The organism is Streptomyces lavendulae subsp. lavendulae (assembly GCF_002803845.1).
GTDB lineage: Bacteria > Actinomycetota > Actinomycetes > Streptomycetales > Streptomycetaceae > Streptomyces > Streptomyces lavendulae.
On record NZ_CP024985.1, the window covers coordinates 2,578,536 to 2,693,878 of the forward strand.

A 115,343-nucleotide genomic window follows, 5' to 3' on the forward strand; every position below is an offset into this window, starting at 1 on the left:
TCGCCGACCACCTCGCCGACCTGCCGGGCTCCGGGATCATCTACACGCTGACGGTGGCCGCCGCCGAGGAGGTCACCGCCTACCTCCGCCACCGCGGCCACACCGTCTCCTCGTACACCGGCAAGACCGAGAACGCCGACCGCGAGCAGGCGGAGAACGACCTCCAGGCCAACCGCGTCAAGGCCCTCGTGGCCACCTCCGCGCTCGGGATGGGCTTCGACAAGCCCGACCTCGGCTTCGTCGTGCACCTGGGATCGCCCTCCTCCCCCATCGCCTACTACCAGCAGGTCGGCCGTGCGGGCCGCGGTGTGGAGCACGCCGAGGTGCTCCTGCTGCCCGGCCGCGAGGACGAGGCGATCTGGCAGTACTTCGCCTCGGTGGCCTTCCCGCCGGAGGAGCAGGTCCGCCGCACCCTCGACGTCCTGGCCCAGGCGGGGCGCCCCCTCTCCCTGCCCGCCCTGGAACCGCTCGTCGACCTGCGCCGCACACGCCTGGAGACGATGCTGAAGGTCCTCGACGTGGACGGCGCCGTCCACCGCGTCAAGGGCGGCTGGACCTCCACCGGCGAGCCGTGGGTGTACGACGCCGAACGCTACGCCTGGGTCGCCCGGCAGCGGTCCGCCGAACAGCAGGCGATGCGGGACTACGCCGCCTCCACCGGCTGCCGGATGGAGTTCCTGCGCCGCCAGCTGGACGACGAGGAGGCCGCGCCCTGCGGCCGCTGCGACAACTGCGCGGGCGCCCGCTTCACGGCGGACGTCTCCGGCACCTCCCTGGACACCGCCCGCGGCGAACTGAGCCGTCCTGGCGTGGAACTGGAGCCCCGCAAGATGTGGCCGACCGGGCTCGCCGCGGTCGGCGTCGACCTCAAGGGCCGGATCCCGGCCGGGGAACAGGCCTCCACCGGCCGGGCCCTGGGCAGACTGTCCGACATCGGCTGGGGCAACCGCCTGCGTCCGATGCTCGCCCCGCAGACGGCCGACCAGCCGGTTCCGGACGATGTCGCCCAAGCCGTGGTCGCCGTACTCGCCGACTGGGCACGTGGACCGGGGGGTTGGGCCACCGGCGCGGCGGACGCCCCCGCCCGGCCCGTGGGTGTGGTGGCGCTGCCTTCGCGGAGCCGCCCCCTGCTGGTCGGCTCCCTCGCCGCCCGGATCGCCGAGGTCGGGCGGATCCCGCTGCTCGGAACCCTGGAGTACACCGATCAGGCACCGGAGTTCGGGCTGCCGTCCTCCAACAGTGCCCAGCGGGTCCGGGGACTCCACCAGGCCTTGACCGTCCCACAGGCCCTGGCGGCCAGCCTGTCCGAGACATCGGGTCCGGTGTTCCTCGTCGACGACCGGGCGGAGAGCGGGTGGACCCTCGCGGTGGCCGCCCGGCTGCTCCGCCGGGCGGGTGCGAAGGGGGTGTTTCCGCTGGTGCTCGCGCTCCAGCCGTAGCCGAATGAGTCATCTCCGGCGTGGCGGGGCAAGGATATGAACGGCATACCGGCGAATTCCGGTCTGCTGCTTCAAATGCTCATTGCCCCACCCTCGCGCACCACGCGAGAATCGGAGTGCTCCCGCTCGGCTCGACGGCACTCTCCAGGGCCGCGCCGCGGCGCGCCCACAGCCCAGCCGTGCCCGCTCGCGGGCGTGTACCCGAAGGGAGGACCGTGACCTTCGGATTCGCCCCGTCCTCGACCACGTCCCTGGCAATGGCGACCGGCGCCGCCAGCCGTCACGGCCGGCTGCTCGAACCCGCCGAGTGGACGGCGGCCGGGATCCCCCTGCTGAGCAATCCGCGCGAGCTGGTCAGCGGGCTGCACTCCCGCCACGCCCCCGGCCCCTCCACCGCCGTGATCGCGGTCCTCGGACCCGAGGAGCGGCTGGTGGCGAGCGCCTCCTTCGTGCAGCGGTCCAATTCGGCGGACGGCTGGGAATACCGCAACGCCCTGTTGTCCCGGCTGCGCCGGGTCATCCCGCACGACCTGCGGCGGCGGACCCCGGCCAGGACGGCGGTGCTGATGTACTGCCGGGACGGCGACGAGCGGTGGACCGAGGAGGACGGTGCCTGGATGTGGGGCCTGCGGGACGCCTGCACCCTGCACGGACTGCGCTGCGGTGCCTACATCACACTGACCCGAGGGGGCTGGCAGGTGCTGGGCGAAGGCCGTGGCGGGCGGAGCCCCGGTTCGGACACCAGACCCGGTCACCTCGGCTCACTGACGGCCGAGACGGCACCGCTGACCCTCAGCACCGCCGGAGGGGCGGCCGAGCCGCTGCGCCGTACCGCCGCCCGCTGAGCGGACGACCGGCCCCGGCGATACGGCCGGCCCCGGCAGCAGGGCCGGCCCCGGCAGCACAGCGGAATACCCGTGCGCCGGAACCCTCGTGACGACCCGCCACACCGGACCGGCCCACACTCCGCGCGCAGGGCGCACCGCAGAGCGGACCACCCGCGGTGCGCGCACGGTCCCGTCGGGCGGCCGCGTCGGGGTGCGGGCAGGCTTGACTGCCGTACCCCCGGAAGGGCGTACGGCTGGTCAGGCCCCGGACATCAGCGGGGCCGGCACCCGGCCCGCCCCGCCCCTCCGCCCGCGTGGGATGCGGGGCGTCAGACGCCCGCACCCAGCACGGAGTTGATCTGCTGCGCGTCGCCGCACACGATCAGCAGGGCTCCGGCGCACGTCAGCGCGACCGGCAGCGCGGCCGCGATGGCACCGGCCGGTCCGCCGTTGGCCGCAAAGACCACGACGGGACGGCCCGCGGCGCGCTGCACGTGCGACGCGTCCGCGTAGAAGATGTCGTCCTTGGCGTCGTGCTGGGCCCAGTAGGAGGCCTCGCCGAAGGACAGCTCGTGCGCGGCCCACGGGTGCGGGTCGCCGGTGGTGATCACCAGGATGTCGCCGGGCGCGCGCCCGGTGTCGAGCAGCAGGTCCACGGCCTCCTCGGCCGCGTCCAGCGCACCCTCGGCGGAGGCCGGGATCAGCTGGACCTGGGGCACGGCCGCCGAGACGGACGGCGCGGTGGGGGCTGCGGGAACGGGTCCGGGGGTGGCCTGTGCCGCGCGCTGAGCGGGCGGGGCGGGCCGGACGGGACCGGGGCGCCCGGGCCGGGGTACGGCTGCGGGACGCGGACCAGGTACGGGGCGGGGGGTCTGCGCGGTGCGGCTCGCGGCCGGCGTGACGCGGGGACCCTGGGCACTCTCGTGAATCTGAGGCTCCTCGATGGCGGGGGTGAGAGGCATGAGTTGATATCTATCAAACACCGGTACGAAACGTACCGGTGGGTGGCACGTGGGTGCGATCAGAAATCGAAGCCGAGTTGGCCTCCGTTTTCCAGCTCCATCGATTCCTCGCTCCGGCGCACCTTCTTCAAGTGGCGCCACTGGGGCAGCGCGTCGAGGTACGACCACGAGAGCCGGTGGTACACGGTGGGCCCCCGCACCTCAAGCGCGGCCCGGTGCACGGGCGAGGGATAGCCGGCGTTGGCGGCGAAGGCGAAGTCCTCTGTCCCGTCGCCCCGTTCGCCCAGTTCGGCCATCATCCGGTCGCGCCGGACCTTGGCGATCACCGAGGCCGCGGCAACGGCGACGCAGGACTGATCGCCCTTGATCACCGTACGAACCCGCCAGGGCGGGCCGAGATAGTCGTGCTTGCCGTCGAGGATCACCGCGTCGGGCCGCACCGGCAGACCCTCCAGCGCGCGCACCGCCGCCAGCCGCAGGGCGGCGGTCATCCCCAGTTCGTCGATCTCCTCCGGGGAGGCGTGCCCCAGGGCGTGCGCGGTGACCCAGTCCTCCAGGACGTCGAGCAGCGCGTCGCGTCGCTTGGGGGTGAGCAGTTTGGAGTCGGTGAGTCCCGCGGGCGGCCGGCGCAGACCGGTGATCGCCGCGCAGACGGTGACGGGACCGGCCCAGGCCCCTCGTCCGACCTCGTCGACCCCGGCGATGACCTTGGCGCCGGTGGTTGCACGGAGGGAGCGCTCGACGGTGTGGGTGGGTGCTTCGTACGGCATGGCGCCAGCAAGGTTACGCCGCCCCGGGCCGCCTGCACACCCCGGCCTGCGGCAAGCCGCGCCGCACCGGCTCCCCGGGGCCGTTCGCGCGCCCCCGGGCGAGCCCGCGTACGCGCCCCTCGCGAGCTCCGCCGGACCTCACCTGCGCAGCATCGGCACGACCAGCCCGTCGATCATCTCGGCGATTTCCGGGTCCGGCCATTCACTCCCGCACACCTTGGCCCGATACATGAACATCGCCGGAATCACGTCGGTGAGCAGCGGGCTCGTGGCATCCGGCCGGACGTCCCCACGCTTGATTCCGCGGTCCACCAGCTCACGGATCAGTCGGTGCGCCGGCTCGTGCAGCCCGTCCCAGACGACCTCGCGGAACCGGTCCGCATGAATGTGGTCGCATTCGTGAAGCATTGCGCGAAGCGCCTCACCGGCCGGTGAGGCCATGACGTCCCGCATCCGCACACACAAGTCGTACAGGTCCTCGCGCACCGATCCGTGGTCCGCGATCCCGCCCAGCTCGGGCAGGCCCTCGCGCAGCGCGTCGGCGACCAGGTCCGCCTTGGAGGACCAGCGCCGGTACAGCGCCGCCTTGCCGGTGCGCGCCCCGGCGGCGACGCCCTCCATGGTGAGGGAGGCCCAGCCGACCGTGCCGAGCTGCTCCAGCGCCGCGTCGAGGATCGCCCGTTCGAGCTCCGGCCCTCGTCTGCGCCCCGGCACCACGCCCAGCGGCCGACCCGAACCTGTCATGCTCCATACCTCCGACCGACCCGCGTGCCTCGCACGGATTTCCACCCCTAGTGAACGCTTGCGTTCTCTACTCGGGGCCTCCTACCGTGGACCCGCAGTGAACGGATGCGTTCACTATTTCACTTCGGGGGGATCCACAGTGACAAGCACCCGACTCGACGCGCCCCGGATACCCGGGGCCGCCCGGCGGCCCGGGCGTCCGGGCGTGGCACTCGCCGTCATCGCGGCGTGCCAGCTCATGGTCGTCCTCGACGCGACGATCGTGAACATCGCGCTCCCGCACATCCAGACCGCCCTCTCCTTCTCCACCACCGACCTCTCCTGGGTGATCAGCGCCTACACCCTGGCCTTCGGCGGCCTGCTGCTCCTCGGCGGCCGCGCCGGGGACATCCTGGGCCGCCGCCGCGTCTTCATGACCGGGATCCTGCTCTTCACCCTGGCGTCCCTGCTCGGCGGGTTCGCCCAGGAGCCCTGGCAGCTGCTGGCCGCCCGCGCGCTCCAGGGCGTGGGCGGAGCCATCGCCTCGCCGACCGCGCTCGCCCTGATCACCACCACCTTCGCCGAGGGCCCCGCCCGCAACCGGGCCTTCGGCGTCTTCGCCGCCGTCTCGGCGGGCGGCGGTGCGATTGGCCTGCTGGCCGGCGGCATGCTCACCGAATGGCTCGACTGGCGGTGGGTCCTCTTCGTGAACGTGCCGATCGGCGTGCTCATCGCCGTCCTCGCGCCGCTCTTCATCAACGAGTCCGAGCGCCACCCCGGCCGCTTCGACGCCGCCGGCGCCCTCACCTCCACCGGAGGCATGACGGCGCTCGTCTACGGGTTCATCCGCGCTTCCGAGGAGGGCTGGCGAGATGCCCTGACCATCGGTTCCTTCATCGCCGCGGTCGTCCTGCTCGGCGTCTTCGTGGTGATCGAGTCGCGGGCCGCGGACCCGATCATCCCGCTCCGGATGTTCGCCGACCGCAACCGGGCCGGCACCTACATGATCATGCTCGGGCTGGCCGCCGCCATGTTCGGCATGTTCTTCTTCATCGTCCAGTTCGTGCAGAACGTGCTGGACTTCACGCCGATCCAGTCCGGCGTCGGCTTCCTGCCGGTGACCGCCGCCATCATCGCGGCCGCGGGCCTCTCCCAGCGCTTCCTGCCACGCTTCGGGCCCAAGCCGTTCATGGTCACCGGGTCCGCGCTCACCGGGACCGGACTGGCCTGGCTCAGCTTCATCCGGACCGACAGCACGTACGTGTCCGGGGTGCTCGGCCCGATGCTGCTCTTCGGTTTCGGCATGGGCCTCAACTTCGTGACCCTCACCCTCACCGCCGTCTCCGGAGTGGCGCCGAAGGAAGCGGGCGCGGCCTCCGGGCTGCTCAACGCCAGTCAGCAGGTGGGTGGTTCCCTCGGCCTGTCCATCCTGGTCACCGTCTTCGGCACGGCCGGCCGCGAGGAGGCGGAGAAGCAGGTCCCGGCCTTCATGGCGCAGGCCGATCCGGCGCAGCTGGCCGCGTTCAAGGAGACCGGGCGGCTGCCGGACCCCTGGGGGGACCTCGTCCTCGCCCAGGGCATCTCCACCGCCTTCGTCGCCGCCGTGGCCATGGCGGGTCTGGCGCTGGTCACCGCGGTGCTGGTGATCCGGGTCCGCAAGAGCGACCTGGAAGCCCTCAACGGGGCCGCCGCCGGGGCCGGTCCGGCCGCCTGAGCGCGAGGGCCCGTACGTACGCAGGCCCGGGCAGCGGGGTTCACCCCGCACCCGGGCCTGCGTACGCCATCCGCGACGCCCCTTGACGGCGCCCCTCCGGCCCGGACGGCAGGCCCGGAACGCTCGTTCGGACCGCCCGCTCAGACCGCCGATCCGGGCAGCCACTCCGGAAGGGCCTCGGTGCGGACCAGCCATGCCTGCGGCAGCGCCGCCTCGCCGCGCCCGCCGAGCACCCCGCCGACGATCGCGCACGTGGTGTCCACGTCCCCGCCCACCTGTGCGGTGGTCCAGAACGCCCGCTCGAAGTCGTCGAGCGACCGTGCCGCCGACCACAGCGCGAACGGCACCGTGTCGTGGGCGCTGGTGCGCCGGCCGCAGCCGAGCACCGCGGCCACGGTGGTCGCGTCGCCGTAGTCCAGCATGTCCCGGGCCCGGCGCACGCCCGCGCCGACGGCGCTGCGCGGCACCAGCGCGATGACCCCGTCCAGCAGCTCCTCGGCGGTCGGCGGGCCGCCCGGCGAGGCTGCGAGGGCGGCCGCGGCGGCGACGGCCATCGCCCCGCACACCGCCTCGCGGTGCTGGTGGGTGGTGTAGGCGGAGATCTCCGCCTGGTGGGTGGCCTGCTCGGGGTCGTCCGCGTACCAGGCGCCCAGGGGCGCGATCCGCATGGCGGCGCCGTTGCCCCAGGAGCCCTGACCGTTGAACAGCTCGGCCGCGAGCGTGCGCCAGTCCTCGCCCTCCCGGACGAGGCGCAGCATCCGGTTGACGGCGGGACCGTAGCCGCGGTCGAAGTCGTGGTGGTCCGCGAAGGAGGCCGCCAGCGCGTCCTGGTCGATGCGTCCGTGCGTGGCGAGGACGGCCACCACCGAGCAGGCCATCTCGGTGTCGTCGGTCCACTGCCACGGCTCGGTGCCGGGCGGCAGCTCGCGCCGCTTCAGCAGCGGGTAGTTCACGGGGACGAAGTACTGGGAGCCCAGGGCGTCCCCCAGGGCGAGCCCTCGGAGGCTGGACGTGGCGCGTGCGTAGCGCGTCTCGGGAGTGGAGTCAGCGGTCATCCCGCGCCACTTTAGCCGTCCAGGTCATAAGGCTCGGGTGTGGTCCACCGCTCAAACGGGCGGTCCATCCGGTACCGGCCGTCCGGTCCCAGCATCAGTACCCGGAATTCGCCGTTCCCGGGGTTGGAAAGGGCCTCGAACTCGGCGACCGACCAGTGGAACCAGCGCATGCAGAACAGCCGCATCGTCAGCCCGTGCGTCACCAGCAGGACGTTCTCCGGATGGTCGGGGGCCTCGAAGCTGCGGTAGAGGCTTTCCAGGAAGGAGCCGACGCGGTCGTAGACGTCCGCGCCCGACTCGCCCTGGGCGAAGCGGTAGAAGAAGTGCCCGTAGGCGTCCCGGTACGCCTTCTGGAGCCGTACGTCGTCCCGGTCCTGCCAGTTGCCCCAGTCCTGCTCGCGCAGCCGGGGCTCCTCGCGCATGCGCACCCGGGCCGGGTCCAGCCTCAGTTCGCGGAAGGTCTGCAGGGTCCGGCGGTACGGGGAGACGTACGCGCTGATGTGCTCGGTCCCGAAGAGCTCGCGCAGCCGCGCCCCGGCCGCGCCGGCCTGCTCGCGGCCGGACGGGGTGAGCCGCAGGGCGTGGTCGGGTTCCCGCTCGTACACCGTGTCGTCGACGTTACCCTCCGATTCCCCGTGCCGGACAAGGACGATGCGCCGTGGTCGTACCATTCCACGACCCTATTCGGCCGCCGGCCGGGGCACGTCACGGGCACGCCGGTCGGGGCCCCGCTCGTCGTACGGTCATACCGTCCAGGCGGGTTCGAGGTCCACGACGTCCCCGGTGAGCGCCTCGACGTCGGCTTCGGTCTGGGCGCGCAGCGAGAGCCGCTCCACCCGTTCCTGCCGGTACTTGCCGTGTTCGGCCGCGGCGAGCCACATCGACAGGACGAGGAACTCCCGCCCGGGCGCCTCCCCGAAGAGGCCGCGGATCATTCCGGGCGAGCCCGCCATGGCGGGGTTCCACACCTTCTCCTGCATGCGGGCGAAGTGTTCGTCACGGCCTTCCCGCACCCGGGTGTGGGCGACACGGACCACGTCGGCGTCGCTGAAGCGCGGCTCGAAGCCGGTCTTCACGTCGAAGCGGTGGTCGAAGAGCGTGACCCGCGCGTCGGTGAAGGTGCCGTTCTGGGAGGCCGCGAGCCTGTCGTGCGAGCGGGCCATGAACGAGTCGTAGAACGAACGGCTCTCCCAGAACGCGAAGACGTGCGCGACCCCCTGCCGGCCCCGGCTCCAGCCGCCGCCCTGCCCCCGGAAGCCCGGTTCGCCGGGCAGCCCCGCCCATTTGCGCTGCCCGCGCTCGAACCCGCGTCGGTCCGTCACCGTGCAGCGAATCCACTTGACCAGCACCGCGCCATCGTACGGGCCGGGCGGGGCCGGGGTCAGTCCCCGGAGCGGTGGATCCGCACCAGTTCCGCCGCATCCCGCTCGGACAGCCGAATGCCGAACTCCCGCTCCAGCAGTGGGAGCAGGTCCTCCGCCGCCACGGACGCGCGCTCCGTCCGCCCGTCGGGGTACAGGCGGGTCAGCTCCCGTCCCACGAGCGCGACGCGCGCGTCCTCGCCGGGGTACTGGACGATGGCCTGCCCCAGGAAGGAGGAGAGGGGGTGCGAGGAGCTGTAGTGGTTGAGCAGGACGTAGTCGACGGGGTGGTAGCGCTGCGGGGAGAAGGCGTACAGGTCCCGCCACTCGTCCCCGCGCAGGGTCCGCAGCACGAGGACGCCCTCCTCCTCGGCGTGGACGGCGTACGTCCACGCCCCCTGGCGCACCTCTGCGCCGGGGCGCGCGAGCGGGACGGGTTCACGCGGGCCCACGTAGCCGAACCCGGCGTCGCAGAGCCACGGTTCGCCCTCGACGGTGACGACGAGAACCGCGTGCGTCACGGGCAGCAGGGAGTCGCCCCGGGTGCGGTTGCGGGCGCCGCGCCCGGAGACCTCGAAGCCGATCCGCTCCAGGGCAGCGGCCAGCAGCGAGTTCTGCTCGTAGCAGTAGCCGCCGCGGCGGGCGTGCACGAGCTTGTCCTCGATGGCCTTGACCTCCAGCGCGACGGGGCGGCCGAGCAGGACGTCCAGGTTCTCGAAGGGGATGGCGGCGGTGTGGGCACGGTGCACCGCGTACAACGTCTCCAGGTCCGGCCGGAGTTCCCGCCGCCGGGCCCCGCTCCCGTCGCCGTCCGTTGCGCCGATCCCGATGCGCGCCAGGTACGCGTCCAGGTCCAGCTCGTCACCGTTCCACATGGCTCTCCCACTCCCCCACCGTGAAGTCCAGGTCCAGGTCCAGGTCCAGGTCCAGAGCCCGGGATCACCGGGCCCCGCACAATGATCGCGGGTCTGCCACACCGCCGCGACGGCCTGGGCCGCCGCGCTCATGACCTTGTCCGATCGGGTCACCGGCCGTGAGCTGCTCGGCGAGCCGCTCCGCCTGCGCGGCGGGGTCGTCGCCGGAGACGGCGAGTGCCATCCGGAACTGCAGCCAGGGGCGGTCCTCCCTGATGGCCGACCTGCTCGGGTGGAAAAGGAAGAGGTTGATCCGCTCGGGTTCCCACAGCCAGGCGGACACGCCGCCGAGTTCGCATTCCCATGACGGGAGCCAGTCGGTGCGAGCGACGAGGTGGCGCTTCAGCAGGCGGGCGACGGTGCGCGCCGGCCACTCCCAGCTGTGGTCCGTGGCGGCCCGTTCCGCTTCGACGCCCGGTACTGCCGGGCGTCGAAGCGGAACTCGGGCAGGTCCACCTCGTCGTCGTCGGGATTGCGCCATCCGCTCCAGATCACGTCGTCGCCGTCACGACGGACGGTCACGTAGAGGGCGCCGCAGCACTCTTCGGTGCACTGCGCCTCGGCCAGCCGCACCTCGCGCGGCTCGGCGCCGGCCGTGAGCGGTCCGTCCGGCGGCAGGAGGAACCCGGGATCCAGACCCGGCCCTTCCGGGAACGCCTCCGCCAGGATGTCCAGGCCGTCGACCACCGGCCGTACCTCCACCCGGGCGCCCGGCTCGGGAGTACCGGGCACGACGACCCGGAGGGTGAGGGAGTTCTTCTCGTCGTTCACCGGACGATTCTCGGCTCCGCCGCACGGACACATAACGCGAATTCCGCCGCACGGTGTCCGCCGTCCCACCGTCTACGGGAGGCGCGGGCCCCGTCCCCCGCGCGTCCGAAACGCCGGAGAGGGTGCCGGCCCATGGCCGGCACCCTCTCTCAAGCGCGGATCAACGCCCTCGGCGGCAGCTGCTCACCGTCGCGCCGGGCGCGGTTCCGTTCCGGTTCAGCTGCAACCGCTGGTCGAGCCGCAGCCCTCGCAGATGTAGCAGGAGCCGGCGCGCTGCATCTTCGTACCGCAGGAGAAGCAGAGCGGGGCGTCGGCGGAGACGCCGAGCTGCATCTCGACCAGTTCGGCGTTGGAGTGCGCCGTCTTCGGGGCCGGGACGGGAACGATCTCGACCGGCTTCGGGGCGGAAGCGGCCGGGACCGACGCGAGCGGCGCCGACTGGGCGAGGGCCTCGGTGTCGAGCTCCTCGTCCTCCAGCGGCTCGTAGGAGCCGGTGTCGAGGTGGCGCTGACGCTCCTCGGCGGAGTGGATGCCGAGGGCCGACCGGGTCTCGAAGGGCAGGAAGTCCAGCGCCACGCGACGGAAGATGTAGTCGACGATCGACTGCGCCATCCGCACGTCCGGGTCGTCCGTCATACCGGCCGGCTCGAACCGCATGTTGGTGAACTTCGCGACGTACGTCTCCAGCGGGACGCCGTACTGCAGACCGACGGAGACGGCGATGGAGAAGGCGTCCATCATGCCCGCGAGGGTCGAACCCTGCTTGGACATCTTCAGGAAGACCTCGCCCAGACCGTCGTCCGGGTAGGAGTTCGCCGTCATGTAGCCCTCGGCGCCACCGACCGTGAAGGAGGTGGTGATCCCCGGGCGGCCCTTGGGGAGGCGCTTGCGGACCGGGCGGTACTCGATGACCTTCTCGACCGCCGTGCGGATGGTCTCCTCGGCCTTCTCGGTGATCTCGGCCTTCTCCTCCTCCTTCTTCTTGGCGGAGAGGGGCTGGCCGACCTTGCAGTTGTCGCGGTAGATCGCGAGCGCCTTGACGCCCATCTTCCACGCCTCGAAGTAGATCTCCTCGATCTCCTCGACGGTCGCCGTCTCCGGCATGTTGACCGTCTTGGAGATCGCCCCGGAGATCCAGGGCTGGATCGCGGCCATCATGCGGACGTGGCCCATCGCGGAGATGGAACGCTCGCCCATGGCGCAGTCGAAGACCTCGTAGTGCTCGGTCTTCAGACCCGGGGCGTCGACGACCACGCCGTGCTCGGCGATGTGCGCGACGATCGCCTCGATCTGCTCCTCCTGGTAGCCCAGGCGGCGCAGGGCCTGCGGGACGGTGCCGTTGACGATCTGCATCGAGCCGCCGCCGACGAGCTTCTTGAACTTGACCAGGGCCAGGTCCGGCTCGACACCGGTGGTGTCGCAGGACATCGCGAGACCGATGGTGCCGGTCGGCGCGAGGACGGAGGCCTGGGAGTTGCGGAAGCCGTTCTTCTCGCCGAGGCGCAGGACGTCCTGCCAGGCCTCGGTGGCCGCGGCCCAGATCACGTTGTCGAGGTCTTCGGTGCGCGGCGCGACGGCGTTGGCGTCGGCGTGCTGCTTCATGACGCGCTTGTGCGAGTCGGCGTTGCGGGCGTAACCGTCGTACGGGCCGACGATGGCGGCCAGCTCGGCGGAGCGCTTGTACGCGGTACCGGTCATCAGCGAGGTGATCGAGGCGGCGAGGGTGCGGCCGCCGTCCGAGTCGTACGCGTGGCCGGTCGCCATCAGGAGGGCGCCGAGGTTGGCGTAGCCGATGCCCAGCTGGCGGAAGGCGCGGGTGTTCTCGCCGATCTTCTGCGTCGGGAAGTCCGCGAAGCAGATGGAGATGTCCATCGCGGTGATGACCAGCTCGACGACCTTGGCGAAGCGCTCGGCGTCGAAGGACTGGTTGCCCTTGCCGTCGTCGTCGAGGAACTTCATCAGGTTGAGCGAGGCGAGGTTGCAGGACGTGTTGTCCAGGTGCATGTACTCGCTGCACGGGTTGGACGCGGTGATGCGGCCGGACTCGGGGCAGGTGTGCCAGTTGTTGATCACACCGTCGTACTGGATGCCCGGGTCGGCACAGGCCCACGCGGCCTCGGCGAGCTTGCGGAAGAGCGCCTTGGCGTCGACCTTCTCGATGACCTCGCCGGTCATGCGGGCCCGGAGGCCGAACTCGGTGCCGTTCTCGACGGCCGCCATGAACTCGTCGTTCACGCGGACGGAGTTGTTGGCGTTCTGGTACTGGACGGACGTGATGTCGTCGCCGCCCAGGTCCATGTCGAAGCCCGCGTCGCGCAGGGCGCGGATCTTCTCCTCTTCCTTCACCTTGGTCTCGATGAAGGCCTCGACGTCCGGGTGGTCCACGTCCAGGACGACCATCTTGGCCGCGCGGCGGGTGGCGCCACCCGACTTGATCGTTCCGGCGGACGCGTCGGCGCCGCGCATGAAGGAGACCGGACCGGAGGCGTTGCCGCCGGAGGAGAGGAGTTCCTTGGAGGAGCGGATGCGGGAGAGGTTCAGGCCGGCGCCGGAGCCGCCCTTGAAGATCATGCCCTCTTCCTTGTACCAGTCGAGGATCGACTCCATGGAGTCGTCGACGGCCAGGATGAAGCAGGCGGAGACCTGCTGCGGCTGGGGCGTACCGACGTTGAACCACACCGGCGAGTTGAAGCTGAAGATCTGGTGCAGGAGGGCGTAGGTCAGCTCGTGCTCGAAGATCTCCACGTCGGCGGGGGACGCGAAGTAGTCGTTCTCCTCGCCGGCCTTCGTATACGTCTTCACGATCCGGTCGATGAGCTGCTTCAGACCGGTCTCACGCTGCGGGGTGCCGACCGCGCCGCGGAAGTACTTGCTGGTGACGATGTTGACCGCGTTCACCGACCAGAAGTCGGGGAACTCGACGCCACGCTGCTCGAAGTTGACCGAGCCGTCGCGCCAGTTGGTCATGACGACGTCACGGAGCTCCCAGCTGACCTCGTCGTACGGGTGCACGCCCGGGGTGGTGTGGATGCGCTCGATCCGCAGGCCGCCCTTGGCAGCCTTGGTCCCCTTGGTGCGGGAACCTCGCGCCGAGCCGCTCGCCGTCTCTGTCATGCCGCCTCCCATATGCGGGCAAAAACGCCCTAAAGTGCCAGCGATATTCCGCGGCACGGTGCTGTGTGTCTTGTTCTGCGAATTTCGCCGTGCCGAGGCCGGCCGGGCCGCGCCGGGTGCGGCCCCGCCGGTCAGTCGGCGGCGGAGGCGGGCACGGGGACGACCGGGGCGGTCCCTCCGGGCTCGCACTCATGGGGATGAGGCCGCGGCTCGCGCAGTTCCGCGATGGCGGTCTCGAAGTCTTCAAGGGTGTCGAACGCTTTGTAGACGGACGCGAAGCGCAGGTACGCGACCAGGTCGAGCTCCTGCAACGGGCCGAGTATGGCCAGACCCACGTCATGGGTGGTCAGCTCGGCGCTGCCGGTGGCGCGCACCGCCTCTTCGACCCGCTGGCCGAGCTTGGCGAGGGCGTCCTCGGTGACCGGCCGCCCCTGGCACGCCTTGCGGACGCCAGAGATGACCTTGGTGCGGCTGAAGGGTTCGGTCACTCCACTGCGCTTGATCACCATCAGGGAGGCCGTCTCCACCGTCGTGAAGCGACGGGAGCAGTCGGGACACTGACGGCGCCTGCGGATCGACGTCCCGTCGTCCGTGGTGCGACTGTCGACGACGCGACTGTCGGGGTGCCTGCAGAAGGGGCAGTGCACGGTTCCCTCACCCTTCGTTTTGGCACGGCTGAATCACCTCACAGAACCCCTGAACGGCAGGGACCAGGCACTGCCGGGGGCTCGCGAAGCAGCCTCAAGCATATGCGATGCCGGGGCCCTCGACGGACCGAGGACCACAACTTCTGGGTGGCGACGCTCATCCAACCACTAGATCTTGGGTTGCGGCGGATTTACACCGCTCCGCGTGTCGCGGCGTCCGATGCCCGGAGAAGGGGCCCGCCGCTGCCACACTGGACGCGGGCCCGAGAGGTGGCCGTACGACCGGGAAGGGTACCGTAAGCAGCGGACGCGGAGCCGAACCCGCGTTCGGCGGAACGGCCGGCGGGAGACCCCCGCGACCGGCCTCACGGCGGCAGCACCGAACGCCTATACACCCACCGATCTAACCCAGGTGGGGGATCCACGATTTTTCACTCGAACGTGTGTTTGGCGCAACCTTTCGAAAGCTACTACCGTTGTCCAGCTAGGGAGAACATTTCGAGAGGGGCCGACGTGACCACCACCGCAGACAGTGCCACCATCACTGCCCAGAACCGCTCCCAGAGCCGACTTGAGCCGGTGCATGCCATGAACGACGCAAGCCTGAACCCGGAGGCGGAGCCCGTACGCCCCGCACGCTCGCTGCCAGGGCGACCTCCAGGCATCCGCGCCGACAGCTCCGGGCTCACCGACCGGCAGCGGAGGGTCATCGAGGTCATCCGGGACTCGGTGCAGCGGCGCGGCTACCCGCCGTCGATGCGCGAGATCGGCCAGGCCGTCGGCCTCTCCAGCACCTCGTCCGTGGCACACCAGCTCATGGCCCTGGAGCGAAAGGGCTTCCTGCGCCGCGACCCGCACCGTCCCCGGGCCTACGAGGTGCGCGGCTCGGACCAGCCGAGCTCGCAGCCCACCGACACCACCGGCAAGCCCGCCGCCTCCTACGTTCCCCTGGTCGGCCGGATCGCGGCCGGCGGCCCGATCCTCGCCGAGGAGTCGGTCGAGGACGTCTTCCCGCTCCCGCGGCAGCTCGTCGGAGACGGCGAACTGTTCGTCCTCAAGGTCGTCGGCGATTCGATGATCGAAGCCGCCATCTGTGACGGCGACTGGGTCACCGTCCGCCGGCAGCCCGTCGCGGAGAACGGCGACATCGTCGCCGCGATGCTCGACGGCGAGGCCACCGTCAAGCGCTTCCGGCGGGAGGACGGCCATGTCTGGCTGCTCCCGCACAACGCCGCCTACCAGCCGATCCCCGGCGACGAGGCCACCATCCTCGGCAAGGTCGTCGCGGTACTGCGCCGGGTCTGAGACCCCGCCGCCCCCTCCAGCCAGCTCCGGGACCTACTGCGCCGGTCCCGGAGCTGTTCCATGCCCGCGTGCGGGTACGCCCGGTGTGGGTACGGAGACCGGGACGGACCGCTCGCCCGTCCGGCCGCCGCCCCGCTTCGGCCCTTTCCCCTGGTGGCCGCTTCCCGGCGCCGGCTGCTCCGGCTACTTACCGTCGGCCTTGGCGGTCGCGTCGATCGCGGCCAGCGAGCGGCGGACCTGGTTGCGGTCCGTGGTGTACCAGAAGTCCGGCAGGGTGGCCCTCAGGAAGCTCCCGTAGCGGGCCGTGGCCAGCCGGGGGTCCAGCACCGCGACGACGCCCCGGTCCCCGGAGGCCCGGACGAGCCGGCCCGCTCCCTGGGCCATGAGCAGGGCGGCGTGGGTGGCCGCGACCGCCATGAAGCCGTTGCCCCCGTGCTCCTCGACCGACTTCTGGCGGGCGCTCATCAGCGGGTCGTCGGGACGCGGGAACGGGATCCGGTCCATGATCACGAGCTGGCAGCTGGGTCCGGGGACGTCCACGCCCTGCCAGAGCGACAGCGTTCCGAACAGACAGGTCTTCGGGTCGGCGGCGAAGGCCTTGATGAGCTCGCCCAGCGTCTCCTCGCCCTGGAGCAGGATCGGGTTCTCCAGCCTGCCGCGCAGCTCCTCGGCGGCCGCCTTGGCCCCGCGCATGGAGGAGAAGAGACCCAGGGTGCGACCGCCGGCCGCCTCGATGAGCTCCGCCAGCTCGTCCATCATGTCCCCGCGGGTGCCTTCGCGGCCCGGGGTGGCGAGGTGCTTGGCGACGTAGAGGATGCCCTGCTTGGGGTAGTCGAACGGCGATCCGACGTCCAGGCCCCGCCAGACGGGTACCCCGTCCCCCTCGACGCCCTCCGGAGAGAGGCCCAGCGAGGCCGCCACCCCGTTGAAGTCGCCGCCCAGCTTGAGGGTGGCGGAGGTGAGGACCACCGAGCGGTCCTCGAACAGCTTCTCGCGCAGCAGCCCGGAGACCGAGAGCGGTGCGACCCGCAGGGTGGCGCCGAAGCGGTCGTGGCGCTCGTACCAGACGACGTCGTACTCGGAGCCGTTCATGATCCGCTCCGCCACGGAGTGGACGTTCTCGACCGCGGCCAGTGCCTGCTTGCGGACGGCGTCCTCGTCGTGGACGGACTTGTCGCGGGTGGCGCCGATCGCCGAGATCACGTTGCGGGCGGAGTCCCGCAGGGACATCAGCGCGTAGCCGAGGTCCTCGGGAACCTCCTCCAGCCGGCCGGGCAGCGCGAGCTCCATGACCCGCTCGAAGCTCTCGGAGGCGGTCTGGAGGGAGTCCGCCGTCTTCTCGTCGACCAGCTTGGCGGCACGCTTCACTGCCCGGTTGACCTGACCAGGGGTGAGTTCGCCGGTGGCCACCCCCGTCACGCGGGAGACCAGCTCGTGGGCCTCGTCCACGATCAGCACCTCGTGCTGCGGCAGGACGGGGGCACCCTCGATGGCGTCGATCGCGAGCAGCGCGTGGTTGGTGACGACCACGTCGGCCAGCTTGGCCCGCTCGCGGGCCGCTTCCGCGAAGCATTCGGCGCCATACGCGCATTTCGTGGCGCCGAGGCACTCCCGGGAGGAGACGGAGATCTGGCTCCAGGCCTTGTCCGAGACGCCCGGCGTGAGGTCGTCGCGGTCGCCGGTCTCGGTCTCGTCCGCCCAGTCGCGCAGGCGCAGCAGGTCCTGGCCGAGCTTGCTGGTGGGGGTGGCCGCCTCGAACTGGTCGAAGAGGCCCTCCTCCTCGTCCTGCGGCGCCCCCTCGTGCAGGCGGTGCAGGCACAGGTAGTTCGACCGGCCTTTGAGCATGGCGAACTGCGGCCGCCGGCGCAGCTGCGGGTGGAGGGCCTCCACCGTACGCGGCAGGTCACGCTCGACGAGCTGGCGCTGCAGGGCCAGCGTCGCGGTGGCGACGACCACGCGCTCGCCGTGGGCGAGGGCCGGCACCAGGTAGCCGAGGGACTTGCCGGTGCCGGTGCCGGCCTGGATCAGCCGGTGGGAGTTGTCGTCGATCGCTTCGGCGACGGCTTCGGCCATGGCCACCTGGCCGGGCCGCTCCGTGCCGCCGACGGCGGAGACGGCGGCGTGCAGCAGGTCGGGGAGGGAGGGCTTCGTCATAGCAGTGCCAACCCTACGGGGCACCACCGACAGCGGACGCATCGATCACCGATCACGGGTGGTACAGGGGGTTGGCGACGGTGCCGTGGGTGACGGCGTGCGGGCGGTCGGGGCGGTCGCGGTAGCCGTCCTCGTGCAGGCGGTTCCGATTGAGGCAGAGCCGGTCGATCCGCTCGGTGAGCAGGTCGAACAGCTCGTAGCGGTCCTTGAGCTCCGGGAAGCGGGCTTGATGGCGCAGGATCTCCGCCCGTACGAGGGACCAGAAGTCGCTCTCGGGGAGGCCCAGGCGGTCCTCGCAGAGGGCGGAGAGGTAGCGGAAGACACCGACGAACAGTCCCGAGTGGATGAACTGCGTGAGGTAGCCGGGAGGCTCGGTGAGCAGGGCCGCCCTGACCTCGTCGGGCATGGAAGCGTGCTCCGGCAGCGGCTCGCTGCTGATGTTGATGTCGTCGACGAAGTCCTTCACCGCGAGGCGGACCGGTACGTCCTGCTCGTCGAAGATCACGACGGTGTTCTCGCCGTGCGGGGAGAACACGGTGCCGTAGCGGTAGAGGAAGTGCAGGAGCGGGGGCAGCAGGGCGGAGAAGAGGCGTTGCAGCCAGGCGGTGGGCGTGAGCCCGGACCGGGCGACGAGCTCGGCGGTGAAGGCGCGGCCGCGGGGGTCGACGTGGAGGAGGGAGGCGAGGGTACGGGCGTGTTCGCCGGGGGCGAGGTGGCCGGTCAGGGGCTCGCGCCAGATCGCTCCGAGGAGTTCCTTGTACTGGTACGGAACCTCGGGGAGCCGGTCGTAGACGGGGTGGCGGACGGTGACGGAGGCGACCTCGCCGAGCAGGACGACCCCGCACTCGCGGCTCAGGAACGGGTCGGCGTCGCGGAGTGAGTGGATCCAGGCGGTGACGGCGGGGGCGGCGAGGGTGAGGTCGCTGGGCAGGCCGCGCCAGACCATGGTGTTGAAGACGGACAGCGGCAGTTTGACGCTGTGGCGGTCGGGGCGGGTCAGGTTGAGGAACGTACGGATGGACTGCTGCGGGAGCCGTGTGTCGAGGTCGGCGGGGAGCGGAACCAGTGCGCCCGAGGCGAGGGCGGGGGCGAAGAGGGGGAGCACGATCTCGTCCCACTGCCAGGGGTGGACCGGGAGGTAGAGGTAGCCGCGGGGGTCGAGGCCCCGGTCGCGGAGGGCCGTGTCGAAGGCGGTTCGGGTGACGGGGTCGAGTTCGGCCGAGTACAGGCGTGCGGGGTCTTCGAGGCCGGCGGTGCCGCGGTACTCGGCGAGGGAGGTGTGGGCCGCCAGCCACGGCAGGCGCTGTCGGTTGCGGGCCTCGGGCGCCCAGGCCGCGGCGTCGGCGGCGGACCATCCGACGCGGCCCTTGTTCAGGACGAGCCAGGGGTGGCCGGTCTGGTGGCCTTCGAGCTCGGCGTAGTCCAGGTCGGCGAGGACGTCGGCGGTGAGCGCGTGGTGGTCGAGGCGCGCGTCGGCGGCGAGGGTGGCGCTGAGCTCGTGGACGAGGTGGCCGAGGGTGGGGCCGTCGAGGCGCAGGAGGGTGCGGGCCCGGACGAGGAAGTCGTACGGGTCCCCGTAGGCGAGCGGGGGCTGCGTGGAGGGGGGCGCCGGGGTGAGGGTGAGGGTGTCCGGTGTGACGTGCCAGCTTCCGTAGACGCGGCGGCGGGCGCGGAAGCCGAGGGCACTTCCGTCGTCCAGGGCCAGCGTCCAGGCGTCCCCGGCTGCGGCCGGGGCGGGGACGGGACTGACGATCTCCTCGTACGCGAACTCGCCGATCATCTTGGCGAGCAGGCGGCGGGCGGCGAAGTCCCAGGTCGGGCGGTTCAGTTCGGGTGGCGTGCAGGGGTGTTGCGGGGACGGGGGCACGGCGGGACCGGCGGAGTCTGGGGCTGCGGGGAAATTCGGCACGGGACTCCTCGGGATCGGGAACTTTGCTGCGCGGCGCAGAGTTTTCGAAGGGAGAGGTGTTTGAACCACCCGGCGCAGCGGGGCGATCGGAAGGGGGACGGTCGGAGGAAGGACGGTCGGAGGGAGGACGGTCGGAGGGAGGACGGTCGGAGGGAGGACGGTCGGAGGGAGGACGGTCGGAGGGAGGGCTGTCGGAGGGAGGGCTGTCGGAAGGGGGACGGTCGCGGGGAGGACCGTCAGAGGAGATTGCGCAGCGACCGCTCCCGGATCATCAGGGCGGCGCGCTTCTCAGGGAGCTCGATCTCCGCGGAGTAGCGGAAGCCGGCGGTCAGGAAGGCTGATACGGAGGGGGTGTTGCGGATGTCCGGTTCGGCGATGACGCGTGCACAGCGGGGCCGGTGGTCGAAGACGAGACCGGCGACGGCGCGCAGCAGTGTGGCGCCCAGACCACGGCCGCGGTGGGCACGGTCTCCGATGAGCAGGTGGATACCGGTGTCGTGGGGGCGCGCCCGGTAGTGGTGGGAGAGGGGGTCGAGGTCGGCTCGATAGATCTCCCAGTAGCTCATCGGCGTGCCGTCGAGGAGGCCGAGGCAGGGGATGCTGCGGCCGGCCGCGTCGAGCTGCGCCCGCAGGTGGGCGGCTGTGACGGTGGCGGGTCCGGCGAGCTCCCAGTAGGCGGCCACCTCGGGGTCGTTCATCCAGCCCGTCAGGAGCTCCAGGTCGCGGTCCGGCCGGACGGGTTCGAGACGGAAGGCCCCGGCCGGGGTGGCTGCGGTGTCCCAGGCGGCGGGTGAGTCGAGGAGGTCGGCCTCGGCGAGCAGGGGCAGCAGTCGGGCGGAGAGCCGGAGTCCGGTGGGCCGGAATTCGGTGGGCCGGTAAAGGCTGGGGCCGGTGGTGGATGAGGTGCCGGAGTGGGCGGTTGTGTCGGTGGAGGGCATCGGGGCTCTTCTCCGTGTCGGTGGGAGCGCGTCAGTCGTGGAGGGGGTTGGTGATGGTGACGTAGACGGACTGCGTTTCGACGGGGCCCACGAGCTCGTCGAGGCCGCCCAGGCGGGTGAGCAGGTTCGCCTTGCAGCGGAGGGTGGGTGAGTCCAGCAGCTGCGCTGGGAGCGGACCGAGGCCTGCGGCCTTGCCGAGGAAGCGGCGGAAGGCGGCGAGGAGGACGCGCTCGTCGGCGAGCCGCTGGGATCCGAAGGCGCCGATGAGGCCGAACACGTTGTTGATGCCGAGGTAGTAGGCGAAGCGTTCGTCGGTGACGGCGTCACGGACGAAGGTGTCGCTGGCCCTGCCGATGCCGGGGAGTCGCTGTTCCAGTTCGGTGCGCCGGGATTCCCGGAAGTAGTAGCCCTGGTTGTCGCGGAAGCGGCCGCCGACGGGCCAGCCGGCCCGGTCGAGGAGCACGAGGGTGTTCTGCTGATGTGCTTCGAGGGCGATGCCGGCGAGCGCGTCGAACGCGAGGACCGGCAGGACGACGTGGTCGAGGTAGCGCAGGAACCACTCGGCGGCCACGGCGGAGGTGGGGCGTCCGGTGGAGAGGGAGAGCCGGGAGACGGTGTCGGCGAGCCGGGAGCGCATCGTGGTCCTGCCGGGCCACGGGCGGAGGGCGGTGAGTGCGGCGACGCAGACGGCGTCGTCGTCGGAGTGGAAGGGGTTGTGGCGGAGCAGGGCGTCGAGTCCGGGGACGGGGGTGCCGTCCGGGGAGTCGACGGCGACCCAGGCGGGGTCGCGGACGATGTCGAAGCCGGGGTGGGCCGCCTGCCACTGCTCGGCGAGGCCGGTGCGCAGCAGCCGGTGCACCTCGACGCCGCGGTGGAGTTCCTTGCGGAGGTTCTCGCGGCGGGAGTTGGTGATGCGCAGGCCCAGGGAGAGCTTGAGCATCGCGGGGGCGCCGGGGCGGTGGACCGTGCGGACGGAGGAGGTGGGGTACCAAGGGGCGCCGTGGGGGCCCAGGTCGGTGAGGAGTCCCGCGTCGCGCAGGGCGGTGACGGCGGGGCGCTGGAGGAGGTCGCGGGCCTGCCACGGGTGCAGGGGGAGCGCGGTGGTGCCGGCGGGCGTCGGGAGTCCTGGGGCGAGTCGGGCGAGGAGCTGGGAGGCGGAGACGGGGCGGCCCCGTTCGGTCCAGGCGGAGTCGGTGGCGAGGACGGTGGGTGCGACCGCGATCCAGTGCAGGGGGAAGGAGCCGTGGAGTTCGGGTGAGTAGTGGCGTACTTCGGCTTCGGAGAGTCCTTCGCGGCTCTTCGGGTCTGGCTGGAGGGGGTGACCGAGGAGGAGGGACTGTTCTGCGCTGAGGAAGCGGTCCGCCGTGACGGGGGCGGGGGCCTCGGGGCGTTGGCGCCGGTCGGCGATGAACTCGGCGGTGCGGCGCACCGAGTCGGAGACCCGGCCGACGAGGTCGGCGCCTCCGCGGCCCGTGCCCTCGCGGGCGATGAGGGCGGCAAGGGTGACGGCGTCGAGGGCGGGGGCGTGGGTGGGGGCGCCTTCGAGGCGGGCGGGTGCGAAGCGGTGCCAGCCTGATGGGGACCAGTGGCGGACCGGGACGAGCAGGGCGGCGCCGGATGAGGGGAGGGGGATGCGGAGCAGGGTTCCGGCGGGCCCGTCGGGGCGGCCGATGCCGCTCTCGCGGACCCAGCACCGCAGCAGGTTCTCGACCGTGGCTGCCTCGGCCGCCACGGCCGGGTCGGGGTGGTCGAGCAGGTCGGGCAGCACGGCCGGTTCGGGGCCGACAGGTCCTGTACCGCCGGGCCGGGGACGCGGGGTGCCGTCCTTCTGCCGGGGCACGGTGCCCACCGGGGAGATCCCGGCGGGCTGCCGGACCGGGCTCGACTGTCCGGAAGGGGTTGCCGCCGCCGGGGCGGGTTCCTCCGGCAGGTCGGGGGCGAAGCCCGGCCCGGCGGCGATGACCGGGCGGTGTGCCGGGTCGTCCGGCCCGTGCTGCGCCGGATGGCGACCAGGAGCGACGGCTTCCGGCCCCACCCCGGGCGCCGGACCGGCGGGGGTGGGCGTCTGAGGGCGGTGAGGAGGTTCGGGGTCCCGGGCGTGTGCCGGGGTCGAGTCCGGACCCGTCGAGGCGATCGGGGATCCGGAGGCGGGCTGGGCTGCCGGGACGCGGCCGGGGAGTTCGGGTCCCGGGGCTGAATGGGCCGCTGGACCGGTCGGGGCATGGGCGGTTGCCCGGTCCGTCGGGTGGTCCCCCGAAACATGGCTGGGAGGCGCAGGCTCCGGGGCGGCGGCATCGGGCATGCGACGGGGAGCTTCGTACTCCCGGGGGTCACCGGCGGGCGGGGCGGGCTCCGGGAGTGAGCTGCGGCCCGGGCCCGCGGTGGCGGGCAGGGCAGGCGAGGCTTCGGAACCCGTCGGCGCACCGGCGAGAGAGGCGCCCGCAGGGGACGGGGCCGATCCGGGTGCCCGATCCGCGGGAGCGGCCTGGGCCGTCCCCTGCCCCGCCGCGGTGCGGTCCGGGAGCACCGAGTCCAGGGGGGACCCGGGTACGGGGGCGGTCAGGGGCCGGGCGGCGATCCGGTCCGTCGAGGCGGGGGCTGGGCCGGCTACGCAGTCGGTCGGGGTGGAGGTCGGAGTGGTCCTCCGGTCCACCGGGACGGGGGTCGGGGTGGCCATCGGGTCGGCCGGGGCGGAGACCCGGGCGACCATCCCGACCGTCGGGACGGAGACCCGTGCGGCCGTCCCGCCCGTCAGGACGGAGACCGGAGTGGCCATCCCGTCGGTCAGGGCGGGGGTCGGGGTGGCCATCGGGTCGGTCGGGGTGGAGACCCGGGCGGCCATCCGGTCCGTCGGGACGGAGACCGGAGTGGCCATCCCGTCCGTCGGAACGGAGACCGAGGTGGTCATCGGGTCGGTCGGGGTGGAGGCCGGGGTGGGCGTCCGGTCCTCCCGGGCGGAGGCCGGGGCGGCTGGGCGGTCCGGCGGGGTGGGCATCCGGTCCGGGTGGGCGGCTGGGCGGTCCGTCGGGGGGTGGGGGGTGGGGTCGGGCATCGGGGGTCCTTGGGGTGCGGGTCAGAGGGGCCGGCGGGCCGCGGCGGGGAGGGCGTCGGCCAGGCGGTCCAGGACGGCGGTGGCCTGCTCGTCGGTCAGGGTCAGCGGGGGCAGCAGGCGTACGACGCTGGAATCCCGGCCGCCGAGTTCGACGATCAGTCCGCGGTCCAGGCACTCCTGGCGGACGGCAGCGGCGAGGCCGGGGGCCGTGGCTCCCGTGTCGGGGTCGACGAGTTCGAGGCCGATCATCAGGCCGCGACCGCGGACGTCCCCGACGCAGGGCTCGTCGGCCGCCAGCCCGCGCAGGGCCGTGAGCATCCGCCCGCCGAGGACGGCGGCACGCTCGGCGAGGCCGTTGCGGCGGACGTAGGCGAGGGTGGCGGTGCCCGCCGCCATGGCGAGCTGGTTCCCGCGGAACGTTCCGGCGTGGGCTCCGGGCGTCCAGACGTCCAGTTCCGCGCGGTAGACGATCACGGCGAGCGGCAGGCTGCCCCCGATCGCCTTGGACAGCACCATCACGTCGGGCACCACGCCCGCGTGATCGACGCCCCAGAAGGCGCCGGTGCGGCCGACGCCGGTCTGCACCTCGTCGGCGATCAGCGGGATGCCCCGGGCGGCGGTGATCTCCCGCATCCTGCGCAGCCAGCCGTCCGGAGCCGGATGGACACCGCCTTCGCCCTGGACGGGCTCGACGATCATGCCGCTGGGCAGGGGCACCCCGCTCTTGGGGTCGTCCAGCAGGCTCTCGGTCCAACGGGCGGCGATCCGGGCGCCCTCGGGGCCGCCGACCCCGAACGGGCAGCGGTGGTCCTGCGGGTACGGGAGCCGGGTCACCCGTACGTCGGTGGCGCCGCCCGAGGCGTCCATGGCGCCGGAGGTCATGCCGTGGTAGGCCCCGGTGAAGGCCAGCAGCCCGGTGCGGCCGGTGGCGGCGCGGACCAGTTTCAGCGCGGCCTCGACGGCGTCCGTCCCCGCCGGGCCGCAGAACTGGACGCGGGCATCGGCGGCCAGCCCCGTCGGCAGGTTCGCGAACAGCTCGGTGGTGAAGGCGTCCTTGACCGGGGTCGCCATGTCGAGCACGTGCAGCGGAGCCCCGGAGTCGAGGACCCCGCGGATGGCTTCGAGGACGACGGGGTGGTTGTGCCCGAGGGCGAGGGTGCCCGCGCCTGAGAGGCAGTCGAGGTAGCGCCGCCCGTCGGCGCCCTCGATCGTCAGCCCCCGGGCACGTACGGGGACGATGGGCAGCGAGCGGGCGTAGGTACGGGCGGCGGACTCCCGCAGCGCCTGCCTGCGCAGGATGCCCTCGGCGGCGGCCCCGCGGCCCCCCTGTGCCGGGACCATTGGCGGTTCCGGCGGCGGTACCTGCGGCGAGGTCTGTGAAGAGGTGCGTGCGGAGGTCGGCGGCGGGGTCTGCGCCGCGGCTGCGGTCGGCTCGGTCAAGGCCACGACTGTCGGTCCTCCCGCACGGGTTGCTCTTCCGGATTGCGCCTCGAACATGAACGCTGCTGTCCCATCCCCCGTACGTACCAACGACGGTGACGGCGGCGGATCACGGGTCGACGGAAGATCCTTGGCCGTCGGCCCGACGGGAAAGAAGGGAACAAATGGGCAGATCGGGACGGACGGCGCGCCCGTGCGTGACGTCCGGCCGGAGCCCGGAGACAGGAACCGCCGACCCGGGAGCCACCGTCCTTGCTCACGGCGGCATAGTGGGGTGCTGCGATCCACCCGGACGACACCGTCTCAACACCTCGAAACACCAGGGGGACTTACGACATGCGACCGAACCGACCGGTCACCGCGATCCTGTGCGTGGCAGCGCTGGCGCTGACCGCCGCGGCGTGCGGGTCCGGCGACGGCGGGGCTGGCGGCGACGCCAAGCCGACCGTGGCCGCGCCCCCGCCCGCCGCCGCCACGGACGGGATCAAGATTCCGCAGGAACTCAAGGACAGGCTCAAGCAGCACGGGTTCGACATGGAGAAGTGGAAGGGGGGCGCGTGGAAGAACTGGAAGAAGGAGGACTGGCTCCGCGAGGCGGGCGACTACGTCAACCCGATCATCGACGGCCTGTGGGACCCCGACCGCATGCGTGACGCGGAGCAGCCGCAGACCCCGGCGGTCGACCCGGACGCGGGCAAGGACCAGGGCGTCACCGACCCGACGCCGGCCGCCGTGACGGCGAAGCCGGCCTCCGCGCCGTACCACGCGAGCGTTCCCGCCTCCGGCAAGGTCTTCTTCGACGGCCCCGAGGGTTCGATGGTCTGCTCGGCGACCGTGGTGAAGGACCCGGCCCACCCCGGCAAGTCCAACATGGTCTGGACGGCGGGCCATTGCGTCCACGCGGGCAAGGCCGGCGGCTGGTACCGCAACATCGCCTTCGTCCCGTCCTACAACAACGCGGGCCAGCCGGCGGCGGCGCTCAAGGGCGCGCCGCGCGAGCAGGTGGCCCCGTACGGCGTGTGGTGGAGCGACTGGGCGCAGACGTCCGACCAGTGGATCGCGACCGGCGGTCCGACGGGAGGGGCGGGTGCCCCGTACGACTTCGCGGTGCTGCACGTGACCCCGGAGAAGGGCGGCGGCAAGTCGCTGGAGGAGACGGTCGGCTCGGCGCTCCCGGTGGAGTTCAACGCTCCGGCCGTGTCGAAGGTCGCGAGCATCACGGCGACGGGCTATCCGGCGGCGGCTCCCTTCGACGGGCAGAAGGCGTTCCAGTGCGCGGACAAGCCGGGCCGGCTGGCGCTGACGCAGGCGGACCCGGTGATGTACCGGATCGGCTGCACGATGACCGGTGGTTCCTCCGGTGGCGGCTGGGTCGCGGCGGGCGCCGACGGCAAGCCGGCGCTGGTGTCGAACACCTCGATCGGCCCCGCCAAGGCGGGCTGGCTGGCCGGACCCAAGCTGGGCCCGGAGGCCAAGGGGATCTACACGGCGGTCAGCGGCAAGTTCAAGTGAGCCGCGGTACATGACACGACCGAGGGCCCCTCGCCTGCGCGAGGGGCCCTCGGTCATGTGGTGCGGTGTGGTGCCGTGTCCGCTGTTCGGCTACTGCTTGGCGGGCACGTACGGTGCCAGGTCCGCCGCCAGTTCCTGGTGGACCCGGGCCTTGAGCAGGGTGCCCTCCGGGGTGTGCTCCTCGGAGATGACCTCGCCCTCGGCGTGCGCCCGGGCGATCAGCGCGCCGCGGGTGTACGGGACCAGCGCCTCCACCTCGACCTCGGGCCGGGGCAGCTCGGCGTCGATGAGCGCGAGGAGTTCCTCGATGCCCATGCCGGTGCGCGCCGAGACGGCGATGGAGTGCCGTTCGATGCGCAGCAGCCGCTGCAGGACCAGCGGGTCCGCGGCGTCCGCCTTGTTGATCACCACGATCTCGGGCACGTTGACGGCGCCGACCTCGCGGATCACCTCGCGCACGGCCGCCAGCTGCTCCTCCGGCGCCGGGTGCGAGCCGTCCACGATGTGCAGGATGAGGTCGGAGTCGCCGACCTCCTCCATCGTGGAGCGGAACGCCTCGACCAGGTGGTGGGGCAGGTGCCGGACGAAGCCCACCGTGTCGGCCAGGGTGTAGACCCGGCCGGAGGGGGTCTCCGCGCGGCGCACGGTCGGGTCGAGGGTGGCGAACAGTGCGTTCTCCACCAGGACGCCCGCGCCCGTGAGGCGGTTGAGCAGGGAGGACTTTCCGGCGTTGGTGTAGCCGGCGATGGCGACCGAGGGCACCTTGTTGCGGCGCCGTTCCTGCCGCTTGATGTCGCGGCCGGTCTTCATCTCCGCGATCTCCCGGCGCATCTTCGCCATCTTCTCGCGGATGCGGCGCCGGTCGGTCTCGATCTTGGTTTCACCGGGGCCTCGGGTGGCCATGCCGCCACCGCCGCCGCCGCCCATCTGCCGGGACAGCGACTGACCCCAGCCGCGCAGGCGCGGCAGCATGTACTGCATCTGCGCGAGCGCGACCTGCGCCTTGCCCTCTCGGGACTTGGCGTGCTGGGCGAAGATGTCGAGGATGAGCGCGGTCCGGTCGACGACCTTGACCTTGACGACGTCTTCGAGCGCGATGAGCTGGCCGGGGCTGAGCTCACCGTCGCAGACGACGGTGTCGGCGCCGCTCTCCAGCACGATGTCGCGCAGTTCGCGGGCCTTGCCGGAGCCGATGAAGGTGGCCGGGTCGGGCTTGTCGCGACGCTGCATCACACCGTCGAGGACGAGGGCGCCCGCGGTCTCGGCGAGGGCGGCGAGCTCCGCGAGGGAGTTCTCGGCGTCCTGCACGGTCCCGGAGGTCCACACACCGACGAGGACCACGCGCTCCAGGCGGAGCTGTCGGTACTCGACCTCGGTGACGTCTTCGAGTTCGGTGGAGAGACCGGCGACGCGGCGCAGGGCCGCGCGCTCGGAGCGGTCGAGCTGGTCGCCGTCCCGCTCTCCGTCGATCTCGTGGCTCCAGGCGACGTCCTCTTCCATCAGGGCATCGGCCCGAAGGCTCTCGGTGAAGCTCTGCGAGTCCCGCACGTTCTGCGCGTCCCGCGGGTCCTGGGAAGGGGAAGAAGAGGAGGTCATTGGATCCTTACGTCGATTCGATTGCGTCCGCGCCGACCGCGGTCACGGCCCTGGTCACGGTCGGAGACCGGGGGCGTGCCCACGGTCAGGACCAGGTCAGGGCCAAAGGTACCGCTGTGCGTGACCAAACGCTGTCACGTCCAACGTGTGACCACGTCCGGTGATTCCCCGGTCGGATTCCCCGGTCGGCCTCGTCGATGGTGACATGCCCGTTCCTGGCCCGTCATACCGTTTTTCCGGCGGCCGGATCCGCGACGGCCGCCTTCGGAGCCGTCCCGGGGGCTGCCTGGGGGGCTGCCTTGGGGGCCGTCTTCGGGGCCGTCTTCGGGGCCGTCTTCGGGGTCGGCTTCGGCGCCGTGGAGCCGCTCCACTCCGGGTGGCCCGGCATCGGCGGAGTGGTCTGCCCGTAGAGCCACGGCTCCAGGAAGGCCCCCAGGTCGCGTCCCGCCTCCCGGGAGGCCAGGCGTACGAAGTCCTCCGTGCCCGCGGTTCCGTCCTTGTGCTCCGCCACCCAGCTCCGCTCGACCCGGTCGAAGGCCTCGCCGCCGATCTCCTGCCGCAGGGCGTAGAGGATCAGCGCGGCCCCGTCGTAGACCACCGGCCGGAACAGCCCGATCTTCTCCCCCGGGGCCGCCGCCTTCGGGGCCGCCGGGGGGCCGCCCGCGGCCCGCCACTGGTCGGAGCGCTGGTAGGCCTCGCGCATGCGCCGTTCCAGGGAGTACTTGCCGAGGCCGTCCGCGTATAGGGCCTCGTACCAGGTCGCGTGTCCTTCGTTGAGCCACAGGTCGGACCAGGTCCGCGGGGTCACGCTGTCGCCGAACCACTGGTGCGCGAGCTCGTGGACCATGACGGACTCCACGTACCACTCGGGGTAGCCCTCCCCCGCGAAGAGCCCGTTCTCGAAGAGGGAGAGGGTCTGCGTCTCCAGCTCGAATCCGGTCTTGGCCCGGGCGATGAGCACTCCGTAGTTCTCGAAGGGGTAGCGGCCGACCCGCTCCTCCATCCACTCGATGTGCCCCGCGGTCTTGGCCAGCCAGGGCTCCAGCCGCTCCCGGTCCGCGGCGGGCACGACGTCGCGCAGCGGCAGTCCGTGCGGCCCGGTGCGGTGGACCACGGCGGACCGGCCGACCGAGACCTGGGCCAGCTCGGTGGCCATCGGGTGCAGGGTCTTGTACGTCCACACCGCCGCGCCGCCCGCGCGGGCGGCGGGGAGGCTGCTGGGGACCCCGTTGGCGACGACCGTCGTCCCGGCGGGGGCGGTGACCCGGAAGGTGAAGTACGCCTTATCCGCGGGATGGTCGTTGCAGGGGAAGACGCGGTGGGCGGCGTCGGCCTGGTTGGCCATGGCCAGGCCGTCCTCCGTGGGCACCCACCCGCCGTCGGCGCGGCCGCGCGGGTCGCTGGTGTGCCGGACGACGAGGTGCAGCGGCGTTCCCGCGGGCACGGCGTGCGCGGGGGTCAGCACGAGGTCCTCGCCGACGCTGTCGACGCCCGCCGGTTCCCCGTTGACCTCGGCGGAAGCCACCGTTCCGTTGGTGAAGTCCAGGTTGATCCGCTCCAGCGGCTCCAGGGTGCGGGCCTCGATGACGGTGACCGCGTCGAGCGGGGTCAGGTTGTCCTTGTACGTGAGGGAGAGGTCGTACGAGAGGACGTCGTACCCCGGGTTGCCGAGCTCCGGGAACAGCCGGTCGCCGATGCCCAGGGGCTTCGGCGGGGGCAGCACGGCGGCGACGAGGGTCAGGGAGGCCGCCGCGAGGAGGGCGGCGCGCAGGCGCGGGGAGGAGAGCTGCATCCACCACCGCTTACCAGCGCCCGTCGCGCGCCGGCGAACGACGCGCGACGGGGGCACCCGAACGTGTGGCGCCCGCCGTTGGCCTGGCCGCTCACGCCCCCGGCGTACGCCCCCTCACCCCGCGCCGCACCCCCTCTGATCCGGGACCCCGCCCCGGCCCCCGCCCTCCCCCGGAAGTCTCAGGCCCGGCTGACGTCGTAGACGCCGGGCACGTCCCGCATCGCGCGCATCAGGGCGGGCAGGCCCGTCGCGTCGGGCAGTTGCAGCGTGTAGGAGTGCCGGACCCGCTGCTCGACCGGCGGCTCCACTGTGGCCGAGACCACCTCGACCCCCTGACGGGCGATGGCCTCGGTCAGATCGGCCAGCAGGTGTGGGCGGCCGAACGATTCAGCGAGCAGGGTCACGCGGCAGTCCGCGGTGGCCCGCCAGTGCACGGCGACGGAGGTGCGGCCCACGGAACGCATCTGGGCCACGGCCGGACAGTGGATCCGGTGGACGGTGACGGCCCCGCCCCGGACGACGAACCCGGCGACCGCGTCGGGCGGCACCGGCGTACAGCAGCCGGCGAGCCGTACGTGGGCGTCGGGGAGGTCGGCGACGGCGTTGCCCCCGCCGCCCCGCAGCCCGGTGACGGACAGCGGGGCCCGGGGGGCCGCGGTGGCGGGACCGGCGCCGTCGGGATGGGCCGCGAGCCAGCTGCCGATGGCGATCCGGGCGGCGGGGGTCCGGGCGTGCTCCAGCCAGTCGGCGGCCGGCCCGGAGGAGGCGTCGTGGGCGAGGAGCAGCTGCACGGTGTCCCCGTCGGAGAGCGGGGAGGACAGGGAGGTGAGGCGCCCGTTGACCCGGGCGCCGATACAGCCGTGGGCCGCCTCGCCGTACTGGGCGTAGGCGGCGTCGATACAGCTGGCCCCGGCCGGGAGGCTGATCGCGGCGGTGGCGTCGCCGTCCTCGCGGAACACGGTGATCTCGCGGTCCTGCGCCAGCTCCGCGCGCAGCACGCTCCAGAAGGTGTCCGGGTCGGGCGCGGACTGCTGCCAGTCGAGGAGCCGGGAGAGCCAGCCGGGACGGGTGGGGTCGACGCGCTCCTCGTCGCTGTCCGGGGCTTCCGGGCGGGTGCCGGTGGTGTACGGGTTGCCGAGGGCGACGACGCCCGCCTCCGCGACCCGGTGCATCTGGCGGGTGCGGACGATGACCTCGGCGACGTACCCCTCGGGGACGGCGACGGCGGTGTGCAGGGACTGGTAGAGGTTGAACTTCGGGGCGGCGATGAAGTCCTTGAACTCGGAGACGACCGGGGTGAAGCAGGTGTGCAGCTCGCCGAGGACCCCGTAGCAGTCGGCGTTCTCGGCGACGAGGACGAGGATCCGGCCGAAGTCGGAGCCGCGCAGTTCGCCCCGGGTACGGGAGATGCGGTGGACGGAGACGAAGTGCCGCGGCCGTACCTGTACCTCGGCGGCGATCCCGGCGTCGCGCAGGACGGCGCGCACGGAGTCGGCGATGGCGGGGAGCGGGTCGGCGTCACCGGCGTGGGCGGCGATGAGCGCGCGGGTCTGCTCGTACTCCTCGGGGTGGAGGATGGCGAAGACGAGGTCTTCCAGCTCGGTCTTCAGGGCCTGGACGCCGAGCCGTTCGGCGAGGGGGATCAGGACGTCGCGGGTGACCTTGGCGATGCGGGCCTGCTTCTCGGGGCGCATCACGCCGAGGGTGCGCATGTTGTGCAGCCGGTCGGCGAGTTTGATGGACATCACGCGGACGTCGTTGCCGGTGGCGACGAGCATCTTGCGGAAGGTCTCCGGTTCGGCGGCGGCGCCGTAGTCGATCTTCTCGACCTTGGTGACCCCGTCGACGATGAAGCAGACCTCGTCGCCGAATTCCGCGCGGACCTGATCGAGGGTCACGTCCGTGTCCTCGACGGTGTCGTGGAGGAGAGAGGCCGTCAGGGTGGTGGTCTCGGCGCCGAGTTCGGCGAGGATGAGCGTGACGGCGAGCGGATGTGTGATGTACGGCTCACCGCTTTTGCGCATCTGGCCGCGGTGGGAGGTCTCCGCGAGGAGGTAGGCCCGGCGCAGAATGGACAGATCGGCGTCCGGATGGTGGGCACGGTGCGCTTCTGCTACGTGCCCGATCGCGTCCGGGAGCCGGTCCCGGGACGCGGGCCCGAGCAGGGCGGCTCGCCCCAGGCGGCGCAGATCCAGCCGGGTCCGGCCACGTCTGCGCAGCTCAGGACGCATTTCGGCATGTGCTTCGGGGTTCGTGGCCTCTGCACTCATGGGCACCTCCGACGGCTTCGACCGGCGGTGGCGGGCATGGGGTGAGCCCTCAGGGCCGGTGCCTGATGTTACCGACCCCACCACGTGGCGCAGTCCACCTCTCGCTCAGCGTGAAACGGATCACCCATGAGAGGGAATCTTCAGGCGAAAGCCGTTTCGCCGAGCCAGGCCGCCTCGAACTCGCCCGAGGCCACGATGACGGCCGGTCCGGTCATGTCGATCCGCCCGTCGGGGTGCTCGGTGATGGCGAGCGTGCCGCCGGGCAGGTCGACGGTGTACGTGACCGGTTCGCCGGTGACGGCGGGGTCCACGCCGTCACGGCGGATGGCGGCCACGGCGACGGCGCAGGCGCCGGTGCCGCAGGAGCGGGTCTCGCCGGAGCCGCGCTCGTGGACGCGCATGGCGACGTGCCGGGGACCACGGTCGACGACGAACTCGACGTTGACCCCGGTGGGGTAGGCGGAGGCAGGGCTGAACGGCGGCGGGCTGTACAGGTTTCCGGCCTGGTCGAGGCTTTCGACGAACGCCACCGCGTGCGGGTTGCCCATGTTCACGTTCCGCGCCGGCCAGGTGTGCTCGCCGACGGAGACGGTGACCTCCCCCTCGGGGAGTTCGGCGCGGCCCATGGAGACGGTGACGTCGCCGGCCTTGTCGAGGTGGACCTGCTTGACGCCGCCCCGGGTGGCCACGGCGAGGTCGCCGGGCTCGACGTGGCCGGCGTGGTGGAGGTAGCGGGCGAAGACGCGCACGCCGTTGCCGCACATCTCGGCGACGGAGCCGTCGCTGTTGCGGTAGTCCATGAACCACTCGGCCCGGTCGGCCAGGTGTGCCGCGTCGGGGTGGGCGGCGGAGCGCACCACGTGGAGCACACCGTCGGCCCCGATGCCGGCGCGCCGGTCGCACAGGGCGGCGACGGCGCTCGCGGGCAGCTCGATGGCGTTGTCCGGGTCCGGGATGATCACGAAGTCGTTCTCGGTCCCGTGACCCTTGAGGAAGGAGAGGGTGGTGTGCGTCACCCGCCCATGGTACCGAGGGCTTCCGGTCCCGGCCGGGGCAGGTCAGCGAGGTGTCAGCGGCGCCGGGCGTCCTCGCCGGGCCGTCCTCGCCCGGGCGTCCTCGCCGACGCGGACGGCTCTAGCGGAGCCGCGCCACCCGGTACACGGCGAGCGCTACGACGGCCAGCGCGACCAGCGCGTACAGTCCGGCCATCCGCCAGTCGGGGCGGCGGCCGCTGCCGCGCGGCGGGAGCCCCGGCCACGTGTAGCCGACGCGGCGCGCGGCCATCATCCCCCAGCCGCCGGCGCAGCAGCTGATGAGGAAGCCGAGCATGGCGACGACGGCGCCGCCGTCCCCGAACTCGAAGGCGAGGGGGAAGGCGAACATCAGGGAGCCGGCGGCGGCCAGCATCACGATGGGGGCGATCTGCCAGATCCGCAGACGGCGCTGCGGGCGCAGCTCGACCTCGACGGCGGGGCCGGTGGCGTCCTCGCTGCCCGGTTCGGGCGCGTCGGGGCCGTCCGGGGTCAGCCGTGCGGGATCCGCGGGCAGACCCAGGCCGTCGGGAGCGTCCACGGACTCCCGGGCGTCGGAGCCGGCGGGGCCGCCGGCTGCGCCCGGTCCCGCGGGGCCGCCGAGGGCTCCGTGAAGCATCGGGTCCGCTTCCTGCCTGGTGTCGTCCCGCCCGGTGTCACGAGGGCCGGCCTCCATAGCCACGCGCCCTCCCCACTTCGGACTTCGTACGCCGCTGTTCAGAAGTTTGATGATGGCACGGTCCCGGGCCCCCGACGGGCGCACGGGGCTTCCCGATGCCATCACGTGATCAGGCTGTAACCGCTCGTTCGACCAACGACTGCGCGAGTCCGGCGAGTTCCCCGCGGTCCGCGGCGGCTCCGCTGAGCCAGTGCACCCGGGGATCGCGGCGGAACCACGAGTCCTGACGGCGTGCGAAACGCTTGGTGGCCCGGACGGTCTCGGCCTTGGCCTCCTCCTCGGTGCACTCCCCCGCGAGGGCGGCCAGGACCTGCTGGTAGCCGAGGGCGCGGGAGGCGGTGATGCCCTCGCGCAGGCCCCGGGCCTCCAGGGTGCGGACCTCGTCGACCAGTCCGTCCTCCCACATCCGGTCCACGCGCAGCGCGATCCGCTCGTCGAGTTCCGGGCGGGCCACGTCGACGCCGATCTGGACGGTGTCGTAGACGGACTCGTGGCCGGGCAGGTTGGCGGTGAAGGGCTTGCCGGTGATCTCGATCACCTCCATGGCCCGGACGATGCGGCGGGTGTTGCTCGGCAGGATCGCGGCGGCCGCCGCCGGGTCGGCGGCGGCGAGGCGCGCGTGCAGGGCACCGGGGCCGCGCAGGGTGGCCTCCTCCTCCAGCCGGGCCCGGACCTCCGGGTCGGTGCCGGGGAACTCCATGGCGTCGAGCGCGCCGCGGACGTAGAGGCCGGACCCGCCGACGAGGACCGGGGTGCGGCCCTCGGCGAGCAGCTTGTCGATCTCGGCGCGGGCGAGGCGCTGGTACTCGGCGACGCTGGCGGTCTCGGTGACGTCCCAGATGTCGAGGAGGTGGTGGGGGACCCCGCCGCGTTCCTCGACCGTCAGCTTGGCGGTGCCGATGTCCATCCCGCGGTACAGCTGCATGGAGTCGGCGTTGACGACCTCGCCGTCGAAGTGTCGGGCCAGGGCGACGCCCAGATCGGACTTTCCGGCCGCGGTGGGACCGACGACGGCGATGACCCGCGGGGCGGGGGCTGCATTCCTCACCGGGACAGTCTCGCAAACCGAACGCCATGTACCCGATCGGGTTACGTGACGGGGCGCGGCGGGGGTCGTTGCCCTGAAGAGGTTCGGGCCGGGCGTACGCCCGGCGGAGGCCGGGCCGGACCACGCGGAACTTCACCCGCACGAGTAGCGTTATGGGGAGTAGACATGGGTGTTTTCAGTCGGTTTCGTCGCCGCAAGGACGAGGCTCCGGCCGAATCCGCCGCGGCCGAGGCCGTGACGGAACCGGCGGAGGCCGCGGACGAGGAGGCCGCCGCCGAACCCTCCGCGACGGAGGTTCCGGCGGCGGAGGCCGTGGAGATTCCGAAGCAGCAGTCTGCGGAGGCGGCCGCGGACAGCGAGGCCGGCGAAGGCGCCCGCACGTAGCTACCGCCACTGGAAGGTGACCCATGGGCCTGCTGGACAATCTGAAGGCCAAGCTCGCTCCGGCCAAGGACAAGGTCGGCGACCTCGCGCAGCAGCACGAGGGGAAGATCGGCGAGGGGCTGGACAAGGTCGCTAAGGCCGTGGACTCCAAGACCCACGGCAAGTACAGCGACCGGATCACGACCGGCACGGACAAGGCGAAGGACGCCCTGGGCAAGATCGCGCACAAGGACAAGCCCGGCGGGCCGACGCCGCCGGCCGCTTCCTGACGCACGGTACGGAAAGGGGCGCGGGACCGGCAGAGCACCGGTCCCGCGCCCCTTCGTCGTACGGGGTCGGGCCCCGCCTCAGGACCAGGCGGCCACGAAGTAGCCGACGCCGTAGGGGGCGTCCTCGTACAGCAGCCGCCCGTCGAGGCCGGCGTCCTCTGCCGCGCCCGCGAGGACCTGCCAGGGGGCGCGTCCGGCGGCCTGCAGCTCGGCGGCGAGGCCGGGGTCGAGGGCGGCCAGGGCCGCGGTGTCGGCGGAGCCGAGGGCCCGGCCGGCGGCGGCGTCGAAGGCGGCGGCGCGTTCGTCGAGGTATCCGGGTGCCTTCAGGGTCCGGCAGGCGCTGCCGTCGCCCATGACCAGCAGGGCGACGCGCGCGTCGCGCGCGGCGAGTTCCCGGCCGGTGCGCAGGCACTCCTCGGGTGCGGCGGGGCCGGCCACGCCGAGGCCCTCGACGGGGGCGGCGCCCCAGCCGGCGCGGCCCAGCAGCCACGCGCCCACGGCCAGGGAGGCGGGCAGCGTCCGCGGCCCCTCCTCGCCCGCGCCGAGGCGGACGTCGGCGTCGACGCCGAAGCCGTGGAATCCGCCGCGGGAGCCCTGGGGGTAGGGCCCGGCGTGGTCGGCGTCGGCGGCCCCGACCACGACCAGCAGGTCGGGCCGGGAGGCGGCGAGCACGGCGAGCGCGTCGGAGCAGGCGGTACGGGCGTCGCCCAGTTCGGCGGCGGCGCCCGCGGCGACCTCCGGCACGAGGAGCGGCGGTGCGGGGCAGACGGCGGCGGCTACGAGCATGATCCGCAGCCTAGGGCTTCCCCCGCCGATCGGGCCAGACCGGCCCCGGGCCCGTCGGGGGCCCGGGCGGACGGTCCTGGTGGGGCGTCAGTCGATGGCGCAGCCCGAGGTGGCGACCGGCAGCGGCGCCGGGACGCCGAGGGTGGGGATGCCGAGCATGACGCCGGCGGGCTGCGCCGGGGCGGCGTTGCGCTTCTCCCAGGCGTCGCCGGCGCGGGTGCGGCGTACCTCGCGGGTCGGGCCCTCGGCGAGCAGGTGGTGCGGGGCGGCGTAGGTGATCTCGACGGTCACCACGTCGCCGGGGCGCACGTCCTGCTCCGGCTTGGTGAAGTGCACCAGGCGGTTGTCGGGGGCGCGGCCGGAGAGGCGGGCGGTGGCGCCGTCCTTGCGGCCCTCGCCCTCGGCGACCATGACCTCCAGGGTGCGGCCGACCTGCTTCTTGTTCTCCTCCCAGGAGATCTCCTCCTGGAGGGCGACCAGGCGCATGTAGCGGTCCTGGACGACCTCCTTGGGGACCTGGCCCTCCATGTCGGCGGCCGGGGTGCCGGGGCGCTTGGAGTACTGGAAGGTGAAGGCGTTCGCGAAGCGGGCCTCGCGGACCGCGTGCATGGTCTGCTGGAAATCCTCCTCCGTCTCGCCGGGGAAGCCCACGATGATGTCGGTGGAGATCGCGGCGTGCGGGATCGCGGCGCGGACCTTCTCGATGATCCCGAGGAAGCGCTCCTGCCGGTAGGACCGGCGCATCGCCTTGAGGATCGGGTCGGAGCCGGACTGCATCGGCATGTGGAGCTGCGGCATCACGTTCGGGGTCTCCGCCATGGCGGCGATCACGTCGTCGGTGAAGTCGCGCGGGTGCGGGGAGGTGAAGCGGACCCGCTCCAGGCCCTCGATCTGCCCGCAGGCGCGCAGCAGCTTGCTGAAGGCCTCGCGGTCGCCGAGGTCGCTGCCGTACGCGTTGACGTTCTGGCCGAGCAGGGTGATCTCGGAGACGCCCTCGGCGACCAGCGCCTCGACCTCGGCGAGGATGTCGCCGGGGCGGCGGTCCTCCTCCTTGCCGCGCAGCGCCGGGACGATGCAGAAGGTGCAGGTGTTGTTGCAGCCGACGGAGATCGAGACCCAGGCGGCGTACGCGGACTCGCGGCGGGTCGGGAGGGTGGAGGGGAAGGCCTCCAGCGACTCGGCAATCTCGACCTGGGCCTCCTCCTGGACGCGGGCGCGCTCCAGCAGGACGGGCAGCTTGCCGATGTTGTGCGTACCGAAGACCACGTCGACCCAGGGGGCGCGCTTGGTGATCGTGTCGCGGTCCTTCTGGGCGAGGCAGCCGCCGACGGCGATCTGCATGCCGGGGCGCTTCGTCTTCATCGGGGCGAGGCGGCCGAGGTTGCCGTAGAGCTTGTTGTCGGCGTTCTCGCGGACGGCGCAGGTGTTGAAGACGACGACGTCGGCGTCACCGTCGCAGCCCTCGGGCGCGCGGACGTAGCCGGCGTCCTCCAGCAGACCGGAGAGTCGCTCGGAGTCGTGCACGTTCATCTGGCACCCGTAGGTGCGCACCTCGTAAGTTCCCTTGGGGTCCACTGCCGGGCTCCGGTCACTGCTGCTGGTCATGCAACAAGGGTAGGCGGTACCCGGGAGCCCTCCGGCCCCCCGTGCAGCCTGCCCGCCGGGAGGCGGCGGCCGAAGAGCACGAGCAGGAGGTCCTGGGCCTGGCCGTGGACGGCGCCGCCGCTGCCGTGGGACCAGTCGAGGTCGTCGGCGCACAGCCGGATGCCGGTCAGGTCCACGCCGAAGAAGCGCAGGCCGCGCGGGGTGACGGCGTCCAGCAGGAGGCGCAGCCGGTCCTCGGGGACGCGCCGCGGGTGGCCGAGGGCGACGGTGATGTCGAGGCCGTGGACGACGTCGTGGGCGAGGCCCCCGGTGGGACCGCCGCCCGGGGGCTTCCAGGGGTGGTGCGCGTGCTCGCGGAGCAGGGCGGCGAGCTCGCCCGTCGTGAAGGCGGCGGCGTCGCGGCGGGCGGTGCGGGCGGTCATCCGGTGGAGGCTGCCGCGCGCCTTGAGGAGCTCGGCGGCGAAGCCGGGCAGGGAGGTGCGGAAGCCGAGGGACATGTGGGCGGCGACCTCGCGGACTCTCCAGGCCGCGCACAGGGACGGGGCGTCCCACTGCGCGGGGGTGAGGGTGTCCAGTACGTCGGCCAGTTCCTGGCGTTCGGCGGCGGTGGCACGGGCGACGGCGGCGGCCGGGGCGGTGGCGGGGCTCATGGATCCAGGGTCGGCGGGAGGGCCGTCATAAGTCCAAGAGCGGGTCCTTCTGCGATCTAGAATCCGTGGTTATGGAACTGGCGCAGCTGCGTTATTTCGTCGCGGTGGTGGAGGAGGGCGGGTTCACCCGGGCGGGGGCGCGGCTGCACGTGTCCCAGCCGGGGGTGAGCGCGCAGGTCGCACAGCTGGAGCGGGAGCTCGGGCAGCGGCTGCTCGACCGGTCCGGCCGGCGGGTCACGCCTACGGAGGCGGGCGAGGCGGTACTCGGCTACGCGCGGGCCGCGCTGGCGGCGGTGGAGGGGATCCGGCGGACGGCCGACGCCTTCTCCGGGCTGCTGCGGGGGCGGGTGGCGCTCGGGCTGATCCCGGGGGCGGCGGGCGTCTCGGTGGGGGCGTTCGACGTGGTCGCGCTGCTCGGGGACTTCCACGACGCGCACCCCCAGGTGGAGATCTCCCTGGCCGAGGACACCTCCGAGCGGATGCTGGCGGCCCTGCGGGGCGGGACGCTGGACCTGGCGGTGGTGGGGCTGGGCGGGGAGCCGCCGACCGGGATCTCCTGGCAGCTGCTGCTCGACGAACCCCTGGTGGCGGCGGTACGGGCCGACGATCCCCTGGTCCGCGCGGCGGTGGACGGCGGGATCCCGCTCGGGGCGCTGCGCGGGCGGGCGCTGATCGGCCTGCCGCGTGGCACGGGGCTGCGGGGAGTGCTGGAGCGGGCCTGCGCGGCGGCCGGGTTCACGCCCCGGGTCGACTTCGAGGCGGCCGCTCCGGCGGTGCTGGCGCGACTGGCCGCGCGGGGTCTGGGGGTGGCGGTGATCCCGGCGGGCGCCGAGTCGGGCGCCGGTCCGGGGCTTCGCGCGCTGCGGATCACCGACCCGGAGCTGAGCGGGCGGGTGGCCCTGGCCTGGCGCACCGACGGCCCGTCGGGCCCGGCGGCCCGCAGCCTCCTGACGCTCCTGCGCGCCGCCGTCCCGGCCACGGACCACCCGGACCCCACGGGCAGCCCGGCCGGCGGGGACGGGTGAGGGCGGCGGGTCGGTCCCGCGCTCCGGGCGCCGGCGGTACCGAGCACGGCGGTGTGGGGTGGGGGTGGGGCGGGGGTGGGGCGGGCGGCCCGTGACAGGACGGCGGGCGGGTGGCAGGATCGCCCGCATGTTCCGCGTACCTCCCCGTATCTCCCGGCGCCGCGCCCTCCAGGGCCTGGTCGCCGTGGTCGGTGTGCTCGCGGCGCTGCTCTGGTGGCTGAACCCCTTCGGGAAGCAGGAGCTGAAGGGGGACCTCACCTTCAGCACGGGAGTCCGTACCGGCGTCTACCACCTCTACGGCCAGCTGCTGGAGCAGGCGCTCGCGAGCGACCTGCCCGGGGTCAAGGTCCGGCTGCGGACCAGTGAGGGGTCGCAGCAGAACCTCCAGCGGGTGGCCGACGGGGAGGCCGACTTCACGGTGGCGACGGCGGACGCGGTGTCCAAGTACCGGCTGGACGGCAAGCCGGGCGCGTCGCGGCTGCGCGGGGTCGCCCGGCTCTACGACGACTACGTGCAGCTGGTGGTGCCCGCCAGCTCCCCCGTGCAGTCGGCCCGGGACCTGCGCGGCAAGCGGGTCGCGGTCGGCCAGGACGGTTCGGGGGTCCGGCTGATCTCGGAACGGCTGCTGACGGCGGCGAAGCTGGACCCGACCAAGGACATCACGCCGGTCGCGATAGGCATCGACACCATGCCCGCGGAGCTGGAGGCGGGCCGGATCGACGCCTTCTTCTGGTCGGGCGGGCTGCCGACGAACGCGGTGCGCGAGCTGTCGGAGCGTTTCGACATCCGGCTGGTGCAGCTGGGCGACCTGGTGGAGCGGCTCCAGGCCAGCGGGAGCCCCGCCCGCTACTACCGCCCCGCCGTGATGCCGCAGGACGCGTACGCGCGGGCCCGCAACACCTCGTCGGTGGCCACCCTGGCGGTGCCGAACCTGCTGGTGACCCGCGAGGACACGAGTGAGGCCCTGACGGAGCAGTTCACCCGCACGGTGATCCTCAGCCGCGACCGGATCGGGCACGAGGTGCACGCGGCGCAGCTGGTGGACCTGCGGACGGCGATCTACACGGACCCGCTCGACCTGCACGAGGGGGCCCGGCGCTACTACCGCTCGGTCAAGCCGTAGCGGCACCGCCGCCGGGCAGCAGCAGCATCGCGGCGGCGGCCGCGCCGATCAGACCGGCGTGGGTGCCCAGCGCGGCCGGGACGACCCGCAGGTCCCGTACGAAGGACAGGGTCGCGTACGAGGCCAGGTGGCGCCGGACCGGTTCGAAGAGGGTGTCCCCGCTCGCGGCGACCCCGCCCCCGATGACGGCGATGTCGGTCTCGACCAGGGTCGCGGTGGCGGCGATGGCGGCGGCCAGGGCGCGGCCGGCCCGGTCGAAGGCGGCCAGGGCCACCGGGTCGCCGGCCTGGGCGGAGGCGGCCACTCCGGCCGCCGTCGGGTCGGGGCCGGTCCAGCCCTGGTCCCGGGCCCAGCGGGCGATGGCGGTGCCCGAGGCCAGGGATTCGACGCAGCCGCGGCCTCCGCAGGCGCACGGCTCCCCGTCGAAGGCGACGCTGATGTGGCCGATGTGACCGGCATTGCCGGTGGGGCCGGTGTGGAGTTGGTTGTTGAGGATCAGGCCGCCGCCGACACCGGTGGAGACCACCATGCACAGGGCGTTCGCGTGGCCCCGGGCCGCGCCCAGCCAGTGTTCCGCGGCCGTCATCGCCACGCCGTCGCCGGCCAGGACCACCGGGATCCGGGCGCCCCGCGCCCGCAGGGCGGCGGCGACCCGGTCCTGGACGGGGAAACCGCGCCAGGCGCCGATGTTGACCGGGCTCACCGTGCCCCGGGACGTGTCCACCGGGCCCGCGCTGCCGATGCCGCAGCGTACGGCCTGCTCCCACATCGGGGCTCCGGACAGGTCCGCGACGACCTCGCCGACGGCCGCCATGACCGTTTCGGCGTCGGCGGCGCGCGGGGTCGGGCGGCGGGTGACGGCGGTCATGGTGCCGTCGGGGTGGACCAGCGCCCCGGCGATCTTCGTGCCGCCGATGTCGATCGCCACGGTCGGTCCGGTGACCGCGGCGACGGTACGGGGCGCGGGGAAGGCTGAGATGGGGCTGGTCACGGTGGGCGCTCCTGAGAAGGGTCGGATTTCAGTATGCGGCCGGTGGCGGGGACGTACTCTCGCGGGGTTCGAGCCGGGGCAGCTCGCTCTCGCGGGCGCGGGGCGGACCACCGGCGAGGACGGCCAGGAGTTCCTCGGCGGCGAGCCGGCCGAAGCCTGCGGTGTCGCGGACCAGGGCGGTCAGCCGGGGGTGGGTGACCCGGCACAGGGCGGAGTCGTCCCAGGCCACGATCGAGAGCCCGCCGGGGACGGGGATGCCCAGCTCGGCGGCGACGGCGCTGCCGGCCACCGCCATCACGTCGTTGTCGTAGACGAGGGCGGTGGGCGGTTCCGGTTCGGCGAGGACCCGGCGGGTGGCGGCGGCGCCCTCGGTGTCGGAGTAGTCGGTGGGCACGGAACGCACCTGCCCCGCGGGGAGTCCGAGCCGTTCGGCCTCGGCGCGCAGTGCGGCGACGCGGCGGGCGGTGTGGGCCAGGCCGGGCAGGCCCGCGATGTGGACGATGCGGCGGTGGCCGAGCCCGTGGAGGTGGTCCAGGACCTCGGTCATGGCGCGGGTGTCGTCGGCCCAGACCCGCGACACGGACGGCCCTTCCCCTCCCCCGCCGTCCCCTCCCTCGCCGTCACCTTCACCGCCGTAGCCGCCGATCAGGACGGCGGGCAGGCCGAGTCCGGCGAGGAGTTCGGGGCGCGGGTCGTTCGTGCGCGGGTCGACCACGAGGACCCCGTCCACGCGGCGTTCGGCCCACCAGCGGCGGTGGACGGCGCATTCCGCTTCGATGTCCTCGACCACCTGGAAGAGCAGTGCGATCCGTTCGGCGGAGAGCACCTCCTGGATGCCGGAGACCAGTTGGAGGAAGAAGGATTCGACGCCGAGGGTGTGCGCGGGACGGGCCAGGACCAGGCCGACGGCTCCGGAGCGCTCGCCGGAGAGGGCGCGGGCCGCGCTGTTGGGCTGCCAGCCGAGCTCCTCGGTGACCCGCCGGATCCGGGCCCGGGTCTGCTCGGACACCCCGGGGCGGCCGTTGAGCGCGAAGGAGACGGCGCTCTCGGACACCCCGGCCCGGCGGGCGATGTCCTTGATGGTGGGTCTGCGGGCCATGCCTGCCTCATCCCTCGGTGACGTGGACTGCGATGGGCGGACCGTACGCGATCCTGCCCTGACAGGCCGCTTTCACCGCCAGCCAGTACCTCCCCGGGCCGGCGGTGAGGGGCGGGGCGATCTCGAACGCGGGCTCGGCGGGCCGGTCCGGCCGGACGCGCACGGGCTGCGCGGCGGGCCCGGCGAGCTGCCAGGTGCCGTACGGGGAGGCGAGGTACGCGGTGCCGGTGAGGGTGCTGCGGATCCCGGTGCTGCCGACCCGGACCCGTACGCGGACCCGCGCGCCCGGGGCCACGGTGACCGCGGGTGGCCCGATGACCCGGACCCAGAGCCGGGCGGGAACCGGGCCGCCGGGGACGGTGGCGGTGAGGACGTCCTCGAACTCCCCCTCCGGGGTGGCGGCGATGACCCGGACCAGGTGCTCCCCCGGGGCCGCGCCGGGGGCGGGCCGCACCGTGAGGGGGATCCGGGCGTGGCCGCCGGGCGGGAGTTCCAGGGTGCGGCGGGTCCAGGAGGGGCGCCAGCCGTCGGGGGCGCGGACCTCCAGGGTGACGGGGCCCGCGGCGGCTCCGTGCGCCGCCACGGTGACGGTGGCCGCGGCGGGGGTTCCCCGGCAGGTCACCGTCCAGGGGGCGTCGCCGAGCGGGGCCGTTCCGGTGTTGTGCAGCCAGTAGCGGCTGAACACCGGCTGGACCGGCTCGCGTTCGCCGGTGCGCGCGGGCATCCCGGAGCCGGTGGGGAGCAGCAGGGTGGTCGTGGCGGCGCCGTCGACGCGGCCGCCGAAGGGGCCCAGCGGCCGGTCCAGGAGGTCGGCCTCGACGGCGCCGCCGTTCGCGGGGGCCGAAGACCGGGCCACGACCGGGAAGGCCGGGCGGCCGTGGGTCTCGCGCAGCCGGACGGCGAGGTCCGCGCCGCCCTCGGCCCGCTTCACCGCCTCCACGAGGATCCGGTCGGCCGGTTCCACGGCGAGGAGGGAGCGGGCGGGCGGACGCGGTCCGGGGCCGGGGGCGGCGGTCACGGCGGTCAGCGGCTTGTTGAACTCCCTGCCGCGGCGCGGCAGATCGGTCTCCCGCCAGTCTCCGCGGCCGGCGACCAGGGCGTGTTCGAAGACGTGGGTCCAGTGCTGGAGCTGGAAGGAGCTGCCGTCGGGGGCGGTGCGGCGGGGCGGATCCATCCACTCCCCGCTGGGGCGGCCGGTGCAGGAGCGCAGCAGGGTGCTGTGGAGGCGGCCCCGGGTGTCGATGGCGAAGCTGGGCGTCCCGCGTACGAGGACCCCGACCGTCCGTCCCGCGTAAGGCACTTCGCGCGCGCCGGCCACGGTCGGGGGCCGTACGGCCGCTCCGGGCGGGTCTTCGGGCGGGCCTTCGGGTGGGCCTTCGGGTCCGGTGGGCGGCGGTGCGGCCAGGCGGCCCGATGCGGCCAGGTCCTCGGCCAGCCGCTCCGGCGGCCCGGTGTGCACGAGCACCGGCAGGTCGCGCGGGCCGGTCAGGTCGCAGCCGGGCACCCACAGCTCCCGCAGCGGGGCCCGGGCGGGGATCCAGGCCCGCGCGTGTTCCCGTAGCCTGCGCCCGTACGCGGGACCGGCCGAGGCCAGCACCGTCGCCGTGAAGGGGTTCCGCCCGGGGCCGCCGAGCGCGATGCGGAAGTCCGGCAGGCTGCTGTCCACCGCCAGGTCGCCCCAGCGCGGGCCGCCGGGCCGGGTCGGGGTGGCGGTGACCCCGAGGCGGCCCAGGGCGGTGACGAGCTGCCGCAGGCCGGGCGGGGCCGCGCCCTCCGGCAGCACGATCTCGCAGGCCCCCAACGCCCGGCCGGCACCGCCGGCGGCGTCGCCGTCCCCCGGCCCGGTGAGGGGCGCCGAGAGGGCGAACCAGTTCAGGCAGGCGCCGTCCAGGGTCCAGGGCGCCCGGGTGTGGTCGGCCCCGGCGTCCGCCTCCGGGAAGGCGAAGCCGCGTCCGACGGCCGCGGCGGCGGTCTCCGCGACCGGCAGCGCTCCGGGCACGTCGGCGGGGATCCGCAGCCGCAGCAGCGTGTCGCTGCCCTCGAAGCCGACGCGGGTGGTCAGCTCGACGCGGTCCAGGCCGTCCCACAGGGTGGTCACCCGGGTCCAGCGGACGGGGCCGGTCCGCCCCTCGGAGACGATCCGCGAGCCCAGCGGCCCGCGCTGCGCCCGGCAGGAGCGCGCGGGCGCGCCGCCCGATCCGGTGCCGGGCCCCCTGGGCAGCAGGTGCCAGGGCCCCTCGCCGAAGTACGGGTGCTGCGCGTACTCCTCCTGCACGACCAGTTCGTCCACCTCGCCGGGGGTGAGGACCTCCTGCCCGGTGGGCCGGTGGAGCAGCCGGGTCAGGCCGCCGCCGCGCTCCGGATCCGCCTCGGCGCGGAAGAGGCCGTTCTCGACCGCGGTCCCGGCCGCGGGTTCCCACCCGCCGGAGAGCGGCTCCGGGGAGGCCGCCAGCCACCAGGTGCGGTGGCCCAGCGGGGGCACGTCCGCGGCGAGGAAGACCACGTGCGCCTCCCCGTCCCGCACGGCCTCCAGGTGGACGGCGGCGGCGCGTCCCGAGGAGTCGAGCACGGCCAGGCGGGCGGCCCCGTCCCCGGTCAGGCCCACGGCGGCCAGGTCCAGCCGGGTCCGCACCAGATCGGTCCGGGTCCACGACAGGGGGTTGTGCACGGTCACGGCGAGCGGGCCGGGGCCTCGGGTGTCGGCGGCGGCGGTCAGCGCGGCCAGCGCCTCCTCCCGTACGGCGTCGGCCAGTTCGTGGGCCTCCCGCCAGGTGGGCAGGAGGTCGAGGTAGACCTGGTCGGAGAAGGTCCCGGTGACGGCGTCGTGGTGGGCGGCGTGCAGAAGGTGCCGCCACGCCTTGGCGAGGGTGTGGCCGGGGTGGGTCAGCAGCCCCTCGGCGCAGGCGAGGGCGGCGAAGGACTCGGCCTGCTCCAGGAGGTTCTCGGCGGCGCGGTGGGCCTGTTTCACATCGGCGTAACTGACGTCCTTGCCGGTGTAGACGGGGCCCATCTCCCGGGTCACGGGCAGCGGCCGCTCCCCGCGTGCGGCAAGTTCGGCCCGGACGGCGTCGAAGTGGGCGCGCGGGCCGGAGTGTTCCATGCGCGGCCAGCGGTAGCGGCGGTTCCACGCGTGCTGGACGTCCAGGCCCCAGCGGTGCGGCCAGGAGAAGTCGGTGCCCATCGGGATCAGGACGTTCTTCGTGGCGGCGGCGGGGCGCAGCAGTTCGTAGAGCTCCAGCAGCCGTTCGGCGGCGGCTTCGGCGTCCGGCGCCCGGTGCGAGGGCCAGCCGGCGGAGTAGTGCGCGGGCAGGTAGTGCAGCAGCAGGCCCTCGCCGCCGGGCGCGATCCACTCGTACTCGGCGGGCAGTTGCATGGCGGCTGGCGGGCGCGGCGCCTCGCCCCAGGCGTCCATCATCGGGCCCCACTGGTGGTGGGGGCCGCGGGCGAGGACCGCGGAGTCGAGTCCGCAGCCGGCCATCAGGGCGGGGAAGGAGGGGTCGTGGCCGAACACGTCGAGCTGCCAGGCGGTGCGCGGGTCGGCGCCGAGGGTGTCCCGGTGCAGGGCCAGGCCGTGGACGGCGCTGCGGACGGTGCTCTCGGCGGAGGTGAGGGTGGTGGAGGGCTCGTTGTAGGTGCCTCCGACGATCTCCAGGCGGCCCTCGGCGATCAGGGCGCGCAGTTCGGCGCGGTCCTCGGGGTGGGCGTCCCAGTACGGCTTGAGGTAGTCGGTCTCGGAGAGGACGAAGCGGTACGCGGGGTCGTCGCGGGCCTGTTGGAGGTGGAGCGGGACGAGGGTGAAGGCGGGGACTCCGGCGTACTCCCAGGCGGGCCGGGGCGCGCCGGGTGCGGGCGGAGCGTCCCACAGGGCGGTGTAGGCGGCCTGGGTGTTCCACCACAGGGGGTCGTAGTGGAAGTGCGGGACGAGCCGTACGGTCCAGCCGGGTTCGGCGACGGTGAGGGTGAACGGCAGCTCGGCCAGGGGCCGTCCGTCGGGGGTGGCCACGCGGGCGGTGGCCGGGATCCGGCTGCCGGGAGGTGCGCCGGCGGTGTGGACGCCGACCTCGACGGCGGCCCCCGCGGCGCCGTCGGCGCACTCCTCGGCGGTGTCGGCGCGCAGCAGGCGGGGGTGCGGGGTGTGCAGGCCGGGGCCGTGGACGCCGACGTGGAGCGGGCCGACGGGTCGCCGCCTGCGGACGCGGATCCGTACCGCCTGTACGGGAGATGCGGACGTGCCGACGAAAAGGGCCGGGGTGGTCACGGAAGTGACCGAAATACCGCTGTCCATTTGGGCACACTCCATCGCGCGACCGAAGACAAATCAACTAAACCGCATTAGCGCACTCAGGTTCCTCACCCACCGCCCTTCTGTCAACGGGACTGAAGCGCTTAAGCAACACGCTTGGGCAACACCGCGTGCACGGCGATCCGAATGGCGGCGAAAAAGGCCCTGTTGACTTCCCGGGCGGGGCGCGGCAGCTTATGCGCATCCGGTGAATTCCCCTGAACTCCAGGACCTTTCATGCACCAGGCGGCCCCCCGAACCCTGCGTTTCGGCGCGAATTACACCCCGACCCGGGGCTGGTTCCACCATTGGCTGGACTTCGACCTCGACGAGGTCGGGGCCGACCTCGACTCCATCGCCGCGCTCGGCCTGGACCACATCCGGGTGTTCCCCCTGTGGCCGGTGTTCCAGCCGAACCGGACCCTGATCCGGCCGCGTGCCGTCGAACAGCTCGTGGCACTCGCCGACGCGGCCGCCGAACGCGGCCTCGACGTCAACGTGGACGGACTCCAGGGGCACCTGTCCAGCTTCGACTTCCTGCCCGCCTGGACCGGGACCTGGCACCGGCGCGGCATCTTCACCGACCCGGAGGTGGTGGCCGGGCAGGAGGAGTACCTGCACACCCTGGCCGCCGCCCTCGCTGACCGGCCGAACTTCCTGGGCATGACCATCGGCAACGAGATCAACCAGTTCTCCGACGCCCCCCACCCCGACCCCGACCGCATCACCCCCGCGCAGGCCGCCCGCTGGCTGGAGCGGATGCTCGCCGCCTGCGAGCGGGGCGCGCCGGGGCGGCTGCACCTGCACGCCGAGTACGACGCCGCCTGGTACCGGGGCGGCCACCCCTTCACCCCCGCCCAGGCGGCCCGGCTCGGCGGGGCCACCGCCGTGCACTCGTGGGTGTTCAACGGCACCGCGCAGCGCCACGGCCGGACCGGGGCGGCCACCGAGCACCACGCCGCGTACCTGATCGAGCTGTCCAAGGCCTGGGCCTCGGACCCGCGCCGCCCGGTGTGGCTCCAGGAGGTCGGAGCGCCCGCGCCGCTGATCCCGCCCGACCACGCGGTGCGGTTCGCCGAGGCCACCGTGGCCGCCGCGCTGGACTGCCCGGACCTGTGGGGCGTCACCTGGTGGTGCTCGCACGACGTGTCCCGTGAGCTCGCGGACTTCCCGGAGCTGGAGTACGGCCTCGGGCTGCTCACCAACGACCGCCGCACCAAGCCCGTGGGCGCCGCCGTGGCCCGGATCGCCGGGGACTGGCGGGGCCGGGAGCACCGCCCGGCCGTACGGTCCACCGCGCTCGCCCTGGACGCGGGCGGGACCGCGACGGACGGGGCGGCTCCCGGGCGGGCGGCCTGCGCCCCGGGCGGTGCGTTCTTCGAGGCCTGGGCGGTGCTGGCGGCGCGGGGGGTGCGCCCCGCGGTGGTCCTGGAGGAGCACGCCGGGGACCCGGCCCGGCTGGCGGGGCGCGGCATCACCGAGGTGCTGCGCGTGCACGACGTGATCCGACCCCCTTCCCCGTCCTGACGCGACCCGGCCTCCCTTCCCCCTCGTGACGTGATCCGACCTCCCCTCCCCCTCGTGACGTGATCCGACCTCCCCTCCCCCTCGTGACGTGATCCGCCCCCCTTCCCCCCTTCGTCAGGAGCCCGCATGTCCGAGACCTGCAACGGCGCCGATCCCCGTACCCCCGCCACCGCGCCCCCCGCGGCGGCGGTGCCCGCCGCCCGGCCCTCCCGGCGCGCGGTCCTGGCCGCGGGCGCGGCCGGGGCGGGGGCGGCCGTCCTGCCCCGGCCCGCCTCCGCCGCCCCGGCCCCGGACCCCGGCGCTGCCCCGGCCGGCCTCGCCCCCTACGCCTCCTACTGGTTCCCCGACTCGCTCCCCTCCGGCACCCCGGGCCCCGGCATCGTGTGGCGCTCCCTCGCCGGCTGGTCCCCGGAATCCGACCCGGACCTGGCCCACAACACCGCGTCCGTGCCGCTGGCCCCGCGGTTCGCCCCGGTGCCGGCGAACCGCACCGCCCGCGCCGGGCGGGCCCGGATCTCCGCGCTGGTCTCCTTCGGCCCCACCGCGGGCAACCCCTCCCAGGGTTCGGCGACCGCCGACCACTACGCCCTGAGCCACTGGGCCTACCTCGACGAGCTGGTCTTCTGGGGCGGCTCCGCCGGCGAGGGCGTCGTCCTCGCCCCGAACGCGCCCGTGGTCGACGCCGCCCACCGCAACGGGGTCCCGGTCCTCGGGAACGTCTTCCTGCCGCCCGTCGCCTACGGCGGGGACCTGCGGTGGACCCGCGACCTGGTCCGGCGGGACCCCCTGGGCCGCTTCCCGCTGGCGGAGCGGCTGGTCGAGGTGGCCCGCGCGTACGGCTTCGACGGCTGGTTCGTCAACGCCGAGACCGACGGCGGGGACAGCGCGCTCGCCACCCGGACCCGGGAGTTCCTGCACGCCCTGCGGGCCGCCGGAGCCCCGCACGGGCTGCGGATCACCTGGTACGACGCCATGAACAGCACCGGCCGGGTCGGCTGGCAGGGCGCCCTGAACGCGCTCAACCAGGAGTTCTTCGAGGACCGGTCGGGGAAGGTCGCCGACTCGCTGTTCGTCGACTTCCGCTGGACCGCGCGGAGCCTGGCGGAGTCGGCCGCGCTCGCCGAACGCCTCGGTCGCTCCCGCCACGAGCTGTGGGCGGCCGTGGACACGGAGTCCCGCGGCTGGGACACCCCCGTCGACTGGGACGCGATCCTCCCGCGCGACCGCGATCACGTCGTCAGCCTCGGCCTCTACCGGCCCGAGTGGACCCGCAACCACCTCACCGACCGCTCGCCGGGCGCCTTCCACCGGGCCGACGACCGGTTCTGGACGGGCGAGTCCCTGGATCCGGCCCGTCCCGCGCCCGAGCCCCCGTCCGGCTGGCGGGCCCCGGCCACGGCGGTGGCGGACCGGTCCACGGTCGCCGCCCTGCCCTTCGGCTGCTCGTTCAACACCGGGCACGGACTGCGCTGGTACGAGGGGGGCGCGGTCACCTCCGACACGCCCTGGAACCACCTCGGGCTCCAGGACCGGCTCCCGGGCCGCCGCTGGGTGGTGGACACCGCCGGGGAGCGCCCCTCGGTGACCCTGGACTTCGCGGACGCCTGGCGCGGCGGCTCCAGCCTGCTCGTCGCCGGGAACCTCACCGCCCCCGCGTCGATCGGCCTGCACGGCACCCGGCTGGCGCTGACCCCCGGGGCGGTCGCGGAGCTGGTCCACTCCGGCGGGGCGTCCGTGGAGCTCGGTGTCGCGACCCGGGAGGCGGCCGGCCCCGGCGAGCCCGTGCCGTACACCTGGCTGGCGGCGGCGGAGCCGGGCGGCGGCCCGGGGTGGCGGACCTCCCGCGTGGCCCTCGCGCCGCTGGCCGGGAGGACCGCGTACGCCCTGGCCGTACGGATCACCGTGCCCGGGAAGGGGGCGGTGTCCTGGCGGCTCGGCGCCCTGACGCTACGCGACACCGCCCGCCCTCGGCCCCCGGCCGCTCCCGCCCACCTGAAGGTCGACGCCTCGGCCCGGCGGGGCGCCGAAGCCGAGCTCCGCCTCTCCTGGGAGCGGGCACCCGGCCCGGTCCGGCACTACGAGCTGCACCGCCTGCTGCCGGACGGCACCCGCCGCTTCCTGGCCGGCACCTGCGGGACCGCCCTCCACCTCCCCTCCGTGATCCGCGCGGGCGGGGAGCGGGCGGCCGCCTTCGAGCTGAGGGCCGTCGACGAGACGTACGCCGCCTCCGCGCCGGCCCGCACCACCCTGCCCTGGCGGGCCGGCTAGCCGGTGTGGGGCTCGGTGCGCGGGACGGCCACGGTGACGCGCAGCCCGTGCGGCGGGTTCTTCGCGTAGGAGAGGGTCCCGCCGCCCGAGGCGAGCAGGGCGCGGGAGATGGAGAGCCCGAGCCCGGACCCCTTGACGTTCTGGTGGCGGCCGCTGCGCCAGAAGCGGTCGCCGACGCGCAGCAGCTCCTCCTCGGTCAGGCCGGGCCCCCGGTCGGCGACGACGACGAGCGCACTGCGCCCCTCCACCGCGACGGACACCTGCACCTCCTCGCCCTCCGGCGTGAACTTCAGGGCGTTGTCGATGACGGCGTCGAGGGCGCTGGAGAGCGCGATGGGGTCGGCCCAGCCGGTGACGGCGGTCCGGCCCGTCTCGGTGAGCCGTACGCCCTTCTCCTCGGCGTACGGCCGCCAGGCGGCTACCCGTTCGGCGGTGAGGGCGCCGATGTCGGTGAGGCTGATCTCGGCGGAGGCGTGCTCGGCCAGCGCCAGGTCCAGCAGGTCGTCCAGGACCTGGGCGAGGCGCTTGCCCTCGGTGCGCACGGAGGCGATCTCCTCGTTCCCCTCGGGCAGTTCGAGGGCGAGCAGCTCGATCCGCAGGAGCAGCGCGGCGAGCGGGTTGCGCAGCTGGTGGGAGGCGTCCGCGACGAACGCCCGCTGCTGCTCCAGTACCTCTTCGACGTTGTCGGCCATCTCGTTGAACGAACGGGCCAGGCGGCGGAGTTCCGGGGGGCCGCCGGAGGCCGCGACGCGGGAGTTCATCCGGCCGGTGGCGATGCCGTGCGCGGCCGCGTCCAGGGTCCGCACGGGCTTGAGGACCCAGCCGGTCAGGCGCAGGGCCGCGCCGAACGCGAGCAGCATGGCGGCGGCGAGGCCTGCGGCGATGACCAGCCAGCCGCGCAGGATCCGTCCGCGCATCTGTTCGGTGGGTGATTCGGTGGCGACGACGGCGACGACGTCCCCGTCGAGCACGACCGGGGAGACCACGAGGAGCTTGCCGTTGGTCTGCCAGGGCCACACCTGTCCGGGGTCGTGGCTGCGGCGCCCGGCGAGCGCCTCCTCGAAGGCCCGGCGGCCCTCCCCGGACTCGGGGAGCTGCCACCAGCCGGGGGCGCGGACCATCGCGTTGTCGTCGCGGTAGAAGATCCCGACGCGGATCCCGTACAGCTCGTGGTATCGGGCCAGTTCCAGCTGGAGGGTGTCGCGGCGCTCGTCGGCCCCGGTGGAACCGGAGCCCTCGGCGTCGATGACGAACTGGGCGAGGGCGGCGAAGCGGGCGCTGTCGTCGATCCGGTCGACGACCACCTTCTGCTGCTGGGCGGCGGCCAGGCTGACGGCGAGGGGGAAGCCGAGCGCGATCAGCACCCCCGCCATGAGGATGACGAGGAGCGGGAGCAGCCGGGCGCGCACGCGGGAACCCTAGGGCGCGGCCGGGGTGACGAGCCGGTAGCCCACCCCGCGGACGGTCTCGATGAGCGCGGGCATCCCCAGCTTGGAGCGCAGCGAGGCGACGTGCACCTCAAGGGTGCGGCCGGTCCCTTCCCAACTGGTGCGCCACACCTCGCTGATGATCTGTTCCCGGCGGAAGACCACGCCGGGCCGCTGCGCGAGCAGGGCCAGCAGGTCGAACTCCTTGCGGGTGAGCGGCACGTCGGCGCCGTTCACGCTGACCCGGCGGGTCGGGAGCTCGATGGCGACCGGGCCGAGCCGCACCAGCGCCGGAGCGCCGGTGGCGCCGCCGGTGGCGGCGGACTCCTCGGAGGCCCCGGTGCGCCGGGCGACGGCGTGGATGCGAGCCAGCAGCTCGCCGGTGTCGTAGGGCTTGACCACGTAGTCGTCTGCGCCCATGTTCAGGCCGTGGATGCGCGAACGCACGTCGGCCCGCGCGGTGACCATGATCACCGGCGTGGCGGTGCGCTTGCGGATCTTGCCGCAGACCTCGTAGCCGTCCTGGTCGGGCAGGCCGAGGTCGAGCAGGATCACCCCGTAGGCAGAGGCGCCGGACGGGGCACCGGCGGGCAGCAGCGCCTGCAGGGCCTCCTCGCCGTTGCGGGCGTGGACCACCTGGAAGCCGTGCCGGGCGAGGATCGCGGACAGGGCGGCGGCGACGTGGTCATCGTCCTCGACGAGCAGCAGTCTCATGGCGTCCCCCTTTCCTCGATTCCTGGATGTGTACACGGGCACCCTGCATCCACGCCCATGAAGAGTCCTACGTCAAGGGGGTTCCGGTCCGGCGGGTCTTCTGTTATCCACCCGGTACGGGCGGAGCCTGCCGGGGCGGGCGTCACGTACGGAGCGTATCGGCGCGAGGCCGGATCGTTATGCTCAATTCTCCCTCAGATGTGATGACGCTGTGCTCACCCCGTCACTACTGTCCTCCCAACCGACGGAGGACGGAGCAAGAAGCCGATGAGCGGAGTATCAGTGACCAAGGACGTTCAGGACGCGGCGGGTGCCGCGGACGGCCTGGTCGTACTGAGCAACGTCAACAAGCACTTCGGCGCGCTGCACGTGCTTCAGGACATCGATCTGAGCATTGCCCGCGGTGAGGTCGTCGTGGTGATCGGTCCTTCAGGATCGGGCAAGTCCACGCTGTGCCGGACGATCAACCGGCTGGAGACGATCGACTCGGGGAGCATCACGCTCGACGGGAAGCCGCTGCCGGCCGAGGGCAAGGAACTGGCCCGGCTGCGCGCCGACGTGGGCATGGTCTTCCAGTCGTTCAACCTGTTCGCGCACAAGACGGTGCTGCAGAACGTGATGCTGGGTCAGCTCAAGGTCCGCAAGACGGACCAGGCGGCCGCCCTGGAGCGGGCGAAGTCGCTGCTGGACCGGGTGGGCGTCGGTTCGCAGGCCGACAAGTACCCGGCCCAGCTGTCCGGAGGCCAGCAGCAGCGCGTCGCGATCGCCAGGGCGCTCGCGATGGAGCCGAAGGTGATGCTCTTCGACGAGCCCACCTCGGCGCTCGACCCGGAGATGATCAACGAGGTGCTGGAGGTCATGCAGCAGCTCGCGGCCGAGGGCATGACGATGGTCGTCGTCACGCACGAGATGGGCTTCGCCCGCTCCGCCGCCAACCGGGTCGTCTTCATGGCCGACGGAAAGATCGTCGAACAGGCCACGCCCGAGCAGTTCTTCAGCAACCCGCGCAGCGACCGCGCCAAGGACTTCCTGTCGAAGATCCTGCACCACTGACGCCCGCGTCTGGTAGTGATCCGGTCGACGGCGCACGCCGTCGCCACGACGTGCCCCGCTCGTCGTCCAACAACGTCTCATCCGAGGGAAGTTCACCATGAAGGTTCTCAAGGCCGGCGCGGCCGTCGCCACGGCCGTCGTTCTCGCCCTGACCGCGACCGCCTGCGGTGGCGGCTCGAAGGACTCGGCCTCCGACGCGGGCTCGTCGGGCGGCGCCAAGTCGGACAAGATCGTCATCGGCATCAAGTTCGACCAGCCGGGCCTGGGCCTGAAGACCCCCGACGGCAAGTACGAGGGCTTCGACGTGGACGTGGCCACGTACGTGGCCAAGGAGCTGGGCTACCAGCCGGACCAGATCGAGTGGAAGCAGGCCGTCAGCGCCGAGCGCGAGAACCTGATCTCCAACGGCGACGTCAAGTTCATCGCCGCCACGTACTCGATCAACGACAAGCGCAAGGCGAAGGTCGACTTCGCCGGCCCGTACTTCCTGGCCCACCAGGACCTGCTGGTCCGCGCCGACGACAGCAGCATCACCAAGGTCGAGGACCTCAACAAGAAGAAGCTCTGCTCCGTCACCGGCTCCACCTCGGCGCAGAACGTCAAGAAGGACCTGGCCCCCGAAGCCGACCTGCAGCAGCTCCCGGGCTACTCCGAGTGCCTGACCGGCCTGGAGAACAAGGCCGTTGACGCGCTGACCACGGACGACTCGATCCTGGCCGGCTACGCCGCGCAGGAGAAGAACAAGGGCAAGTTCAAGCTCGTCGGTCTGAAGATGAGCAACGAGAACTACGGCATCGGTCTGAAGAAGGGCGACAAGGAGCTCCAGACCAAGATCAACGCCGCGCTCCGGAAGATGGTCTCGGACGGCTCCTGGGAGGCGGCCGTGAAGAAGAACCTCGGCCCGGCCAACTACAAGAACGAGCCTGCCCCGCAGATCACCGAAGGCAGCTGATTTCCCGGTGGGGCGCGCCGCCGCCCGCCCATCCGCGGGCGGCGGCGCGCCCCACCGGCCACTCTGGGGAGAGCGCAGGGCAACGTGTTCGACTTTCTTGATTCCGGGCAGTACGACCTGCTCGGAGCCTTCTGGGTGACGGTTCAGCTCACCCTCTACTCGGCGGTGGGCTCCCTGATCTGGGGCACCGTCCTGGCCGGGATGCGGGTCAGCCCGGTCCCGCTGCTGCGGGGCTTCGGCACCGCTTACGTCAACCTGGTCCGCAACACGCCGCTGACCCTGCTGATCATCGGCTGCTCACTGGGGCTGAACCAGACCATGGGCGTCACGCTGGGCGGCGGCACCTTCAAGGAGACCGGCTTCCGGCTCGCGGTCCTCGGACTGATCGCCTACACCGGCACCTTCGTCTGCGAGGCGCTGCGCTCGGGCATCAACACGGTGCCCGTCGGCCAGGCCGAGGCCGCCCGCGCGCTGGGGCTGAGCTTCACGCAGGTGCTCACCCTGATCGTGCTCCCCCAGGCCTGGCGGGCGGTCGTCGCCCCGCTCGCCAACGTACTGATCGCGCTCACCAAGAACACCACGGTGGCGGCGGCCATCGGCGTGGCCGAAGCGGCCCTGCTGATGAAGGAAATGGTCGAGAACGAGGCGGACGCGCTCTTCGCCGTCTTCGGGATCTTCGCCCTCGGCTTCTGTCTGCTGACCCTGCCCACCGGGCTGCTGCTGGGCTGGGTGGCCAAGCGAGTGGCGGTGAAGCGATGAGCTCCGTGCTGTACGACGTCCCGGGCCCCAAGGCCAAAGCCCGCAACCGGATCTACACCGGGGTCTTCCTGGTCCTGCTCGGCCTCCTCGCCTGGTGGGTCCTGTCGGCCATGGCGGACAAGCACCAGCTCGACGCCGACAAGTGGACCCCCTTCGTCACCGACGGCCGGATCTGGACCACCTACCTGATCCCCGGCCTGCTGGTGACCCTGAAGGCCGCGGCCATCTCCATGGTCATAGCCCTGCCCCTGGGCGCCCTGCTGGGCATCGGCCGGCTCTCGGACCACGCCTGGGTGCGCATCCCGGTCGGCACGGTCGTCGAGTTCTTCCGCGCCATCCCGGTGCTGATGCTGATGCTCTTCGGTTCGGCCTTCTTCGTCCAGTTCACCGAGGTGCCCTCCGACTCCCGGCCGCTGTACGCGGTCGTGGCCGGCCTGGTCCTGTACAACGCGTCGGTAATCGCCGAGATCCTCCGGGCGGGCGTGCTCTCCCTGCCCCGCGGCCAGACCGACGCCGCCAAGGCGATCGGCATGCGCAAGGGCCAGACCATGGTCTACGTCCTGCTCCCGCAGGCGGTCACCGCGATGCTGCCCGCCCTGGTCAGCCAGCTCGTGGTGATCCTCAAGGACACCGCGCTCGGCGGCACGCTGCTCGGCCTCACCGAACTGCTCGCGGCGAACCGGCAGGTCTCGGCGAACTACAGCAACACCATCGCCACCCTCGTGGTCATCGCCCTGATCTTCATCGCGGTGAACTTCGCGCTCACCAGCTTCGCCTCCTGGCTGGAGGGGCGGCTGCGCAAGTCCACCAAGAGCACCGGCGCCGTGGTCGGCGCCGGTGAGGTCAGCGACATGGCCACCGGCCAGGCGGTCTGACGCCGGGTCAGCGACAAGACGTAATCTGTGTGGTGCGGCGGAGCCTTCCGCCGCACCACACTGCTTCGTCCGGACGGGTGTCACTTGACGCAGGCACCTCCAGTGGGTTGCATACGTTCTGTGATCACATACCGGACATCGGGAGCCCTGCCATGGACCCGGTGATCGTCGTCGGCGCGGGCCCGGTCGGACTGTCCCTGGCCCTCGCCCTGGCCGGCCACGGCGTACCCTCCGTCCTCCTCGACGAGGGTCCCGGCAAGGACGAGCCCCGGCCCGCCCGTTCCGTCGTCCTGCACGGCGACACCGCCGCAATGGCGCACCGGCTGGGCTGTGCCACCCTGCGCGACGAGGGGGCGCACTTCGCGGCCTGGCGCACCATGAGGCGCCGTCAGGAGATGCGTCGGATCACCTTCGAGGAGGGGCCCGCACCCCTGCACCTCCCGCAGCACGCCCTCACCCGCGGGCTGCGCGACGCCGCCGCCGCGCACCCCCTCGTCCAGCTGGTCACCGACTGCAAGCTGGACTCCCTGGAGCAGGACGACCGCGGGGTCACCGTGCACACCCGGGGCTCCGAAGCCACCTGGTGGCGCGGCAGCCACCTCGTCGGCTGTGACGGGGCCCGCTCCACCGTGCGCAAGCTGCTCGGCATCCGCTTCCCGGGCCGGACCGCCGTGGAACGGCACGCCGTCGCCGCGCTGCGCGCCGAACTGCCCTGGCCCGGGGAGGCGTTGCTGCACCGCAACCCGCCCTCCGGACCCGAGGAGGTCACCGCCCGGCCGCTGCCCGACGGGGTCTGGCGGCTGGACTGGCTGCTGGCCGCGCGGGGCGAGCTGGTCACCCCGGACGCCCTCGTCACCCTCATCCGGGACACCCTCGCCGGGTGGTGCGGGGGCACCACTCCCCCGTACGACCTGATCGACACCGGGGTGCACACCCTGCACCACCGGCTGGCCCGGCGCTGGCGCGACGGTCGGGCCTTCCTCGCCGGGGACGCGGCGCACCTGCTGGGCGCGCTCGGCACCCAGGGTGTCGAGGAGGGGCTGCGGGACGCGGAGAACCTCTCCTGGAAGCTGGCCCTGGCCTGGCACCAGGGCGCCTCCGAGGCCCTGCTCGACAGCTACGAGGGCGAACGGCGCACCGCCGTCGCCGCCCGGCTGCGCGCCGCCGACCAGGCCATGCCCGCCCTGCGCGGCGGCGGCGGGCTGCGCACCCTGCTTCCCGGATCCGCGCGTTCCGCCGAGGCCCTGCTCACCGACGGGCACCTGGGCCGGGGCCCGCTCGGCGCGGAGCCGGTGTACGCCCCGCCCATGGCCGTACGGGAGGTCCCGACGGCGACGGAACCGGGCGGTCCGGTGGCGAACGTACCCGTGACCGCGCCCGACGGGGCCACCGTCCCCCTGCGCGACCTGCTGGGGCGGGGCCGGCTGCTGGTCCTGCTCGTCGCCCCGGGCACCGGGGTGTGGGACCGGCGGCACTGGGTGGGGGCCGGGCTGATGCCCCGGCTCGCGGCGGCGGTGAGCGCCCTCCCGGTACGCACCGAGCTGCTGGTCGCGGACTCCTACCCGGGGGCTCCGGCCCACACCGTGCTCCTCGTCCGGCCCGACGGGCACTTGGCGGCCACCTTCGCCGGGGTCCGTCCGGCGGAGCTGTACGAGGCGGCGGACGCGGTCCGGGCCGGCGCCCCGGACGGCGACCCCGCGGCGGCTCCCTCCGCCGCTCCCTCCACCACGCCCACAGCCGTGATCGATTGACGCTCCCGGGCACGCGTGGTTCACTCACCGACATGACCGGCAACGACGTACGCCTGTGGCGGAGGGTTCACATGGACCTGCTCCGCTACGCGGGCTGCGTGTGTCGCCCTTCCTGCTGATTCGCCTTCCCTCCGCGCGCCCCGTGCCCTGCCCTGCCGGGCCCGCGCGCACCTTTCGCGAACTCCCAGGACGGTCATCGCATGTCTGCCCCCGCGCCCACGCACGCCCCTGCCCCCGCCCCTGCCCGTTCCGCCGCCGCGCCGACGGCGGCGGAACTCCTCGCCTTCGCCCTGCGCACCGCCGCCGACCCGGCGGTCGTGGACTCCCTGCCGCTGGATCCCGAGGGCCGCACCTGGATCCGGCTCGACGGTCCGGGCGGCAGCGAGGCCTGGCTGATCGGCTGGCCGCCCGGTACCGGCACGGGCTGGCACGACCACGCCGAATCGCGGGGCGCCTTCGCGACCGCGCGGGGCCGGCTCACCGAGCGCTCCCTGGCGGTACGGCTGCCCTCCGAGGGCTGGCAGAGCCTGGAGCTGGCTCCCGGCGTCGACCGCAGCCGCACGCTGGCCGCGGGCGCCGGACGGGGTTTCGGGGAGCACCACGTCCACGAGGTCCTCAACGAGTCGACGGCCGAGCACGCGGTCTCCGTCCACGCCTACTACCCGCCGCTGCCGCTGATCCGCCGCTACGGCCGCAGCGGTCCCGTCCTCACCCTGGAGCAGGTCGAGCGCCCGGCGGACTGGCAGTGAGCGCCCCGGTCGGCATCGACGAGCTGCTGGAGCGGCTCCGCGCGGGCTACACCCGCATCGCACCGCGGGCAGCCCACGAGGCGTTCCTCGACGGGGCCCTGCTGGTGGACATCCGCTACCAGGCGCTGCGCGAGCGGGACGGGCTGATCCCCGGCGCGGTGGTCGTCGAGCGCAACGAACTGGAGTGGCGGCTCGACCCGCAGGGCTCCCACCGCCTCCCGCAGGCCACCGGTCACGACCTCCGCGTGGTGGTGATCTGCAACGAGGGTTACGCCTCCACGCTGGCCGCGGCCTCCCTGCACGCGCTGGGGCTGCACCGGGCGACGGATCTGACGGGCGGCTTCCAGGCCTGGAAGGCAGCCGGCCTCCCGGTCGTTCCCGCCTGACGGGCGCCGCCGCCCCTGCTCCGCCCGGAACCCGGCGGCCTCCTAGCCGGCCCACGATCCCGGGTCTCGGACGCGCAGGTCCCGGACGCGCGGGTCCCGGACCCGGGGCTCAGAGCCCCGGGTACCCGAGGTCGTCGGCGTCCTCGCCCTCCGCCTCCAGGGCGCCCCGGACCACCCGCAGGGCCATGCCCTCCGGGTATCCCTTACGGGCGAGCATCCCGGCGAGGCGCCGGATCCGCTTGTCCCGCTCCAGGCCCCGGGTGGAGCGGAGCTTGCGCTCCACGAGCTCCCGGGCCGTGCGCTCCTCCTGCTCGGAGTCCAGCTGTTCCAGCGCCTCCTGCACGAGGGTGGTGTGCACCCCCTTGGTCCGCAGTTCCTGCGCGAGCGCCCGGCGGGCGAGCCCCCGGCCGCGGTGCCGGGACTCGACCCAGGCTCCCGCGAAGGCGGCGTCGTCGATCAGGCCCACCTCCTCGTACCGGGAGAGGACCTCCTGCGACACCTCCTCGGGGATGCCCCGCTTCTCCAGGGCGTCCGCGAGCTGGCGCCGGGTCCGCGGCATCCCGGTGAGCAGGCGGAGGCAGATCGCCCGCGCCTGCTCCTCGGGACTCTGGGGCGGCAGCTCCTGGCGGCCCTCACGCCCGCCGCTCGCGCCGCCCCTCTCCTGCTCCCGCACGGGTCAGCTCTTGGCGACGGCGGCCTTGGCCGTCGTCTTGGCCTTCGATGCCGGGGCGGGCACGGCGGCCGCGGAGTCGGCCGGCGCGGCGGCCGGCTCTTCGCCGGCGGCGGCGTCCTTGCGGACACCCACGCCCAGCTTCTCCTTGATCTTCCGCTCGATCTCGTTGGCGAGGTCGGGGTTGTCCTTCAGGAAGTTGCGGGCGTTCTCCTTGCCCTGGCCCAGCTGGTCGCCCTCGTACGTGTACCAGGCGCCGGCCTTGCGGATGAAGCCGTGCTCCACGCCCATGTCGATCAGGCCGCCCTCGCGGCTGATGCCCTGGCCGTAGAGGATGTCGAACTCGGCCTGCTTGAAGGGCGGCGCGACCTTGTTCTTGACGACCTTGACGCGGGTGCGGTTGCCGACCGCCTCGGTGCCGTCCTTGAGGGTCTCGATGCGGCGGATGTCGATGCGCACCGAGGCGTAGAACTTCAGCGCGCGGCCACCGGTGGTGGTCTCGGGCGAGCCGAACATCACACCGATCTTCTCGCGGAGCTGGTTGATGAAGATCGCGGTGGTCTTGGACTGGTTGAGCGCACCCGTGATCTTGCGGAGCGCCTGGCTCATCAGACGGGCCTGGAGACCCACGTGCGAGTCGCCCATCTCACCCTCGATCTCCGCGCGCGGCACGAGCGCCGCGACGGAGTCGATGACGATCAGGTCGAGCGCGCCGGAGCGCACCAGCATGTCGACGATCTCCAGCGCCTGCTCGCCGGTGTCCGGCTGGGACAGGATGAGGTTGTCGGTGTCCACGCCGAGCGCCTTGGCGTACTCGGGGTCGAGCGCGTGCTCGGCGTCCACGAAGGCGACGGTGCCGCCGGCCTTCTGCGCGTTGGCCACGGCGTGCAGGGTGAGGGTGGTCTTACCGGAGGACTCCGGCCCGTACACCTCGATCACACGGCCGCGGGGCAGCCCGCCGACGCCGAGGGCGATGTCCAGAGCGGTCGACCCGGTGGGGATGACCTCGATGGGGTCGTTCGGCTTGTCGCCGAGGCGCATGACCGCACCCTTGCCGAATTGCCGTTCAATCTGTGCGAGCGCGGCGTCGAGAGCCTTCTCGCGGTCGGTGCCTGCCATGGGTTCCACCCGGTTTGCTTGAGTCGATCGCTTCACGCCATTGACGCTAACGCCTGCCACTGACAATGCGCTCCCACACCCGTTCCGGCTGTGGATAACCCATCAGAATGGATGTTCGATTTTCCTGTCAAGCGCACCACGCCGCCCCTCCCGGCAGGGCCCGGCCCGGGCTGTCCTGTGACGGCGAAGGTTGATCATTGCCAACGAAGGTTGATCATCAGTAGGTCCGTGCCATCGAAGTTTGAGCGGTAGGGGGCGCTGCGGGAGCCGCCCATCCGGCCAGCCTCTCCGACTGCCAGGAGCCTGCGTGCCGATCGAACTCGACTTCCCGGAGTTTCCCTTCGAGGAGGCCCCCGGCTTGATCGGCTGTCGGCAGGAGCCCTGGAATGGCGTCCTCGTCGTGGTGGACCACATACCGTTCACGACCGGCGACAAAGTCACTTTCGACGTCACGGTCTGTGGTGACACCGACGGGCAAAGTGTGGCCGCGCAGACTCAGGGCGTCGTGAACGTCACCGCTGACACCACCTCCGTCAGCTACACCATCCCCTGGGAGGGTGTTCTGGACGCCGTCACCGAGGGCTCCATCATCGCCTCCTACTGCCGCACCCCCGTCGACGGCAGCACGCCATCAACCTCGCAGGAAGCCATCGTCCGGTACTCCCGCCAGCAGTCCGGTGGCACCGTCTGCGGTCCGGACAGCTGAGTCGTATTGGGCCCGTCCTCGCGTCGACGGCCGGAGAAGCCCTGCATCGCCATCTGCGCTGGCGCCGGTGCGCAGGTACCAGCGTCAGTCAAACTTCGATGGCACGGGCTCAGACTTTGATGTCACAGGACAGGAGTGTCCCGTGCCGCTGGATCTTGACCGTTTGCCATCGGACTTTGACGGACGCGAGTTGGTGTCATCGGAGTTTGATCACCGCAGGTCAGCGACTCAGCGCACCTTCGGTGCGCTGAGTCGCTGACCTGCACTTATGTGCAGTTTCTCGTAGACGTGTAGGTCAGAGCCTTGCGATCGTCATGCAGGCTGCTCGACTTGTGAGGACGGGGGGTCAGGAAGGCTCGACCGCCGAGACCGGGGTGGCTGTCACCTTGTTGTCACACTGGGCCCACCACCCGTCCTTCAGGGCGACCTTGTGCTCCCCGGAGTGCGGCAGCCCGATGACCATCGTCGGATACGCCGCCGGGGTATTGCCCGAGACGCAGTAGCCGTCGCCCTCCCCCTGGACCTGGACGAAGGTCAGTTTCACCCATGCCTTGCCCTGCGGCCGGACCGTCACAGTGGCCGCCGTGCCGGTGGGGGTGACCTTGAGCGGGGTGTTGCCGGCGCCCGCGACCGTCGGATAGCCCTTCAGGACGCACGTCTTCTGGGAGACGTTGGTGAACTGCACGACCGCCGCCCCGGTCCCGGTCCCGACGGGCCGGTGGGCGGCCTGCCAGGCGCTGACCTGGAGGGCGGAGGCCGGGCAGGCGGGCGGCGGGGTGGAGGTGGTGGTGCTCGCCGCCATGGCGGTGCCGGGCAGGATGCCGGTCACCGCCGCCGCGACGGCCATGACCGCCGTCGTCGCCAGAGCCGCCCTGCGAATGCCGTTGCTGTGACGCATGCTGTCGTCCCCCTGAGTCGTCTCGTCCGCGGGCTTCGGTCGTCGGTTATTGCCCCGCGGTACGCGTGGTACGTGAGTGAAGATATGGGCGGGAGAGCTGCAGGGTTCCGTGTGGCGACTACCTGTGACGCAACGGTCAAACTCCGATGGCAAACGGTCAAGATCCCGTGGCACGGGACACGGGCGGGGCCGAGCCGGGCCGGGCCTCACGACAGCGGGGCTGCCGTCCGCCGGGTGGGGCGGGCGGCAGCCCCGGTGGGGGTGGCGGGGATCAGTCGGGGAGGCGGTCCGTGATCCAGGTGGCCAGTTCCTCGGTGATGGCCGTGTGCGCGGTGGTCGTGGACGAGCAGAGGAAGTCGTCCAGCTCGCTCTCCTCCGGGCTCAGGGAGTCGATGTCCACGTACAGGCTGTCCTGCTCGTCGATGTCGCGGATCGCGACGGCGCTGACCGAGGGGACGAAGCACACGTCCTCGTGCCGCAGGTCGACCTTGCCGCCGAGCTTCTCCATCGTCTGGGCGAGGATCTGGTACGTGTGCAGCGTGCCGCCCGGCGCGCCGTCCGTCTCCGGGAAGCCGCTGGTCGTGATGGTCTTCTCGGCCTTGGGGAACCTGCGGTTCAGGTAGGCGGCCGTCACGTCGTTGCCCTGGGCCTGGGTGTAGAAGGTGGTGCCCGGGTAGATCTGGTCGATCCGCAGCGCGACCTCGCCGGGCTTGACCTCCGGCAGGCCGACCCCGTCGCCGCGGCCGTTGGCCACGGCGATCTTCATCGGGATCTGCGGCCAGCCGCCGACCCGGTCCAGGGCCGCGAGGAACTCGGTGCGCTCCGGGGCGACGCCGATCTTGCCGGTGTCCCGGTCGTAGTGCTGCCACAGCATCTGGCGCGCGGCCGGGCTGTTCATCTGCTTCGCGAAGTCGTTCGGGAACGGGATGAAGTACGAGAACGCCTGCACGCCGACCGGGATGGAGGCGCCGCGGTGCGGGCTGTCGTAGGAGAAGTACAGCGCGGTCCGGTGGTCCATCCGCTGCCGCTCCATCTTGGCGAGCGCGTAGCGGGTGACGATGCCGCCCATGCTGAAGCCGCCGACGACCAGGCGGGCGTCGCCCACCTGCTCGGCGCCCGCCTGCAGGATGGCGGCGATGGCCGTCTGCGCGTTGTCCAGGATCGACGCGCTGCGCTCGTCGAAGCCGAGCAGGATCACGTCCCTGCCGCGCCGGCGCAGCTCGCTGACGAACGGGAAGGCTCCGCTCTCCAGTCCCTGGTAGAGGACGTCGAGCTTGCTGCGGCCGAGGCTGAAACCGTCGGCCATGATCACGGGCCGGGTGAGCTGACGGTTGCCGTCGCCGAGGAAGACCCACGCGAAGCCGTTCGGCAGGCTCCACTCCTCGTGCTCCGGCACCTCGATCGACCCGGAGGGTCCGGCAGTCAGCGGACCGTCGAGGGTGAACGAACCGACATTGGGCTCGGACGTCGCGGACATGGTCGTACTCCTTGGGGAAGGGGTGTGCGAGACGACGTCATCATGGGGGGTGATTTGGGCGCATCACTCCTCTGAGCTGCGGAGTTCACCACATCTGATGGAGTATGCACGGGAATGGTTTAGTGCATCGGGCATGTGCCAAATGGATATGCCCGCATTGGCCCGGCCCCGTCCGGTCAGCCCGCGGCGGCTCCGAACCAGCGCGACAGCGGGCCGAGCAGGTCCGCCTGCTCCGCACCGACCCACACCACGTGGCCGTCGGGCCTCAGCAGCACGGCGGGCACGTCCGGTTCCCCGCCGGCGTCGACGACGTGGTCGACCCGGTCCGCCCAGCCCTCCACCGACAGCCGCCCGGTCCGGTCGAGCAGCAGCCCCCGGCCCCCGCGCATCAGCTCGTAGAGGCGCCCCTCCTTCAGCACCACGTCGCGCATGCGCCGGCCGAGCAGGTCGTGCCCCTCGCCCAGGTCGTAGCGGACCCCGACCGCGGTGATCTGCTCGGTCACGTACCGGTTCACCACGTCGAAGTCCATCAGCTGCGAAACGAACTCCCGCAGCGCCCGCGCGGCCGGGTCCGTCCCCAGCAGCACCCCCTGCGCGAGGGTGCTGGCCAGCACCAGGGCGCCCTCCGCGTGCCGCTCGTCGTGGTAGCTGTCCAGCAGCCCGGCCGGCGCCCAGCCGTTGACCTCCGCGGCCAGCTTCCAGCCGAGGTTGAACGCGTCCTGGACGCCGAGGTTGAGGCCCTGCCCGGCGGTCGGCGGGTGGATGTGCGCCGCGTCCCCGGCCAGCAGCACCCGGCCCACCCGGTAGCGCTCGGCCTGCCGGGTGGCGTCGCCGACCCGTGAGATCCAGCGCGGCGAGTGGGCGCCGAAGTCGGTGCCGGCGAACTCCCGCAGCCGCGCCGTGAACTCCTCGAAGGTCGGCGCGGCCGCACGATCCGCCACCGGCCCGTCGGCGGGCACGATGATGCGGTACACCCCGCCGCCCAGGGGAACGGCGCCGAACCGGACGTGGGTCTTGCGGATCTCCCCGATCACGGCGGCCAGCTCCGCCGGCTCCGCGCTCAACTCGACGTCGCCGAGCAGCGTCTCGACCTTGGTCGGCTCGCCGGGGAAGCCGACGCCGAGCAGCTTGCGCACTGTGCTGCGGCCGCCGTCGCAGCCGACGAGGAAACGCGAGCGCAGCCGCGTGGCGTCGGCCAGCTCGACGTCCACCCCGTCCTCGTCCTGGGCCAGCCCGGCCAGTTCGCTGCCGCGCCGGATCTCGGCGCCGAGTTCGACGGCCCGCTCGGTGAGCAGCCGCTCGGTGACCGTCTGCTCGATGGCGAGACCGTACGGGTGCGCCGTGTCCACCCCGTCGGGCCACGGCTTGATGATGGCCGAGAAGAATCCGCCGGCCTGGAACCGCTCTCCGTGCGCCAGGAACCGGTCGAGCAGGCCGCGCTGGTCCATCACCTCGACGCTGCGCACGTGCAGCCCGCGCGCGCGGGACAGGCCGGACGGCTCCTCCAGCTTCTCCAGCACGACCGTCCGCACCCCGGCCAGCCGCAGTTCGGCGGCCAGCATCAACCCGGTCGGTCCACCCCCGGCAACGATCACGTCGATCATTGCGTTCCCCCTATGTTCGTGCAGGTCATGGCTTCGAGGGGTGATTCTGTGGCACCGCCCGGGCCTTGCCGCAAGTCCCCCCGTCCGCTATACCTTGAGAGCGGCAAGGAGTGGGTTCACCTCCTTGCCCTTCTCGTTTCGCCCCCCTTCCGGAGACGGGCCCGGCCCCGCCGACGGTGGTGTCGGCCGGGCCGGGCTGGTGCCGGGGTCGGGCGGGTACGGCCGCTGCCGCCGTTACGGCTTCGGCAGGGCGCAGCCGGGGCGGTTCAGGTCGATCTGGTTGCCGGGGCCTATGCAGGGGACCAGGATGTAGGTCTCCTGGGCGTAGTTGATGCCCTGACGGACCGTCACGTTGCCGTTCTCGTCCACCTCGCACGGGTTGTTGTCCGTGCAGCGCTGCCCGTCCTCGTTGCCCGTGTTGTTGACCGCGACGACCTTGCCGGTCGTCGTGTCGATCACCGGGGAGCCGGAGGTGCCGCCGATGGTGTTGCAGGACGAGGTGTAGCGGACCGAGTCCTTCCAGGTCCAGGCGCCCTCCTTGAGGCGGTACGCGAACCCGTCGACGTTGCAGCTGTAGGTGCGCTTCCAGTAGCCGGACACCACCTTGATGGACGAACCCTGCGTCGGGTGGGCGTCGTTGAGGGTGAGCGCGCCGATGCCGTACTGGCTCTGGATCTGGGCGTACGTCTTGGTCAGCTGGTACAGCGAGACGTCCGTGTCCGTCATCGTCCCGTACGCGATCTTGCTGGCGCGCAGCGTCGCGACCTTGGAGCCGGAGGCGTTGAGCAGCGAGAAGGAGCGGCTGGATGCACGGTTGACCAGGACCTCGCCGGCCGCCGGGAAGCCGGTCTCCAGGCAGTGCCCGTTGGAGAGGACGAGTGCGGGGTCGTTCGGCTGCGAGGCGGGGGTGCGGACGACCGAGCCGGAACAGTTGCTGAGCGCGACGGTGCCCGCGTACGTGACCGCCACGGCCTGCGGGGTCTTGGCCGTTGCCCGGTCCGTGTCCTGGGGGGCGGAGGCCACGGCCGGCGCCGCCGCCGCTCCGGTGAGGAGCAGGGAGAGCACGAGGCCGGTGAGAGGCTTGTTCATGTGGGGGTTCCCCTCTGGTGACGAATGCGACCGAAGATCCTTCGGTTGTCATGCGCATTCTCAATTGACCTGAGTCAACTCACAAGAGGGCCTTGACAGTTGGGGAACGGGCGACCAGTCGAGCCGCGGACGCTTCTCCCCCCAACCCTCCCAACGGCGCACGGGCCGGGCACCGGACCCCATACCGGGGCGCAAGGCCCACCCCGACGGCCTGGCCGAATAGGGCCTGTTCATGGCCGGTACCCTGCGGTGCCCCCGATCACGGGGGCATCGAGATTCCGCTCAGGAGGACCCATGGCCATCAAGAAGGCCACGATCCAGCAGCAGGTGGCAGCCGCCCTCGCCGAGGCGAACCCCACCGACCGGCCCATCGTCACCATCCAGGCCATCGCGGGCCCCAGCGTGTGGCTGATGAGCATGCTCGGCCTCATCGGCCAGGCGTTCCTCACCTACTACTTCGTCACGGTGACCGAGCAGGCGGTGGTCCTCCACAAGGCGAGCCGGATGAGCAACCGCCCGCAGGAGATCGTCTTCGCGATACCGCCCGCCCAGGCCGTCGGCACCGTCACCGACGTCAACCGCAACGCCCTCTGGAGCTCGTTCCGCATGATGCTCCCCGGCCACGTGAAGCCGACCCGGATGAACGTGCACCGCATCTGGCGGGACGAGATGGACCAGGTCGTCACCCTGCTGAACGGGCAGCCCCAGCCCGCCGCCTGACGGTGACCCCGCGCCGGGGGCGGAGGGGGCCACGTCCCCAGCCCCCTCCGCCCCCGGCGCACGCCCCGCCTCACCACCAGTACACGGGATACCGGACCGCCCCCGGCCGCGCCCGCGACGCCGCCATCCCCGCCAGCACCAGCACGACCGCCGCGCCAGTCAGCAGCGGCAGGAACCACCGCGGGTCCGGCGACTGCAGCACCACCACCACGGTGGTCGCCGCCGCCGGCGAGTGCGGGGTCCGGGCCAGCGTCATGACCCCCACCGCCACCCCCGCCCCGAGCGCCGCCACCCACGGCGCGCCGCCGAGCAGCGCCAGCGCCAGGTAGCCGACCGCCGCGCACAGGAGGTGCCCCGCGACGACACTGCGCGGCTGCGCCAGCGGCAGTGCGGGCACCCCGTAGACGATGGCCGCGCTCGCCGCGATCGGCGGGATCAGCACGGGCTCGCGCAGCAGCGCGCCGATGCCGACGAGCGCCAGCAGCGCCGCGGCCGCCACCCCGCCGCTGACCAGGGCGGTGGCCCTCGCGGGTGCGACCGGCGCGGGTGCCCGCCCGGCGAGCGTGCGCAGGGCGGGCGGTCGGCCGGCGGTCCGTTCGGTACTCGTGTCCACGCTCATGACCGCCAGATGTACCGCGCCCCCACATGCCGCCCCTATACGGTGACCCCCACCGACTGACAACCGACGGTTGACACTCCGCCGACTGTCAACCTAGGGTTGCACTCATGACGAACCCTTCCGTGGAACCCGTGGAACCCGTGGAACCCGTCCGCATGACCAATCCGGTCCGCCTCGACGACCTGATCGAGGCCATCAAGAAGGTCCACTCCGACACGCTGGAGCAGCTCAGCGGCGCCGTCGTCGCCGCCGAGGCCCTCGGTGACGTCGCGGACCACCTGATCGGCCACTTCGTCGACCAGGCCCGCCGCTCCGGCGCCTCCTGGACCGACATCGGCCGCAGCATGGGCGTCACCCGCCAGGCGGCGCAGAAGCGCTTCGTCCCCAAGGCCGACAAGGAGGGCGACCCCGGCCTCGACCCGAACCAGGGCTTCGGACGCTTCACCCCCCGCGCCCGCAACGTGGTCGTGAACGCCCAGAACGAGGCCCGCGCGGCCGGCCACACCGAGATCCGCCCGGAGCACCTGCTCCTGGGCCTGCTCGCCGAGCCGGAGGGCCTGTGGATCACCGCCCTCACCGCCCGGCAGCTCACCGCCGCCGACCTGCGCGCCGCCGTCATGGCAGCCCTGCCGGAACCCTCCGGCGCCCCCGTCCCCGACCTCGTGCCCTTCGACGCGGGCGCCAAGAAGGCCCTGGAGCTCACCTTCCGCGAGGCCCTGCGCCTGGGTCACGGCTACGTCGGCACCGAGCACATCCTGCTCGCCCTCCTCGAACTGGAGGACGGCGACGGCGTGCTGAGCGGTCTCGGACTCGACAAGGCCGAGTCCGAGACCCGCATCACCGCACTCCTGGCCTCCGTACTCGACGGATCCGCGGAGCCACCGTCGCCGGAGCCGCGTCCGTGACCTCGTAGCGCTTGACGTACGCGCCGAGGAAGGACTGCAGCGTCGCGACGGCCGGGATCGCGATCAGCGCCCCGACCGCGCCCAGCAGGGCGGTGCCCGCGATCACCGAGCCGAAGGCCACCGCCGGATGGATGTCCACCGTCCTCGCGGTCAGCTTGGGCTGGAGCATGTAGTTCTCGAACTGCTGGTAGACCACCACGAACCCGAGCACGTACAGCGCGTACCACGGGTTGACCGTGAAGGCGATCAGCATCGGCAGGGCGCCCGCCAGGTAGGTGCCGATGGTGGGGATGAACTGGGAGACCAGCCCCACCCACACCGCCAGGGCGGGCGCGTACGGCAGGTCGAGGAACTCGAAGACCACGTAGTGCGCGATGCCGGAGATCAGCGCCATCAGGCCGCGGGAGTAGAGGTAGCCGCCGGTCTTGGCGACGGCGATCTCCCAGGCCCGCAGCACCTCGGCCTGCTTCGCGGGCGGCAGCACGGAGCACAGCGCGCGGCGCAGCCGGGGCCCGTCGGCGGCGAAGTAGAAGGAGAACAGGCCGACCGTCAGCAGCCTGAAGAGTCCGCCGAGCACGGTGGTGGACACGTCGAGCACACCGGTCGCGCTGTTCTGCACGTACTTCTGGAGCCAGTCGGAGTGCAGCAGACTGTCCTGGATCTCCAGGCGGGACAGCTCGGTGTGGAAGGTGGTGTTGATCGAGCTGATCACCGAGTCGAGGTAGCGCGGGAAGCCCTCCACCATGTCGACGATCTGTCCGGCGAGCATCGAGCCGAGCAGCGCGAGGAAGCCCGCCGTCGCGACGAACACCCCGAGGAACACCAGGAAGGTGGCCAGCCCGCGGCGCATGCCGCGGGCCGCCATCCTGGCCACGGCGGGTTCGATCGCGAGCGCGAGGAAGAACGCGATCAGGATGTTGACCAGCAGCCCGATCAGCTGGTGGAAGGCCCAGCTGCCGAGCTGGAAACAGGCGACCAGCGCCAGTACGAGGACCACCGCGCGCGGCAGCCAGCGCGGCATCCGCGCGTCCCCCCGGCCGGGGACGGCACCGGCGGACGCCTCCCGGGCCTCCGGGGCACCCCCGGTGTCCGGGTCGTCCCCGGTGTCCCGGGCCCCGCGGGCTTCCGGGATCGGGTCGGTCGTCGTCGTCTCATCACTGGCTGCCACGCCGACCAGTCTGTCCCACCCGCTCGCCGAACCGCGAAACGGTGTTCGCCTCAGCGCAGCGAGGCCGGCACGTCCATCGCCGTGCACACCGCGCGCCACACGTCCTTGGTCTCCCAGCCCGCGTCCAGCGCCTGGTGCACGGTCCGTCCGCCGAGTTCCGTCATCACGTGGTCCCGGGCGAAGGACTCCGCGTAGGCCGCACCGAAGTGCTCCGCCATCCGCTCCCAGAAAATCGTCAACCGCATGCCCCCAGTATCCCGCCCGGGAGAGTGCACCCGTCCCGTTGGCCCCCTGAGTCCCGGCCCGGCGCCCTACGGTGTCACGCATGCCTGGAGACGAATCTCCCCCGCCGGCCCCGCTGGCCCGCGCGGAACAGTTCATCTGGCTCACGGCCCGGGTGCTGGAGCAGCGGCGGTTCGCCTTCCACTTCCTCGGCGGGGACGCCGACGCGGTGGACACCGCCCTCGGCGCCTACCTGGGCGACGACGGCGGCTACGGACACGCGCTCGACCCGGATCTGCGCGGCCCGCTGAGCCAGCCCCTGCACACCGCGCACGCCCTTCGGGTCCTCGACAGCCTCGGCCGCTGCGCCGGCCAGCGCATCGAACGGCTCTGCCGCCACCTGACCGGGCTCTCCACCCCCGAGGGCGCGCTCCCGCTGGTGCGCCCGGCCCCGCGCGACCATCCCGTGGCCCCCTACCACCCGGTGCGCGACGACCCGCCGGGCGAGCTGCTGACCACCGGCCCCGTCGTCGGCGTGCTGCACCGCAACCGGATCTGGCACGCCTGGCTGTTCCGGGCCACGGACTTCTGCTGGGAGCGGATCGAGACGCTGCGCCACTCGCACCCCTACGAGGTCCAGAGCGCGGTGGCCTTCCTCGACGGCGCCCCCGACCGGGCCCGCGCGGCGGCGGCCGCGGACCGGCTGGGGCGGCTGGTGCGCGAGCGGCACCTCGTGGTGCTCGACCCGGGGCGGCGCGAGGAGTACGCCCCCGCCCCCGGCTACGCGCCGGGCGAGCTGCTCTTCCCGTACGACTACGCGCGGCGCCCCGAGTCGCTGGCCCGGAGCTGGTTCACCGACGAGGAGATGCGCCGCTCGCTGGACTTCCTCGCGGCGGAGCAGCAGCCGGACGGCGGCTGGCCGGTGCGCCGCCGCGCCTGGGCGCCGGGCAGCTCGCTGGAGCGGCGGCCGATCGCCACCCTGGAGGCCCTGCTGACGCTGCGGGCGTACGGGCGTCCGGTCGGCGCGGCCGGCCCTCCGGCGGCCGGTCCCCCGGCGGTCAGCCCCCCAGCGCCCGGACGCCCGCGGTGACCACCACCGCCGCCCCGACCACCACCAGGAACGGGGCGCGCAGCAGCAGGGCGACCGCGGCGGCGGCCAGCCCGGCGGCGCGGGCGTCGAGCACCAGCTCGTGGCCGGTGCTGAAGGTCTGCTGGGCGGTGAGCGCGGCGAGCAGCGCGACCGGCAGCAGGGCGGACAGCCTGCGCACCAGGGGCCGCTCCAGGGCCCCGGCGGGCACGAGGAGTCCGGCGAGCTTGACGGCGTAGCAGCCGACGACGGTCAGTCCGATGGCGATCCAGACGTTCACGAGCGGCGTCCCTTCATCCACAGCACGGCGGGCGCGGCCAGCGCGGCGATCAGCACGGGCACCCCGGAGGGCAGGACGGGCAGGAAGCCCAGTCCGAGGACCAGGGCCAGGCCCGCGACGGCCCGCTCGGTCGAGGTCTTCAGCATCGGCGCGAGCAGCGCGAGGAACACGGCGGGCCCCGCCGCGTCCAGCCCCCAGGCGGAGGTGTCCCCGATGGCCTCGGCGCCGAGCGCGCCCAGCAGGGTGGTGAGGTTCCACAGCACGTAGAGGCTGAGCCCGGTGACGGTGAAGCCGAGCCGGGCGGCCTTGCGGTCGGGCTGCGCCAGCGACACGGCGGTGGTCTCGTCGATCACCCAGTGCGCGGCGAAGGGGCGCACGGCACGCGGCAGCGCGAGCAGCTGGGACAGCCGCAGCCCGTAGAAGGCGTTGCGGGTGCCCAGGAAGAAGGCACCGGCGGCCGCGGTGAAGGGGTTCCCGCCCGCCGCGAGCGCGCCGACCAGGGCGAACTGCGAGGCTCCGGTGAAGACGAGCAGGCTCAGCACACAGGCCTGCAGCACGCTGATCCCGGCCCCGGCGGCGGTCACGCCGAAGGCGAATCCCGACAGGCCGACGGCCACTCCCACCCCGAGGGCGTCGCGGACGACGGCGGCCCGCGGCCGCCCGGGGGTCGGTCCCCCGTCGTGGACGGGGGCCTCTCGTATCACCATCTGGTTCTCTCCCACGCCCCGAACGTACGCGGGCCCCGGCAGGCCGGTCTTGTACGTTCTTGCACGCGGCACCGGTGGGGCGGTCCGGCCCGCCGGCCGGCGGGGCGCTCTAGCCCGCGGCCCGCTCCCGCCGGTACGCGCCCGGGGGCACCCCGACGATCCGGGTGAAGTGCCGGTTCAGGTGCGGCTGGTCCGTGAAACCGACGGTGACGGCCGCCTCGGCGGGGGCGGTGCCCGTGTCGAGCAGCAGCCGCGCCCGGCGGACCCGGGCGTCGGTGAGCCAGGTGTGGGGCGGCATCCCGTACCGGTCCCGGAACGCGCGCAGCAAGGCGAAGGGGCTGGTGCCCAGTTCCTCCGCGAGGCGCTCCAGCGAGGGCGGCTCGGCCATCCGCTCCTCCAGCACGCTCCGGGCCCGTTCCGCGTCGGCCGCGCCCGCGCGCCGCAGCGGCCGGTCGGGCAGCGGGCCCGCGTGCCGGGTGAGCATCCGCGCCACCACGCCCCGCAGCAGGGTGTCGGCGGCGAGCGCGTTGCCGGCCTCGGCGGCCCGGTGCACGTCGGTGATGGCCCGCGAGGCCTCCCGGTCGGGGACCATGTCGGCGGTGAAGCCGGGGGTGCCGCGCAGGCCGCCGATCTCGGCGGCGACCTCGGCGATCAGGTCCCGGGAGGGGTAGAGGGTGGCGTACGCCCAGCCCTCGGGCGCCCCGGCGCGCGCGGTGTGCGCCACCTCGGGATTGATCAGCACCACGCTGCCCGGCCCGGCCCGGACCGTGCCGGAGGGCAGGCCGATCTCCTCGACGCCGCCGGTGACGGCCGCGATGACGTAGCCGTCGTGCGCGTGGCGCGGGAAGGTGTGGCGGACGTAGTGGGCGCGCAGCAGGTCCAGCCCCGGCAACTGCGCGTACTGCCAGTGGCGGGCCCACTCCCGGCGCCCGTCGTCCGTTCCGTCCGTCCCCATGACCCCATTCTGCGCGCCGCCGCCGGGGGTGTCCTCGCAGGTCCGGTGCGTTGTCAGTGGCGGGGTGCACGATGGGGGCATGGCAGGCGCTGCGCTCGACTCGTTCTCCCCCGCGACCCGCTCCTGGTTCACGGGGGCCTTCCGTACGCCCACCGCCGCGCAGGAGGGTGCCTGGCGGGCGATCAGGGAGGGCTCGGACGTGCTCGTCGTGGCACCGACCGGCTCCGGCAAGACCCTCGCCGCCTTCCTCGCCGCCCTCGACCGGCTCGCCGCGGAGCCGCCGCCCGCCGAGCCGAAGAAGCGCTGCCGCGTGCTGTACGTGTCCCCGCTCAAGGCCCTCGCCGTGGACGTGGAGCGCAACCTGCGCAGCCCGCTGACCGGGATCCGGCAGGAGTCGGCGCGCCTGGGCCTGCCCGAGCCGGACATCCGGGTGGGCATCCGCTCCGGGGACACCCCGCCCGCCGAGCGCCGCGCCCTGGCCGTCAGACCGCCGGACATCCTGATCACCACCCCGGAGTCGCTGTTCCTGATGCTGACCTCGGCGGCCAGGGAGGCGCTGGCCGGCATCGAGACGGTGATCCTGGACGAGGTGCACGCCGTCGCGGGGACCAAGCGCGGGGCGCACCTCGCCCTGTCCCTGGAGCGGCTGGACGAGCTGCTGCCGCGCCCGGCCCGCCGGATCGGGCTGTCGGCGACGGTCCGGCCGGTGGAGGAGGTCGCCCGGTACCTGGCCCCGCGCGGCCGGGTGGAAATCGTGCAGCCGCCTTCGGACAAGGAGTTCGACCTGTCGGTGGTCGTCCCCGTCGAGGACATGGGCGAGTTGGGGGGCTCCCCCGCCACCGAGGGCCGCGAGGGCGGCGACAAGCCGTCGATCTGGCCCCATGTGGAGGAGCGGATCGCGGACCTGGTGCAGGCCCACCGGTCGACGATCGTGTTCGCCAACTCCCGCCGTCTCGCGGAGCGGCTCTGCAACCGGCTCAACGAGATCGCCTACGAGCGGGCCGTGGGCGAGCCCCTGCCCCAGGGGGCGCCGCCCGCCGAGATCATGGCGCAGTCGGGCGCCGCCCACGGGGCGCCTCCCCTGCTGGCCCGCGCGCACCACGGCTCGGTGTCCAAGGAGCAGCGGGCCCTGGTCGAGGAGGACCTCAAGGCGGGCCGGCTGCCCGCCGTGGTCGCCACCTCCAGCCTGGAACTGGGCATCGACATGGGCGCGGTGGACCTGGTGGTGCAGGTGGAGTCGCCGCCCTCGGTGGCCTCCGGGCTGCAGCGCGTCGGCCGCGCCGGACACCAGGTGGGCGCCGTCTCCACGGGCGTGGTCTTCCCCAAGTACCGCGGGGACCTGGTCCAGGCGGCCGTGGTCACCGAGCGGATGCGCATCGGGGCGATCGAGTCCCTGCGCATCCCCTCCAACCCGCTGGACGTCCTCGCCCAGCAGCTGGTGGCGATGACGGCGATGGACACCTGGCAGCTGGACGACCTCCTCGCCCTGGTCCGGCGGGCGGCTCCCTTCGCGGCGCTGCCGGAATCGGCGTTCACCGCGGTGCTGGACATGCTGGCGGGCCGCTACCCCTCCGACGCCTTCGCGGAGCTCAGACCCAGGGTGGTCTGGGACCGGGTGGCGGGGACGGTCACCGGACGGCCCGGCGCCCAGCGCCTCGCGGTCACCTCCGGGGGAACCATCCCGGACCGCGGCCTCTTCGGCGTCTTCCTCGCGGGCTCGGACCCCAAGAAGGGCGGCGGCCGGGTCGGCGAGCTGGACGAGGAGATGGTCTACGAGTCCCGCGTGGGCGACGTGTTCACCCTGGGGACCACCTCCTGGCGGATCGAGGACATCACCCGCGACCGGGTCCTGGTCACCCCGGCCCCCGGGGTGCCGGGGCGGCTGCCGTTCTGGAAGGGCGACCAGCTGGGCCGCCCCCTCGAACTGGGCCGTGCGGTCGGCGCGTTCCTGCGCGAGCTGGGCGGGCTCACCGAGGAGGACGCCCGGCTGCGGCTGCTGGCGGCCGGCCTGGACGCCCGTGCCGCGCAGAACGTCCTCGCCTACCTCGCCGAGCAGCGCGAGGCGTGCGGCCACGTGCCGGACGACCGGACCATCGTCGTCGAGCGGTTCCGCGACGAACTGGGCGACTGGCGGGTGGTGGTCCACTCCCCCTTCGGCGCCCAGGTGCACGCCCCCTGGGCTTTGGCGCTCGGCGCCCGCCTCGCCGAGAAGTACGGCATGGACGCCCAGGTCATGCACGCCGACGACGGGATCGTCCTGCGCCTGCCGGACGCCGACCTGCTCTCCATGGACCTCCTCGACCACGACCCCTCGCACCCCGCGGACTTCGCGTTCGACGACGAACAGGCGCCGCTCGGCGCGGCCGACGTGGCCTTCGACCGGGGCGAGATCAGCGGGATCGTCACCGACCAGGTCGGCGGGTCGGCCCTGTTCGCCTCCCGGTTCCGCGAGTGCGCGGCCCGCGCGCTGCTGCTGCCGCGCCGCAGCCCCGGCAAGCGCACACCGTTGTGGCAACAGCGCCAGCGCGCCTCGCAACTCCTCCAGGTGGCATCGGAGTTCGGCTCGTTCCCGATCGTGCTGGAAGCCGTACGGGAATGCCTCCAGGACGTCTTCGACGTACCGGGGCTGACGGAGCTGATGGGGGACATCGAGGCGCGCCGCGTGCGCCTGGTCGAGGTGACCACCCCCGAGCCCTCCCCCTTCGCCCGCTCCCTCCTGTTCGGGTACGTCGCCCAGTTCCTCTACGAGGGGGACTCTCCGCTCGCCGAGCGGCGCGCGGCGGCGCTCTCGCTGGACTCCCGGCTGCTGGCCGAGCTCCTGGGCCAGGCCGAGCTGCGCGAACTGCTCGACGCCGAGGTGCTGGAGGAGCTGGAGCGGGAGCTGCAGTGGCTGACCGCCGACCGCCGGGCCAAGGACGCCGAGTCGGTGGCCGACCTGCTGCGCCTGCTGGGCCCGCTGACCGACGCCGAGCTGGCCGAGCGGGGCGCCGAGCCCGGCTGGGCCCCCGCGCTGGCGGCGGCCCGCCGGGCGATCCGGGTCCGGATCGGCGGCACGGACCACTGGGCGGCGATCGAGGACGCCGGCCGGCTGCGGGACGCGCTGGGCACGGCCCTGCCGGTGGGGGTCCCGGAGGCGTTCACCGAGCCGGTCAAGGACCCCCTCGGCGATCTGCTGGCCCGCTACGCGCGCACCCACGGCCCGTTCACCACCGCCACCGCCGCCGCCCGCTTCGGCCTGGGCGCGGCGGTGACGGAGGGCGCCCTGCACCGGCTCGCGGCGCCGGGCCGCCTGGTCCAGGGCGAGTTCCATCCGGCGGGCATCGGCCAGGAGTGGTGCGACGCCACGGTGCTGCGCAGGCTGCGGCGCCGCTCGCTGGCCGCGCTGCGCCAGGAACTGGAGCCCGTCCCCCCGGCCTCGCTGGCCACCTTCCTGCCCCAGTGGCAGCACCTGGGCGGCGGGCTGCGCGGCATCGACGGCCTGGCCCGCGCCATCGAGCAGCTCCAGGGCGCGCCGGTCCCGGCCTCGGCCCTGGAGCGGCTGATCCTGCCCTCGCGGGTCGCCGGGTACTCCCCGGCCCTGCTGGACGAGCTGACCACGACGGGCGAGGTGGTGTGGGCGGGAGCCGGCGCCCTGCCGGGGAAGGACGGCTGGATCTCCCTCTACCTGGCGGAGGCGGCGCCCCTGCTGCTGCCCCCGGCGCATCCGCTGGAGCTGTCCCCGCTGCACCAGGGGGTGCTGGAGGCCCTGGCCTCGGGGCGGGCCCTGTTCTTCCGGCAGCTGTCTCAGGAGGTCCGCGCCGGGCTCCCGGACGCCTCCGACCTGGAGCTGTCCTCGGCCCTGTGGGACCTGGCCTGGTCGGGCCGGGTGACGAACGACACCCTGGCCCCGCTGCGCTCCCTGCTCGGCTCGGGCCGCACGGCGGGGGCCACCGCGCACCGGGCCCGCCGTACGGTGCCGCGCGGCCGGTACGGGACCCTGAGCGCCACCGTCTCCCGTACGGGCCCGCCCACGGTCTCGGGCCGCTGGTCCCTGCTGCCCGCGCCCGCACCCGACCCGACGCACCGGGCGCACGCGCTGGCCCGGACCCTGTTGGACCGGCACGGCGTGGTCACGCGCGGGGCGGTGGCGGCGGAGGGGGTCGAGGGCGGGTTCAGTGCGGTGTACCGGATCCTGTCCGCGTTCGAGGACAGCGGACAGGCCAGGCGCGGGTACGTGGTGGAGGGGCTGGGCGCGGCCCAGTTCGCGATGGACGGCGCGGTGGACCGCCTGCGGGCCGCCGAGCGGACCCCGCCGCCGCTGGCGGCGGTGGTGCTGGCGGCGGCCGACCCGGCGAACGCGTACGGAGCGGCCCTGGGCTGGCCCGAGCCCCCGGCGGGCGCCACCCACAAGCCGGGCCGCAAGGCGGGCTCCCTGGTGGTCCTGGTCGACGGCGAGCTCACGCTCTACCTGGAGCGCGGCGGCAAGACCCTGCTGGCCTGGCCGGAGCCCGAGGACCCGCGCCTCGCGGCGGCGACGTCCGCCCTGGTGGCGGCCTCCCGCGCGGGCACCCTCCCGGACCTGACGGTGGAGCGCGTCAACGCCGCCTCGTCCCTGACCTCCCCGCTCGGCAGGTCCCTCGAATCGGCCGGCTTCCACGCCACCCCGCGGGGGCTCCGCCTGCGCAACTAGCGCCGGCCCCCGTGCGCGGAAACGACTTGGACTCGCTCCAGTATCGACTCGGCCACGTATGTCTTGGCCATGTCACGAAACCGCTGCCAGCCGCTCCTGAGCTGGCAGCGGCGCTTATCCATGCCTTATCAAGATGATCACAGGCACCGCATTGGCGGTGCACAGTCATGGGGGAGAAGAAAAGTGAGCACCATCAGCATGCGCAAGACCACCGTGGTCGCGGCCGGCCTCGCGGTCGCCGCGAGCCTGGTCCTGACGGGCTGCAAGGACGGCAACGAGGAAGTCACCCCGGCGGCCCCGTCCGCCCCGGCCGGCCAGGCCTCGCAGCCGGCGGGCCAGCCCTCCGGCTACGCCAGCGCCCCGGCCGGTTCCCCGTCCGCGGGCGGCTACGACGGCTCCACCGGCGCGCCCGCCGCGGGCGGCAGCGGCGCGGTGGCCAAGTCGGGCCAGGCCTTCAAGATCGGCGAGGCCGCGACCGTGCCGTTCAGCTACGGCAGCAACAAGGGCGGCCAGATCGCCCTCACCGTCACCGGCATCGAGGCGGGCACCCCCGCCGACCTGACGCCGCTGAACGTCGCCGACAAGGTGAAGGGCCAGACCCCCTTCTACATCCGGTACACGATCAAGAACACCGGCACCACGGACCTGTCCTTCGCCAGCGTCGGCCACATCAAGGGCCTGCTCGACGGCGGCAGCGAGTCCGGCGTCCTGCTGACCATCGGCAAGTTCGAGAAGTGCCCGAACGAATCCCTGCCGCAGGGCTTCACCAACGGCAAGACCCAGACCGGCTGCGCCATCGCCCTCGCGCCGACCGGCGCCAAGGTCACCGGCGCCGAGTACTGGGGCGACCCGTACAACAACCTGAGCAGCCCCGCCCAGAAGGGCCTCACCTGGAAGTGACGAGCGGCCCACCGGGCCCTCGCACCTCCTGATCCGCGAACCCCCTGCGGCGGCCACCCCGCCCAGGGGGTTCCGCGTCCCCCCGGCCGGACGGCGCGACAATGGCCGCATGCCCGAAGGAGACAGCGTCCACCGCGTCGCGGCCCGCCTGCACGCCGCGCTCGCGGGCGAGCCCCTCACCCACGCCGACCTGCGCGTCCCCCGCTTCGCCACCGCCGACCTCACCGGGCACACGGTCCTCGGCGTCACCCCGCGCGGCAAGCACCTCCTGACCCGTCTCGACAGCGGCCTCACCCTCCACAGCCACCTGCGCATGGACGGCGCCTGGTACGTCTTCGCCCCGGACCAGAAGTGGCGCGGCGGCCCCGCCCACGAGATCCGGGCGGTCCTGGCCAACGCCGGGGCCACCGCCGTCGGCTACCGCCTGCCCGTCCTCGAACTGCTCCGCACCGCCGACGAGGACCGCGTGGTGGGCCACCTCGGCCCCGATCTGCTCGGCCCCGACTGGGATCCGGCCAGGGCGGCGGCCAATCTGCTCGCCGACCCCGCGCGGCCCCTGGGCGAGGCCCTGCTCGACCAGCGCAACCTGGCGGGCATCGGCAACATCTACAAGACCGAACTCTGCTTCCTCGCCCAGGTCACCCCCTGGACCCCGGTCGGGGACCTCCCCGACCCGGCGGCCACCCTCCCCCGCCTGGCCGCCGCCGCACAGCGCCTGCTGGCCGCGAACACCGGCGACCCCGGACGGCCCCGGCGCCGCAACACCACCGGCAGCCGCCGCCCCGGCCGGGAGCTGTTCGTCTACGGCCGCGCCCACCGTCCCTGCCTGCGCTGCGGCACCCCGGTGCGTGAGGCCGACCAGGACGGCCGCCCCGCGTACTGGTGCCCCCGCTGCCAGGCCGGTCCGGCCCCCGCCCCGGAGCCGACCCGACGCACTGGTTGACGGGCCGTCAGATACGCTCGTACGGTCCCTGCATGCCCACACCCACCCCGTACGACGCCCCGTACGACCTCACCGGCCGCACCGCGCTCGTCACCGGAGCCGCGAGCGGGATAGGCCGCGCCACCGCCCTCCTCCTCGCCCGGGCCGGCGCCGTCGTGCACTGCGCGGACCGCGACGAGACGGGCCTCGCCGAGACCGCGGACCTGATCGTCAAGGGCGGCGGCACGGCGACCGCCCACCCCCTCGACGTCACCGACCGCACCGCGCTGCGGGCCGCCGTCGCCGCGGCCGGTCCCCTGGACATCACCGCCGCCATCGCGGGCGTGATGCACACCAGCAGCGTCCTGGAGACCACCGACGAGGACCTCGACCGGATCCTGGACATCAACTTCAAAGGGGTCCTGCGCACCTGCCAGGAGGCCGTCGGCGCCATGATCGCCGCCGGCCGCCCCGGCTCGGTGGTCACCATGGCCTCCGGCGCCGTGGACGCCGCCCAGCCGGGGCTGCTCTGCTACAGCGCCGCCAAGGCGGCCGTGGTCCAGCTCACGAAGACCCTCGCGACCGAGGCCGGCCCGCACGGCATCCGCGTCAACGCCGTCGCCCCGGGCTGGATCCGCACCCCCATGACCGGCCGGCACGGCGCCGAGGTCCAGCAGCGGACGGAGGAGGCCATGGTCCGGATGTCACCGCTGCGCCGGGTCGGGGAGCCCGAGGACATCGCCCAGGCGGTGCTCTACCTGGCCTGCGACGCCTCGTCCTTCATGACCGGCCAGATCCTTCGTCCGAACGGCGGAGTATCGATGCCCTGGTGAGCCCCCGCCGCGCCCCGGCGGCCGACGCCCCGGCAGCCCCCGCGGCCGCCCGGGCCCGGCGTACGGGGATCTGCCCCGTGCAGTGCACCGGTAGGAGCCCCAGCCCCCATCCGCCCACCGCCACGGCGCCCTCCACGGGCCCGGTGTCCTCCGGCGCCAGCGCGAGCCGCAGCACGGCCCACCACCAGAGGACGCCCACTGCCAGGGCGAGGGGTATGAGCAACCGCCGCACGGCCACCTCCACGGGGTCCCCCCGGACGGAGTCCGGGGAAGGGCCTGATCGGGGACGGGCCCATCCTCCCGCAGGACCGTGGCCCCCGCACCCAGAACGCCCGCCACACCGCCCCGCCGGCCCCGGACGGCAAAGAGCCCCGGCCGGTGCTCACGCACCCTCCGGGGCTCTCGCCACGCTCACATGCTCGGCTCGCGCTCAAGCGGCGACGACGTTCACCGCTTCCACGGGTGCCTTGATGGTCACCCGCTCCGGTCCGCCCGTGACCGAGGCCACGGAAACCGAATTGAGCATCGGGCGCACCGGTGCCGGCACCGGTTCGCTTGCGGCGGCCGACTGCGCGAGCTCCGCCAGCGACAGCTCGTCACTGACTTCGCGCATCAGCTCGGACATCCGTACGTCCAGCGCGTCGCAGATCGCGGAGAGCAGCTCGGAGGATGCCTCCTTCTGCCCCCGCTCCACCTCGGAGAGATAGCCGAGCGAAACTCGGGCGGACGAGGAGACTTCGCGCAGAGTACGGCCCTGGCGCTGGCGCTGCCGACGCAGCACGTCACCCAGCAGGCGACGGAGCAGAATCATCGGTGGCTCCCTCCTCTGACCGTGTAGCCGTAACCTTCACGCCCCACCGTACCGCCTCGCGCCGCGGCCGTGCGGGGAGCGATGTCGTGTTCACTCAGGGCTGCAAACATCAAATCCCCCCGTTCCGTTCCGTATCCTGCCCCCGCAGATTCTCGCGGAGTTCGCTTGAGAGGAGTTCGAGCACTGTCCGTGCACTCTCCCTACGGATTTCCGCACGGGAGCCGTTCAACCTCAGCCGGGCCGATTTCCTGCCCGCCGGACCCGCCACGGCGATGAATACCGTTCCCACGGGCTGCCCGTCCTGGGGGTCCGGACCGGCCACTCCCGTGGTCGCGATCCCCCACGATGCACCCGTCAGGCTCCGCACTCCGCTCGCCATCTCGACCGCTACCTGCGCGTTCACCGCGCCTTCGGCCGCCAGCAGCGCCGCGTCCACCCCGAGGACGCGGTGCTTGAGTTCCGTGGCGTACGCCGTGACCGAGCCGAGGAAGGAGCGCGAGGCCCCCGGCACCGCAGTGATCTCGGCGGCGACCATGCCGCCCGTCAGCGATTCCGCCACCGCGAGCGTCTGGTCACGCTCCGCAAGCAGCCGCAGCACGTCCCCGGCCGCGCCCGCCGCGCCGTCCGCCGTTCCGGAGGTCTCCGGCGCGTCCCCCACCCCGTACGTCACTTCGCGGCCCGCTCCTCCGCCAGTCCGGCCCGGCGCAGCACCACGGCCTGCCGGACGTAGTCCAGGCCCGTGACCACGGTCAGCACGACGGCGACCCCCATCACCCAGAACCGCATGGTCGCCAGCGGTCCGGTCAGGGCGAGCACGTACATGCCCACGGCGGTGCCCTGGGCCAGGGTCTTGAGCTTGCCGCCCCGGCTGGCCGGAATCACTCCGTACCGGATCACCCAGAAGCGCATCAGCGTGATCCCGAGCTCGCGCCCGAGGATCACGCCCGTCACCCACCAGGGCAGGTCGCCGAGCCAGGACAGACACACCAGAGCCGACCCCATGATCGCCTTGTCGGCGATGGGGTCGGCGATCTTCCCGAAGTCCGTGACCAGGTTATACGTCCGGGCCAGGTGCCCGTCGAAGATGTCCGTGATCATGGCGACGGCGAAGGCCGCCCAGGCCAGCACCCGCCAGACGGGGTCGTAGCCCCCGTCGGCGAGCAGCAGCAGGACGAATCCCGGCACGAGCACGAGCCGGATCATCGTCAGGATGTTGGCGATGTTCCAGAGGCTGGCCTGATTGACGGCCGCAGTCCCGAGCTTCGCGCCGGGCGTGGGCCGGCGGCCGGTCCCGCCCGCCGCCGATGCCGGGACTCCGGTCATCCGGCCTCCTCCTCGAACTCCAGGTCCAGGGGCTCCGCCACCAGGTCCACACCCAGCGTTCCGACCACCTTGGCCGTGACGATACGCCCCGGCACCAGGCCGGCGCCGTCCGTGAAGACCACCTGGCCGTCCGTCTCGGGGGCCTGGTGGGCGGCGCGGCCGTACGCGCCCTCGCCCTCCTCGGCCTCGTCCAGCGGCACGACCGTCTCGACGAGCACCTCCAGGGTCTCCCCGATCCGCTCTTCCGCACGCTGGGAGGTGAGCTCCTCGGCGAGGCGCTGCATGTGCGCGAGGCGCTCGGCGATGGTGTCCTCGTCCAGCTTGTTCTCGTAGCCGACGGCCTCGGTGCCGTCCTCGTCGGAGTAGCCGAAGACGCCGATGGCGTCGAGGCGGGCGTGGGTGAGGAAACGCTCCAGCTCGGCGAAGTCCGACTCCGTCTCGCCGGGGAAGCCGACGATGAAGTTGGAGCGCACGCCGGCCTGCGGGGCCTTGGAGCGGATGGTGTCCAGCAGCTCCAGGAAGCGGTCGGTGTCACCGAAGCGGCGCATGGCGCGCAGCACGTCGGGGGCCGAGTGCTGGAAGGACAGGTCGAAGTACGGCACGACCTTGGGGGTCGAGGTGAGCACGTCGATCAGGCCGGGCCGCATCTCGGCCGGCTGGAGGTAGCTGACGCGGACGCGCTCGATGCCGTCCACCTCGGCCAGCTCGGGCAGCAGGGTCTCCAGCAGGCGGATGTCGCCGAGGTCCTTGCCGTACGAGGTGTTGTTCTCGGAGACCAGCATGATCTCCTTGACGCCCTGCTCGGCCAGCCAGCGCGTCTCGCCCAGCACGTCGCTGGGACGGCGCGAGATGAAGGAGCCGCGGAAGGACGGGATGGCGCAGAAGGAGCAGCGGCGGTCGCAGCCGGAGGCCAGCTTGACCGAGGCGACCGGGCTCTTGTCCAGGCGGCGGCGCAGCGGGGCGCGCGGACCGGAGGCGGGCGCGAGGCCCTCGGGGAGGTCCGCGGGGGCCGCCTCGGGCTCCTGGGCGTGTCCGGGCAGGGCCACCGCGGTGTCCTGGCGTGCCGCCGGGCTGATCGGCAGCAGCTTGCGCCGGTCGCGCGGGGTGTGGGAGGCGTGGATGCCCCCGTTGAGGATCGTCTGGAGGCGGTCGGAGATGTCGGCGTAGTCGTCGAAGCCGAGGACTCCGTCGGCCTCGGGGAGCGCTTCGGCGAGTTCCTTGCCGTAGCGCTCGGCCATACAGCCGACGGCGACGACGGCCTGGGTCTTGCCGTGATCCTTGAGATCGTTGGCTTCCAGCAGGGCGTCTACGGAGTCCTTCTTGGCGGCTTCGACGAAGCCACAGGTGTTGACGACGGCTACGTCCGCGTCGGCGGCGTCCTCGACGAGCTCCCAGCCATCCGCCGCCAAGCGGCCTGCGAGCTCCTCCGAGTCCACCTCGTTACGGGCGCAGCCAAGAGTGACAAGGGCGACGGTACGGCGTTCGGGCATGGACTCAAGACTACTTCGTCCGGACGCGGGCCCCCGCCCAAGTCCCCCCAGAACAAGATCCCCGGGGCCGGCGGCAGGTGCCGCGCGGGATCCCGGGGATCTGGAACTTTTTATTCCGTGCTGGTCAGCCCGCCTGGGCCTGGCCCTGGCGCGGGTCGTCCTTGGTGTAGGTGAGACGTTCCACCTGACCGGCCTGGAACCGCTCCTTGATCTCCTTGCCGTTCACGAACAGCTTGACGACCCCGGCGTCACCGAGGACGAGGTCCACGGACTCCTTGTCCGTGAAGGTCTTCGACTCGCCCTGCGCGAGGGTTCCGTCGAAGAGCAGCCGGCCGCTGTGGTCCTTGGCGGAGATCCAGCTCTCGCCGGTGTCGGCCGTCAGGACGACCGTGACGAGGTCCTTGGGGGCCGCGGCGATGGCGCTGTCGGAAGGTTCCGGCTTGGGCGCCGACGGGGTCTGCTTGGGCTGGGTGGCCGGCTTGCCCGCGGGCTGCTTGGGCGCGGGCTTCGGGGCGGCGGAACCTTCCGCCACCGGCCGCTTGCTCTGGCCGTCGCCGCCGCTGAAGGCGGTGAAGCCGACGAAGCCGATCACGGCGACGATGGCGGCGACCATGGCGGCGGTCCAGTTGGGCCGCTGCCGTTCGGGCCGGATCCGCTCGGCTTCGAACATCGGCGCGGCGGGGGTGGGTGCCGGCCGGCCGCCGTGGGCCGCGTCGTAGCTCTCGACCAGGGGTGCCGGATCGAGGTGCACGGCGCGGGCGAGCGTACGGATGTGGCCGCGGGCGTAGACATCGCCGCCGCAGCGCGTGAAGTCGTCCTCTTCGATCGCGTGCACGATCGGGATGCGCACGCGGGTGGTGGAACTGACCTCGTCGACTGTCAGCCCGGCGGCGATCCGGGCCTTCTTGAGGGCCGTCCCGATGGACGGTCCTTCGACGGAAGGTTCGACGATGCGGTCCTCGGACCGGTCGTCGGTCGAAGGACGCTCTTCTTCGGGGGAGTTGGAGTTGCCGATGGACACGAGGGCGCCTTTCGAGCGTGTAGCCACCTGCTGGCTTCCCAGTCTAGGGGGGTGACGAAAGGGTGGGGCAACCGGAGGGTGCGCTCCCTACGCCATCCGAATGGCTTCGGGAACGCCCGCCGTTGTCTCCACCAACTTGACGCACGCCCGGGGGAAACGGTTGCCCGCCGATCCCATACGGTCGGGTGAGGCGGACGGACCCCCGTTCTAGGGGGCGTCCTCGCCCCGGATCACCGCCAGGATCCCGTCGAGTTCGTCGGGTTTGACCAGTACGTCACGTGCCTTGGAGCCCTCGCTCGCGCCGACCACGCCCCGGGACTCCATCAGGTCCATGAGCCGGCCGGCCTTCGCGAAGCCCACCCGCAGCTTGCGCTGGAGCATGGAGGTGGAGCCGAACTGGGTGGAGACCACCAGCTCGGCCGCCTGGCACAGCAGGTCGAGGTCGTCGCCGATCTCCTCGTCGATCTCCTTCTTCTGCTTCTGCCCGACGGTCACGTCGTCCCGGAAGACGGGCGCCATCTGGTCCTTGCAGTGCTGGACGATCCCGGCGATCTCGTCCTCGGTGACGAAGGCGCCCTGCAGGCGGACCGGCTTGTTCGCGCCCATCGGCAGGAACAGTCCGTCACCCTTGCCGATCAGCTTCTCGGCTCCGGGCTGGTCCAGGATGACCCGGCTGTCGGCGAGCGAGGAGGTGGCGAAGGCGAGCCGCGAGGGCACGTTCGCCTTGATCAGGCCGGTGACCACGTCCACCGAGGGCCGCTGGGTGGCGAGCACCAGGTGGATGCCGGCCGCGCGGGCGAGCTGGGTGATGCGGACGATCGAGTCCTCGACGTCGCGGGGAGCCACCATCATCAGGTCGGCGAGCTCGTCGACGATCACCAGCAGGTACGGGTACGGACTCAGCTCCCGCTCGCTGCCGGGCGGGAGCTTGATCTTGCCGTCCCGGATCGCCCGGTTGAAGTCGTCGATGTGCCGGTAGCCGAAGGCCGCCAGGTCGTCGTAGCGCAGGTCCATCTCGCGCACCACCCACTGGAGGGCCTCGGCGGCCCGCTTGGGGTTGGTGATGATCGGCGTGATCAGGTGCGGGATGCCCTCGTACGCGGTGAGCTCGACCCGCTTGGGGTCCACGAGCACCATCCGCACGTCCTCCGGCGTAGCCCGCACCATGATCGAGGTGATCAGGCAGTTGATGCAGGAGGACTTGCCGGAGCCGGTGGCGCCGGCGACCAGCACGTGCGGCATCTTCGCCAGGTTGGCCATGACGTAGCCGCCCTCGACGTCCTTGCCGAGCGCGACCAGCATCGGGTGGTCGTCCTCGGCGGCGTCGGCCAGGCGCAGCACGTCGCCGAGGTTGACCATCTCCCGGTCGGTGTTCGGGATCTCGATGCCGACCGCCGACTTGCCGGGGATCGGGCTGATGATCCGCACGTCCGGCGAGGCCACGGCGTAGGCGATGTTCTTCGCCAGCGCCGTGATCCGCTCGACCTTCACGGCGGCGCCGAGCGTCACCTCGTAGCGGGTGACCGTCGGGCCCCGGGTGAATCCGGTGACCTGCGCGTCGACCTTGAACTCGGTGAAGACGTTCGTCAGCGCGGCGACCACCGAGTCGTTGGCGGCGCTGCGGGTCTTGCCGGGCCCGCCCTTCTCCAGCAGGTCCAGCGAGGGCAGCGCGTACGTGATGTCCCCGCGCAGCTGGAGCTGTTCGGCGCGGGGCGGCAGCGGCTGGGCCTCCGGCGGGGCCTTCGTCAGGTCGGGCACCGACAGGGTCCCGGAGGCCGCGGCGGTGCGCTCGTGCGGCGCCTCGGCCCCGGCCGGGGCTGCGGGCGTGACGGGGGCGGGGGCCGCGGGCCGCTCCCCGCGGGCGGGCGGCACGGGGGCGGTGACCTCCACGCCCTCGCGCTCCACGGAGATCCCCTGGGTGAGGTCGGCGACCAGCGGGGACGGGGGCAGCCCCCCGTAGACCACCCCGTCCAGCGCGGCGGCGGCCGCCGCGGCCACGTCGACCGCGTCCATCTCGCGCTCCCCGGGCCGCGCGGCGCTCCGGCGCGGCCTGCGCCGCCGGGCCAGCGCCGCCTCCTCGGCGGCGTCGGCGGGCTCGCCCGGACCGTCCGCTCCGGCGGGGTCCGCGGCGGCGCCGGTACGGGCCCCCCACTGCTCGGCGTCATGGCGGTCCTGCCGCCCGGCGGCCTCCCGCTCGGCGTACCGCCGGTCGTACTCGTTCGGCGCGATGATCCCGAGCCGGATCCCGAGCGCGCGCAGCCGCTGCGGGATCGCGTTGACCGGGGTCGCGGTGACCACGAGCAGACCGAACACCGTGAGCAGCACCAGCATCGGCACGGCCAGCGGCGCGCCCATGGTGAAGATCAGCGGCTTGGAGGCGCCCCAGCCGATCAGCCCGCCCGCGTTCTGCATCGCGGTGGTGCCCTCGTCACGGCCCGGCGCCCCGCAGGCGATGTGGACCAGTCCGAGGACACCGATGACCAGGGCGGACAGGCCGACGCCGATGCGGCCGTTGGCGTCGGTCTGCTCGGGGTGGCGGATGAACCGCACCGCCATGACGCCCAGCAGGATCGGCACGAGCAGGTCGAGGCGCCCGAACGCGCCGGTGACCAGCATCGTGACCAGGTCCCCGACGGGCCCGCTCAGGTTCGACCAGGTCCCGGCGGCGACGATCAGGGCCAGGGCCAGCAGCAGCAGCGCGACCCCGTCCTTGCGGTGGGCGGGGTCGAGGTTCTTCGCGCCGCGGCCGAGCCCGCGCAGGACGGCGCCGATGGCGTGCGCGAGACCGAGCCAGCAGGCGCGCACCAGCCGCAGCACGCCCCCCGTGGGGGACGGCGCCGGTTTGGCGGCGGCCTTCTTGGCCGGCGGCCGCTTGGCCGCCGCGGCCTTCTTCGCGGGAGGCTTGCGGGCGGGAGCCGCCTTCTTCGCCGGCGCCGTGGTACGGCCGGTGCGGCCCTTCGCGGTGCCCGCGGTGCTCTGGGAACCCTTGCCGGACGTACGTGAGGCCATGGGCCCGAGATTACCGGTGCGCACGCCGGTGGACACGCGTGCCCACCCCTTCACCCGTTCGTGTCGCCGCGTCCGTGGGCTCTTTGACGCACCGGCACACCTGACACCCGGCCAGGCGCCGCTGCGGAGGCGCCGCTTCCGGGCCCTCGGCCCCTCCGCGGCGCGACCCCGCGCGGGCCGCCGTCCGTCAGCCCTGGGCGGGCAGCATCGGCGCTGCGCCGCCGGCCCCCGGTTCCAGGGCGTCCAGGGCCCGGCGCAGCCCGGTCAGCTTGCGCTCCAGGTGCGCGGCGGTGGCCACGACCGCGGCATCGGCTGCGTCCTCTCCGAGCTGCTTGGTCAGGGCCTCGGCCTGCTCCTCGACCGCGGCGAGCCGCGCGGAGAGCTCGGCCAGCAGTCCGGCCGTCTCCTTGCCGCCGTCGCCGTTGTGGGAGCCGCCTCCCTCCAGCTGCAGGCGCAGCAGGGCCGCCTGCTCCCGCAGTTGGCAGTTCTTGGTGTAGAGCTCGACGAAGACCGAGACCTTGGCGCGCAGCACCCACGGGTCGAACGGCTTCGAGATGTAGTCCACCGCGCCCGCCGCGTAACCGCGGAAGGTGTGGTGCGGACCGTGATTGATCGCGGTGAGGAAGATGATCGGGATGTCCCGGGTCCGTTCGCGGCGCTTGATGTGCGCGGCCGTTTCGAATCCGTCCATGCCCGGCATCTGGACATCCAGCAGGATGACCGCGAAATCGTCCGTCAGCAGCGCCTTGAGCGCTTCCTCCCCCGACGACGCCCGGACCAGTGTCTGATCGAGCGCGGAGAGGATGGCCTCCAGCGCCAGCAGATTCTCCGGCCTGTCGTCGACCAGGAGGATCTTGGCCTTCTGCACCATGCCCTGTCCTCCTCGCCCCGGCATGGGGCCTCCCCGGCTCCTGGCTCCGGCATGCGCGCCGGGCCCCGCCCCAGAGGACGGCATCCTTGCGCCGTCCGTCCTTGTGCCGGTCATCGTAGCCCCAGTCCCGAGATCGCCACACCCTGTCACCAAGATGTCACTGTGCACGAAGCGGAAACGTGAGGGGAGGGCAGAAGGTTCCCCCCGTGCCCCCCCCCTTCACGCCCCGCTCGCCGATCAGTCTCCGCGCATGTGCTGTTCCATCACCGACAGGAGGTAATCGGGTTCGACCGGCTTCGTGACGTAGTCGGAAGCCCCGGAGTCGATGGCCTTCTCCCGGTCCCCCTTCATCGCCTTGGCCGTGAGCGCGATGATCGGCAGCCCCGCGAACTGCGGCATCCGCCGGATCGCGGACGTCGTCGCGTACCCGTCCATCTCCGGCATCATGATGTCCATCAGGACCAGCGCCACGTCGTCGTGCTGCTCCAGGACCTCGATGCCCTCCCGCCCGTTCTCGGCGTAGAGCACCGCGAGCCCGTGCTGCTCCAGCACGCTCGTCAGGGCGAAGACGTTGCGCACGTCGTCGTCGACGATGAGCACCCGCTCCCCGTGGAAGTCGTACGTCCGCGGCGGCGCCGCGGCCGGCTCCTCGCTCTCCCAGCCCTCCCCGTACGGCTGCCCCGGCACCTCGGTGCGCGGCATCGCGTCGGTCAGCTGCTTGCGACGCCGCCGGAAGAGCGCCGACGAGCCCTGCCCGGCGGGTTCGGCCGCCGGGAGCGCCTGGCGCACCGGTGCCTGCGCCAGGGGGGCGGGCACCGCATGGGCCGGCTGGGGCGCGGGACGCGTCTCGTCGGCCGCCCTGCGGTACTCCCCGCGGGCGCCTCCGGGCGCGGGCGGCGCGTACCCCTGCGGCGGCAGTTCGCTCGGGTGCAGCGGCAGGTACAGCGTGAACGTGGATCCGCGGCCCGGCTCGCTGGCCGCGTGGATCTCCCCGCCCAGCAGCCGGGCGATCTCCCGGCTGATCGACAGCCCCAGGCCCGTGCCGCCGTACTTGCGGCTCGTGGTCCCGTCGGCCTGCTTGAACGCCTCGAAGATCACCAGCATCTTGCTCGCCGCGATCCCGATCCCGGTGTCGGTCACCGAGAAAGCGATCAGGTCGGCGTCCGCCTCGCGCAGCGAGCCGGCCTCCAGCAGCTGTTCCCGGATCGCCGCCGGCACGTCGCCGCCCGCGGGCCGGATCACCAGCTCCACCGCCCCGTTGTCGGTGAACTTCACCGCGTTCGAGAGGAGGTTGCGCAGCACCTGGAGCAGGCGCTGCTCGTCGGTGTGCAGGGTGGCGGGCAGTTCCGGGGAGACCCGTACCGAGAAGTCGAGCCCCTTCTCCGCCGTCAGCGGCCGGAAGGTGGCCTCGACGTAGTCGACGAGCTGGACGAGCGCGATCCGCGTCGGCGAGACGTCCATCTTGCCCGCCTCGACCTTCGACAGGTCCAGGATGTCGTTGATCAGCTGGAGCAGGTCCGAGCCCGCGCCGTGGATGGTCTCGGCGAACTCCACCTGCTTGGGCGAGAGGTTCTCGTCGGCGTTGTCGGCGAGCAGCTTGGCCAGGATCAGCAGCGAGTTGAGCGGGGTCCGCAGCTCGTGCGACATGTTCGCGAGGAACTCGCTCTTGTACCGCATGGAGACCGCGAGCTGCTCGGCACGCTCCTCCAGGACCTGCCGGGCCTCCTCGATCTCGGTGTTCTTCACCTCGATGTCCCGGTTCTGCTGCGCCAGCAGCTCGGCCTTCTCCTCCAGCTCCGCGTTCGCGGCCTGGAGGGCCTTCTGACGGTTCTCCAGCTCGTCGGAACGCTCCCGCAGCTGCTCGGTCATCTCCTGCGACTGCTTGAGGAGCATCTCCGTCTTGGAGTTGACGGAGATGGTGTTGACGCTCGTACCGATCATCTCGGCGATCTGGCTGAGGAAGTCCTTCTGGATCTGCGTGAACGGCGTGAAGGACGCCAGCTCGATCACACCGAGCACCTTCCCCTCGAAGAGCACCGGCAGCACGATCACGTGCGCGGGCGGGGCCTCCCCGAGCCCCGAGGAGATCTTCAGGTAGCCGGGCGGGGTGTTCTCGACCAGGATCGTCCGCTTCTCCTCGGCGACCGTACCGATCAGACCCTCGCCGGGCCGGAAGGACATGGGCATCTGACCGCCCGCGTACGCGTAGCTCCCGCGCATCCGCAGCTCGTACGAGCCCTCCCCGGCCCCGTCCGTCCCGATCTCGGTGCTCCCGCCGGTGGGCAGCGCCAGGAAGAACGCGCCGTGCTGCGCGGAGACCACCGGGGTCAGCTCGCTCATGATCAGCGAGGCCACGTCGTCCAGCTCCCGGCGCCCCTGCATCAGGGCGGAGATCCGGGCGAGGTTGCCCTTGAGCCAGTCCTGCTCCTTGTTGGCCAAGGTGGTGTCGCGCAGGTTCACGATCATCGTGTTGATGTTGTCCTGGAGGACCTGGATCTCGCCCGCCGCGTCCACGTCGACCTTCAGGCTCAGGTCGCCGCGGGTCACCGCGGTGGCCACGGCCGCGATGGCGCGCACCTGCCGGGTCAGGTTCCCGGCCATCTCGTTCACGGACTCGGTCAGGTCCCGCCAGGTGCCGTCCACGTCCCGGACGCGGGCCTGGCCGCCGAGGATGCCCTCGGTGCCCACCTCGCGCGCCACCCGGGTCACCTGGTCGGCGAAGGAGGACAGCTGGTCGACCATCGTGTTGATGGTCGTCTTGAGCTCCAGGATCTCGCCGCGCGCGTCGATGTCGATCTTCTTGGTCATGTCGCCCTTGGCGATGGCCGTCGTGACCATGGCGATCTGCCGGACCTGGCCGGTCAGGTTGGAGGCCATGAAGTTCACCGAGTCGGTGAGGTCCTTCCACGTGCCGGAGACCCCGGGGACGTGCGCCTGGCCGCCCAGGCGGCCCTCCGTGCCCACCTCGCGGGCCACGCGCGTGACCTCGTCCGCGAAGGAGGACAGGGTCTTGACCATCGTGTTCACGGTGTCGGCGAGCTGCGCGACCTCGCCGCGGGCCTCGACGGTGACCTTCTTCGTCAGATCGCCGTTGGCCACGGCCGCCGAGACCTGCGAGATGTTGCGCACCTGCGAGGTCAGGTTGTTCGCCATCAGGTTGACGTTGTCGGTCAGGTCCTTCCAGATGCCGGTCACCCCGCGCACCCGGGCCTGGCCGCCGAGGATGCCCTCGGAACCCACCTCGCGCGCCACCCGCGTCACCTGCTCCGCGAAGGAGGACAGCTGGTCCACCATCGTGTTGACGGTGGTGACCAGTTCGAGGATCTCGCCCTTCGCGTCGACGGTGATCTTCTTGGAGAGGTCGCCCATGGCGACCGCCGTCGTCACCTCGGCGATGTTGCGCACCTGCGAGGTCAGGTTGTTGGCCATGAAGTTGACGGACTGGGTGAGGTCCTTCCAGGTGCCGGAGACACCCTTGACCTCGGCCTGACCGCCCAGGATTCCCTCGGTGCCCACCTCGCGGGCCACCCGGGTGACCTGCTCCGCGAAGTTGGAGAGCTGGTCGACCATCGTGTTGAGGGTGTTCTTCAGCTCCAGGATCTCGCCCCGGGCGTCCACGTCGATCTTCTGCGACAGGTCACCGCGCGCCACCGCCGTGGCGACCTGCGCGATGTTGCGCACCTGCGAGGTCAGGTTCCCGGCCATGCCGTTCACCGAGTCCGTCAGATCGCGCCAGACCCCGGCCACGCCCGGGACCTGCGCCTGCCCGCCGAGCCGCCCCTCGGTACCCACGTCCCGAGCCACCCGGGTCACCTGCTCCGCGAAGGCGGAGAGCTGGTCGACCATCGTGTTGATGGTGTTCTTCAGCTCCAGGATCTCGCCCCGGGCGTCCACGTCGATCTTCTGCGACAGGTCACCGCGCGCCACCGCCGTCGTGACCTGGGCGATCTGACGCACCTGGGACGTCAGGTTCCCGGCCATGAAGTTGACCGAGTCGGTCAGCTCCTTCCAGGTTCCGGACACCCCCTCGACCCGCGCCTGCCCGCCGAGCCGGCCCTCCGTGCCCACGTCCCGGGCCATCCGCGTGACCTGGTCGGCGAAGGAGGACAGCTGGTCCACCATCGTGTTCACGGTGTTCTTCAGCTGGAGCATCTCGCCGGAGACGTCGACGGTGACCTTCTGCGACAGGTCGCCGTTTGCCACCGCCGTCGTCACCTGCGCGATGTTGCGGACCTGCCCGGTCAGGTTGCGGAAGGCTGTGTTCACCGAGTCGGTGAGGTCCTTCCACGTACCGGCGGCCCCCGGCACCTGCGCCTGGCCCCCCAGTTCGCCCTCGACGCCCACCTCACGGGCCACCCGGGTCACTTCGGCACCGAAGGACTGGAGCTGGTCCACCATCGTGTTGACGGTGTTCTTCAGCTCCAGCATCTCGCCGGCCACGTCGACGGTGACCTTCTGCGACAGGTCGCCGTTGGCCACCGCCGTCGTCACCTGCGCGATGTCGCGCACCTGCGTGGTGAGGTTGCGGAAGACCGTGTTCACCGAGTCGGTGAGGTCCTTCCACGTACCGGCGGCCCCCGGCACCTGCGCCTGGCCGCCGAGCAGACCCTTGGCCCCGACCTCGCTGGCCACGCGCGTGACCTCGTCCGCGAAGGTCCGTAGGGTTTCGGTCATCTGATTGATCGTTTCGGCCAGCTGTGCCACCTCGCCGCGCGCGCTGACCCGCACCTTCTGCGACAGGTCGCCGTTCGCGACGGCCGTCGTCACCTGCGCGATGCCCCGCACCTGGGCCGTCAGGTTGCCCGCCATCGTGTTGACGGAGTCGGTCAGGTCCTTCCACACGCCCGCGACCCCGGGCACCTTGGCCTGACCGCCCAGTTCGCCCTCCGTACCCACCTCGCGGGCGACGCGCGTCACCTCGGAGGAGAAGGAGGACAGCTGGTCCACCATGGTGTTCACGGTGTTCTTCAGCTGGAGCATCTCGCCGGCCACGTGCACCGTGACCTTGCGCGACAGATCGCCCTTGGCCACCGCCGTCGTGACGAGAGCGATGTCACGCACCTGGGCGGTGAGCCGGTACGCCATCGTGTTGACGGAATCGGTCAGGTCCTTCCAAGAACCGGACATTCCGCGCACCTGGGCCTGACCGCCGAGTTTGCCCTCGGTGCCCACCTCCAGTGCCACCCGCGTCACCTCGTCGGTGAACGCCGACAGCTGGTCGACCAGGTTGTTGACCGTCCGGCCGACCTTCAGGAACTCCCCGCGCAACGGATGCCCGACCCCCTCCGGGGTCTGCGTCCGCAGGTCCATCCGCTGGTCCAGGTCACCCTCGGCCACCGCCGACAGGACCCTGCCCACCTCGGACACCGGCCGGGCGAGATCGTCCACGAGCTGGTTGGAGGCGTCGATGGCGGCCGCCCAGGAGCCCTCGCAGGCCCCCGTCTCCAGCCGCTCGCTCAGCTTCCCCTCGCGCCCCACCATCCGCCGGACCCGGGACAACTCCCCGGTCAGGTGGAGGTTGCGGTCGGCGACCTCGTTGTAGACGGCGGCGATCTCCGCCATCTCGCCTTCGCCGGACACCGTCAGCCGCTTGCGGAAGTTCCCGTCCCGCATCGACACCAGGGCCGTGAGCAGCCGGTTCAGCGCGGCGGTATCGACTTCCGTCGTGCCGCCCCGCCGGGACCGACCGCCCTTCGGGCGCGTTCCCGTACGCCGCACCGCCGCGCCAGACTCCACCGTGTCCCTCCCGAAAGGGTCGACCGCTGTTCCACCGGACATCCGACTACCCACGACCGGCACTCCAAGACTGCCCAGTGTTTCACCCCGGCCCAACCAGGCCATAACACTCCGGCACCATCGCACACCGGCCGCACCCCGCGGGTGGAATCCCGGACGACGGCCTCCTCACGACCGCGAAGGTAAGTAACCTGGCATCCGATGTACCACCGCGTCGAAGGAGACTTGTGATCACGGCACGGGCGGCTGCCAGTTTCGACCCACAGGGGCGCTCGGTCGCCGCCGCCCGCGCGTTCGTCCGCGACACGCTCCAGGGCTGGGGCTTCGCCGACATCGTCGACGACGCCGTGGTCCTCACGAGCGAGCTCGTCACCAACGCCGTGGTCCACGCCGGCACCCGGGCCGAGGTCCTGTGCCTGCGCTCCGGGGACGGCGTACGCGTGGAGGTCGCCGACCGCTATCCGGAGCGCGAGCTCCCGCTCCAGCCCCCCGGCCGGCGCCCGTACGCCGATCCCGACCGCGAGAGCGGCCGCGGACTGATGCTCTGCGCCGCCCTCGCCACCCGCTGGGGCGTCGAGTACACCACCACCCACAAACACGTGTGGTTCCGCCTCGACCTCCCAGACCGGCCGGTCGGTACCCGCTCCGCGGGCCCCGTCGTCCCCGACCAGCTGCTGCCCCTGGCCGACAGCCGGGTCCGCGTGGCCGTCGTCCAGATCGACTCCGCCGACGCCGTCTCCGCCTGGAACGAGGACGCCGAGCACATCTTCGGCCACCCCGCCGAGAAGACCCTGGGCCGCCCGCTCGCCGAGCTCGCCGCCTGGCCCCAGACCCCCGGCACCGGCACCGGCGTCGCCGAGGCCCTACGCCTGTCCCGCTGGGAGGGCAGCTACGGCATCCGCGGCGCCGACGGCCGCGTGATCCCCGTCTACGCCTCCCACCTGCGCGTCCGCGACGCCCACGGCGAACCCTCCATCGTCTGCCTCCTCGTCCACGACGACGAGCGCGCCCTGCTCCAGACCCCCGCCCGGGTACCCGTGTCCGACGGCGGCCAGCCCACCGAGCCGCGCCCCGCGGACCCCTTCGAGCTGTTCATCGGCTCCCCCGCCCCCGACGACCTGGAGGGCCTGCTCCAGCGCACCGTGGAACGGGCCCGCGACATGCTCGACGCCGACGCCGCCTTCCTCCTCCTCGCCACCGACGACGAGACGGAACTGGAGGTCCGCGCCACCACCGGCCTGCCCTCCACCCGCCAGCGCTTCGCCCGCGTCCCCGTCGAGGCCGGCGCCAGCCGCTACGGATCCGCCCGGATGCCCGCCGTCCACGACGACCTCGCCGCCGTGCCCGGAGCCGTCCCGCTCCTGGAGTCCACCGGCATGCGCTCCGTGGTCACCGTCCCCCTCAAGGTCGAAGGGCGGCTCACCGGCTCCCTCGGCGTCGCCGCCGAGAGCCCCGGCCGCTACACGAACGAAGAGGCCCTGCGCCTCCAGTTCGCCGCCGACCGCCTCGCCCTCGCCGTCGAGTCCGCCCGGCTCGGCGAGCTGGAACGGCTGCGCCGCGGCTCCCTCTCCTTCCTCGTCGAGGCCTCCGACCTGCTCGCCGGCACCCTGGACCGGGACCAGACCCTGGCCCTGATGGCCCAGATGACCGTCCCCACCCTCGCCACCTGGTGCGCCGTCTACACCATCGCCGACCAGGCCTCCGACCCCTTCCTCGCCTACGTCCTGCACGAGGACGAGGAACGCATCGACGACCTCAAGGCCCTCCTCTCCCGGGTCAGCCCGCCCGAACCGGTCCGCGAGGCCGGCGCCCGCCCCTGGCCGGAGGCCGCCGTCGCGGTCGGCGGCGAGACGGTGGTGCTGCCCCTCCTCGCCCGCAACCGCGTCATCGGCCTGCTCACCCTCGGCAAGCCCAGCGAGGAGCACTTCCGCCAGGAGATCCTCGAACTCGCCGACGACCTCTCGCGCCGGGCCGCCCTGGCCCTGGACAACGCCCGCCTCTACTCCGAGCGCACCGCCATCAGCCGCTCCCTCCAGCGCAGCCTCCTGCCGCCCGGCTCCCCCGCGATCCCCGGCATGGAGGTCGAGGTCATCTACCGCGCCGCCGGCGAGGGCAACGAGGTGGGCGGCGACTTCTACGACGTCTTCCCGATCCGCGACGGCGTGTACGGGTTCGCCATCGGCGACGTCTGCGGGACCGGCCCCGAGGCCGCCGCCGTCACCGGCCTGGCCCGCCACGCCCTGCGCCTGCTCGCCCGCGAGGGCCTGGGCGGCCCGGCGGTCCTGGAGCGCCTGAACGCCGCCATCCTCGACGAGGGCGCCCGCAGCCGCTTCCTCACCCTCCTGTACGGGGAACTGCACCCGCGGCCCGACGGCGGCGCCCTGATGAAGGTCGTCTGCGCGGGTCACCCGCTCCCGCTGCGCCTGCGCCCGGACGGCGAGGTCACCGCGGCCGCCGATCCGCAGCCTCTCCTCGGTGTCATCGAGGACCTCGACCTCTACGAACAGACCCTGACCCTCGACCCGGGCGACGTCCTGCTCTGCGTCACCGACGGGGTGACGGAACGCCGCGAGGGCGCCCGCATGCTCGGCGACGACGGCCTGGCCGACGTCCTCACCACCTGTACCGGCCTGACCGCCGGCGCGGTGGCCTCCCGCATCCTGCGGGCGGTGGAGCGCTTCGCGGCGGAACCGGCTTCGGACGACATGGCCATTCTGGCCTTCCGGGTCCCCCACCAGCGCGAGGGCGACTGACCCTCCCGGTCTCAGACGTGGTCGGCGGTGGTCCGGACGGCCCCGAACCGGGGGAAGACCCGGTCCACCGCGAACGCGTGCTCGTCCAGTCGCCGGCAGCACTCCTCGACCTCCGTCCCGGTGTTCTGCGGGCGCCGGCCCTGCCGGAGGCACAACGCAAAAAAGGCCCCCGCCAGATGGCGGGGGCCTTTTCTTTTGGAGCCCTTTAACGGAATCGAACCGTTGACCTTCTCCTTACCATGGAGACGCTCTACCGACTGAGCTAAAAGGGCGGGTTGTTCGGCGGCGTCCTACTCTCCCACAGGGTCCCCCCTGCAGTACCATCGGCGCTGAAAGGCTTAGCTTCCGGGTTCGGAATGTAACCGGGCGTTTCCCTAACGCTATGACCACCGAAACACTATGAAGTTGACCAACCGGGCATTGACACGGTTCGTTACTTCAGAACTAACACAGTGGACGCGAGCAACTGAGGACAAGCCCTCGGCCTATTAGTACCAGTCAGCTCCACCCGTTACCGGGCTTCCACATCTGGCCTATCAACCCAGTCGTCTACTGGGAGCCTTACCCTCTCAAGGAGGTGGGAATACTCATCTTGAAGCAGGCTTCCCGCTTAGATGCTTTCAGCGGTTATCCCTCCCGAACGTAGCCAACCAGCCATGCCCTTGGCAGGACAACTGGCACACCAGAGGTTCGTCCGTCCCGGTCCTCTCGTACTAGGGACAGCCCTTCTCAATATTCCTACGCGCACAGCGGATAGGGACCGAACTGTCTCACGACGTTCTAAACCCAGCTCGCGTACCGCTTTAATGGGCGAACAGCCCAACCCTTGGGACCGACTCCAGCCCCAGGATGCGACGAGCCGACATCGAGGTGCCAAACCATCCCGTCGATATGGACTCTTGGGGAAGATCAGCCTGTTATCCCCGGGGTACCTTTTATCCGTTGAGCGACGGCGCTTCCACAAGCCACCGCCGGATCACTAGTCCCGACTTTCGTCCCTGCTCGACCCGTCGGTCTCACAGTCAAGCTCCCTTGTGCACTTACACTCAACACCTGATTGCCAACCAGGCTGAGGGAACCTTTGGGCGCCTCCGTTACCCTTTGGGAGGCAACCGCCCCAGTTAAACTACCCATCAGACACTGTCCCTGATCCGGATCACGGACCGAGGTTAGACATCCAGCACGACCAGAGTGGTATTTCAACGGCGACTCCACCATGACTGGCGTCACGGCTTCAAAGTCTCCCACCTATCCTACACAAGCCGAACCGAACACCAATATCAAACTGTAGTAAAGGTCCCGGGGTCTTTCCGTCCTGCTGCGCGAAACGAGCATCTTTACTCGTAGTGCAATTTCACCGGGCCTATGGTTGAGACAGTCGAGAAGTCGTTACGCCATTCGTGCAGGTCGGAACTTACCCGACAAGGAATTTCGCTACCTTAGGATGGTTATAGTTACCACCGCCGTTTACTGGCGCTTAAGTTCTCAGCTTCGCAACCCCGAAAGGTCACTAACCGGTCCCCTTAACGTTCCAGCACCGGGCAGGCGTCAGTCCGTATACATCGCCTTACGGCTTCGCACGGACCTGTGTTTTTAGTAAACAGTCGCTTCTCGCTGGTCTCTGCGGCCACCCCCAGCTCACGGAGCAAGTCCGATCACCAGTGATGGCCCCCCTTCTCCCGAAGTTACGGGGGCATTTTGCCGAGTTCCTTAACCATAGTTCACCCGAACGCCTCGGTATTCTCTACCTGACCACCTGAGTCGGTTTAGGGTACGGGCCGCCATGAAACTCGCTAGAGGCTTTTCTCGACAGCATAGGATCATCCACTTCACCACAATCGGCTCGGCATCAGGTCTCAGCCTTAATGAGGGACGGATTTGCCTACCCCTCGGCCTACACCCTTACCCCGGGACAACCACCGCCCGGGCTGGACTACCTTCCTGCGTCACCCCATCGCTTACCTACTACAAGTCTGGTTCGTCGGCTCCACCACTTTCCTTTCCCCGAAGGGTCCGGAACGGCTTCACGGACTTAGCATCGCCTGATTCGATATTGGGCGTTTCAAAGCGGGTACCGGAATATCAACCGGTTGTCCATCGACTACGCCTGTCGGCCTCGCCTTAGGTCCCGACTTACCCTGGGCAGATCAGCTTGACCCAGGAACCCTTAGTCAATCGGCGCACACGTTTCTCACGTGTGTATCGCTACTCATGCCTGCATTCTCACTCGTGAACCGTCCACAACTAGCTTCCGCTGCTGCTTCACCCGGCACACGACGCTCCCCTACCCATCACAGCGGGCGTTGGCCCTATTGCTGCAATGACACGACTTCGGCGGTACGCTTGAGCCCCGCTACATTGTCGGCGCGGAATCACTTGACCAGTGAGCTATTACGCACTCTTTCAAGGGTGGCTGCTTCTAAGCCAACCTCCTGGTTGTCTCTGCGACTCCACATCCTTTCCCACTTAGCGTACGCTTAGGGGCCTTAGTCGATGCTCTGGGCTGTTTCCCTCTCGACCATGGAGCTTATCCCCCACAGTCTCACTGCCGTGCTCTCACTTACCGGCATTCGGAGTTTGGCTAAGGTCAGTAACCCGGTAGGGCCCATCGCCTATCCAGTGCTCTACCTCCGGCAAGAAACACACGACGCTGCACCTAAATGCATTTCGGGGAGAACCAGCTATCACGGAGTTTGATTGGCCTTTCACCCCTAACCACAGGTCATCCCCCAGGTTTTCAACCCTGGTGGGTTCGGTCCTCCACGAAGTCTTACCTCCGCTTCAACCTGCCCATGGCTAGATCACTCCGCTTCGGGTCTAGAGCGTGCAACTCAATCGCCCTATTCGGACTCGCTTTCGCTACGGCTTCCCCACACGGGTTAACCTCGCTACACACCGCTAACTCGCAGGCTCATTCTTCAAAAGGCACGCAGTCACGACTGTATGTGCAAGCACATACAGCGACGCTCCCACGGCTTGTAGGCACACGGTTTCAGGTACTATTTCACTCCGCTCCCGCGGTACTTTTCACCATTCCCTCACGGTACTATCCGCTATCGGTCACCAGGGAATATTTAGGCTTAGCGGGTGGTCCCGCCAGATTCACACGGGATTTCTCGGGCCCCGTGCTACTTGGGAGATGAGCAAGCAAGCCGCTGATGTTTCGTCTACGGGGGTCTTACCCTCTACGCCGGACCTTTCGCATGTCCTTCGACTACATCAACGGTTTCTGACTCGCCGACCGGCCGGCAGACCGATCAAGCTCATTCCCACAACCCCGCATGCGCAACCCCTGCCGGGTATCACACGCATACGGTTTGGCCTCATCCGGTTTCGCTCGCCACTACTCCCGGAATCACGGTTGTTTTCTCTTCCTGAGGGTACTGAGATGTTTCACTTCCCCTCGTTCCCTCCACATGCCCTATGTGTTCAGGCATGGGTGACAGCCCATGACGACTGCCGGGTTTCCCCATTCGGACACCCCCGGATCAAAGCTCAGTTGGCAGCTCCCCGGGGCCTATCGCGGCCTCTCACGTCCTTCATCGGTTCCTGGTGCCAAGGCATCCACCGTGCGCCCTTAAAAACTTGGCCACAGATGCTCGCGTCCACTGTGTAGTTCTCAAGCAACGACCAGCCACCCATCACACCCTGCCGAAGCAGAGTTTTACTGGGGCCGGCATCGCGAAGATAAGACCTTACGGCCGTACCCTCAGATACCCAACAACGTGCCAGGCACGATCCCCTCGACTATCACTGTTTTCCACGCCGAAGCAGTACTTACAGGATGTTCTGGAAACCGTGCCAAATAATCAACGTTCCACCCATGAGCAACCGTGCGATTCATTCGATCGCAGTCGGCTATATGCTCCTTAGAAAGGAGGTGATCCAGCCGCACCTTCCGGTACGGCTACCTTGTTACGACTTCGTCCCAATCGCCAGTCCCACCTTCGACAGCTCCCTCCCTTACGGGTTGGGCCACCGGCTTCGGGTGTTACCGACTTTCGTGACGTGACGGGCGGTGTGTACAAGGCCCGGGAACGTATTCACCGCAGCAATGCTGATCTGCGATTACTAGCGACTCCGACTTCATGGGGTCGAGTTGCAGACCCCAATCCGAACTGAGACCGGCTTTTTGAGATTCGCTCCACCTCACGGTATCGCAGCTCATTGTACCGGCCATTGTAGCACGTGTGCAGCCCAAGACATAAGGGGCATGATGACTTGACGTCGTCCCCACCTTCCTCCGAGTTGACCCCGGCGGTCTCCTGTGAGTCCCCATCACCCCGAAGGGCATGCTGGCAACACAGGACAAGGGTTGCGCTCGTTGCGGGACTTAACCCAACATCTCACGACACGAGCTGACGACAGCCATGCACCACCTGTATACCGACCACAAGGGGGGCACTATCTCTAATGCTTTCCGGTATATGTCAAGCCTTGGTAAGGTTCTTCGCGTTGCGTCGAATTAAGCCACATGCTCCGCCGCTTGTGCGGGCCCCCGTCAATTCCTTTGAGTTTTAGCCTTGCGGCCGTACTCCCCAGGCGGGGAACTTAATGCGTTAGCTGCGGCACCGACGACGTGGAATGTCGCCAACACCTAGTTCCCAACGTTTACGGCGTGGACTACCAGGGTATCTAATCCTGTTCGCTCCCCACGCTTTCGCTCCTCAGCGTCAGTAATGGCCCAGAGATCCGCCTTCGCCACCGGTGTTCCTCCTGATATCTGCGCATTTCACCGCTACACCAGGAATTCCGATCTCCCCTACCACACTCTAGCTAGCCCGTATCGAATGCAGACCCGAGGTTAAGCCTCGGGCTTTCACATCCGACGTGACAAGCCGCCTACGAGCTCTTTACGCCCAATAATTCCGGACAACGCTTGCGCCCTACGTATTACCGCGGCTGCTGGCACGTAGTTAGCCGGCGCTTCTTCTGCAGGTACCGTCACTTTCGCTTCTTCCCTGCTGAAAGAGGTTTACAACCCGAAGGCCGTCATCCCTCACGCGGCGTCGCTGCATCAGGCTTTCGCCCATTGTGCAATATTCCCCACTGCTGCCTCCCGTAGGAGTCTGGGCCGTGTCTCAGTCCCAGTGTGGCCGGTCGCCCTCTCAGGCCGGCTACCCGTCGTCGCCTTGGTGGGCCATTACCCCACCAACAAGCTGATAGGCCGCGGGCTCATCCTTCACCGCCGGAGCTTTCAACCCCCGCCCATGCGGGCAGGAGTGGTATCCGGTATTAGACCCCGTTTCCAGGGCTTGTCCCAGAGTGAAGGGCAGATTGCCCACGTGTTACTCACCCGTTCGCCACTAATCCACCCCGAAGGGCTTCATCGTTCGACTTGCATGTGTTAAGCACGCCGCCAGCGTTCGTCCTGAGCCAGGATCAAACTCTCCATGAATGTTTACCCGTAATCGGGTGCACACACACGTTGAGCGGGCACGTCATGTCGGAATATGACCGACGCGCCACAACGTCCTCGCTGTGTTTGGTTGCCTGCAAGCATCACCCGAAGGCGACCTCACAGGTCTTTTTCAAAGGAACCTCATCCACCGAAGTGGACGGGGTATCAACTTCTGGCGTTGATTTTTGGCACGCTGTTGAGTTCTCAAGGAACGGACGCTTCCTTTGTACTCACCCTCTCGGGCTTTCCTCCGGGCTTTCGTTCTGTGTTCTTGCGTTTCCGACTCTATCAGACTCTTTCGTGTCCGATTTTCCTCGGTGCTTTCCAGGTTCTGCGCTTTCGCGCTTTCCCTTTCCGGCGATTCCGACTCTATCAGATTCTTTTTCCTGGCCGTTACCGGCTGGATTGGAATTCCGATGGCCTTCGGGGGGCCTTTCCCTTTCGGGTGGATCAGACTTTATCAGGTTTCCCCGGGTCCGATTCCCACCCGCCCGCACGCGGCAATCGGGCACACGTGTGTGCCCGGGTCCTTGCGAGGTGGAGACGTAAACGTACTGGAGCGGGGCCCCCGGATGCAAATCCGGTTGCCCCGCTCCAGTGAGGTCGCTACGAACGCGGAGGTCAGACCTCTACGACGACCGGGAGGATCATCGGGCGGCGGCGGTAGCCGTCCGAGACCCACTTGCCCATCGTGCGGCGGATGAGCTGCTGGATCTGGTGCGGCTCGGCGACACCGTCCGCGCCGGCGCGGGCGATCGCGTCCTCGATCTTCGGGAGGATCGCGGCGAAGGCGGAGTCTTCGATGCCGGAGCCGCGGGCCTGGATGTTCGGGCCGCTGACGACCTTGCCGGTGGTGCTGTCCACCACCACGAAGACCGAGATGATGCCCTCGTCGCCGAGGATGCGCCGGTCCTTGAGGGAGGCGTCGGTGACGTCGCCGACCGAGAGGCCGTCCACGTACACGTACCCGGCCTGGACCTTGCCGGAGATCCGGGCCTTGCCGTCGATCAGGTCGACGACCACGCCGTCCTCGGCGATGACGATGCGGTCCTTCGGGACGCCCGTCATGGCACCGAGCTCGGCGTTGGCGCGCAGGTGGCGCCACTCGCCGTGGACCGGCATCAGGTTCCGCGGCTTGCAGATGTTGTAGAAGTACAGCAGCTCGCCCGCGGAGGCGTGGCCGGAGACGTGCACCTTGGCGTTGCCCTTGTGCACGACGTTGGCGCCCCAGCGGGTCAGGCCGTTGATCACGCGGTAGACCGCGTTCTCGTTGCCCGGGATGAGCGAGGACGCCAGGATGACCGTGTCGCCGGGGACGATCCGGATCTGGTGGTCGCGGTTGGCCATGCGGGACAGGGCCGCCATCGGCTCGCCCTGGGAGCCCGTGCAGACCAGCACGACCTCGTCGTCCGGCAGGTCGTCGAGGGTCTTGACGTCGACGATCAGGCCGGCCGGGACCCGCAGGTAGCCCAGGTCACGGGCGATGCCCATGTTCCGGACCATCGAGCGGCCGACGAAGGCGACGCGGCGGCCGTACTCGTGGGCGGCGTCGAGGATCTGCTGGATGCGGTGCACGTGGCTGGCGAAGGACGCCACGATGATCCGCTTCTGGGCCCCCGCGAACACGCCGCGGATGGCGTTGGAGATGTCGCGCTCCGGCGGGACGAAGCCCGGGACCTCGGCGTTCGTCGAGTCCGAGAGGAGGAGGTCGATGCCCTCTTCGCTCAGGCGCGCGAAGGCGTGCAGGTCCGTGAGGCGGTTGTCCAGCGGGAGCTGGTCCATCTTGAAGTCGCCGGTGGCGACGACCAGGCCCGCGCCCGTCCGGATCGCCACGGCGAGGGCGTCCGGAATGGAGTGGTTGACCGCGATGAACTCGCAGTCGAAGGGGCCCAGGTTCTCGCGCTCGCCCTCCTTCACCTCCAGGGTGTAGGGGCGGATGCGGTGCTCCTGGAGCTTGGCCTCGATGAGGGCCAGCGTCAGCTTGGAGCCGATCAGCGGGATGTCCGGCTTCTCCCGAAGGAGGTACGGGACGGCGCCGATGTGGTCCTCGTGACCGTGGGTGAGGACGATGCCCTCGATGTCGTCGAGACGGTCCCGGATCGACGAGAAGTCCGGCAGGATCAGGTCGATGCCCGGCTGCTCCTCTTCGGGGAAGAGGACACCGCAGTCGACGATCAGCAGGCGACCGTCGAACTCGAAGACGGTCATGTTGCGGCCGATCTCGCCGAGACCGCCCAGCGGGGTGACCCGCAGGCCGCCCTTCGGGAGCTTCGGCGGCGGGCCCAGTTCAGGGTGCGGATGGCTCAAAAGTTTCTCCTTCACCACGCGCGCCACGTGCCCCTGGAGGCACGCGGCGCGCATGTCATTCGTGCACTTGCTGTTGTCTGTTTCGTTCTTGGTTATTCAGTTGTGAAGTCTGTTGTCAGAGCTGTACCCCGCCCGCGGCAAGATCGATCTTGAGCTGCGCGGTCTCTTCGTCGGTGAGGCCGACGAGCGGGAGGCGCAGCGGGCCCGCGGGCAGGCCCTGGAGGTTCAGCGCGCCCTTGGTGGTCATCACGCCCTGGGTGCGGAACATGCCGGTGAAGACGGGCAGCAGCTTCTGGTGGATCTCGGTGGCCTTCTGCACGTCGCCGCCCAGGTGGGCGTCGAGCATGGCACGCAGCTCGGGGCTGACCAGGTGGCCGACCACGGAGACGAAGCCGACCGCGCCGACCGACAGGAGCGGCAGGTTCAGCATGTCGTCGCCGGAGTACCAGGCCAGGCCGCTCTGGGCGATCGCCCAGCTGGCGCGGCCGAGGTCGCCCTTGGCGTCCTTGTTGGCCACGATACGGGGGTGCTCGGCCAGCCGGACGAGGGTTTCGGTGTTGATCGGAACACCGCTGCGGCCCGGGATGTCGTAGAGCATGACCGGCAGCCCGGTGGCGTCCGCGATGGCCGTGAAGTGCTGGTAGAGGCCCTCCTGCGGCGGCTTGCTGTAGTACGGGGTCACCGCCAGCAGGCCGTGGGCGCCGGTGCGCTCCGCCTGGCGGGCGAGCTCCAGGGTGTGCCGGGTGTCGTTGGTGCCGATTCCGGCCACGACGTGGGCGCGGTCGCCGACCGCTTCGAGTACGGCTCGTACGAGGTCGTTTTTCTCCGCGTCGGTGGTCGTGGGCGACTCACCGGTGGTGCCGTTGATGATCAGGCCGTCGTTGCCTGCGTCCACCAGGTGGACGGCGAGCCGCTGCGCGCCGTCGAGGTCAAGTGCGCCATCCGCCGTAAACGGCGTGATCATGGCGGTGAGGACCCGCCCGAAGGGGGTCTGCGGAGTCGAGATCGGAGCCATGGGTAACACGCTACTCGCTGCCACGCTCGCGGTGTCCCCTCGGGGGACGTCAACACTGGGTTGGAGCCCGGCACTGCCTGCTCGGGGGTTCAAGCAGTGCCGGGTCCGTTTGATCAGCCTAGATGAACTTTACGAAACGCCGCAATACGGACACTTGGGACTTGTCTCCGCACATCTGTACGCCGCGCGTGCATCGGACCTTACGGGGCAACGCGACCGTTGCCGTTGAAGGCGGCGTAGGTCAGCGGCATGAGCTTGGCCCACTCCCGCTCCATCTTCTCGCCGACCATCTCGATCTCCCGTTGCGGGAAGGACGGCACCGCCGCCAGCTCGTGCTGGGTGCGCAGGCCGAGGAAGTGCATGAGCGAGCGCGCGTTGCACGTGGCGTACATCGAGGAGAAGAGGCCCACCGGCAGGACCGCGCGGGCCACCTCGCGGGCCACGCCGGCCGCGAGCATCTCCTGGTACGCCTCGTAGGCCTGGCGGTACGAGTCCTCCATGACCCGGCCCGTCAGCTCCTGCTGCGCCTCGGTGCCCTCGACGAAGACGTACTTGCCCGGACGGCCCTCCTGGACGAGCTTGCGCTCCGCGTCGGGGACGTAGAAGACCGGCTGGAGCTCCCTGTAGCGGCCGGATTCCTCGTTGTAGGACCAGCCCACCCGGTGGCGCATGAACTCGCGGAACACGAAGATCGGGGCGCTGATGAAGAAGGTCATCGAGTTGTGCTCGAACGGGCTGCCGTGGCGGTCGCGCATCAGGTAGTTGATGAGGCCCTTGGAGCGCTCGGGGTCCTTCTGCAGCTCCTCCAGGGACTGCTCGCCCGCCGTGGAGACGCGGGCCGCCCACAGCACGTCGGAGTCGGCGGCGGAGTGCTTCACCAGCTCCACCGTCACATCGCTGCGGAAGCTGGGTTTCTGGTCTGAAGCGGCGGTCTCGCTCACGCGGGGTCCTTCCGAACGGGTCTTTCCTGGGGCGCGCCCACTCTACGGCGCCACCCGGGGGTGGCCGCGCAGGCGACGGGGCCGCAGGCGGACCGGCGAGGGCGCGCCCGCGTCACCCGGTCGGCTGACGGACCGCCATGAATTTTGGTTAATGTCCCGAATTCCGGCACCGATTGGGCCCTCCGCACGTCCTACAGGGAGAACGCGTTCCGTCCCGTCCGCACCGCCCCCAGGGGCCCGACCGTGAGGAGAGTCGCTCCCTATGTTTCGCCGGCGCGAACCCGTCCCCTTCGCCTTCGTCGCCGAGGCCGACCGATTCCGCAGTAACGTCACTCCGCCGCCGCGCGAGAGTCTGAGCAAGACCCAGATCGCCGCCCGTAGTCTGGTCGGACTGACCGTGGTGGCGGGGCTCGTCGGCTCGCTGCTCTTCGGGATGCCCGCACTGCAGCCGTACAAGGCGCCCGAGAAGGCGCAGCAGTCGGAGGCGTCCGAGGGGCGGTAGCCTCACGGGCACAGTCCAACCGAACGTGCATGTGAGTGAGGTCCAGCCGTGCCCCTGCCCTTCTTGACGGCCGACGGCGTATTCGACGCACACGAGGACGAAGCCCTCCCGCATGCGGATCCCGAACGCTGGCGGCGCCCCTACCGGCCCGGCCCCTGGCGGGTCGCCGGTGCGGCGGTGCTGCTCCTCGTCTCCGCCTTCATGCTGCTGGCCACGGTGATCATCGCCTTCGCCGGCACCTGGGGCGGCGCCGCCGTCGCCGGGACCGCCTCGCTCACCGTGATCGGCTGCGCGCTGCGCATCCTGCGCACGGGCGTGTGGGTGAGCCCGGCCGGGCTGCGCCGAGTCGGGTTCTTCGGGACCCGCTCGATCGCCTGGAACGAGATCGACGCGGTCCGCACGGTCCAGCAGCCGGTGCGCTGGCTGGGGCTGCCGAGGACCGTGCAGGGACAGGCCCTGACGGTGGCCGGGCCCGGCGGCGCGGAGCTCCCGGTGCTGCTGACCGACCACAGCGCCGACTTCCTGGCCCGCGGCGAGGCCTTCGACCGCGCGGCCGGCCGGGTGGAGGCGTGGGCCCGGGAGTACCGGGCCGTGCCTGCCTGACGGCGGGGAGCAGGCCGTGTGGGGCCCGTACGGGGATCAGACCTGTACGGGCCCTTCCTGTGCCGGCGGGGCGGCGTGCAGGGCGATCGCCCGCTGCATCGCCTTGCGGGCCCGCGGGGTGTCGCGGGCGTCGTGGTAGGCCACGGCGAGCCGGAACCAGCTGCGCCAGTCCCCCGGCGCGTCCTCCGTCTCGGCCTTGCGGCGCGCGAAGACCTCGTCGGCGGAGTCCCGCAGGATCCGCCCGTAGCCGTCCCGTTCCAGTTCGTCGACGGGCAGGCCGCCCTCGGCCTCCAGCTCGGCCGCGAGCTGGTTGGCGCGGGTGACGAACCGGGTGTTCATCCAGAGGAACCAGATGCCGATGACCGGCAGGATCAGTACGGCCGCACCGAAGGTGACGGTGAGCCAGGTGCCCTGCTGGAGCAGCATCACGCCCCGGCTGCCGACCAGGACGAAGTAGACGACCAGGACGGCGGCCGTGATGAAGTAGGTGATCTTCGCGCGCATGGGTGCTACTGCCTCATCAGCCGAGGTCGAGGAAGTTTTCCAGGCCGAAGGTGAGGCCCGGGGTCTGCGTCACGCGGCGCGCGCCGAGCAGGATGCCCGGCATGAAGCTGCTGTGGTGCAGGGAGTCGTGACGGATGGTCAGGGTCTCGCCCTCGCCGCCGAGGAGCACCTCCTGGTGGGCCAGCAGGCCGCGCAGGCGGATGGCGTGCACGGGGACCCCGTCGACGTCCGCGCCGCGGGCGCCGTCGAGGGCCGTCGCGGTGGCGTCGGGCTGGGCCCCGAGCCCGGCCTCGGCGCGGGCGGCCGCGATCAGCTGGGCCGTACGGGTCGCCGTACCGGAGGGGGCGTCGACCTTCTTCGGGTGGTGCAGCTCGACGACCTCGACGGATTCGAAGTAGCGGGCGGCCTGGGCGGCGAACTTCATGGTGAGGACCGCGCCGATGGAGAAGTTCGGGGCGATGAGCACCCCGGTCCCCGGGGAGGCGGCGAGCCAGGCGTCCAGCTGCGCGAGGCGGTCCTCGGTCCAGCCGGTGGTACCGACCACGGCGTGGATGCCGTGGCCGATGAGGAAGTCGAGGTTGTCCATCACCGAGTCGGGGGTGGTCAGCTCGACCGCGACCTGGGCGCCCGCCTCGGCGAGCGCCTGCAGCTTGTCGCCGCGGCCCAGGGCCGCCACCAGCTCCATGTCCTCGGCGGCCTCGACCGCCTTGACCGCCTCGGAGCCGATGCGGCCCCGGGCGCCGAGGACTGCCACGCGCAGCTTGCTCATGTTGCTTCCTTCGTGTCCGTACGGAACTAGGCGACCGCTTCGTCGAGGCGGGCGGCCTGCTTCTCCTTGAGCGGGCCGATCACGGCGAGCGAGGGCCGCTGTGCCAGTACATCCTGGGCGACCGCGCGGACGTCGTCCGGGGTCACGTCCGCGATGCGGGACAGCATGTCGTCGACCGACATCTGGTCGCCCCAGCACAGCTCGCTCTTGCCGATGCGGTTCATGATCGCGCCGGTGTCCTCCAGGCCGAGGACGGTGGAGCCGGACAGCTGGCCGATGGCGCGCCGGATCTCCTCGTCGGTGAGGCCTTCGGAGGCGACCTTGTCGAGCTCGTCGCGGCAGATCCGCAGCACGTCGTGGACCTGGCCGGTCCGGCAGCCCGCGTAGACGCCGAAGAGGCCGGTGTCGGCGAAGGCCGAGGTGTACGAGTACACGCTGTAGGCGAGGCCGCGCTTCTCCCGGACCTCCTGGAAGAGGCGGGAGGACATGCCGCCGCCGAGGGCGGTGTTGAGCACGCCCAGGGCCCAGCGGCGCTCGTCGGTGCGGGCGATGCCCGGCATGCCGAGGACCACGTGGGCCTGTTCGGTCCTGCGGTTGACCAGGTCGACGCGGCCGGCGGTGCGGATGCGCTTGGTGCCGGTGCGGGGGCCGATCGGCGCCGCGTCGGTGTGCCCGAGCGCGCCGGCCCTCTCGAAGGCCGCGCGGACCTGGCGTACGACCTTGTTGTGGTCGACGTTGCCGGCGGCGGCCACGACCAGCCGGGTGGGGTCGTAGTGCTTCTTCCAGAAGCGGCGGATCCGGTCGGCGCCGAGGGCGTTGATCGTGTCGACGGTGCCGAGGACGGGGCGGCCGAGCGGCGAGTCCCCGTACATGGTCTGCGCGAACAGGTCGTGGACCATGTCGCCCGGGTCGTCCTCGGTCATCGCGATCTCTTCGAGGATGACCCCGCGCTCGGCGTCGACGTCCTCCTCGCGGATCAGCGAGCCGGTGAGCATGTCGCAGACCACGTCGATGGCCAGTGGCAGGTCGGTGTCGAGTACCCGGGCGTAGTAGCAGGTGTACTCCTTCGCCGTGAAGGCGTTCATCTCGCCGCCGACCGCGTCGATGGCGGAGGAGATGTCGAGGGCACTGCGCTTGTGGGTGCCCTTGAAGAGGAGGTGCTCCAGGTAGTGCGTGGCGCCGTTGAGGGTGGGCGTCTCGTCCCGGGAGCCGACGTTCGCCCAGATGCCGAAGGTGGCGGAGCGGACGGAGGGCAGCGTCTCGGTGACGACGCGCAGGCCGCCGGGCAGGACGGTGCGCCGGACGGTGCCGATGCCGTTCTGCCCCTTGAGCAGGGTTTGGGTACGGGCGACGGCCCGCCCCTCCGAAGAGGGGCGGGCCGTCACACGCGAACTACGCGACGTCACTTGTCGGAGTCGTCCTTGTCAGCGTCGTCACCGGCGGCCTCGCCGTCGATCACGGGGATCAGGGAGAGCTTGCCGCGCTGGTCGATCTCGGCGATCTCGACCTGCACCTTGGTGCCGACCGCGAGCACGTCCTCGACGTTCTCCACGCGCTTGCCACCGGCGAGCTTGCGGATCTGCGAGATGTGCAGCAGGCCGTCCTTGCCGGGCATCAGGGAGACGAAGGCACCGAAGGTGGTGGTCTTGACGACCGTACCCAGGTAGCGTTCGCCGACCTCCGGCATGGTCGGGTTGGCGATCGCGTTGATCGTGGCGCGGGCGGCCTCGGCGGCCGGGCCGTCGGAGGCACCGATGTAGATGGTGCCGTCGTCCTCGATCGTGATCTCGGCGCCGGTGTCCTCCTGGATCTGGTTGATCATCTTGCCCTTGGGGCCGATGACCTCACCGATCTTGTCCACGGGGATCTTGACGGTGATGATCCGCGGGGCGAACGGGGACATCGCGTCCGGCGTGTCGATCGCTTCCATCATCACGTCGAGGATGTGGAGGCGGGCGTCGCGGGCCTGGGTGAGGGCCGCGGCCAGGACGGAGGCCGGGATGCCGTCCAGCTTGGTGTCGAGCTGGAGGGCGGTGACGAACTCCTTGGTGCCGGCGACCTTGAAGTCCATGTCGCCGAAGGCGTCCTCCGCACCGAGGATGTCGGTGAGGGCGACGTAGTGGGTCTTGCCGTCGATCTCCTGGGAGATCAGGCCCATGGCGATACCGGCGACGGGGGCCTTGAGGGGCACACCGGCGTTCAGCAGCGACATGGTGGAGGCGCAGACCGAGCCCATGGACGTCGAACCGTTGGAGCCGAGGGCCTCGGACACCTGGCGGATCGCGTAGGGGAACTCCTCGCGGGTCGGCAGGACCGGCACGATCGCGCGCTCGGCGAGCGCGCCGTGGCCGATCTCGCGGCGCTTCGGGGAGCCGACGCGGCCGGTCTCGCCGACGGAGTACGGCGGGAAGTTGTAGTTGTGCATGTAGCGCTTGCGGGTCACCGGGGAGAGGGTGTCCAGCTGCTGCTCCATGCGGAGCATGTTGAGGGTGGTGACGCCCAGGATCTGGGTCTCGCCACGCTCGAACAGCGCCGAGCCGTGCACGCGCGGGATGGCCTCGACCTCGGCGGCGAGGGTACGGATGTCCGTGAGCCCGCGGCCGTCGATGCGGACCTTGTCCTTGATGACGCGCTCGCGCACCAGGGCCTTGGTCAGGCTGCGGTAGGCGGCGGAGATCTCCTTCTCGCGGCCCTCGAAGGCCGGGAGGAGCTTCTCGGCGGCGATGTCCTTGACGCGGTCCAGCTCGGCCTCGCGGTCCTGCTTGCCCGCGATGGTCAGCGCCTGGGAGAGGTCGCCCTTGACGGCGGCCGCGAGGGCCTCGTACACGTCGTCCTGGTAGTCCAGGAAGACCGGGAACTCGCCCTCGGGCTTGGCGGCCTTGGCGGCCAGGTCGGCCTGGGCCTTGCAGAGGACCTTGATGAACGGCTTCGCGGCCTCCAGGCCGGAGGCGACGATCTCCTCGGTCGGCGCCTCGGCGCCGCCCTTGACGAGGGCGATGGTCTGCTCCGTGGCCTCGGCCTCGACCATCATGATCGCGACGTCGCCGTCTTCGAGGGTGCGGCCCGCGACGACCATGTCGAAGACGGCGTCCTCAAGCTCGGTGTGCGTCGGGAAGGCCACCCACTGGCCGCGGATCAGCGCGACGCGGACGCCGCCGATCGGGCCGGAGAAGGGCAGGCCGGCCAGCTGGGTGGACGCGGACGCGGCGTTGATCGCGACGACGTCGTACAGGTGGTCGGGGTTGAGCGCCATGACCGTCGCGACGACCTGGATCTCGTTGCGCAGGCCCTTCTTGAAGGACGGGCGCAGCGGGCGGTCGATCAGGCGGCAGGTGAGGATCGCGTCCTCGGAGGGGCGGCCCTCACGGCGGAAGAACGAGCCGGGGATCTTGCCGGCCGCGTACTGGCGCTCCTCGACGTCCACCGTCAGGGGGAAGAAGTCGAGCTGGTCCTTGGGCTTCTTCGACGCGGTGGTGGCGGAAAGCACCATCGTGTCGTCGTCCAGGTAGGCAACGGCGGAGCCGGCGGCCTGGCGGGCCAGGCGGCCCGTCTCGAAGCGGATGGTGCGGGTGCCGAAGGAGCCGTTGTCAATGACGGCCTCGGCGTAGTGGGTCTCGTTCTCCACTAGCGTTTTCTCCATTTTCGTCGTCTCCGTCCACCACCCGTGTGGTGGGGGACGGTTTCGGAGAAGCGCTCCTGGCGTGCGGGCCGGTCTTCGATCGAAGCACCCGGTTCCGATCCCCGTCACGGGGATTTCCGGATGCCACTACCGAGGACCGGCGGCGTAGGGAGGGCGCTCCTCCTCTTCGGTCGTGCGCTGTGTCCAGACTACAAAGCGTCCGGTACGTCGCGCACGTACAGCAAAGGGAGCGGCCCCATCGGTGTGGGAACCGCTCCCTTCACAGCGTCTTTACTTGGCGCCGGCCGCACCGCGACGGATGCCGAGGCGCTCGACCAGCGTACGGAAGCGCTGGATGTCCTTCTTGGCCAGGTACTGCAGCAGGCGGCGACGCTGGCCGACCAGGATCAGCAGACCACGACGGGAGTGGTGGTCGTGCTTGTGGGCCTTCAGGTGCTCGGTCAGGTCCGAGATGCGGCGGGAGAGCATCGCGACCTGGACCTCGGGAGAGCCGGTGTCGCCCTCCTTGGCACCGAACTCTGCGATGATCTGCTTCTTCGTAGCGGCGTCGAGCGGCACGCGTACTCCTCGTTTTGGTCTTCGTAGCCACCGAGTGCCCCAGGTCGAATTCTCTGGGGATCTTCCGTAACTCGGGAGGCGGGGTCCGCTGAGCGCAGCCTCCAGAGCAGGTCCGGGGGCGCGTACACAAACGGCCGTCACACAGCGTACCAGGCTGCCGGGTCGCGCCGTCTCAGCTGGTGAGAGACCGGGCGCGGCCGTAGACGTCGAGCACGGCCAGGGCCAGCGGGACCAGGCTGAGCAGTACTGCGGCCTCGGTGAGGTCGAGCAGCCGTCCCCAGAAGGGTGACAGGCCCTTGCGGGGGATGACAAGCGCAATTCCCGCGAGGAGGGCCGCGCCGGCGGCGACGGCGGCGGAGAGCCAGATCGTACGGAGGTCCAGGCCGCCGCGGTCGTGGTAGCGCACGAAGTCGAACATCAGATCGGCGGGCGGGTGCAGTGCGAGGCCCAGGATCAGCAGCGCGACGGAGGCCAGGCCGGCGACGAGGGCGCAGGCCACCTGGGAGGTGTACCGGAAGAGCCGGGCCCGCAGCAGCATGGCCAGGCCCGCGGCCAGGGCCAGCAGCCGGCCCCAGGTGCCGTCCGAGAAGCCGAGGACGGCGGCCGAGCCCACGACCACGGCGGCGCAGCCCCCGACCAGGCCGAGGAGCATCTCGTGGCCGCGGCGGGCCTGCGCGGCGATCTGCTCGGCGTCGAGCGGGGCGGCCGGGTCGTGCCCGGGGGCGGCGGGGGCGTCCGGGTCGGCGCCGGAGGCGGTCTCGTAGCGGTCCGGGCTCGCCGTGTACTCGACGTACTCGGCCGCACTGCGCGGGGCGGCGTACCCGATGGGCAGCCGGGCGAA

The 115,343-nt window shown here is 71.8% G+C and carries 91 protein-coding genes, 1 tRNA gene and 3 rRNA genes (2 of these 95 cut by a window edge); 30 read left to right on the forward strand and 65 right to left on the reverse strand.

Annotation, left to right across the window (positions count from 1 at the left end):
* Together SLAV_RS10665 and SLAV_RS10670 are read left to right on the forward strand one after the other, a co-directional pair.
* A protein-coding gene (locus SLAV_RS10665) for a RecQ family ATP-dependent DNA helicase (RefSeq protein ID WP_030239600.1) crosses the window boundary here: on the forward strand, positions 1–1,439 show its 3' portion. Its footprint begins 721 nt before the window's first position; 1,439 of the gene's 2,160 nt are visible here — the last part of the coding sequence; its start codon lies beyond the left edge, outside the window; the stop codon is at positions 1,437–1,439.
* 215 nt (positions 1,440–1,654) lie between these two features.
* Positions 1,655–2,284 carry a hypothetical protein gene (locus SLAV_RS10670; RefSeq protein WP_030239598.1) on the forward strand — a complete coding sequence of 210 codons (630 nt, stop codon included), beginning with the start codon at positions 1,655–1,657 and terminating at the stop codon, positions 2,282–2,284.
* Positions 2,285–2,595: 311 nt separating this feature from the next.
* Here SLAV_RS10670 and SLAV_RS10675 read toward each other — a convergent pair whose 3' ends face one another.
* The 3 genes from SLAV_RS10675 to SLAV_RS10685 form a co-directional block, all read right to left on the reverse strand.
* Positions 2,596–3,228 (reverse strand): hypothetical protein, encoded by a 633-nt coding sequence (locus SLAV_RS10675; RefSeq protein ID WP_030239594.1) that lies wholly within the window; start codon positions 3,226–3,228, stop codon positions 2,596–2,598.
* 59 nt (positions 3,229–3,287) lie between these two features.
* Positions 3,288–3,998, reverse strand: coding sequence for a ribonuclease HII (locus SLAV_RS10680; protein ID WP_030239593.1), 711 nt, complete (start codon positions 3,996–3,998; stop codon positions 3,288–3,290).
* Positions 3,999–4,136: 138 nt separating this feature from the next.
* Entirely contained in the window at positions 4,137–4,742 is a 606-nt protein-coding gene (locus tag SLAV_RS10685; protein ID WP_030239591.1) for a TetR/AcrR family transcriptional regulator, read from the reverse strand.
* Positions 4,743–4,881: 139 nt separating this feature from the next.
* Here SLAV_RS10685 and SLAV_RS10690 point away from each other — a divergent pair, with 139 nt between their 5' ends.
* Positions 4,882–6,435, forward strand: a complete 1,554-nt coding sequence (locus SLAV_RS10690; RefSeq protein WP_030239590.1) for an MFS transporter — start codon at positions 4,882–4,884, stop codon at positions 6,433–6,435.
* A 140-nt stretch (positions 6,436–6,575) separates the two neighbouring features.
* Here SLAV_RS10690 and SLAV_RS10695 read toward each other — a convergent pair whose 3' ends face one another.
* The 8 genes from SLAV_RS10695 to nrdR form a co-directional block, all read right to left on the reverse strand.
* A complete protein-coding gene (locus SLAV_RS10695; protein WP_030239588.1) occupies positions 6,576–7,490 on the reverse strand; it encodes an ADP-ribosylglycohydrolase family protein in 915 nt (304 codons plus the stop codon).
* 11 nt (positions 7,491–7,501) lie between these two features.
* Positions 7,502–8,161: a histidine phosphatase family protein gene (locus SLAV_RS10700; protein ID WP_030239586.1), complete on the reverse strand. Its 660-nt coding sequence runs from the start codon at positions 8,159–8,161 to the stop codon at positions 7,502–7,504.
* 72 nt (positions 8,162–8,233) lie between these two features.
* Positions 8,234–8,839 (reverse strand): YdbC family protein, encoded by a 606-nt coding sequence (locus SLAV_RS10705; protein WP_030239584.1) that lies wholly within the window; start codon positions 8,837–8,839, stop codon positions 8,234–8,236.
* Between the two features lie 32 nt (positions 8,840–8,871).
* Positions 8,872–9,726 carry an arylamine N-acetyltransferase family protein gene (locus tag SLAV_RS10710; protein WP_030239582.1) on the reverse strand — a complete coding sequence of 285 codons (855 nt, stop codon included), beginning with the start codon at positions 9,724–9,726 and terminating at the stop codon, positions 8,872–8,874.
* 64 nt (positions 9,727–9,790) lie between these two features.
* Positions 9,791–10,048, reverse strand: a complete 258-nt coding sequence (locus SLAV_RS10715; protein ID WP_051841404.1) for a hypothetical protein — start codon at positions 10,046–10,048, stop codon at positions 9,791–9,793.
* Positions 10,049–10,107: 59 nt separating this feature from the next.
* Complete coding sequence (locus SLAV_RS10720) at positions 10,108–10,536, reverse strand: hypothetical protein (protein WP_051841403.1); 429 nt, start codon at positions 10,534–10,536, stop codon at positions 10,108–10,110.
* Positions 10,537–10,752: 216 nt separating this feature from the next.
* On the reverse strand, positions 10,753–13,650 hold the full coding sequence (locus SLAV_RS10725) for a vitamin B12-dependent ribonucleotide reductase (RefSeq protein WP_030239580.1): 2,898 nt from the start codon (positions 13,648–13,650) through the stop codon (positions 10,753–10,755).
* Between the two features lie 131 nt (positions 13,651–13,781).
* On the reverse strand, positions 13,782–14,297 hold the full coding sequence (nrdR, locus tag SLAV_RS10730) for a transcriptional regulator NrdR (protein WP_030239578.1): 516 nt from the start codon (positions 14,295–14,297) through the stop codon (positions 13,782–13,784).
* Positions 14,298–14,810: 513 nt separating this feature from the next.
* On the opposite strand from nrdR, the gene lexA reads away from it, so the two are divergent.
* A complete protein-coding gene (lexA, locus tag SLAV_RS10735) occupies positions 14,811–15,602 on the forward strand; it encodes a transcriptional repressor LexA (protein WP_030239576.1) in 792 nt (263 codons plus the stop codon).
* Between the two features lie 183 nt (positions 15,603–15,785).
* Here the strand turns inward: lexA and SLAV_RS10740 are convergent, their stop codons facing one another.
* From SLAV_RS10740 to SLAV_RS10760, 5 genes are all read right to left on the reverse strand, one after another.
* Entirely contained in the window at positions 15,786–17,756 is a 1,971-nt protein-coding gene (locus SLAV_RS10740) for an ATP-dependent DNA helicase (RefSeq protein WP_030239568.1), read from the reverse strand.
* Positions 17,757–17,808: 52 nt separating this feature from the next.
* Entirely contained in the window at positions 17,809–19,665 is a 1,857-nt protein-coding gene (locus SLAV_RS10745) for an IucA/IucC family protein (protein ID WP_078950638.1), read from the reverse strand.
* Positions 19,666–19,901: 236 nt separating this feature from the next.
* Positions 19,902–20,603: a GNAT family N-acetyltransferase gene (locus SLAV_RS10750; protein WP_030239562.1), complete on the reverse strand. Its 702-nt coding sequence runs from the start codon at positions 20,601–20,603 to the stop codon at positions 19,902–19,904.
* 31 nt (positions 20,604–20,634) lie between these two features.
* Positions 20,635–22,563: an IucA/IucC family protein gene (locus SLAV_RS10755; protein WP_030239559.1), complete on the reverse strand. Its 1,929-nt coding sequence runs from the start codon at positions 22,561–22,563 to the stop codon at positions 20,635–20,637.
* Positions 22,564–23,676: 1,113 nt separating this feature from the next.
* Complete coding sequence (locus SLAV_RS10760) at positions 23,677–24,996, reverse strand: diaminobutyrate--2-oxoglutarate transaminase family protein (protein WP_030240080.1); 1,320 nt, start codon at positions 24,994–24,996, stop codon at positions 23,677–23,679.
* Positions 24,997–25,431: 435 nt separating this feature from the next.
* Between SLAV_RS10760 and SLAV_RS10765 the strand changes: the two genes are divergently transcribed.
* On the forward strand, positions 25,432–26,607 hold the full coding sequence (locus SLAV_RS10765) for a trypsin-like serine peptidase (protein ID WP_030240082.1): 1,176 nt from the start codon (positions 25,432–25,434) through the stop codon (positions 26,605–26,607).
* A gap of 90 nt (positions 26,608–26,697) precedes the next feature.
* Here SLAV_RS10765 and hflX read toward each other — a convergent pair whose 3' ends face one another.
* From hflX to miaA, 6 genes are all read right to left on the reverse strand, one after another.
* Positions 26,698–28,203 carry a GTPase HflX gene (gene hflX, locus SLAV_RS10770; protein WP_030240085.1) on the reverse strand — a complete coding sequence of 502 codons (1,506 nt, stop codon included), beginning with the start codon at positions 28,201–28,203 and terminating at the stop codon, positions 26,698–26,700.
* A gap of 223 nt (positions 28,204–28,426) precedes the next feature.
* The gene (locus SLAV_RS10775; RefSeq protein WP_030240087.1) at positions 28,427–29,995 is read right to left on the reverse strand and encodes a M1 family metallopeptidase; all 1,569 of its coding nucleotides are present in this window, start codon (positions 29,993–29,995) and stop codon (positions 28,427–28,429) included.
* Between the two features lie 179 nt (positions 29,996–30,174).
* Positions 30,175–32,265, reverse strand: a complete 2,091-nt coding sequence (locus SLAV_RS10780; RefSeq protein ID WP_030240090.1) for a RelA/SpoT family protein — start codon at positions 32,263–32,265, stop codon at positions 30,175–30,177.
* Positions 32,266–32,405: 140 nt separating this feature from the next.
* Positions 32,406–33,281 carry a diaminopimelate epimerase gene (gene dapF, locus SLAV_RS10785; RefSeq protein ID WP_030240091.1) on the reverse strand — a complete coding sequence of 292 codons (876 nt, stop codon included), beginning with the start codon at positions 33,279–33,281 and terminating at the stop codon, positions 32,406–32,408.
* A gap of 118 nt (positions 33,282–33,399) precedes the next feature.
* The gene (locus SLAV_RS10790) at positions 33,400–33,915 is read right to left on the reverse strand and encodes a hypothetical protein (protein WP_388094218.1); all 516 of its coding nucleotides are present in this window, start codon (positions 33,913–33,915) and stop codon (positions 33,400–33,402) included.
* Positions 33,916–34,084: 169 nt separating this feature from the next.
* Positions 34,085–35,023 (reverse strand): tRNA (adenosine(37)-N6)-dimethylallyltransferase MiaA, encoded by a 939-nt coding sequence (gene miaA / locus SLAV_RS10795; RefSeq protein ID WP_030240095.1) that lies wholly within the window; start codon positions 35,021–35,023, stop codon positions 34,085–34,087.
* A gap of 165 nt (positions 35,024–35,188) precedes the next feature.
* On the opposite strand from miaA, the gene SLAV_RS10800 reads away from it, so the two are divergent.
* Positions 35,189–35,407 carry a hypothetical protein gene (locus SLAV_RS10800; protein ID WP_030240097.1) on the forward strand — a complete coding sequence of 73 codons (219 nt, stop codon included), beginning with the start codon at positions 35,189–35,191 and terminating at the stop codon, positions 35,405–35,407.
* 23 nt (positions 35,408–35,430) lie between these two features.
* Positions 35,431–35,676 (forward strand): antitoxin, encoded by a 246-nt coding sequence (locus tag SLAV_RS10805; RefSeq protein ID WP_030240098.1) that lies wholly within the window; start codon positions 35,431–35,433, stop codon positions 35,674–35,676.
* 78 nt (positions 35,677–35,754) lie between these two features.
* On the opposite strand, the gene SLAV_RS10810 is transcribed toward SLAV_RS10805, so the two are convergent.
* The 3 genes from SLAV_RS10810 to SLAV_RS10820 all read right to left on the reverse strand — a co-directional run bounded on the left by SLAV_RS10810 (position 35,755) and on the right by SLAV_RS10820 (position 38,717).
* A complete protein-coding gene (locus SLAV_RS10810; RefSeq protein ID WP_030240099.1) occupies positions 35,755–36,462 on the reverse strand; it encodes a class III extradiol dioxygenase subunit B-like domain-containing protein in 708 nt (235 codons plus the stop codon).
* Between the two features lie 87 nt (positions 36,463–36,549).
* A complete protein-coding gene (gene miaB / locus SLAV_RS10815; RefSeq protein WP_030240102.1) occupies positions 36,550–38,067 on the reverse strand; it encodes a tRNA (N6-isopentenyl adenosine(37)-C2)-methylthiotransferase MiaB in 1,518 nt (505 codons plus the stop codon).
* Complete coding sequence (locus SLAV_RS10820) at positions 38,064–38,717, reverse strand: maleylpyruvate isomerase family mycothiol-dependent enzyme (RefSeq protein WP_030240103.1); 654 nt, start codon at positions 38,715–38,717, stop codon at positions 38,064–38,066. The genes miaB and SLAV_RS10820 overlap by 4 nt, the downstream gene beginning before the upstream one ends.
* A gap of 71 nt (positions 38,718–38,788) precedes the next feature.
* Between SLAV_RS10820 and SLAV_RS10825 the strand changes: the two genes are divergently transcribed.
* Both SLAV_RS10825 and SLAV_RS10830 read left to right on the forward strand, forming a co-directional pair.
* The gene (locus SLAV_RS10825; protein WP_051841456.1) at positions 38,789–39,742 is read left to right on the forward strand and encodes a LysR family transcriptional regulator; all 954 of its coding nucleotides are present in this window, start codon (positions 38,789–38,791) and stop codon (positions 39,740–39,742) included.
* A 127-nt stretch (positions 39,743–39,869) separates the two neighbouring features.
* A complete protein-coding gene (locus SLAV_RS10830; protein ID WP_100660861.1) occupies positions 39,870–40,865 on the forward strand; it encodes a TAXI family TRAP transporter solute-binding subunit in 996 nt (331 codons plus the stop codon).
* Here SLAV_RS10830 and SLAV_RS10835 read toward each other — a convergent pair.
* The 3 genes from SLAV_RS10835 to SLAV_RS10845 are packed head-to-tail and all read right to left on the reverse strand — an operon-like array spanning position 40,855 to position 47,240.
* Positions 40,855–41,856, reverse strand: a complete 1,002-nt coding sequence (locus tag SLAV_RS10835) for an ROK family protein (protein WP_394298637.1) — start codon at positions 41,854–41,856, stop codon at positions 40,855–40,857. The two genes, SLAV_RS10830 and SLAV_RS10835, sit on opposite strands and share 11 nt — an antisense overlap.
* A gap of 28 nt (positions 41,857–41,884) precedes the next feature.
* Complete coding sequence (locus SLAV_RS10840) at positions 41,885–42,955, reverse strand: LacI family DNA-binding transcriptional regulator (protein ID WP_030240110.1); 1,071 nt, start codon at positions 42,953–42,955, stop codon at positions 41,885–41,887.
* A 7-nt stretch (positions 42,956–42,962) separates the two neighbouring features.
* Positions 42,963–47,240: a glycoside hydrolase family 38 N-terminal domain-containing protein gene (locus tag SLAV_RS10845; RefSeq protein WP_051841458.1), complete on the reverse strand. Its 4,278-nt coding sequence runs from the start codon at positions 47,238–47,240 to the stop codon at positions 42,963–42,965.
* Positions 47,241–47,474: 234 nt separating this feature from the next.
* Here SLAV_RS10845 and SLAV_RS10850 point away from each other — a divergent pair, with 234 nt between their 5' ends.
* Together SLAV_RS10850 and SLAV_RS10855 are read left to right on the forward strand one after the other, a co-directional pair.
* Complete coding sequence (locus SLAV_RS10850) at positions 47,475–48,764, forward strand: glycoside hydrolase 5 family protein (protein ID WP_030240119.1); 1,290 nt, start codon at positions 47,475–47,477, stop codon at positions 48,762–48,764.
* A 126-nt stretch (positions 48,765–48,890) separates the two neighbouring features.
* Positions 48,891–51,032 carry an endo-beta-N-acetylglucosaminidase gene (locus SLAV_RS10855; RefSeq protein WP_078950681.1) on the forward strand — a complete coding sequence of 714 codons (2,142 nt, stop codon included), beginning with the start codon at positions 48,891–48,893 and terminating at the stop codon, positions 51,030–51,032.
* On the opposite strand, the gene SLAV_RS10860 is transcribed toward SLAV_RS10855, so the two are convergent.
* Together SLAV_RS10860 and SLAV_RS10865 are read right to left on the reverse strand one after the other, a co-directional pair.
* Positions 51,029–52,441: a sensor histidine kinase gene (locus tag SLAV_RS10860; protein ID WP_030240124.1), complete on the reverse strand. Its 1,413-nt coding sequence runs from the start codon at positions 52,439–52,441 to the stop codon at positions 51,029–51,031. The two genes, SLAV_RS10855 and SLAV_RS10860, sit on opposite strands and share 4 nt — an antisense overlap.
* A gap of 9 nt (positions 52,442–52,450) precedes the next feature.
* Positions 52,451–53,173 carry a response regulator transcription factor gene (locus tag SLAV_RS10865; protein ID WP_030240126.1) on the reverse strand — a complete coding sequence of 241 codons (723 nt, stop codon included), beginning with the start codon at positions 53,171–53,173 and terminating at the stop codon, positions 52,451–52,453.
* A gap of 267 nt (positions 53,174–53,440) precedes the next feature.
* Between SLAV_RS10865 and SLAV_RS10870 the strand changes: the two genes are divergently transcribed.
* The 8 genes from SLAV_RS10870 to SLAV_RS10900 all read left to right on the forward strand — a co-directional run bounded on the left by SLAV_RS10870 (position 53,441) and on the right by SLAV_RS10900 (position 59,698).
* A complete protein-coding gene (locus SLAV_RS10870) occupies positions 53,441–54,226 on the forward strand; it encodes an amino acid ABC transporter ATP-binding protein (protein ID WP_100660862.1) in 786 nt (261 codons plus the stop codon).
* Between the two features lie 97 nt (positions 54,227–54,323).
* Complete coding sequence (locus SLAV_RS10875; RefSeq protein WP_030240129.1) at positions 54,324–55,178, forward strand: glutamate ABC transporter substrate-binding protein; 855 nt, start codon at positions 54,324–54,326, stop codon at positions 55,176–55,178.
* 84 nt (positions 55,179–55,262) lie between these two features.
* On the forward strand, positions 55,263–55,937 hold the full coding sequence (locus SLAV_RS10880; protein ID WP_100660863.1) for an amino acid ABC transporter permease: 675 nt from the start codon (positions 55,263–55,265) through the stop codon (positions 55,935–55,937).
* Complete coding sequence (locus SLAV_RS10885; protein WP_037688914.1) at positions 55,934–56,812, forward strand: amino acid ABC transporter permease; 879 nt, start codon at positions 55,934–55,936, stop codon at positions 56,810–56,812. The genes SLAV_RS10880 and SLAV_RS10885 overlap by 4 nt, the downstream gene beginning before the upstream one ends.
* Positions 56,813–56,964: 152 nt before the next feature.
* On the forward strand, positions 56,965–58,563 hold the full coding sequence (locus SLAV_RS10890) for an FAD-dependent monooxygenase (protein ID WP_037688917.1): 1,599 nt from the start codon (positions 56,965–56,967) through the stop codon (positions 58,561–58,563).
* Between the two features lie 32 nt (positions 58,564–58,595).
* Positions 58,596–58,682 (forward strand): putative leader peptide, encoded by an 87-nt coding sequence (locus SLAV_RS43370; protein ID WP_311318651.1) that lies wholly within the window; start codon positions 58,596–58,598, stop codon positions 58,680–58,682.
* Positions 58,683–58,763: 81 nt separating this feature from the next.
* Positions 58,764–59,312: a cupin domain-containing protein gene (locus SLAV_RS10895; protein WP_030240135.1), complete on the forward strand. Its 549-nt coding sequence runs from the start codon at positions 58,764–58,766 to the stop codon at positions 59,310–59,312.
* Positions 59,309–59,698, forward strand: coding sequence for a rhodanese-like domain-containing protein (locus tag SLAV_RS10900; RefSeq protein ID WP_030240136.1), 390 nt, complete (start codon positions 59,309–59,311; stop codon positions 59,696–59,698). The genes SLAV_RS10895 and SLAV_RS10900 overlap by 4 nt, the downstream gene beginning before the upstream one ends.
* 109 nt (positions 59,699–59,807) lie before the next feature.
* On the opposite strand, the gene recX is transcribed toward SLAV_RS10900, so the two are convergent.
* Both recX and recA read right to left on the reverse strand, forming a co-directional pair.
* On the reverse strand, positions 59,808–60,371 hold the full coding sequence (gene recX, locus SLAV_RS10905; protein ID WP_051841459.1) for a recombination regulator RecX: 564 nt from the start codon (positions 60,369–60,371) through the stop codon (positions 59,808–59,810).
* A 3-nt stretch (positions 60,372–60,374) separates the two neighbouring features.
* Positions 60,375–61,496 (reverse strand): recombinase RecA, encoded by a 1,122-nt coding sequence (gene recA / locus SLAV_RS10910; RefSeq protein ID WP_078950683.1) that lies wholly within the window; start codon positions 61,494–61,496, stop codon positions 60,375–60,377.
* Between the two features lie 298 nt (positions 61,497–61,794).
* Between recA and SLAV_RS10915 the strand changes: the two genes are divergently transcribed.
* The gene (locus SLAV_RS10915) at positions 61,795–62,193 is read left to right on the forward strand and encodes a hypothetical protein (RefSeq protein WP_030240141.1); all 399 of its coding nucleotides are present in this window, start codon (positions 61,795–61,797) and stop codon (positions 62,191–62,193) included.
* Positions 62,194–62,539: 346 nt separating this feature from the next.
* Here the strand turns inward: SLAV_RS10915 and SLAV_RS10920 are convergent, their stop codons facing one another.
* The 4 genes from SLAV_RS10920 to SLAV_RS10935 all read right to left on the reverse strand — a co-directional run bounded on the left by SLAV_RS10920 (position 62,540) and on the right by SLAV_RS10935 (position 67,261).
* The gene (locus tag SLAV_RS10920) at positions 62,540–63,091 is read right to left on the reverse strand and encodes a DUF4232 domain-containing protein (protein WP_030240145.1); all 552 of its coding nucleotides are present in this window, start codon (positions 63,089–63,091) and stop codon (positions 62,540–62,542) included.
* Positions 63,092–63,362: 271 nt separating this feature from the next.
* A complete protein-coding gene (locus tag SLAV_RS10925) occupies positions 63,363–64,568 on the reverse strand; it encodes an esterase/lipase family protein (RefSeq protein ID WP_030240147.1) in 1,206 nt (401 codons plus the stop codon).
* 176 nt (positions 64,569–64,744) lie between these two features.
* Positions 64,745–66,172 (reverse strand): rifampin monooxygenase, encoded by a 1,428-nt coding sequence (gene rox / locus SLAV_RS10930; protein ID WP_030240151.1) that lies wholly within the window; start codon positions 66,170–66,172, stop codon positions 64,745–64,747.
* A 234-nt stretch (positions 66,173–66,406) separates the two neighbouring features.
* Complete coding sequence (locus SLAV_RS10935; protein WP_030240152.1) at positions 66,407–67,261, reverse strand: S1 family peptidase; 855 nt, start codon at positions 67,259–67,261, stop codon at positions 66,407–66,409.
* Between the two features lie 294 nt (positions 67,262–67,555).
* Between SLAV_RS10935 and SLAV_RS10940 the strand changes: the two genes are divergently transcribed.
* Positions 67,556–67,981, forward strand: a complete 426-nt coding sequence (locus tag SLAV_RS10940; protein ID WP_051841460.1) for a hypothetical protein — start codon at positions 67,556–67,558, stop codon at positions 67,979–67,981.
* Positions 67,982–68,051: 70 nt separating this feature from the next.
* Here the strand turns inward: SLAV_RS10940 and SLAV_RS10945 are convergent, their stop codons facing one another.
* Entirely contained in the window at positions 68,052–68,600 is a 549-nt protein-coding gene (locus SLAV_RS10945) for an HPP family protein (protein ID WP_030240157.1), read from the reverse strand.
* A 107-nt stretch (positions 68,601–68,707) separates the two neighbouring features.
* On the opposite strand from SLAV_RS10945, the gene SLAV_RS10950 reads away from it, so the two are divergent.
* Positions 68,708–69,505: a Clp protease N-terminal domain-containing protein gene (locus SLAV_RS10950; protein ID WP_030240160.1), complete on the forward strand. Its 798-nt coding sequence runs from the start codon at positions 68,708–68,710 to the stop codon at positions 69,503–69,505.
* Here the strand turns inward: SLAV_RS10950 and SLAV_RS10955 are convergent.
* Positions 69,438–70,673 carry an AI-2E family transporter gene (locus SLAV_RS10955; protein ID WP_078950684.1) on the reverse strand — a complete coding sequence of 412 codons (1,236 nt, stop codon included), beginning with the start codon at positions 70,671–70,673 and terminating at the stop codon, positions 69,438–69,440. The two genes, SLAV_RS10950 and SLAV_RS10955, sit on opposite strands and share 68 nt — an antisense overlap.
* A 50-nt stretch (positions 70,674–70,723) precedes the next feature.
* The gene (locus tag SLAV_RS10960) at positions 70,724–70,918 is read right to left on the reverse strand and encodes a DUF3046 domain-containing protein (protein ID WP_030240165.1); all 195 of its coding nucleotides are present in this window, start codon (positions 70,916–70,918) and stop codon (positions 70,724–70,726) included.
* A gap of 80 nt (positions 70,919–70,998) precedes the next feature.
* On the opposite strand from SLAV_RS10960, the gene SLAV_RS10965 reads away from it, so the two are divergent.
* Positions 70,999–71,985 (forward strand): hypothetical protein, encoded by a 987-nt coding sequence (locus tag SLAV_RS10965; protein WP_037688924.1) that lies wholly within the window; start codon positions 70,999–71,001, stop codon positions 71,983–71,985.
* Here SLAV_RS10965 and SLAV_RS10970 read toward each other — a convergent pair.
* The 3 genes from SLAV_RS10970 to SLAV_RS10980 all read right to left on the reverse strand — a co-directional run bounded on the left by SLAV_RS10970 (position 71,954) and on the right by SLAV_RS10980 (position 73,924).
* On the reverse strand, positions 71,954–72,262 hold the full coding sequence (locus tag SLAV_RS10970) for an AzlD domain-containing protein (protein ID WP_030240171.1): 309 nt from the start codon (positions 72,260–72,262) through the stop codon (positions 71,954–71,956). The two genes, SLAV_RS10965 and SLAV_RS10970, sit on opposite strands and share 32 nt — an antisense overlap.
* Positions 72,259–72,969 (reverse strand): AzlC family ABC transporter permease, encoded by a 711-nt coding sequence (locus SLAV_RS10975; protein ID WP_030240173.1) that lies wholly within the window; start codon positions 72,967–72,969, stop codon positions 72,259–72,261. The genes SLAV_RS10970 and SLAV_RS10975 overlap by 4 nt, the downstream gene beginning before the upstream one ends.
* A gap of 109 nt (positions 72,970–73,078) precedes the next feature.
* Complete coding sequence (locus SLAV_RS10980) at positions 73,079–73,924, reverse strand: AraC family transcriptional regulator (protein ID WP_030240175.1); 846 nt, start codon at positions 73,922–73,924, stop codon at positions 73,079–73,081.
* 79 nt (positions 73,925–74,003) lie between these two features.
* Between SLAV_RS10980 and SLAV_RS10985 the strand changes: the two genes are divergently transcribed.
* From SLAV_RS10985 to SLAV_RS11000, 4 genes are all read left to right on the forward strand, one after another.
* Complete coding sequence (locus tag SLAV_RS10985; RefSeq protein WP_030240178.1) at positions 74,004–78,593, forward strand: ATP-dependent helicase; 4,590 nt, start codon at positions 74,004–74,006, stop codon at positions 78,591–78,593.
* A gap of 183 nt (positions 78,594–78,776) precedes the next feature.
* Entirely contained in the window at positions 78,777–79,493 is a 717-nt protein-coding gene (locus SLAV_RS10990; RefSeq protein WP_051841461.1) for a hypothetical protein, read from the forward strand.
* A 109-nt stretch (positions 79,494–79,602) separates the two neighbouring features.
* On the forward strand, positions 79,603–80,436 hold the full coding sequence (locus tag SLAV_RS10995; protein ID WP_030240183.1) for an Fpg/Nei family DNA glycosylase: 834 nt from the start codon (positions 79,603–79,605) through the stop codon (positions 80,434–80,436).
* 32 nt (positions 80,437–80,468) lie between these two features.
* Positions 80,469–81,248, forward strand: coding sequence for an SDR family NAD(P)-dependent oxidoreductase (locus SLAV_RS11000; protein WP_030240184.1), 780 nt, complete (start codon positions 80,469–80,471; stop codon positions 81,246–81,248).
* On the opposite strand, the gene SLAV_RS42350 is transcribed toward SLAV_RS11000, so the two are convergent.
* From SLAV_RS42350 to SLAV_RS11045, 9 genes are all read right to left on the reverse strand, one after another.
* On the reverse strand, positions 81,196–81,480 hold the full coding sequence (locus tag SLAV_RS42350) for a hypothetical protein (protein ID WP_078950689.1): 285 nt from the start codon (positions 81,478–81,480) through the stop codon (positions 81,196–81,198). The two genes, SLAV_RS11000 and SLAV_RS42350, sit on opposite strands and share 53 nt — an antisense overlap.
* Before the next feature lie 198 nt (positions 81,481–81,678).
* Positions 81,679–82,059, reverse strand: a complete 381-nt coding sequence (locus SLAV_RS11010; RefSeq protein WP_007266936.1) for a helix-turn-helix domain-containing protein — start codon at positions 82,057–82,059, stop codon at positions 81,679–81,681.
* A gap of 109 nt (positions 82,060–82,168) precedes the next feature.
* A complete protein-coding gene (locus SLAV_RS11015; RefSeq protein ID WP_078950685.1) occupies positions 82,169–82,729 on the reverse strand; it encodes a CinA family protein in 561 nt (186 codons plus the stop codon).
* A complete protein-coding gene (gene pgsA, locus SLAV_RS11020) occupies positions 82,726–83,382 on the reverse strand; it encodes a CDP-diacylglycerol--glycerol-3-phosphate 3-phosphatidyltransferase (RefSeq protein WP_030240190.1) in 657 nt (218 codons plus the stop codon). Before pgsA ends, SLAV_RS11015 begins: the two co-directional genes overlap by 4 nt.
* Positions 83,379–84,872, reverse strand: a complete 1,494-nt coding sequence (rimO, locus tag SLAV_RS11025; RefSeq protein ID WP_030240193.1) for a 30S ribosomal protein S12 methylthiotransferase RimO — start codon at positions 84,870–84,872, stop codon at positions 83,379–83,381. The genes pgsA and rimO overlap by 4 nt, the downstream gene beginning before the upstream one ends.
* A gap of 124 nt (positions 84,873–84,996) precedes the next feature.
* Positions 84,997–85,893, reverse strand: a complete 897-nt coding sequence (locus SLAV_RS11030; protein WP_030240195.1) for a helix-turn-helix domain-containing protein — start codon at positions 85,891–85,893, stop codon at positions 84,997–84,999.
* A gap of 207 nt (positions 85,894–86,100) precedes the next feature.
* A complete protein-coding gene (locus SLAV_RS11035; protein ID WP_030240197.1) occupies positions 86,101–88,902 on the reverse strand; it encodes an FtsK/SpoIIIE family DNA translocase in 2,802 nt (933 codons plus the stop codon).
* 187 nt (positions 88,903–89,089) lie between these two features.
* The gene (locus tag SLAV_RS11040) at positions 89,090–89,773 is read right to left on the reverse strand and encodes a response regulator (RefSeq protein ID WP_030240199.1); all 684 of its coding nucleotides are present in this window, start codon (positions 89,771–89,773) and stop codon (positions 89,090–89,092) included.
* 237 nt (positions 89,774–90,010) lie between these two features.
* Entirely contained in the window at positions 90,011–95,509 is a 5,499-nt protein-coding gene (locus tag SLAV_RS11045; RefSeq protein WP_030240201.1) for a HAMP domain-containing protein, read from the reverse strand.
* A gap of 227 nt (positions 95,510–95,736) precedes the next feature.
* Here SLAV_RS11045 and SLAV_RS11050 point away from each other — a divergent pair, with 227 nt between their 5' ends.
* The gene (locus SLAV_RS11050) at positions 95,737–98,262 is read left to right on the forward strand and encodes a SpoIIE family protein phosphatase (protein WP_030240204.1); all 2,526 of its coding nucleotides are present in this window, start codon (positions 95,737–95,739) and stop codon (positions 98,260–98,262) included.
* An 11-nt stretch (positions 98,263–98,273) separates the two neighbouring features.
* Here the strand turns inward: SLAV_RS11050 and SLAV_RS40985 are convergent, their stop codons facing one another.
* The 8 genes from SLAV_RS40985 to thyX all read right to left on the reverse strand — a co-directional run bounded on the left by SLAV_RS40985 (position 98,274) and on the right by thyX (position 107,926).
* Positions 98,274–98,417 carry a hypothetical protein gene (locus SLAV_RS40985; protein ID WP_158740962.1) on the reverse strand — a complete coding sequence of 48 codons (144 nt, stop codon included), beginning with the start codon at positions 98,415–98,417 and terminating at the stop codon, positions 98,274–98,276.
* Positions 98,418–98,458: 41 nt separating this feature from the next.
* Positions 98,459–98,534: transfer RNA gene (locus tag SLAV_RS11055), tRNA-Thr, on the reverse strand.
* Positions 98,535–98,539: 5 nt separating this feature from the next.
* Positions 98,540–98,656, reverse strand: a 5S ribosomal RNA gene (gene rrf, locus SLAV_RS11060).
* Between the two features lie 74 nt (positions 98,657–98,730).
* A 23S ribosomal RNA gene (locus SLAV_RS11065) occupies positions 98,731–101,853 on the reverse strand.
* 282 nt (positions 101,854–102,135) lie between these two features.
* Positions 102,136–103,660, reverse strand: a 16S ribosomal RNA gene (locus tag SLAV_RS11070).
* The 16S, 23S and 5S rRNA genes sit together here with 1 tRNA gene alongside, the layout of an rRNA operon.
* Before the next feature lie 624 nt (positions 103,661–104,284).
* Positions 104,285–105,970, reverse strand: coding sequence for a ribonuclease J (locus SLAV_RS11080; protein ID WP_030227611.1), 1,686 nt, complete (start codon positions 105,968–105,970; stop codon positions 104,285–104,287).
* Between the two features lie 115 nt (positions 105,971–106,085).
* Positions 106,086–106,985 carry a 4-hydroxy-tetrahydrodipicolinate synthase gene (gene dapA / locus SLAV_RS11085; RefSeq protein WP_030227610.1) on the reverse strand — a complete coding sequence of 300 codons (900 nt, stop codon included), beginning with the start codon at positions 106,983–106,985 and terminating at the stop codon, positions 106,086–106,088.
* Between the two features lie 200 nt (positions 106,986–107,185).
* Complete coding sequence (thyX, locus tag SLAV_RS11090) at positions 107,186–107,926, reverse strand: FAD-dependent thymidylate synthase (protein ID WP_030227608.1); 741 nt, start codon at positions 107,924–107,926, stop codon at positions 107,186–107,188.
* A 262-nt stretch (positions 107,927–108,188) separates the two neighbouring features.
* On the opposite strand from thyX, the gene SLAV_RS11095 reads away from it, so the two are divergent.
* A complete protein-coding gene (locus SLAV_RS11095) occupies positions 108,189–108,428 on the forward strand; it encodes a hypothetical protein (protein WP_030227605.1) in 240 nt (79 codons plus the stop codon).
* Positions 108,429–108,476: 48 nt separating this feature from the next.
* The gene (locus SLAV_RS11100) at positions 108,477–109,031 is read left to right on the forward strand and encodes an SCO5741 family PH domain-containing membrane protein (RefSeq protein WP_030227604.1); all 555 of its coding nucleotides are present in this window, start codon (positions 108,477–108,479) and stop codon (positions 109,029–109,031) included.
* 36 nt (positions 109,032–109,067) lie between these two features.
* Here the strand turns inward: SLAV_RS11100 and SLAV_RS11105 are convergent, their stop codons facing one another.
* The 6 genes from SLAV_RS11105 to eccD all read right to left on the reverse strand — a co-directional run.
* Positions 109,068–109,535: a hypothetical protein gene (locus tag SLAV_RS11105; RefSeq protein ID WP_030227603.1), complete on the reverse strand. Its 468-nt coding sequence runs from the start codon at positions 109,533–109,535 to the stop codon at positions 109,068–109,070.
* Positions 109,536–109,551: 16 nt separating this feature from the next.
* Positions 109,552–110,304, reverse strand: coding sequence for a 4-hydroxy-tetrahydrodipicolinate reductase (gene dapB, locus SLAV_RS11110; protein ID WP_030227602.1), 753 nt, complete (start codon positions 110,302–110,304; stop codon positions 109,552–109,554).
* A gap of 26 nt (positions 110,305–110,330) precedes the next feature.
* Complete coding sequence (locus SLAV_RS11115) at positions 110,331–111,710, reverse strand: M16 family metallopeptidase (protein ID WP_030227600.1); 1,380 nt, start codon at positions 111,708–111,710, stop codon at positions 110,331–110,333.
* Positions 111,707–113,929, reverse strand: coding sequence for a polyribonucleotide nucleotidyltransferase (locus SLAV_RS11120; protein WP_030227599.1), 2,223 nt, complete (start codon positions 113,927–113,929; stop codon positions 111,707–111,709). The genes SLAV_RS11115 and SLAV_RS11120 overlap by 4 nt, the downstream gene beginning before the upstream one ends.
* Before the next feature lie 285 nt (positions 113,930–114,214).
* Positions 114,215–114,502, reverse strand: coding sequence for a 30S ribosomal protein S15 (gene rpsO, locus SLAV_RS11125; protein ID WP_030227598.1), 288 nt, complete (start codon positions 114,500–114,502; stop codon positions 114,215–114,217).
* 172 nt (positions 114,503–114,674) lie between these two features.
* Positions 114,675–115,343, reverse strand: the 3' end of a protein-coding gene (eccD, locus tag SLAV_RS11130) for a type VII secretion integral membrane protein EccD (RefSeq protein WP_030227597.1). It continues 852 nt past the right edge of the window; 669 of the gene's 1,521 nt are visible here — the last part of the coding sequence; its start codon lies off the right edge, out of view; it ends in the stop codon at positions 114,675–114,677.

Excerpts from the sequence above, each read along its gene's own strand:
- SLAV_RS10675 (WP_030239594.1), bottom strand. The coding sequence starts at position 3,228 with ATGCCTCTCACCCCCGCCATCGAGGAGCCTCAGATTCACGAGAGTGCC.
- SLAV_RS10680 (WP_030239593.1), bottom strand. The coding sequence starts at position 3,998 with ATGCCGTACGAAGCACCCACCCACACCGTCGAGCGCTCCCTCCGTGCA.
- SLAV_RS10685 (WP_030239591.1), bottom strand. The coding sequence starts at position 4,742 with ATGACAGGTTCGGGTCGGCCGCTGGGCGTGGTGCCGGGGCGCAGACGA.
- SLAV_RS10695 (WP_030239588.1), bottom strand. The coding sequence starts at position 7,490 with ATGACCGCTGACTCCACTCCCGAGACGCGCTACGCACGCGCCACGTCC.
- SLAV_RS10700 (WP_030239586.1), bottom strand. The coding sequence starts at position 8,161 with ATGGTACGACCACGGCGCATCGTCCTTGTCCGGCACGGGGAATCGGAG.
- SLAV_RS10710 (WP_030239582.1), bottom strand. The coding sequence starts at position 9,726 with ATGTGGAACGGTGACGAGCTGGACCTGGACGCGTACCTGGCGCGCATC.
- SLAV_RS10725 (WP_030239580.1), bottom strand. The coding sequence starts at position 13,650 with ATGACAGAGACGGCGAGCGGCTCGGCGCGAGGTTCCCGCACCAAGGGG.
- SLAV_RS10740 (WP_030239568.1), bottom strand. The coding sequence starts at position 17,756 with ATGACGAAGCCCTCCCTCCCCGACCTGCTGCACGCCGCCGTCTCCGCC.
- SLAV_RS10750 (WP_030239562.1), bottom strand. The coding sequence starts at position 20,603 with ATGCCCTCCACCGACACAACCGCCCACTCCGGCACCTCATCCACCACC.
- SLAV_RS10760 (WP_030240080.1), bottom strand. The coding sequence starts at position 24,996 with ATGGTCCCGGCACAGGGGGGCCGCGGGGCCGCCGCCGAGGGCATCCTG.
- SLAV_RS10765 (WP_030240082.1), top strand. The coding sequence starts at position 25,432 with ATGCGACCGAACCGACCGGTCACCGCGATCCTGTGCGTGGCAGCGCTG.
- hflX (WP_030240085.1), bottom strand. The coding sequence starts at position 28,203 with ATGACCTCCTCTTCTTCCCCTTCCCAGGACCCGCGGGACGCGCAGAAC.
- SLAV_RS10775 (WP_030240087.1), bottom strand. The coding sequence starts at position 29,995 with ATGCAGCTCTCCTCCCCGCGCCTGCGCGCCGCCCTCCTCGCGGCGGCC.
- SLAV_RS10780 (WP_030240090.1), bottom strand. The coding sequence starts at position 32,265 with ATGAGTGCAGAGGCCACGAACCCCGAAGCACATGCCGAAATGCGTCCT.
- SLAV_RS10790 (WP_388094218.1), bottom strand. The coding sequence starts at position 33,915 with ATGCTTCACGGAGCCCTCGGCGGCCCCGCGGGACCGGGCGCAGCCGGC.
- SLAV_RS10800 (WP_030240097.1), top strand. The coding sequence starts at position 35,189 with ATGGGTGTTTTCAGTCGGTTTCGTCGCCGCAAGGACGAGGCTCCGGCC.
- SLAV_RS10805 (WP_030240098.1), top strand. The coding sequence starts at position 35,431 with ATGGGCCTGCTGGACAATCTGAAGGCCAAGCTCGCTCCGGCCAAGGAC.
- SLAV_RS10810 (WP_030240099.1), bottom strand. The coding sequence starts at position 36,462 with ATGCTCGTAGCCGCCGCCGTCTGCCCCGCACCGCCGCTCCTCGTGCCG.
- miaB (WP_030240102.1), bottom strand. The coding sequence starts at position 38,067 with ATGACCAGCAGCAGTGACCGGAGCCCGGCAGTGGACCCCAAGGGAACT.
- SLAV_RS10820 (WP_030240103.1), bottom strand. The coding sequence starts at position 38,717 with ATGAGCCCCGCCACCGCCCCGGCCGCCGCCGTCGCCCGTGCCACCGCC.
- SLAV_RS10825 (WP_051841456.1), top strand. The coding sequence starts at position 38,789 with ATGGAACTGGCGCAGCTGCGTTATTTCGTCGCGGTGGTGGAGGAGGGC.
- SLAV_RS10830 (WP_100660861.1), top strand. The coding sequence starts at position 39,870 with ATGTTCCGCGTACCTCCCCGTATCTCCCGGCGCCGCGCCCTCCAGGGC.
- SLAV_RS10840 (WP_030240110.1), bottom strand. The coding sequence starts at position 42,955 with ATGGCCCGCAGACCCACCATCAAGGACATCGCCCGCCGGGCCGGGGTG.
- SLAV_RS10845 (WP_051841458.1), bottom strand. The coding sequence starts at position 47,240 with ATGGACAGCGGTATTTCGGTCACTTCCGTGACCACCCCGGCCCTTTTC.
- SLAV_RS10850 (WP_030240119.1), top strand. The coding sequence starts at position 47,475 with ATGCACCAGGCGGCCCCCCGAACCCTGCGTTTCGGCGCGAATTACACC.
- SLAV_RS10855 (WP_078950681.1), top strand. The coding sequence starts at position 48,891 with ATGTCCGAGACCTGCAACGGCGCCGATCCCCGTACCCCCGCCACCGCG.
- SLAV_RS10865 (WP_030240126.1), bottom strand. The coding sequence starts at position 53,173 with ATGAGACTGCTGCTCGTCGAGGACGATGACCACGTCGCCGCCGCCCTG.
- SLAV_RS10870 (WP_100660862.1), top strand. The coding sequence starts at position 53,441 with ATGAGCGGAGTATCAGTGACCAAGGACGTTCAGGACGCGGCGGGTGCC.
- SLAV_RS10875 (WP_030240129.1), top strand. The coding sequence starts at position 54,324 with ATGAAGGTTCTCAAGGCCGGCGCGGCCGTCGCCACGGCCGTCGTTCTC.
- SLAV_RS10885 (WP_037688914.1), top strand. The coding sequence starts at position 55,934 with ATGAGCTCCGTGCTGTACGACGTCCCGGGCCCCAAGGCCAAAGCCCGC.
- SLAV_RS10890 (WP_037688917.1), top strand. The coding sequence starts at position 56,965 with ATGGACCCGGTGATCGTCGTCGGCGCGGGCCCGGTCGGACTGTCCCTG.
- SLAV_RS43370 (WP_311318651.1), top strand. The coding sequence starts at position 58,596 with ATGACCGGCAACGACGTACGCCTGTGGCGGAGGGTTCACATGGACCTG.
- SLAV_RS10895 (WP_030240135.1), top strand. The coding sequence starts at position 58,764 with ATGTCTGCCCCCGCGCCCACGCACGCCCCTGCCCCCGCCCCTGCCCGT.
- SLAV_RS10920 (WP_030240145.1), bottom strand. The coding sequence starts at position 63,091 with ATGCGTCACAGCAACGGCATTCGCAGGGCGGCTCTGGCGACGACGGCG.
- SLAV_RS10925 (WP_030240147.1), bottom strand. The coding sequence starts at position 64,568 with ATGTCCGCGACGTCCGAGCCCAATGTCGGTTCGTTCACCCTCGACGGT.
- rox (WP_030240151.1), bottom strand. The coding sequence starts at position 66,172 with ATGATCGACGTGATCGTTGCCGGGGGTGGACCGACCGGGTTGATGCTG.
- SLAV_RS10935 (WP_030240152.1), bottom strand. The coding sequence starts at position 67,261 with ATGAACAAGCCTCTCACCGGCCTCGTGCTCTCCCTGCTCCTCACCGGA.
- SLAV_RS10940 (WP_051841460.1), top strand. The coding sequence starts at position 67,556 with ATGGCCATCAAGAAGGCCACGATCCAGCAGCAGGTGGCAGCCGCCCTC.
- SLAV_RS10945 (WP_030240157.1), bottom strand. The coding sequence starts at position 68,600 with ATGAGCGTGGACACGAGTACCGAACGGACCGCCGGCCGACCGCCCGCC.
- SLAV_RS10950 (WP_030240160.1), top strand. The coding sequence starts at position 68,708 with ATGACGAACCCTTCCGTGGAACCCGTGGAACCCGTGGAACCCGTCCGC.
- SLAV_RS10960 (WP_030240165.1), bottom strand. The coding sequence starts at position 70,918 with ATGCGGTTGACGATTTTCTGGGAGCGGATGGCGGAGCACTTCGGTGCG.
- SLAV_RS10965 (WP_037688924.1), top strand. The coding sequence starts at position 70,999 with ATGCCTGGAGACGAATCTCCCCCGCCGGCCCCGCTGGCCCGCGCGGAA.
- SLAV_RS10975 (WP_030240173.1), bottom strand. The coding sequence starts at position 72,969 with ATGGTGATACGAGAGGCCCCCGTCCACGACGGGGGACCGACCCCCGGG.
- SLAV_RS10980 (WP_030240175.1), bottom strand. The coding sequence starts at position 73,924 with ATGGGGACGGACGGAACGGACGACGGGCGCCGGGAGTGGGCCCGCCAC.
- SLAV_RS10985 (WP_030240178.1), top strand. The coding sequence starts at position 74,004 with ATGGCAGGCGCTGCGCTCGACTCGTTCTCCCCCGCGACCCGCTCCTGG.
- SLAV_RS10995 (WP_030240183.1), top strand. The coding sequence starts at position 79,603 with ATGCCCGAAGGAGACAGCGTCCACCGCGTCGCGGCCCGCCTGCACGCC.
- SLAV_RS11000 (WP_030240184.1), top strand. The coding sequence starts at position 80,469 with ATGCCCACACCCACCCCGTACGACGCCCCGTACGACCTCACCGGCCGC.
- SLAV_RS11010 (WP_007266936.1), bottom strand. The coding sequence starts at position 82,059 with ATGATTCTGCTCCGTCGCCTGCTGGGTGACGTGCTGCGTCGGCAGCGC.
- pgsA (WP_030240190.1), bottom strand. The coding sequence starts at position 83,382 with ATGACCGGAGTCCCGGCATCGGCGGCGGGCGGGACCGGCCGCCGGCCC.
- rimO (WP_030240193.1), bottom strand. The coding sequence starts at position 84,872 with ATGCCCGAACGCCGTACCGTCGCCCTTGTCACTCTTGGCTGCGCCCGT.
- SLAV_RS11035 (WP_030240197.1), bottom strand. The coding sequence starts at position 88,902 with ATGGCCTCACGTACGTCCGGCAAGGGTTCCCAGAGCACCGCGGGCACC.
- SLAV_RS11040 (WP_030240199.1), bottom strand. The coding sequence starts at position 89,773 with ATGGTGCAGAAGGCCAAGATCCTCCTGGTCGACGACAGGCCGGAGAAT.
- dapA (WP_030227610.1), bottom strand. The coding sequence starts at position 106,985 with ATGGCTCCGATCTCGACTCCGCAGACCCCCTTCGGGCGGGTCCTCACC.
- SLAV_RS11095 (WP_030227605.1), top strand. The coding sequence starts at position 108,189 with ATGTTTCGCCGGCGCGAACCCGTCCCCTTCGCCTTCGTCGCCGAGGCC.
- SLAV_RS11105 (WP_030227603.1), bottom strand. The coding sequence starts at position 109,535 with ATGCGCGCGAAGATCACCTACTTCATCACGGCCGCCGTCCTGGTCGTC.
- dapB (WP_030227602.1), bottom strand. The coding sequence starts at position 110,304 with ATGAGCAAGCTGCGCGTGGCAGTCCTCGGCGCCCGGGGCCGCATCGGC.